General features: G+C 68.1%; 112 protein-coding genes and 2 pseudogenes. 53 read left to right on the top strand and 61 right to left on the bottom strand.

Translation table 11 applies throughout. The features are described from left to right. The 4 genes and pseudogenes from BST28_RS11605 to BST28_RS11590 form a co-directional block, all read right to left on the bottom strand. Positions 1-228: pseudogene (locus tag BST28_RS11605) on the bottom strand (L,D-transpeptidase); the annotation flags it as partial. 161 nt (positions 229-389) lie between these two features. Next, positions 390-1601, bottom strand: coding sequence for an MFS transporter (locus BST28_RS11600; protein WP_065289428.1), 1212 nt, complete (start codon positions 1599-1601; stop codon positions 390-392). A 79-nt stretch (positions 1602-1680) separates the two neighbouring features. Beyond that, the gene (gene ricR / locus BST28_RS11595) at positions 1681-1974 is read right to left on the bottom strand and encodes a copper-sensing transcriptional repressor RicR (protein ID WP_019737970.1); all 294 of its coding nucleotides are present in this window, start codon (positions 1972-1974) and stop codon (positions 1681-1683) included. Further along, complete coding sequence (locus BST28_RS11590; RefSeq protein WP_083081129.1) at positions 1971-2564, bottom strand: DUF305 domain-containing protein; 594 nt, start codon at positions 2562-2564, stop codon at positions 1971-1973. Before BST28_RS11590 ends, ricR begins: the two co-directional genes overlap by 4 nt. Before the next feature lie 77 nt (positions 2565-2641). Here BST28_RS11590 and ilvD point away from each other — a divergent pair, with 77 nt between their 5' ends. Continuing rightward, positions 2642-4363, top strand: a complete 1722-nt coding sequence (ilvD, locus tag BST28_RS11585) for a dihydroxy-acid dehydratase (protein ID WP_065289427.1) — start codon at positions 2642-2644, stop codon at positions 4361-4363. Positions 4364-4418: 55 nt separating this feature from the next. On the opposite strand, the gene BST28_RS11580 is transcribed toward ilvD, so the two are convergent. Beyond that, positions 4419-4862: an SPW repeat protein gene (locus BST28_RS11580; RefSeq protein ID WP_083081116.1), complete on the bottom strand. Its 444-nt coding sequence runs from the start codon at positions 4860-4862 to the stop codon at positions 4419-4421. Positions 4863-4990: 128 nt separating this feature from the next. Then, positions 4991-5650: an O-methyltransferase gene (locus BST28_RS11575; protein ID WP_065289425.1), complete on the bottom strand. Its 660-nt coding sequence runs from the start codon at positions 5648-5650 to the stop codon at positions 4991-4993. A gap of 120 nt (positions 5651-5770) precedes the next feature. Between BST28_RS11575 and mymT the strand changes: the two genes are divergently transcribed. Then, positions 5771-5917, top strand: coding sequence for a copper-binding metallothionein MymT (gene mymT / locus BST28_RS11570; RefSeq protein WP_019737964.1), 147 nt, complete (start codon positions 5771-5773; stop codon positions 5915-5917). Between the two features lie 43 nt (positions 5918-5960). Here the strand turns inward: mymT and BST28_RS11565 are convergent, their stop codons facing one another. The 3 genes from BST28_RS11565 to BST28_RS11555 are packed head-to-tail and all read right to left on the bottom strand — an operon-like array spanning position 5961 to position 8101. After that, the gene (locus BST28_RS11565; RefSeq protein WP_065289424.1) at positions 5961-6467 is read right to left on the bottom strand and encodes a TIGR04338 family metallohydrolase; all 507 of its coding nucleotides are present in this window, start codon (positions 6465-6467) and stop codon (positions 5961-5963) included. Continuing rightward, a complete protein-coding gene (locus BST28_RS11560) occupies positions 6464-7216 on the bottom strand; it encodes a DUF2786 domain-containing protein (RefSeq protein WP_065289431.1) in 753 nt (250 codons plus the stop codon). The genes BST28_RS11565 and BST28_RS11560 overlap by 4 nt, the downstream gene beginning before the upstream one ends. Positions 7217-7261: 45 nt before the next feature. Continuing rightward, a complete protein-coding gene (locus BST28_RS11555) occupies positions 7262-8101 on the bottom strand; it encodes an alpha/beta hydrolase (protein WP_065289423.1) in 840 nt (279 codons plus the stop codon). A gap of 48 nt (positions 8102-8149) precedes the next feature. On the opposite strand from BST28_RS11555, the gene BST28_RS11550 reads away from it, so the two are divergent. Together BST28_RS11550 and BST28_RS11545 are read left to right on the top strand one after the other, a co-directional pair. Then, positions 8150-8893: a glucose 1-dehydrogenase gene (locus BST28_RS11550; protein ID WP_065289422.1), complete on the top strand. Its 744-nt coding sequence runs from the start codon at positions 8150-8152 to the stop codon at positions 8891-8893. 68 nt (positions 8894-8961) lie between these two features. Next, complete coding sequence (locus BST28_RS11545) at positions 8962-10086, top strand: NDMA-dependent alcohol dehydrogenase (protein ID WP_065289421.1); 1125 nt, start codon at positions 8962-8964, stop codon at positions 10084-10086. Positions 10087-10090: 4 nt separating this feature from the next. On the opposite strand, the gene BST28_RS11540 is transcribed toward BST28_RS11545, so the two are convergent. After that, a complete protein-coding gene (locus BST28_RS11540) occupies positions 10091-10564 on the bottom strand; it encodes an LppA family lipoprotein (protein ID WP_083081112.1) in 474 nt (157 codons plus the stop codon). An 83-nt stretch (positions 10565-10647) separates the two neighbouring features. Beyond that, positions 10648-12561, bottom strand: a complete 1914-nt coding sequence (locus BST28_RS11535) for a putative alpha/beta hydrolase (RefSeq protein WP_083081109.1) — start codon at positions 12559-12561, stop codon at positions 10648-10650. Positions 12562-12684: 123 nt separating this feature from the next. On the opposite strand from BST28_RS11535, the gene BST28_RS11530 reads away from it, so the two are divergent. Then, on the top strand, positions 12685-13410 hold the full coding sequence (locus BST28_RS11530; RefSeq protein ID WP_083081106.1) for a pirin family protein: 726 nt from the start codon (positions 12685-12687) through the stop codon (positions 13408-13410). Between the two features lie 23 nt (positions 13411-13433). Here the strand turns inward: BST28_RS11530 and BST28_RS11525 are convergent, their stop codons facing one another. Continuing rightward, positions 13434-14072 carry an Rv1363c family protein gene (locus BST28_RS11525; RefSeq protein WP_019738510.1) on the bottom strand — a complete coding sequence of 213 codons (639 nt, stop codon included), beginning with the start codon at positions 14070-14072 and terminating at the stop codon, positions 13434-13436. A gap of 70 nt (positions 14073-14142) precedes the next feature. Then, entirely contained in the window at positions 14143-14736 is a 594-nt protein-coding gene (locus BST28_RS11520; RefSeq protein WP_083081102.1) for a hypothetical protein, read from the bottom strand. 368 nt (positions 14737-15104) lie between these two features. Between BST28_RS11520 and BST28_RS11515 the strand changes: the two genes are divergently transcribed. The 10 genes and pseudogenes from BST28_RS11515 (at position 15105) to BST28_RS11470 (ending at position 25748) form a co-directional block, all read left to right on the top strand. After that, entirely contained in the window at positions 15105-15974 is an 870-nt protein-coding gene (locus tag BST28_RS11515; RefSeq protein ID WP_083081099.1) for an MlaE family ABC transporter permease, read from the top strand. Position 15975: 1 nt separating this feature from the next. Further along, positions 15976-16833, top strand: a complete 858-nt coding sequence (locus tag BST28_RS11510) for an ABC transporter permease (protein WP_019738207.1) — start codon at positions 15976-15978, stop codon at positions 16831-16833. Then, on the top strand, positions 16833-18419 hold the full coding sequence (locus BST28_RS11505) for an MlaD family protein (RefSeq protein ID WP_083081096.1): 1587 nt from the start codon (positions 16833-16835) through the stop codon (positions 18417-18419). The genes BST28_RS11510 and BST28_RS11505 overlap by 1 nt, the downstream gene beginning before the upstream one ends. After that, on the top strand, positions 18416-19510 hold the full coding sequence (locus BST28_RS11500) for an MlaD family protein (RefSeq protein WP_019735780.1): 1095 nt from the start codon (positions 18416-18418) through the stop codon (positions 19508-19510). The genes BST28_RS11505 and BST28_RS11500 overlap by 4 nt, the downstream gene beginning before the upstream one ends. Before the next feature lie 4 nt (positions 19511-19514). Continuing rightward, positions 19515-20567 (top strand): MCE family protein, encoded by a 1053-nt coding sequence (locus tag BST28_RS11495; protein ID WP_019735781.1) that lies wholly within the window; start codon positions 19515-19517, stop codon positions 20565-20567. Positions 20568-20683: 116 nt separating this feature from the next. Next, positions 20684-21768, top strand: a pseudogene (locus tag BST28_RS11490) (MCE family protein). A 2-nt stretch (positions 21769-21770) separates the two neighbouring features. Continuing rightward, positions 21771-23018, top strand: a complete 1248-nt coding sequence (locus BST28_RS11485) for an MCE family protein (protein WP_019735782.1) — start codon at positions 21771-21773, stop codon at positions 23016-23018. Next, the gene (locus BST28_RS11480) at positions 23015-24265 is read left to right on the top strand and encodes an MlaD family protein (RefSeq protein ID WP_019735783.1); all 1251 of its coding nucleotides are present in this window, start codon (positions 23015-23017) and stop codon (positions 24263-24265) included. The genes BST28_RS11485 and BST28_RS11480 overlap by 4 nt, the downstream gene beginning before the upstream one ends. A 55-nt stretch (positions 24266-24320) precedes the next feature. Further along, positions 24321-24908 (top strand): Rv1363c family protein, encoded by a 588-nt coding sequence (locus BST28_RS11475; protein WP_029248933.1) that lies wholly within the window; start codon positions 24321-24323, stop codon positions 24906-24908. 9 nt (positions 24909-24917) lie between these two features. After that, positions 24918-25748 carry a mannan-binding protein gene (locus BST28_RS11470; protein WP_019735785.1) on the top strand — a complete coding sequence of 277 codons (831 nt, stop codon included), beginning with the start codon at positions 24918-24920 and terminating at the stop codon, positions 25746-25748. Between the two features lie 120 nt (positions 25749-25868). Here BST28_RS11470 and BST28_RS11465 read toward each other — a convergent pair whose 3' ends face one another. From BST28_RS11465 to BST28_RS11390, 16 genes are all read right to left on the bottom strand, one after another. Continuing rightward, a complete protein-coding gene (locus tag BST28_RS11465; RefSeq protein ID WP_043335568.1) occupies positions 25869-26534 on the bottom strand; it encodes a YoaK family protein in 666 nt (221 codons plus the stop codon). A gap of 3 nt (positions 26535-26537) precedes the next feature. Further along, a complete protein-coding gene (locus BST28_RS11460) occupies positions 26538-27233 on the bottom strand; it encodes a hypothetical protein (RefSeq protein WP_029248935.1) in 696 nt (231 codons plus the stop codon). Continuing rightward, positions 27200-27745 (bottom strand): Rv1363c family protein, encoded by a 546-nt coding sequence (locus tag BST28_RS11455; protein WP_019735787.1) that lies wholly within the window; start codon positions 27743-27745, stop codon positions 27200-27202. Before BST28_RS11455 ends, BST28_RS11460 begins: the two co-directional genes overlap by 34 nt. Continuing rightward, positions 27742-28695 (bottom strand): RDD family protein, encoded by a 954-nt coding sequence (locus tag BST28_RS11450; RefSeq protein ID WP_019735788.1) that lies wholly within the window; start codon positions 28693-28695, stop codon positions 27742-27744. Before BST28_RS11450 ends, BST28_RS11455 begins: the two co-directional genes overlap by 4 nt. After that, a complete protein-coding gene (locus BST28_RS11445; RefSeq protein WP_029248936.1) occupies positions 28692-29348 on the bottom strand; it encodes an Rv1363c family protein in 657 nt (218 codons plus the stop codon). Before BST28_RS11445 ends, BST28_RS11450 begins: the two co-directional genes overlap by 4 nt. Further along, positions 29318-30910, bottom strand: a complete 1593-nt coding sequence (locus tag BST28_RS11440; protein WP_083081094.1) for an MCE family protein — start codon at positions 30908-30910, stop codon at positions 29318-29320. The genes BST28_RS11445 and BST28_RS11440 overlap by 31 nt, the downstream gene beginning before the upstream one ends. Further along, the gene (locus tag BST28_RS11435; RefSeq protein WP_019735791.1) at positions 30904-32055 is read right to left on the bottom strand and encodes an MCE family protein; all 1152 of its coding nucleotides are present in this window, start codon (positions 32053-32055) and stop codon (positions 30904-30906) included. The genes BST28_RS11440 and BST28_RS11435 overlap by 7 nt, the downstream gene beginning before the upstream one ends. A gap of 17 nt (positions 32056-32072) precedes the next feature. Then, on the bottom strand, positions 32073-33638 hold the full coding sequence (locus BST28_RS11430) for a virulence factor Mce family protein (RefSeq protein WP_083081091.1): 1566 nt from the start codon (positions 33636-33638) through the stop codon (positions 32073-32075). A 6-nt stretch (positions 33639-33644) separates the two neighbouring features. Beyond that, the gene (locus tag BST28_RS11425) at positions 33645-35243 is read right to left on the bottom strand and encodes an MCE family protein (protein ID WP_083081088.1); all 1599 of its coding nucleotides are present in this window, start codon (positions 35241-35243) and stop codon (positions 33645-33647) included. Beyond that, positions 35240-36268 carry an MCE family protein gene (locus tag BST28_RS11420; protein ID WP_019737000.1) on the bottom strand — a complete coding sequence of 343 codons (1029 nt, stop codon included), beginning with the start codon at positions 36266-36268 and terminating at the stop codon, positions 35240-35242. The genes BST28_RS11425 and BST28_RS11420 overlap by 4 nt, the downstream gene beginning before the upstream one ends. Continuing rightward, positions 36265-37479 carry an MCE family protein gene (locus BST28_RS11415; RefSeq protein WP_083081127.1) on the bottom strand — a complete coding sequence of 405 codons (1215 nt, stop codon included), beginning with the start codon at positions 37477-37479 and terminating at the stop codon, positions 36265-36267. Before BST28_RS11415 ends, BST28_RS11420 begins: the two co-directional genes overlap by 4 nt. 5 nt (positions 37480-37484) lie before the next feature. Further along, positions 37485-38354, bottom strand: a complete 870-nt coding sequence (locus BST28_RS11410; protein WP_029249190.1) for an ABC transporter permease — start codon at positions 38352-38354, stop codon at positions 37485-37487. A 1-nt stretch (position 38355) separates the two neighbouring features. After that, the gene (locus BST28_RS11405) at positions 38356-39093 is read right to left on the bottom strand and encodes an MlaE family ABC transporter permease (protein WP_019736997.1); all 738 of its coding nucleotides are present in this window, start codon (positions 39091-39093) and stop codon (positions 38356-38358) included. Between the two features lie 298 nt (positions 39094-39391). Further along, entirely contained in the window at positions 39392-41062 is a 1671-nt protein-coding gene (gene fadD5 / locus BST28_RS11400; protein ID WP_083081085.1) for a fatty-acid--CoA ligase FadD5, read from the bottom strand. Continuing rightward, positions 41059-41508 (bottom strand): SRPBCC family protein, encoded by a 450-nt coding sequence (locus BST28_RS11395; protein ID WP_083081082.1) that lies wholly within the window; start codon positions 41506-41508, stop codon positions 41059-41061. The genes fadD5 and BST28_RS11395 overlap by 4 nt, the downstream gene beginning before the upstream one ends. Before the next feature lie 93 nt (positions 41509-41601). Then, positions 41602-42069: an acyl-CoA thioesterase gene (locus tag BST28_RS11390; protein ID WP_083081079.1), complete on the bottom strand. Its 468-nt coding sequence runs from the start codon at positions 42067-42069 to the stop codon at positions 41602-41604. Positions 42070-42083: 14 nt separating this feature from the next. Between BST28_RS11390 and BST28_RS11385 the strand changes: the two genes are divergently transcribed. After that, the gene (locus BST28_RS11385; RefSeq protein WP_083081076.1) at positions 42084-43187 is read left to right on the top strand and encodes an alcohol dehydrogenase catalytic domain-containing protein; all 1104 of its coding nucleotides are present in this window, start codon (positions 42084-42086) and stop codon (positions 43185-43187) included. On the opposite strand, the gene BST28_RS11380 is transcribed toward BST28_RS11385, so the two are convergent. The 7 genes from BST28_RS11380 to BST28_RS11350 are packed head-to-tail and all read right to left on the bottom strand — an operon-like array spanning position 43177 to position 49610. Continuing rightward, complete coding sequence (locus tag BST28_RS11380) at positions 43177-44634, bottom strand: flavin-containing monooxygenase (RefSeq protein WP_420093437.1); 1458 nt, start codon at positions 44632-44634, stop codon at positions 43177-43179. The two genes, BST28_RS11385 and BST28_RS11380, sit on opposite strands and share 11 nt — an antisense overlap. Further along, positions 44631-45377, bottom strand: coding sequence for an SDR family NAD(P)-dependent oxidoreductase (locus tag BST28_RS11375; protein WP_083081070.1), 747 nt, complete (start codon positions 45375-45377; stop codon positions 44631-44633). The genes BST28_RS11380 and BST28_RS11375 overlap by 4 nt, the downstream gene beginning before the upstream one ends. A gap of 2 nt (positions 45378-45379) precedes the next feature. Next, positions 45380-46132, bottom strand: a complete 753-nt coding sequence (locus BST28_RS11370) for an HpcH/HpaI aldolase family protein (protein ID WP_019736990.1) — start codon at positions 46130-46132, stop codon at positions 45380-45382. Next, positions 46129-47097 carry a zinc-binding dehydrogenase gene (locus BST28_RS11365; RefSeq protein WP_019736989.1) on the bottom strand — a complete coding sequence of 323 codons (969 nt, stop codon included), beginning with the start codon at positions 47095-47097 and terminating at the stop codon, positions 46129-46131. Before BST28_RS11365 ends, BST28_RS11370 begins: the two co-directional genes overlap by 4 nt. A 4-nt stretch (positions 47098-47101) precedes the next feature. After that, positions 47102-48340 (bottom strand): cytochrome P450, encoded by a 1239-nt coding sequence (locus BST28_RS11360; RefSeq protein ID WP_019736988.1) that lies wholly within the window; start codon positions 48338-48340, stop codon positions 47102-47104. Next, positions 48337-49053: a hypothetical protein gene (locus BST28_RS11355; RefSeq protein WP_019736987.1), complete on the bottom strand. Its 717-nt coding sequence runs from the start codon at positions 49051-49053 to the stop codon at positions 48337-48339. The genes BST28_RS11360 and BST28_RS11355 overlap by 4 nt, the downstream gene beginning before the upstream one ends. Beyond that, positions 49053-49610, bottom strand: coding sequence for a hypothetical protein (locus BST28_RS11350; protein ID WP_019736986.1), 558 nt, complete (start codon positions 49608-49610; stop codon positions 49053-49055). Before BST28_RS11350 ends, BST28_RS11355 begins: the two co-directional genes overlap by 1 nt. A 168-nt stretch (positions 49611-49778) precedes the next feature. On the opposite strand from BST28_RS11350, the gene BST28_RS11345 reads away from it, so the two are divergent. After that, complete coding sequence (locus BST28_RS11345; RefSeq protein WP_019736985.1) at positions 49779-50474, top strand: DUF427 domain-containing protein; 696 nt, start codon at positions 49779-49781, stop codon at positions 50472-50474. Here the strand turns inward: BST28_RS11345 and BST28_RS11340 are convergent. Continuing rightward, on the bottom strand, positions 50469-51380 hold the full coding sequence (locus BST28_RS11340; protein ID WP_019736984.1) for an acyl-CoA thioesterase: 912 nt from the start codon (positions 51378-51380) through the stop codon (positions 50469-50471). The genes BST28_RS11345 and BST28_RS11340 overlap by 6 nt on opposite strands. 128 nt (positions 51381-51508) lie before the next feature. Between BST28_RS11340 and BST28_RS11335 the strand changes: the two genes are divergently transcribed. From BST28_RS11335 to BST28_RS11325, 3 genes are all read left to right on the top strand, one after another. Then, complete coding sequence (locus BST28_RS11335) at positions 51509-52327, top strand: SMP-30/gluconolactonase/LRE family protein (RefSeq protein WP_029249187.1); 819 nt, start codon at positions 51509-51511, stop codon at positions 52325-52327. 14 nt (positions 52328-52341) lie between these two features. Next, on the top strand, positions 52342-53154 hold the full coding sequence (locus tag BST28_RS11330; protein WP_019736982.1) for a thioesterase family protein: 813 nt from the start codon (positions 52342-52344) through the stop codon (positions 53152-53154). A 176-nt stretch (positions 53155-53330) separates the two neighbouring features. Beyond that, positions 53331-53864 carry a TetR/AcrR family transcriptional regulator gene (locus BST28_RS11325; RefSeq protein WP_083081067.1) on the top strand — a complete coding sequence of 178 codons (534 nt, stop codon included), beginning with the start codon at positions 53331-53333 and terminating at the stop codon, positions 53862-53864. On the opposite strand, the gene BST28_RS11320 is transcribed toward BST28_RS11325, so the two are convergent. Continuing rightward, positions 53865-55205 carry an FAD-binding oxidoreductase gene (locus BST28_RS11320; protein ID WP_083081124.1) on the bottom strand — a complete coding sequence of 447 codons (1341 nt, stop codon included), beginning with the start codon at positions 55203-55205 and terminating at the stop codon, positions 53865-53867. A 50-nt stretch (positions 55206-55255) separates the two neighbouring features. Here BST28_RS11320 and BST28_RS11315 point away from each other — a divergent pair, with 50 nt between their 5' ends. Next, positions 55256-56155, top strand: a complete 900-nt coding sequence (locus BST28_RS11315) for an alpha/beta hydrolase (protein WP_083081064.1) — start codon at positions 55256-55258, stop codon at positions 56153-56155. 5 nt (positions 56156-56160) lie between these two features. Here BST28_RS11315 and BST28_RS11310 read toward each other — a convergent pair whose 3' ends face one another. Continuing rightward, positions 56161-56808 carry a TetR/AcrR family transcriptional regulator gene (locus BST28_RS11310; RefSeq protein WP_029249185.1) on the bottom strand — a complete coding sequence of 216 codons (648 nt, stop codon included), beginning with the start codon at positions 56806-56808 and terminating at the stop codon, positions 56161-56163. Positions 56809-56938: 130 nt separating this feature from the next. On the opposite strand from BST28_RS11310, the gene BST28_RS23295 reads away from it, so the two are divergent. The 3 genes from BST28_RS23295 (at position 56939) to BST28_RS11300 (ending at position 59656) form a co-directional block, all read left to right on the top strand. Continuing rightward, positions 56939-57082, top strand: a complete 144-nt coding sequence (locus BST28_RS23295; RefSeq protein WP_019736977.1) for a hypothetical protein — start codon at positions 56939-56941, stop codon at positions 57080-57082. Between the two features lie 122 nt (positions 57083-57204). Then, positions 57205-58020, top strand: a complete 816-nt coding sequence (locus BST28_RS11305) for a tyrosine-protein phosphatase (protein ID WP_019736976.1) — start codon at positions 57205-57207, stop codon at positions 58018-58020. Between the two features lie 118 nt (positions 58021-58138). Then, on the top strand, positions 58139-59656 hold the full coding sequence (locus BST28_RS11300; protein WP_083081062.1) for a PE-PPE domain-containing protein: 1518 nt from the start codon (positions 58139-58141) through the stop codon (positions 59654-59656). A 25-nt stretch (positions 59657-59681) separates the two neighbouring features. Here the strand turns inward: BST28_RS11300 and BST28_RS11295 are convergent, their stop codons facing one another. From BST28_RS11295 to BST28_RS11280, 4 genes are all read right to left on the bottom strand, one after another. Then, a complete protein-coding gene (locus BST28_RS11295; protein WP_065289090.1) occupies positions 59682-60545 on the bottom strand; it encodes an SDR family oxidoreductase in 864 nt (287 codons plus the stop codon). A gap of 28 nt (positions 60546-60573) precedes the next feature. Next, on the bottom strand, positions 60574-61950 hold the full coding sequence (locus BST28_RS11290) for an aldehyde dehydrogenase family protein (RefSeq protein ID WP_019736973.1): 1377 nt from the start codon (positions 61948-61950) through the stop codon (positions 60574-60576). Between the two features lie 80 nt (positions 61951-62030). Further along, positions 62031-62966 carry a class I SAM-dependent methyltransferase gene (locus BST28_RS11285; protein ID WP_019736972.1) on the bottom strand — a complete coding sequence of 312 codons (936 nt, stop codon included), beginning with the start codon at positions 62964-62966 and terminating at the stop codon, positions 62031-62033. A gap of 62 nt (positions 62967-63028) precedes the next feature. Continuing rightward, the gene (locus tag BST28_RS11280) at positions 63029-63691 is read right to left on the bottom strand and encodes a TetR/AcrR family transcriptional regulator (protein WP_083081059.1); all 663 of its coding nucleotides are present in this window, start codon (positions 63689-63691) and stop codon (positions 63029-63031) included. Positions 63692-63805: 114 nt separating this feature from the next. Here BST28_RS11280 and BST28_RS11275 point away from each other — a divergent pair, with 114 nt between their 5' ends. Continuing rightward, entirely contained in the window at positions 63806-64390 is a 585-nt protein-coding gene (locus BST28_RS11275) for a TetR/AcrR family transcriptional regulator (RefSeq protein WP_083081056.1), read from the top strand. Here BST28_RS11275 and BST28_RS11270 read toward each other — a convergent pair. After that, positions 64377-65291 carry a DNA-3-methyladenine glycosylase family protein gene (locus BST28_RS11270; protein ID WP_029249544.1) on the bottom strand — a complete coding sequence of 305 codons (915 nt, stop codon included), beginning with the start codon at positions 65289-65291 and terminating at the stop codon, positions 64377-64379. The two genes, BST28_RS11275 and BST28_RS11270, sit on opposite strands and share 14 nt — an antisense overlap. A gap of 64 nt (positions 65292-65355) precedes the next feature. Between BST28_RS11270 and BST28_RS11265 the strand changes: the two genes are divergently transcribed. Continuing rightward, a complete protein-coding gene (locus BST28_RS11265) occupies positions 65356-65745 on the top strand; it encodes a nuclear transport factor 2 family protein (RefSeq protein WP_019738744.1) in 390 nt (129 codons plus the stop codon). On the opposite strand, the gene BST28_RS11260 is transcribed toward BST28_RS11265, so the two are convergent. The 3 genes from BST28_RS11260 to BST28_RS11250 form a co-directional block, all read right to left on the bottom strand. After that, positions 65742-66122 carry a DUF427 domain-containing protein gene (locus BST28_RS11260; protein WP_019738745.1) on the bottom strand — a complete coding sequence of 127 codons (381 nt, stop codon included), beginning with the start codon at positions 66120-66122 and terminating at the stop codon, positions 65742-65744. The two genes, BST28_RS11265 and BST28_RS11260, sit on opposite strands and share 4 nt — an antisense overlap. Before the next feature lie 82 nt (positions 66123-66204). Continuing rightward, on the bottom strand, positions 66205-67221 hold the full coding sequence (locus BST28_RS11255; RefSeq protein ID WP_019738746.1) for an NAD-dependent epimerase/dehydratase family protein: 1017 nt from the start codon (positions 67219-67221) through the stop codon (positions 66205-66207). Further along, positions 67218-67724 carry a nuclear transport factor 2 family protein gene (locus BST28_RS11250; RefSeq protein ID WP_019738747.1) on the bottom strand — a complete coding sequence of 169 codons (507 nt, stop codon included), beginning with the start codon at positions 67722-67724 and terminating at the stop codon, positions 67218-67220. The genes BST28_RS11255 and BST28_RS11250 overlap by 4 nt, the downstream gene beginning before the upstream one ends. A 50-nt stretch (positions 67725-67774) precedes the next feature. Here BST28_RS11250 and msrA point away from each other — a divergent pair, with 50 nt between their 5' ends. Then, complete coding sequence (gene msrA, locus BST28_RS11245) at positions 67775-68278, top strand: peptide-methionine (S)-S-oxide reductase MsrA (RefSeq protein WP_019738748.1); 504 nt, start codon at positions 67775-67777, stop codon at positions 68276-68278. A 39-nt stretch (positions 68279-68317) separates the two neighbouring features. On the opposite strand, the gene BST28_RS11240 is transcribed toward msrA, so the two are convergent. Further along, positions 68318-69667: a cytochrome P450 gene (locus BST28_RS11240; RefSeq protein ID WP_083081054.1), complete on the bottom strand. Its 1350-nt coding sequence runs from the start codon at positions 69665-69667 to the stop codon at positions 68318-68320. A 110-nt stretch (positions 69668-69777) separates the two neighbouring features. Here BST28_RS11240 and BST28_RS11235 point away from each other — a divergent pair, with 110 nt between their 5' ends. Together BST28_RS11235 and BST28_RS11230 are read left to right on the top strand one after the other, a co-directional pair. Continuing rightward, positions 69778-70386, top strand: a complete 609-nt coding sequence (locus BST28_RS11235; protein WP_019735269.1) for a TetR/AcrR family transcriptional regulator — start codon at positions 69778-69780, stop codon at positions 70384-70386. A gap of 46 nt (positions 70387-70432) precedes the next feature. Continuing rightward, a complete protein-coding gene (locus tag BST28_RS11230) occupies positions 70433-70645 on the top strand; it encodes a TOBE domain-containing protein (RefSeq protein WP_019735270.1) in 213 nt (70 codons plus the stop codon). A gap of 11 nt (positions 70646-70656) precedes the next feature. Here BST28_RS11230 and BST28_RS11225 read toward each other — a convergent pair whose 3' ends face one another. Beyond that, positions 70657-71757, bottom strand: a complete 1101-nt coding sequence (locus tag BST28_RS11225) for a fatty acid desaturase family protein (RefSeq protein ID WP_083081052.1) — start codon at positions 71755-71757, stop codon at positions 70657-70659. Positions 71758-71773: 16 nt separating this feature from the next. Further along, positions 71774-72829 carry a ferredoxin reductase gene (locus BST28_RS11220; protein ID WP_019735272.1) on the bottom strand — a complete coding sequence of 352 codons (1056 nt, stop codon included), beginning with the start codon at positions 72827-72829 and terminating at the stop codon, positions 71774-71776. Positions 72830-72898: 69 nt separating this feature from the next. Between BST28_RS11220 and BST28_RS11215 the strand changes: the two genes are divergently transcribed. The 5 genes from BST28_RS11215 (at position 72899) to BST28_RS11200 (ending at position 78398) form a co-directional block, all read left to right on the top strand. Beyond that, a complete protein-coding gene (locus BST28_RS11215) occupies positions 72899-73615 on the top strand; it encodes a TetR family transcriptional regulator (RefSeq protein ID WP_083081049.1) in 717 nt (238 codons plus the stop codon). 471 nt (positions 73616-74086) lie between these two features. Then, entirely contained in the window at positions 74087-74215 is a 129-nt protein-coding gene (locus BST28_RS25090) for a hypothetical protein (protein ID WP_272937535.1), read from the top strand. A gap of 154 nt (positions 74216-74369) precedes the next feature. Further along, a complete protein-coding gene (locus tag BST28_RS11210; protein WP_083081046.1) occupies positions 74370-75770 on the top strand; it encodes an alkaline phosphatase family protein in 1401 nt (466 codons plus the stop codon). Positions 75771-75776: 6 nt separating this feature from the next. Further along, the gene (locus tag BST28_RS11205) at positions 75777-77234 is read left to right on the top strand and encodes an alkaline phosphatase family protein (protein WP_083081043.1); all 1458 of its coding nucleotides are present in this window, start codon (positions 75777-75779) and stop codon (positions 77232-77234) included. A 45-nt stretch (positions 77235-77279) separates the two neighbouring features. Continuing rightward, positions 77280-78398 carry a nitronate monooxygenase gene (locus tag BST28_RS11200; protein ID WP_083081040.1) on the top strand — a complete coding sequence of 373 codons (1119 nt, stop codon included), beginning with the start codon at positions 77280-77282 and terminating at the stop codon, positions 78396-78398. A gap of 9 nt (positions 78399-78407) precedes the next feature. Here the strand turns inward: BST28_RS11200 and BST28_RS11195 are convergent, their stop codons facing one another. Further along, positions 78408-79013 (bottom strand): GNAT family N-acetyltransferase, encoded by a 606-nt coding sequence (locus BST28_RS11195; protein WP_083081037.1) that lies wholly within the window; start codon positions 79011-79013, stop codon positions 78408-78410. Between the two features lie 54 nt (positions 79014-79067). Between BST28_RS11195 and BST28_RS11190 the strand changes: the two genes are divergently transcribed. Beyond that, a complete protein-coding gene (locus BST28_RS11190; RefSeq protein WP_083081034.1) occupies positions 79068-80024 on the top strand; it encodes a dipeptidase in 957 nt (318 codons plus the stop codon). Here the strand turns inward: BST28_RS11190 and BST28_RS11185 are convergent. Continuing rightward, positions 80021-80938: an alpha/beta fold hydrolase gene (locus BST28_RS11185; RefSeq protein WP_165758076.1), complete on the bottom strand. Its 918-nt coding sequence runs from the start codon at positions 80936-80938 to the stop codon at positions 80021-80023. The genes BST28_RS11190 and BST28_RS11185 overlap by 4 nt on opposite strands. Before the next feature lie 78 nt (positions 80939-81016). On the opposite strand from BST28_RS11185, the gene BST28_RS11180 reads away from it, so the two are divergent. The 3 genes from BST28_RS11180 to BST28_RS24065 all read left to right on the top strand — a co-directional run bounded on the left by BST28_RS11180 (position 81017) and on the right by BST28_RS24065 (position 83696). Next, complete coding sequence (locus BST28_RS11180; protein ID WP_373693206.1) at positions 81017-81349, top strand: VOC family protein; 333 nt, start codon at positions 81017-81019, stop codon at positions 81347-81349. A gap of 132 nt (positions 81350-81481) precedes the next feature. Next, positions 81482-83170, top strand: a complete 1689-nt coding sequence (locus BST28_RS11175) for a serine/threonine-protein kinase PknH/PknJ (RefSeq protein WP_165758077.1) — start codon at positions 81482-81484, stop codon at positions 83168-83170. Positions 83171-83219: 49 nt separating this feature from the next. Beyond that, positions 83220-83696 carry an Rv0361 family membrane protein gene (locus tag BST28_RS24065; protein ID WP_165758075.1) on the top strand — a complete coding sequence of 159 codons (477 nt, stop codon included), beginning with the start codon at positions 83220-83222 and terminating at the stop codon, positions 83694-83696. 179 nt (positions 83697-83875) lie between these two features. Here BST28_RS24065 and BST28_RS11165 read toward each other — a convergent pair whose 3' ends face one another. Together BST28_RS11165 and BST28_RS11160 are read right to left on the bottom strand one after the other, a co-directional pair. After that, complete coding sequence (locus BST28_RS11165; RefSeq protein WP_133054296.1) at positions 83876-84226, bottom strand: hypothetical protein; 351 nt, start codon at positions 84224-84226, stop codon at positions 83876-83878. A gap of 136 nt (positions 84227-84362) precedes the next feature. Then, complete coding sequence (locus BST28_RS11160) at positions 84363-85397, bottom strand: DUF4226 domain-containing protein (protein ID WP_165758074.1); 1035 nt, start codon at positions 85395-85397, stop codon at positions 84363-84365. A gap of 207 nt (positions 85398-85604) precedes the next feature. On the opposite strand from BST28_RS11160, the gene BST28_RS11155 reads away from it, so the two are divergent. Further along, complete coding sequence (locus tag BST28_RS11155; RefSeq protein WP_207570087.1) at positions 85605-86087, top strand: hypothetical protein; 483 nt, start codon at positions 85605-85607, stop codon at positions 86085-86087. Positions 86088-86388: 301 nt separating this feature from the next. Here the strand turns inward: BST28_RS11155 and BST28_RS24740 are convergent, their stop codons facing one another. After that, complete coding sequence (locus tag BST28_RS24740; protein ID WP_133054295.1) at positions 86389-86706, bottom strand: hypothetical protein; 318 nt, start codon at positions 86704-86706, stop codon at positions 86389-86391. A gap of 1170 nt (positions 86707-87876) precedes the next feature. Between BST28_RS24740 and BST28_RS24735 the strand changes: the two genes are divergently transcribed. After that, complete coding sequence (locus tag BST28_RS24735) at positions 87877-88572, top strand: DUF5631 domain-containing protein (protein ID WP_083081026.1); 696 nt, start codon at positions 87877-87879, stop codon at positions 88570-88572. After that, complete coding sequence (locus BST28_RS11140; protein WP_083081023.1) at positions 88569-89534, top strand: hypothetical protein; 966 nt, start codon at positions 88569-88571, stop codon at positions 89532-89534. Before BST28_RS24735 ends, BST28_RS11140 begins: the two co-directional genes overlap by 4 nt. Positions 89535-89616: 82 nt before the next feature. Here the strand turns inward: BST28_RS11140 and BST28_RS24730 are convergent, their stop codons facing one another. The 4 genes from BST28_RS24730 to BST28_RS11120 form a co-directional block, all read right to left on the bottom strand. Further along, positions 89617-90402 (bottom strand): hypothetical protein, encoded by a 786-nt coding sequence (locus BST28_RS24730; RefSeq protein WP_234808257.1) that lies wholly within the window; start codon positions 90400-90402, stop codon positions 89617-89619. Between the two features lie 473 nt (positions 90403-90875). Continuing rightward, positions 90876-91820 carry a DUF4226 domain-containing protein gene (locus BST28_RS11130; protein WP_234808256.1) on the bottom strand — a complete coding sequence of 315 codons (945 nt, stop codon included), beginning with the start codon at positions 91818-91820 and terminating at the stop codon, positions 90876-90878. A gap of 75 nt (positions 91821-91895) precedes the next feature. Beyond that, the gene (locus BST28_RS24725; protein ID WP_234808255.1) at positions 91896-92093 is read right to left on the bottom strand and encodes a hypothetical protein; all 198 of its coding nucleotides are present in this window, start codon (positions 92091-92093) and stop codon (positions 91896-91898) included. Positions 92094-92151: 58 nt separating this feature from the next. After that, the gene (locus BST28_RS11120; RefSeq protein ID WP_083081021.1) at positions 92152-92412 is read right to left on the bottom strand and encodes a hypothetical protein; all 261 of its coding nucleotides are present in this window, start codon (positions 92410-92412) and stop codon (positions 92152-92154) included. 120 nt (positions 92413-92532) lie between these two features. Here BST28_RS11120 and eccB point away from each other — a divergent pair, with 120 nt between their 5' ends. The 12 genes from eccB (at position 92533) to eccA (ending at position 109428) form a co-directional block, all read left to right on the top strand. Next, positions 92533-94032 carry a type VII secretion protein EccB gene (gene eccB, locus BST28_RS11115; protein WP_083081018.1) on the top strand — a complete coding sequence of 500 codons (1500 nt, stop codon included), beginning with the start codon at positions 92533-92535 and terminating at the stop codon, positions 94030-94032. A 4-nt stretch (positions 94033-94036) separates the two neighbouring features. Then, complete coding sequence (gene eccCa, locus BST28_RS11110) at positions 94037-98248, top strand: type VII secretion protein EccCa (RefSeq protein ID WP_083081016.1); 4212 nt, start codon at positions 94037-94039, stop codon at positions 98246-98248. Between the two features lie 101 nt (positions 98249-98349). Beyond that, positions 98350-98652, top strand: coding sequence for a PE domain-containing protein (locus BST28_RS11105; protein ID WP_019737594.1), 303 nt, complete (start codon positions 98350-98352; stop codon positions 98650-98652). A 3-nt stretch (positions 98653-98655) separates the two neighbouring features. Next, complete coding sequence (locus tag BST28_RS11100; RefSeq protein ID WP_083081014.1) at positions 98656-99846, top strand: PPE domain-containing protein; 1191 nt, start codon at positions 98656-98658, stop codon at positions 99844-99846. A 114-nt stretch (positions 99847-99960) separates the two neighbouring features. Then, entirely contained in the window at positions 99961-100278 is a 318-nt protein-coding gene (locus BST28_RS11095) for a WXG100 family type VII secretion target (protein ID WP_019738417.1), read from the top strand. Positions 100279-100317: 39 nt separating this feature from the next. After that, the gene (locus BST28_RS11090; protein WP_019738416.1) at positions 100318-100605 is read left to right on the top strand and encodes a WXG100 family type VII secretion target; all 288 of its coding nucleotides are present in this window, start codon (positions 100318-100320) and stop codon (positions 100603-100605) included. Between the two features lie 140 nt (positions 100606-100745). Continuing rightward, positions 100746-101594 carry an ESX secretion-associated protein EspG gene (locus tag BST28_RS11085; protein ID WP_083081011.1) on the top strand — a complete coding sequence of 283 codons (849 nt, stop codon included), beginning with the start codon at positions 100746-100748 and terminating at the stop codon, positions 101592-101594. A 94-nt stretch (positions 101595-101688) separates the two neighbouring features. Continuing rightward, complete coding sequence (locus BST28_RS11080; protein WP_029249474.1) at positions 101689-102705, top strand: MinD/ParA family ATP-binding protein; 1017 nt, start codon at positions 101689-101691, stop codon at positions 102703-102705. Between the two features lie 5 nt (positions 102706-102710). Continuing rightward, positions 102711-104306, top strand: coding sequence for a type VII secretion integral membrane protein EccD (gene eccD, locus BST28_RS11075; RefSeq protein WP_083081008.1), 1596 nt, complete (start codon positions 102711-102713; stop codon positions 104304-104306). A gap of 71 nt (positions 104307-104377) precedes the next feature. Next, entirely contained in the window at positions 104378-105970 is a 1593-nt protein-coding gene (mycP, locus tag BST28_RS11070) for a type VII secretion-associated serine protease mycosin (RefSeq protein ID WP_234808260.1), read from the top strand. Next, positions 105967-107526 (top strand): type VII secretion protein EccE, encoded by a 1560-nt coding sequence (eccE, locus tag BST28_RS11065; protein ID WP_083081005.1) that lies wholly within the window; start codon positions 105967-105969, stop codon positions 107524-107526. Before mycP ends, eccE begins: the two co-directional genes overlap by 4 nt. A gap of 102 nt (positions 107527-107628) precedes the next feature. After that, positions 107629-109428, top strand: coding sequence for a type VII secretion AAA-ATPase EccA (gene eccA / locus BST28_RS11060; RefSeq protein WP_080575683.1), 1800 nt, complete (start codon positions 107629-107631; stop codon positions 109426-109428). 7 nt (positions 109429-109435) lie between these two features. On the opposite strand, the gene BST28_RS11055 is transcribed toward eccA, so the two are convergent. Then, complete coding sequence (locus BST28_RS11055) at positions 109436-109753, bottom strand: DUF2710 domain-containing protein (protein ID WP_019737175.1); 318 nt, start codon at positions 109751-109753, stop codon at positions 109436-109438. Between the two features lie 49 nt (positions 109754-109802). Beyond that, positions 109803-110718 (bottom strand): DUF5631 domain-containing protein (locus BST28_RS11050; RefSeq protein ID WP_207570085.1); only part of this gene is annotated, 916 nt, incomplete at its 5' end.

Here is a 110718-nt window from a genome sequence, read left to right as displayed (position 1 = left end):
GTCGGCGGGCGGCGGGAAGGGGGGCGGGAAAGGCGCCGGTGGTGGCGGCAGCTCCGGCCCCGGCGGCGGCCCGGCTGGATCGACCGGGCCGGCGTCCACCGGCGCCGGGTCGCCGGGCTGCTGCGGCGGGTCGGCCAGCGCCGCCGGTGCGCAGCCCAGCGTGAGCACCGCGGCCATTCCCGCGGCGCCGAGCCAGGCGCCGATGCCCGCGAGCTTGAATCCCGACATGTGTGTACCTCCGGTCACAATCTTGGTTTCAAGTGTGGCACAGGACGCTTGTCAGCTAACTCGTGCGGCGAGCCGAAAACACGGCAAAACCAACCCTCACACCACGATGAGCTGGAGGTTTAAGCCACGGTGTAGTGGCGAACGTTACCGCCCCCGCCGCGTCAGGGAACAACGAAGAGCCGCTTGCTGGCCGCGATGCCGATCGCGGAGACGCCCACCAGCAGGGCCGATGCGCACAGCATCGCCGGCGTTCCGGCCCGCTCGAACAGCAGACCCCCGGCCAGCGAACCGCCGGTGATGCCGATCTGGAACGCCGTCACGTACAGCCCCGACGCACCGTCGGGGTCGTCGGGGGCGGTGCGCATCGCCGCCGACTGCAGCATCGGCGACACCGCCATCGCCATCGCCCCCCACAACACGATCGCGGCGGCCCCCGCCACCGTCGTGCCGGTGCTGTGGTGCCCGTTGATCGACAGCACCGCCAGGACGACGAAAGCCGCCGACATCGCGGCCATGCAGCCGCCGGTGATCGCCTTGGGCCGGTGATCCAGCGGTCTGGCCAGCGGCGGCATCGCGATCAGGCCGGCCACGCCGAACGCCGCCAGCAGCCAGGCCAGCCGTGCCCCGGGTACACCGACCACGTCGCCGATGATCACCGCGATGAACGTGTAGGAGATGAAGTGGCCGATGACGGCGATCAGCATCAGCGAGCTCACCCCCAGCAGCCGTCCGTTGCGGTGGTGATGCCGCCCGACCAGCGCCAGCTGGCCGGTGCTGAGCACCAGCGCGGGCAGCGCGACCCGGGCCGCCACGGTGATGGTCGCCGCCGCCACGGTGATGACCACGACGGCCAGCCGCCAGCCCCACAGCAGGCTCATCGCCGATGTCAGCGGGATACCGACCACCAGCGCCAGGCTGGTGCCCACGTAGATCGCCGTGGTCGCCCGGCCGGAATGACTGGGTGGCACCAACCGGGTGGCGATCGGCGCCAACACCGACCACATCAGCCCGTGGGTGACGGCGCACAGCGCCCGGCCCGCGGCCAGCACGGTGAAGTTCGGCGCCATCGCCGAGATCACCTGCGAGGTGGTCAGGCAGAACAGGGTCAGCAGCAGCACCCGGCGGCGCGGCCAGTGCGCGGTCCAGCGCACCAGTGGAATCGTCGTCGCCGCCGCCACCACCGCATACCAGGCCAGCAGGGTCCCGACCAGCGCCTCGCTGACGCCCAGGCCCTCGGAGATCGCCGGCAGCGCGCCCACCGGCAGGATCTCGGCCGTGGCGTAGATGAACGCGGCCGCCGCCAGGATGGCCAACTGCGCCGTGATCCGGGGCGTCCACGGACCGGTTCGGGTGTTTCCAGTTTCGACAGTCATGGTGTGGGGGCAGCGTCGAGTGGTAGTTGGCGCATCGCGCTCCCGGTAACTGCTGGATCACATGGTAACGGCGCGAGGGTCAGGAACGAACCAGCCGCGCGATAGCGGCCGAGGCTTCGGTCAGTTTCGCATCGGCCTCCTCACCGCCGGATGCGACGGCCCCGCGGACGCAGTGCACCAGGTGCTCGTCGAGCAGGTTCAGCGCCACCGAGCGCAAAGCGTTGTTCACCGCGCTGATCTGGGTGAGGACGTCGATGCAGTACTTGTCCTCGTCGATCATCTTGGCGATGCCACGTACCTGCCCCTCGATGCGGCGCAGCCGCTTGGCGTAGTTGTCTTTCCGCGGGGAGTACCCGGGAGCATCGGTGGTCATAGCGTCCCCAACTGTTGATTCATCTGATCTATCTCGGTCTGCTGTCGTGCCGCCAGGGACTGCGCGATGCTGATCGCCTCCGGGCTTTGGCCATGCTGGATCTCGTTGTGTGCCATAGCGATCGCGCCACGGTGGTGGGAGATCATCGACTCCAGCCAGAGCTTGTCGAACGCCGGGCCGCGCAGTTCCCGCAGCCGGTCCATGGTGGCCTGATCCACCATGCCCGGGATGTCGGCCTGGTCCGGGTGCCCGTCGTTCCCGCCGGACGAATCGTCGGGCGCCTCCCACTGCAGCAGTTGGGCCTGGCAGCCCTGCAGTTCGGCCCGCTGCTGCGCGCCGACCCGGTCGGCGAGTTCGACCAGGGCCGGATCGTCGCTCTGCCCGCGGACCATGGCGGTGAGCTCCAGCGCCTGCTGGTGGTGGACGACCATGTTCTCCAGGAACGCGATGTCGCCGGGGCTGCCGGTGTTGGCCGCCGCCGGACTGGTCGACGCGGAGGTCTCCGGCGCCGATTCCGGCGACGAGCGGTGGCAGGCACCGGCAGCGATGCTGACGACGAGCGCGACGACGACGGCAAGGGCTGATCTCATGCGCACACTCTAGCGCATACCCCCGCGGGGTATTATATTCGTTTGGTCCGCTCACCCCAGACCGGCATACTTAGCTGGTGAATTCTGGGAACACCGACGCCACACGGGCGTCCGCCGACATCAAACCGCGCAGCCGCGACGTCACCGACGGCCTGGAACGGGCCGCCGCCCGCGGGATGCTGCGGGCGGTAGGCCTGGGCGACGACGACTTCGCCAAATCCCAGATCGGTGTGGCGTCGTCGTGGAACGAGATCACCCCGTGCAACCTGTCGCTGGACCGGCTGGCCAAGGCCGCCAAGGAAGGCGTCTTCGAAGCCGGCGGGTATCCCCTGGAGTTCGGCACCATCTCGGTCTCCGACGGCATCTCGATGGGGCACGAGGGCATGCACTTCTCACTGGTGTCGCGCGAGGTGATCGCCGACAGCGTCGAGACGGTGATGTGCGCCGAACGGCTCGACGGCTCGGTGCTGCTGGCCGGCTGCGACAAGTCGCTGCCCGGGATGCTGATGGCCGCGGCGCGCCTCGACCTGGCCGCGGTGTTCCTCTACGCGGGCTCGACCATGCCCGGCTACGCCCAGCTCTCCGACGGCACCGAGCGCGAGGTGACGATCATCGACGCCTTCGAGGCGGTCGGGGCCTGTTCGCGTGGGCTGATGTCGCGCGAGGACGTCGACGAGATCGAGCGGTCCATCTGTCCCGGCGAGGGCGCCTGCGGCGGCATGTACACCGCCAACACCATGGCCAGTGCCGCCGAGGCGCTCGGCATGTCGCTGCCGGGCAGCGCATCGCCGCCGTCGGCCGACCGGCGTCGCGACGGCTACGCCCGGCGCAGCGGGGCGGCCGTGGTGGATTTGCTGCGCCGCGGCATCACCGCCCGCGACATCCTGACCAAGGAGGCGTTCGAGAACGCGATCGCGGTGGTGATGGCGTTCGGCGGCTCCACCAACGCGGTGCTACACCTGCTGGCGATCGCTCACGAGGCGCAGGTCGATCTGACCCTGGCCGACTTCTCCCGGGTGGGCGCCAAGGTGCCGCATCTGGCCGATGTGAAACCGTTCGGGCAGCACGTGATGTTCGACATCGACAAGATCGGCGGGGTGCCGGTCATGCTGAAGACCCTGCTGGACGCCGGCCTCTTGCACGGCGACTGCCTTACCGTCACCGGCAAGACGATGGCGGAGAACATCGCCGAGCTCAACCCCCCGATCGTCGACGGCAAGGTGCTGCACGCGCTGACCAATCCCATCCACCCGACCGGCGGCATCACCATCCTGCGCGGTTCACTGGCCCCGGAGGGCGCGGTGGTCAAGTCGGCCGGCTTCGACACCGACGTGTTCGAGGGCACCGCACGGGTTTTCGACGGCGAGCGGGCGGCGCTGGATGCGCTGGAAGACGGCACGATCAGCGCGGGAGACGCGGTGGTGATCCGCTACGAGGGCCCCAAGGGCGGGCCCGGGATGCGCGAGATGCTGGCGATCACCGGCGCGATCAAGGGCGCCGGCCTGGGCAAGGACGTGCTGTTGCTGACCGACGGCCGGTTCTCCGGCGGCACCACCGGGCTGTGCGTGGGCCACATCGCCCCCGAGGCGGTGGACGGCGGGCCGGTGGCGTTCCTGCGCGACGGCGACAAGATCCGGCTCGACGTGGCCAACGCGACCCTGGACGTTGTGGCCGATCCGGATGAATTCGCTTCCCGCGCCGAGGGTTTCACACCTCCCCAGCCGCGCTACACCACCGGCGTGCTGGCGAAGTACCGCAAGCTGGTGGGTTCGGCGGCTATCGGCGCGGTCTGCGGGTAAACCTCCTTCTGCGATTTTCCAGCGCGGGTGGGCCTGCGAGCAGGCCCACCCCGGGTCAGGTGTGTCTGGCCGCCTCGCCCCGAGCCCGCATGCCGAAGTACGCGGCATTCAAGCCGAGGATCGTCAGCAACGCACCCGTGATCACGTTGGACCAGATCATCTCCGCACTCGGCGATCCGTCCATCACGATCCACGGCGACACGATGAACCACACCCCGAACGCCGGCAGGGTCCACGCCAACCCGTGCACGCGGTCCAGCGCCGCGGCCATCGCGCACGCCAGGAACGCGACGCAGAGTCCCACGACCAGGTTGTTGACGGCCAGCCTGGTGGTGGCATCGAATCCGACGATCCACGGGGACACCGCCCCGTAGACGGCCGCCAGCACCGTCAATCCGAAGGTTCCCTGAGCGGACATCGACTCGGCGACACGCTCGTAGCGTGCGCGCAGAGCTAACAGATCAGGGTGGTGTTCGATTGATGAATGGACTGTACTCATTTCGTAACCTTTCTGTTATGCAGCAGGTGATTTGGTGCCCGCTGCACCCATCCATCTGATGAAAGGTTACGCTCGACCACCGCTGGCCAGCAACGAAGAAATGGGCGGCGATTCGCGGCCGGCCGGCGCTATCCGACCACGGCCAACGCGAAACCGTCCCAGCCTTTGACGCCGACGGTCTGCAGCGCCGCCGCCTGCAGATTCGGGTGCTCGCCCATCAGCTCCAACGCGTCGCGGCTGCCGCGCGCCGTAACGTCGTCGGGCCGCGGCTGCAGAATCGCTCCGTCGCGAATCACGTTGTCCACCACGATCACCGACCCGGGACGGCACAGCTTCACCGCCCAATTGAGGTAGCCGACGTTGTTCTCCTTGTCGGCGTCGATGAACACCAGGTCGAACGGATCGCCGGTGAGCGTCGGCAGGGTCTCCAGCGCCGGACCGACGATCACCCGCACCCGGTCACCGACTCCGGCGCGGTCCAGGTTGGCCCGGGCGACATCGGCGTGCCTCGGCTCGTACTCCAGCGTGACCACCGTGCCGTCGGGCCCGGCGGCGCGCGCCAGCCAGATCGTGCTGTAGCCGCCCAACGTCCCGATCTCCAGGATGCGGGTGGCGCGCGTGGCGGCGACCAGCAGACTCAAGAACTTGCCCTGCTGGGCCGAGACGGCGATCGCCGGTAAACCGGCCGCGTCACTGGCGGCCAGCGCGGCCTGCAGATCCCGGTCGTCACCGGCGAAGATGCGGTCCAGCAGGGCGTCGACGTCGCGGGGCGTGGGAGTTTCGGTCACGCCCACCGAGGGTAGCCCTCGACCGAAATTTCCGCCCTCTGGCCCTTTACCCCATACCCCTATAGGGTATATAGTCAATCGGACCGGCGCCCCGCCGGATCTCACAGGAAGGAACGACCCATGGCGAACTACGAGGCAGGAACGGTGCTGACCTGTGGTCACGGTGACTGCGGATGCCGAGTCCGTATCGAATCCGCGTGCCACTGCCCGGATGCCGGCGCGGCCTACAAATGCACGTGCGGTGAGGATCTGGTCCCCGTCAGCTGATGACCGACGGCGTCCGGTGACGCACAACCTCGACCGTTGTGCGTCACCGGACGCCCTCCTTGGTGTACACCACCCGCAGCACGTGGCCCAGTTCGGGACCCATCACGATCTCGGCCAGCTCGCACAGCGTGGCAACGAATTCCGGGCCGTGCGGCGGCCGGATGTCGCACAGATGGTGGGCCATCTCGTGCAGTACCACCAGTTCCCGCAGCGCCCAGTCCCCCTCGCGCCGGTCCGGCACAGCGATAACGCCTGCCGCACCTTGGTTTTCGTAATGCGCCGCGGTAGCGCCGCGGCGGGCGCGCACACTCAATCCCGCCGCACCCGGCCACCGGCTGCGCACCGACGGCAGCGCCAGCACGTCGTCGACGTAGCGCTGTACCGCCGCCACCGAGCCGAAGCGGGCCTCCGGGGGCAGGGTCAACCTGGTGCCGAAGAAGTCGATGTCGCCCGATCCGCGCTCGCCGGCGCGATCGAACAAGGTGCGCACGAAGGCCTCCGCGGCGTAGACCTTGGCGCGCTGGGTGTCGCGCTCGGAACGCTCGCTCACCGCTCCAGCGCGGACCGCGCCACCGACAGCTCGGCATCCCCGCCCAGCCGTGCTCGCCGGCCGGCCCGGTCCCCGGCCCGCCGGGCTGCCGAGGAGTACCCCGCCGAGGCCCGGGTGGCGCGCCAGGTTCCGCGGGCCTGCGACGCGCTGCGGTAATAGTCGCGCAGCTCGATCTCCTTGTTACGCAACGCCAGCGCGGTGCCCGGAGAACGGCGGCGGTCCGTCTCGGCCTCCTTGCGGGCCTCGTCCCGAGCCTCGGCCAGCCGCAGGCCGACCCGGGCACCGAACGCGAGGTGAAAATTGAGCCGGGCGGTGATGGTCGGCGTGGGCCGATGCGCCCCGGTAGCCAGGTAGGCGTCCGACGCCCGCACCATCTGGACGACCAGGCTCGCATACAGGGCGTGCGTGGCGTCGATGTCCTCGGCGAAACCGTAGGCATAGACGAACGTGGAGTTCGACGCGACGTCGCACCGCACGTCGTTGGCCGCGGCGATCCCGACGAACAGCTGTACGTAGGTGCGCAGCCCGCGGGCCCCGGGCGACCCGATGGTGATGGTGCGCTGCACGGGCGCGGTGGCCGCGGTCCGGGTGGCGGAATGCGCCCGCGCCACCGCCAGATCGATCGAGGTGGCGGTGGCCAGCCGCTGCGCCGCGGACATGAACGCGTCGGCCTCATGCACATTGTCGGTGCCTTCGGCCTGGCGCAGCAGTGCGGCGATGCGCGCCAACATCTTGTCGTCGGTGCTCATGTCGGCCACGCTAACCGACGCGAGCGACACCGCGCCGACGGCGAGTCACAGGTGCGCGTCGATCCAGCCCACCACGTCGTCGAGCACCTGCGCACGCTCGGGCTCGTTGAACACCTCGTGGTACAGACCCGGGTACACGATCCGCCGCAGGTCTTCGGACCCGACGCTCTCGGCCAGCCGCCTGCTGCCCTCGGCGGGGATCAGACCGTCCTCGGCGCCGTGCACCACCAGCAGCGGTGCGGTGAGTGCCGCCGCCCGCGACGGCATGGTCTCGCCGACCTTGATCAGCGCCCGCGCCACCCCGGCCGGCACCCGGCCGTGATGCACCAGCGGGTCGTTGTCGTAGGCAGCCACCACCGCCGGATCGCGGGACACCAGGCTGCTGTCGAGCTTCTCGACCGGCAGCCCGGGCGCGATGACGCCGAGCACTTTGGCGGCGAACGCCAGCAACGGCGACACCGTGGCGGCCATGTCCACCGCAGGCCCGGACAGCACCATCAACTGGTAGTCGTCGGGGCGGTCCACTCCGTAGCTGAACACGATCGCCCCGCCCATGCTGTGCCCGAGCACCACTCGCGGCAGCCCGGGGTGCTCGCGGGCAGCCATATCCGCGCAGGTGTGGAAGTCGCCGGTGTATTCCGCGATGTCGCGGACCAGCACCCGCTTGCCCCCGGACCGGCCGTGGCCACGGTGATCCAGCGCATAGGTGACCAGCCCCGCTTCGCCGAACCGCGCCGCCACGTGGTCGTAGCGGCGGGCGTGCTCACCGAAGCCGTGCGAGAGCACCACCACGGCGCGGGGCGTCGTGTCCGGCGTCCAGGTGTCGTAGACGATCCGCACTCCGCGGACACCGTCGAACGTTCGCTCGGTGCGGGTGACGGCCATCAGGGCAGCGTAACGGGCAAACACCGGGCCCCGGTAACCTGAGGCGCCATGGGACGAGTCGAGGGCAAGGTCGCCCTGATCAGCGGCGGCGCGCGCGGCATGGGCGCGGCGCACGCCCGGGCACTGGCCGCCGAGGGCGCGAAGATCGTGATCGGCGACATCCTCGAGGAGGAGGGCGCCAAGCTCGCCGACGAGCTGGGGGCCGACACCGCGCGGTTCGCCCACCTCGATGTCACCCGGGCCGAGCACTGGCAAGCGGCCGTCGCGACCGCGGTCGAGGGCTTCGGCAGCCTCGACGTCTTGGTGAACAACGCCGGGATCGCCAAGTACAACACGATCGAGAACTTCGACGCCGCCGCGTGGCAGCAGGTTCTCGACGTCAACCTGACCGGCACCATGCTGGGCATGCACGCCGCGGTCGCCCCGATGAAGGCCGCCGGCGGCGGCTCCATCATCAACATCTCCTCGGTCGAAGGGATGCGGGGCACCGCCGGCCTGTACGGCTACGTCGCGTCGAAATGGGGGGTGCGCGGGCTGGCCAAGGCCGCCGCGGTGGAACTGGCGCCACACAACATCCGGATCAACAGCGTGCTGCCCGGACTGATCCGCACCCGGATGACGATCGCGATCCCCGACGACTCCCTGCAGATTCCGCTGGGCCGGGGCGCCAAGTCCGCGGAGGTCTCCACCGCGGTGGTGTTCCTGGCCTCCGACGAGTCCTCGTATATGACCGGTTCCGATCTGGTGATCGACGGGGGCCTGTCCGTGGGAATTCCACACAAGACCGGTTAGGACCGCTTTTTCCCAGCTGAGAGCGCCCGTCGAGGCGGCTTCTGGAACGTGTTCTATGATGGCCGGTCATGAAGACCAAGGGCGCATTGTTGTGGGAGCTGAACTCGCCGTGGCGGGTCGACGAGATCGAGCTGGGCGACCCGGTCGAAGGCGAGGTCCAGGTCCGGATGCACGCCGCGGGCATGTGCCACTCCGACTACCACCTGACCACCGGGGCCACCCCGATCGGCCTGCCGGCGCTCGGCGGGCACGAGGGCGCCGGCGTCATCACCAAGGTCGGCAAGGGCGTGACCGGCCTGGAAGAGGGCGACCATGTGGTGATGGCCTTCATCCCGGCCTGCGGTTCCTGCCCGCCGTGCATGAAGGGTTTCCGCTCGCTGTGCGACCGCGGAGCCGTGCTGCTGGGCGGCAAGGCCATCGCCGACGGCACCAACCGGATCCACGCCGGATCCCAGCCGGTCTCCCCGATGAACCTGCTCGGCACCTTCTCCCCGTACATGACCGTGCACGCCGATTCGGTGGTCAAGATCGATCCCGACGTGCCGTTCGAGACCGCGGCGATCATGGGCTGCGCGGTGCCCACCGGATTCGGGTCGGCCACCAACGTCGCCGAGGTCAAGCCCGGTGAGACCGTCATCATCATCGGCGTCGGCGGGATCGGCATGAGCGCCCTGCAGGGCGCGGTGCTCTCCGGCGCCCGGCGCGTCATCGCGATCGACCCGGTGCCGTTCAAGCGCGATGCGGCCGTCAAGTTCGGGGCGACCCATGTCTACCCGTCGATGTCCGAGGCACTGATGCCGGTCATGGAGGAGACGTGGGGCCTGATGGCCGACAAGGTGATCATCGCCGTCGGTGACATGTTGGGCGAGTACATCGAAGAGGCCCTGACCTTGACCGCCAAGACCGGTACCTGCGTGGTCACCGGCATGGGTTCGATGGTCGACGCGGACGTCAAGCTGAACCTGTTCCTGTTCACCATGTTGCAGAAGACGTTGAAGGGCAACATCTTCGGCGGCGGCAGCTCGCACATCGAGACACCGCGGCTGGTGGGCCTCTACAAGTCCGGTTTGCTCAAGATCGACGAGATGATCACCACGACCTACAAACTCGAGGACATCAACGACGGCTACGCCGACATGGTCGACGGCAAGAACATCCGCGGCGTCATCACCTACGACGAATCGGACTGGTGACCGGCTACTTCGCCTCGCGCGGCAACCGGCAGCCGGTGTACCCGGAGACCACCAGGTTTCCCCGGTAGCCGATCTTGATGAAAAGCCCCGTGGGGCCGTAGAAACCGACGTCGTGATTGCCCGGCTGGTTCTGCATCACCTGCACCTCGGTGGCGTCCAGCTTGGCAGCCGCCGCCTTGGCGGTCTGTTCGAGCTTCGCCCAGACCTGCTCTGACACCGCGACATCCCGGGCAACCGCGTCCGGCAGGAAGAAACGCTTACCGTCGGTTTGTTCGTATGGCCGCTCACAGTTTCCGCCATCTCCCTCGTCCAGCGTCTCCCAGACGATGGATGGGATGAGTTGTTTTGCGGCGTCGGTTATCTCATCCATCGTGGCGGCTACTTGAGTTTGCGTGTCCTCTAACGACGGCAACGACTTGAGCACCGCCAAGGCCTCGGCGGCAACGCTGGGCGGGGTGGGTTCATATGGTTGCGTCATGTGACATCCTGCGGTGAGTGCGGCGATGGCCAAGACAGCGAACAGGCATCGTCGCGGCTGGGGTGGAGACACTCGGTGAAACATCAATTTCCGTGAACCGCCTTATCGCCGAGGCCCGCCAGGACCGCGGCGATGTTGTAATTCGTGGTCCGCAGGCCTCCGCCGTCGGGGAAGCGCGGGTAGTCACTGTGCCCGTGGGCCTCTTGCAGGGTGATGGTGCCGCCATGCCCGTCGGGCACGCTCGCGGCGCCGGTGGCCAAGCGGGTGAATTCGGGGTTGGTGGCCGGGTTGGGCCCGAAGTCGCCGAGCTCGTTGTTGAGGTAGGTGCCCAGGATCGGAATGCCCTGGCCGACAGCCCTGGCGTCGTAGACCCATTGAATGGGGTCGTCGGGGGCTTCCATGGCGAACACCTGACCAGGATGCAGTTGCAGGTCCCCGGGTGTGGACGCCTCGATGCCGGGAGACCCGTAGAACAGCGCCCGCGACACCCCGTGATCGCCGGGCTCCTGTAGGGCCAGTCCGGTGGTCAGCGACCCGTACGAGTGCCCGATCGCGGTCAGATCGGCGGGGCCGCCCAGGTGCGAGGCCTGGATCCCGTCGTAGAAGCGAGCCAGATCGTGCGCGCCGGCCCTGGCGAGGTCGTCGTGGGTGACTCCCCAGATGCCGGCCAGCGACGCGGTCTTGTCGTCGAAGCCGGGCACCTGCGGGGGGTCGTACCCGATCCAGGCGATCGTCGAGACGGTATCGCTTTCGTGTCCCGGCTCGAACCGCAATTGCCGCAGCGCTTCCCGCCTGACGTTGGTTGCTTCTTCGGTCATTCCCCCGATGGCGCCGTGCACCGTGGTGTTCAGCCCGGGTGCGGTGACCGAGACATGGGTGGCCTTGTCCGGATCACCGACCGCGATGGCCGCCCGGGCCTGCGTGCCGCTCTGAGTGTCCAACAGCATCAGTTTGCGATTCGGACCGGCCAGCAACGCCTTATCGACAGCTTGCAGGTCGGGCAGATACTTGGACGCCTCACGGGCCGCGTCGTACTGGCGTTGCCAGTTCTCGTAGGCGACGCGGTCGTCGAAGATCGCTCCCGGCTCATTGGGATGCGGAATGTTGTTGCCGGCAGCCCAGTCCGGATGCTGGTTGCGCAGCGCATCGGCCTGCGCGGCCGCACCCTGCGCCCGCGAGAGTTCGTCCGCCAGGTGCAGCTTGTTGTAGTGGTCGTAGCCCAGATGATCCGGCGGATCGCAGGGCATGCCCGGATGGTTGCCGATGTTGTGGTCGGCGTTGTAGAGCCAGTCCTTCTGACCGGGCGTCAGGCTGTTCCAGTAGTCGTTGAACTCTTTGGGATCGTCGGGCACGGGTCCCGGCGGCGGTGCCGGCGCGTCGGCGTCGAATTCGCCCAACGCAGCGTCGGGGTCGTAGCCGTCGCGCACCCGCAGGTTCGTCAAGGCCTGTTGCAGGGTCTTGGAGTAGCCGTTGCGGATGACCGTGGCATTGTGCAGCGCGGTCTCGGTGTCGTTCTCGGCCAGCTGGCGGCACGCGGCGATGTCCGCGTCGTGGTCGTAGCCCTGACTCTCCTGCTCCAGGTACACCCCGATACGGGCGTCGAGGACGATCAGGTTGGCGTTGAGCGCGGTGATGTTGGCCAGCGAGGCGGCGCGGGCCTGCGCCAAGGCGGCGGCGATGGTCTCCAGGTCTGCCGCGATCTGGCCGAGTTGTTGATTGGTGGCGTGCAGGCCGTCCTTGACCCGCTGCACCTCGGCGCTGTTGTTGATCGGTTGCTCGCCGTTCTCCCTGTTGTACTGCTCGAAGTGCTGCTGGGCGGTGACGAAGGCTTCCTCGGCCGAGGTGGCCGATCCGGCGGCCGAATGGAATGCCTGAGCCAGGAAGTCGATCTGGGTGGGGCTGCCGGCCTGCAGACTGTCGTCGACCGCCCACGGATCACCGCCCGCGTGGGAGATAAGCGCGCCGATCTGCAAGTACTGCAGCGTCGGACGACTCACGCGACAGACCCGGCGTCGTAGCGCACGCCGGTTTCGACGGACATCGCCTGCTACCTCCGTATGTCTCGGCGGTTGGGGTGAGACTACCGGCAACGACCACGTTGCGCGCTAACCTTGGCGGTCATGACCGGCCTGCTCGATGTGCGACGGGCGGACGACCGCGCGGCCACCCGTACCTCCTGGCTGAATTCGCGGCATTCGTTCTCGTTCAACGACTACTACGATCCGGACAACACCCACCACGGGCTGCTGCTGGTCAACAACGACGACGTCGTGGCGCCCGCCTCGGGGTTCGGCACCCATCCGCACCGCGACGCCGAGATCGTCACCTGGGTGCTCTCCGGCGAGTTGACCCACCGCGATTCGATCGGCAATTCCGGGGTGATCCGCCCGGGGCTGGCCCAGCGGATGTCGGCCGGAACCGGTATCCGGCATTCGGAGACGAACGAATCAACCAGTGAGCCCGTGCATTTCGTCCAGATGTGGATAATGCCCGATACCCCGGGACGCACCCCGGGTTATCAACAGCAGGACATCGGCGACGCACTGGGGGGCGGGGATCTGGTCACCGTCGCCTCCGGCAGTGACCCGCAGGCCGCGATCACCATCGGCAACGCCGATGCCACGCTCTACGCGGCCCGGCCCCGGCCCGGAGGCTGCGTCGCACTTCCCGATGCCGCCTACCTGCACCTGTTCATCGCGCTCGGCCGGGTGGACGTGGAGGGCATCGGAGAGCTGACCGCCGGTGACGCGGTCCGCCTCACCGGCGGCGGCGGTCGACGGCTCACCGCGACCGACCCGTCGGAGGTGCTTGTGTGGGCCATGGCCAAGCGCCTGGGCGGTGGGTGAGACCGCGCGGGCCGGAACGCGCCTCAGGGCATGTCGACCTTGGCGGCCAGCCAGCGGCCGTTCACCTTCTCCATGGTCATCACGATGCGGCTGCGGTCGATCTTCGCCTGCGGAGAGGCCTTGTTACTCACCGACTGATCGACGAACAGCAGCACCTCGACCTTGTTCTTGGTGGCGGACTTGACGGCCGACTCGACGACGGTGCCATGTGCGGCCGCCTTGTTCTCGATCAGCAGTTGACGCAGCTGCTCGCTGGAGGCGGCATACATATTCTTGAATTCGCCGGTGGCCCCGTCGAGGACCTCGGCGAAGTTCTGGTCGATCGCCCCCGGATCCACCCCGGTCAGCACCAGGGTGTATTTCTCGGCGGCGTCGAGTGCCTGTGCGGCGGCCACCTCGCGCTGATGGTGGGCGAACAGCAGCCAGCCCTCGTAGGCCGCGCCGATCAGGCCCAGCGCCAATACCGCAGCGGCGACCCACCGCCACCTCGAGTCTCTCCGCGCCGCAGGGACCTGGTCGGCAACGCTCTTATCGGTCTTATCGGCGGCCTCGGCCGGCGGTGACTCCTCGGTCACCGTGTCGGGCCCGTCAGCGGTCTCGACTACCGGTTCCGTTGACGTTTCGAGGTCGGCCGCTCCGTCTTCACCGTCCGGCACCTGCACTACCCTCCCTGGACCGAGCCGTTCGGCCGCAACGCACCCCGAACCTACCGCACCCGGCGGCGGCCGGCGCTCAGGTGCAAGCCCCGGAGTTACGCAACGCGTCGCCCCACCCGGCGGCGGAATCGATGTGGGGACGGGTGAAGCCCGCCGGCTGCTTCTTCCGCATGCTGTCGGCGATGCGGGAGAGCTGGAACAGCACCCCGGTCAGCTGCTCGCCGCCGTAGATCGCTGAATACGGCCCGTAGTTGTTGGGGGTGTTGCGGATCGTCAGCGGCTTGAGCCTCGGCGCCAAAAAACCCGTCGCCCGGTCGATGTTGGCCACCACCGCATCGGCCTGCGACTGCACGCCGGCGTAGACATCGGCTCGCTGCGCCAGGGCGCGGTTGACGTCGTTGATCTGCCCCATCAACGGGTCGAATTGCGCGTTGAACCACTGGCACGAGTCCGACATGCCGCCGATCATCTCGGGGGTGACCTGGTAGGTGAAGGTGTTGTAGGGCCAGAAGTCCATGTGCGGCGTCCAGTCGGTGGGCGCCGGCGAAAACACCGGGAGGGCCGGCGGCTGGTCGGGGTCGGCGGCGGCGGGTCCCGGCGCCGACACCACCCCGGTCGCCGCCGCGCACGCGGCCAACCCGGCGGCGGCCCACGCCCACCAGCTGCGCATCGTCAGTCTCCCCGTGTTCGGTTTCGTCCATCGTCGAGTATCGTCACCGGACCCGCCCGCCGGTCGCGGAATCCGCGAAATCCGTGCTACCCGTGAGTAACCCGCCATAACCTCAGTCATGTTGGCCGAAGCGCCCCTACCGGAGCACGGTCTCCGACATCATGGCCGGATGAAAGGCCGCGCTGACACCCGATGAGATTTCCTCGGACCGTCGCGGCGCACATACCACCGGTTCCTTCACCCGTTGGTGCCGGAATCGCGGAACCCTACCTGGGAGTAAGAACGGTGGCTACCATGTCCGCCATGGATCATCGGCCCAACCGGGAAACAGCCCCATCCAGTGGCCACAAGTCCGCGATAGGCGGCCGATGACCACCCAGGATCACCGTGATTTCGCCGATGAGGCGCCCCTCGACGGGGTGGCCGCCATCGAGGACTGGACCCTCGGCTACGTCAACCGGCATCCGCTGGCATCGCTGACCACGGTCGGTGAGCAGTGCGTGCTGGCCGTACGCACCGTGCAGTACTTCTTCATCGACCTGTTCACCGGCCGGTTCCAGTGGGGCGAGTTCGTCCGGCAGAGCGCGTTCATGGCCAACACCGCGGTGCTGCCCACGATCCTGGTGGCATTGCCGATCGGGGTGACCCTGTCCATCCAGTTCGCGCTGCTGGCCAACCAGGTCGGGGCGACCTCGCTGGCCGGCGCGGCCGCCGGGCTGGCCGTCATCCGGCAGGCCGCCTCCCTGGTGGCGGCGATGCTGATGGCCGCCGCGGTCGGCTCGGCCATCACCGCCGACCTGGGCTCCCGCACCATGCGGGAGGAGACCGACGCCATGGAGGTGATGGGCGTCTCGGTGATCCGACGCCTGGTGGTCCCGCGCTTCGGCGCGGCCATCATGATCGGCGTGGCCCTGACCGGGATCACCTGCTTCGTCGGGTTCCTGGCCAGCTATCTGTTCAACGTCTACTTCCAGAAGGGCGCCCCCGGCAGTTTCGTGGCGACGTTCTCCTCGTTCGCCACCACCGGCGACATGATCGTGGCGCTGATCAAAGCCGTGGTCTACGGCGCGATCGTCGCGGTGGTGGCCTGCCAGAAGGGCCTGTCCACCCGGGGCGGACCGGCCGGCGTCGCCAACTCGGTGAACGCTTCGGTGGTCGAGGCGATCCTGGTGCTGATGATCGTCAACGTCGCCATCAGCGAGCTCTACAACGTGCTGTATCCACGGACCGGGTTGTGAGATGACGGTCTCCCCGTATGTTCCGGCGATCGCGCGCCCGCTGCTGCGGGCCTACCGGATGGCATCCGGCCCCACCATCCGGCTGGGCCACATGCTGGTCTTCTTCGGCCGCGCCGCCGCCGGCGTCCCGACCGTGCTGCGGCACTACCGCAAGGAGTTCGTGCGGCTGCTCTCCGATATCGCGTGGGGCAACGGCTCCATCGTGGTCGGCGGGGGCACCGCCGGGGTGGCCGTGGTGCTCGGCTTCACCGCCGGCGCGCTGGTGGCGATCGAAGGCTACAACTTCTTGAACCTGCTCGGCCTCGGCCCGGCCACCGGCATCATCTCCTCGCTGGTCAACACCCGGGAGCTGGCGCCGATCATGGCGTCGATGGCGTTCGCCATGCAGGCCGGCTGCCGGTTCACCGCGCAGCTCGGCGCGATGCGGATCGCCGAGGAGATCGACGCGCTGGATTCGATCGCGATCCGGCCGATCCCGTTCCTGGTCACCACCCGGTTGCTGGCCGCGACCCTCGCGGTGATCCCGCTGTACGTGGCGTGCCTGGCCATCACCTACCTGACCTGTCAGCTGGTCACCGGCATCATCAGCGGCGGCTCGATCGGTCCGTACCTGCACTACTTCACGATGATGTTGAGCGGCAAGGACATCGTCTATTCGGTGCTCAAGTGCGTGGTGTTCGTGTGGCTGGCCTCCACCGTGCAGTGCTACTACGGCTTCTACGCCTCCGGCGGACCCGAAGGCGTCGGGGTGGCCGCCGGCCGCGCCATGCGGGCGTCCATCACGATCGTGATCATGGTCAACATGCTGCTGACCATGGCGTTGTGGAGCATCGACTCCGGCGCAAGGTTCGGTGGCTGATGGGCAATTCGCTCGACACCGACGGGCGCGGTCCCTCCGAAGGCCAACTGCTGGTCGCCGGGGTCGCGGTTCTGGTGGTGATCGCGCTGGCCACCGCCGGCCTGCTGGCCAAATCCACCGGCGTGCTCAACAGCTACGTGCGGGTGGTGGCCGACCTGATGAACGTCGGCGACGGGCTGCCCGCCCAATCCGACGTCAAGTACCACGGCCTGCTGGTCGGCAACGTCACCGACGTGATCCCGGCTGCCTACGGCAAGCCCAACTACGTGCACATCAACCTCAAACCCAACCACGCCAAGGACATTCCGACGTCGGTGACCGCCCGGGTGGTGCCCTCGAACGTCTTCGCGGTGTCGTCCATTCAGCTGGTCGACTCCGGCGACGGAGCCGGCGGTCCCGCCATCCGCGACGGCTCGCACATCGCCGAGAACGGCGAACTGTCGACGGTGATCTTCCAGACCACGGTCTCCAAACTGCGCGACATCCTGGCCGCCACCGGCCGGGGCCGCGAGGACCACAGCCTGGGCATCCTGGCCGCCGTCGGTGCGGCCACCGACAACCGGCGGGTCAAGCTGCTGCACGCCGGCGCGAACATGTCCCGGCTGCTGGATCAGCTCAACAGCATCGTCGCCACCGAACCCGGGCCGACCACGGTCTCGGCGCTGCTCGACGCCACCCACGGCCTGCAGGCAAGCGCCCCCGACCTGGTCGACGCACTGCACCAGGCGGTCGAGCCGATGCGCGCGTTCGCCGAAAAACGCGCCGAGCTGGCCTCGCTGGTCGCCGGTGGCCAGCACACCGTGGGCGTGGCGCGCGAGGCGTTCGACAACCATGTCGACCAGCTGATCCAGATCACCCACGACCTCACGCCCGTCATCGGCGTGCTGGCAAACAACGCCGACAAGTACGTCCCGATCTTCACCCGGGTCAACCGGCTCTCCGACAAATTCTTCGACCAGCTCTACGATCACCGGCTGATCACCGGGATGATGCGCGCCAACCTGTCCTTCACCCCGCTGCACACCTACACCCGGGCGGACTGCCCGCAGTACGGCGAACTGAAGGGACCGAGCTGCTTCACCGCGCCGATGATCTCGGTCCGGCCCGACCTGCCCGAGACGCTGTTGCCGCAGAACTACCGGTTCCCGGCCGGCCTGGAACCACCGCCGGGCACCGAGATCGGTCCCGACGGCAACCTGCATGCCGTCGGGCCGCCCCTGGTCAATCCCAATCGCAGCCTGGAGGACACCAACCCGCCGCTGCCGTGGTGGACCGGTCCGTTCCCGCGGGTCCCGGGCACCGCCGACCCGCTCGACCCCGCGCCGCCACCACCGCCGAGCCCTCCCATCCCGGCCCAACCGCACGCCCCGGAGTGGCAGCCGCCGGCACCGGTGGCACCCGCCGCCTACGGCGGCAACGTAGGTCCCGTCGGCAGTCAGGCCGAACGCGAACAGCTCGGGCTGATCACCGGGCTGGGCACCGGCCGCGGGCAGCCGGCGTCGGTGGCCACCCAGCTGTTGCTCGGCCCCGTCGCGCGCGGAACCTCGGTGTCGTGGGCCCCGGCCGAAGGGGGAGCCCACAAGTGAGCTTCCGCAGACCCCTGATCGGCCTGTCCGTCTTCATGGTCGTGGCGATGGTGCTGACCTGGCTGGTCTACGCCACACTGCGCCGCGATGTGGCCGGCGCGACCACGCCGTATGCGGCGGTGTTCACCGACGTCTACGGACTGCGCGAGGGCGACGACGTCCGGATGGCCGGCGTCCGGGTGGGCCGGGTCGAGAAGGTCGAGCTGGACGGGAAAGCGGCCGGCCCCCCGAAAGCAAAGGTCTCGTTCATCGTCCAAAGCGACCAGAAGCTGTACGGCAACACGGTCGCGTCGGTGACGTATCAGAACATCATCGGCCAGCGCTACCTCGGCTTGTCGCTGGGTTCCCACGGCAGCACCGAGCAGCTGCCGCGCGGAAGCGTGATCGGCGTCGAGCACACCGAACCGTCCTTCGACGTCGGCGCGCTGCTCAACGGGTTCAAACCACTGATGTCGCTGCTCGACCCCAAGCAGGCCGACGATCTGACCCGCGGTGTGCTGCAGTCGCTGCAGGGCGACCAGGCGTCGATCACCGACCTGGTGGACCAGTCGTCGACGCTGACCGCGACGCTGGCCGGGCGCGACGAGGTGCTCGGTGACCTGATCACCAGCCTCAACAGGCTGGCCGGCACCGTCGCCGGCCAGAACGATCAGCTCGACCATGCGCTGACCCAGGCCCGGCGAGCGCTGACCGACCTGGACTCGCGTCGCCCGGCGTTGCAGTCCTCGGTCAGCTCCCTGGCCCAGGTGACGCGGCAGCTGTCGCGCATCGCCGACGAGGTCTTCCCGTCCCTGGAGGAGATGATCAACCGGGAGCCCGGCTTCACCAAGCACATGGCCGGGATCGAACCGCAGCTGGCGTTCACCGGCGCCAACCTACCGCTGCTGCTCAAGGGCCTGGGCCGGGCATTCGGGGACGGCGCCTACGGCAACGCCTACCTCTGCGACCTGAACGTCGCGGGATTCTTCCCGGGCTTCAACGACATCACCACGATCATCGTCAACGCCGCGACCCCCGGCAATGCTCGCCCGATAACCCGGGAGAACCTGGCCTGGCACACACCCCAATGCAGGAACACCGTCGATGGGTAACACGATGACGACACGGGCCGGCACGTTCTTCCGCCGCTGGCGCGGACGGCCGCTGGAGTCCTACAACACCACCTGGCTGGGGTTCGGGGCGCTGGCCGTGGTGGGTGTCGTGGTGGCCGCGGCGCTGTTCGTCAAGGTGCTCGGCGTCGGCTATACCCGCTACACCGCCGAGTTCGCCCAGGCCGCCGCGCTGGCCCCCGGCAACCCGGTCGTGGTCGCGGGCATCGAGGTGGGCCGGGTGACGAGCATGCGGCTCGCCGGTGACCACGTCGAAGCCGGCCTGGCGGTGCGCAACGACCTCCCCCTGGGCAAGGACACCCGGGCGAAGATCCAGGTGATGACGATCCTCGGGTCGCGGTATCTGAAACTGGAGCCGAACGGTCCCGGCTCGGTGCCCGGCAAGCGAATCGATCTCGCCCACACCGAGGTGCCCTACTCCCTGGAGTCGCTGCTGGAGGACGCCACCACCACGTTCGACGAGGTCGACTCCGACCAGTTCGGGCAATCCCTGGCCGTGCTCGGCCAGCAGATGAGCGGACTTCCGCCGGTGATTCCGCAGGCCATGGCCAATCTGCACGCGCTGTCGAAGATCACCGCCGACCGGCGCGATCAGCTCGGCACCCTGCTCGCCAACACCCAGCGGGTGGCCAACACCCTGCGCAACCAGCAGACGCACCTGGGAACCCTGATCGATCAGGGCCAGGACTTCATCGGGGAACTGGTGGCGCGGCAGAACACCTTTCACGCCATGCTGGCTGCGCTGACCAACCTGACGGCCAATCTGAACAATGTCGTGGTCAACGACCGGTCGATGCTCGATGACATGTTGGTCAACATCCGCACGTTGTCGGACATGCTCGGCGAGCACGACGACCTGTTGCGCAGCCTGATCCAGTCCGCGCCGCCGCCGCTACGGGGTATCACCAACGCCACCGGCTACGGCCCCGGTATCGAGTTCTTCGCCGGAAACGGGATGGCGATCGACTCGTGGATGTGCGCCATCAGCGGGCGCGCCAAGCAGTTCGGCATGATCGAGTACTTCAAGGATTGCAAATGAGCGCGCCCCCGACCGTCGCCGCCGACGATCCGATCGAGGAGCCGGCAGACACCGCCGCGGCGCGGCGCCGCGCAGCGTCGCCGGTCACCCGCACCGGCCGGCGGCGCGTCACGGTGCTGATCTGCGCGCTGATCGCCGGGGCGCTGATCGTGGTCGCCGCGGCCGCCTACTACGTCAAGTCGTTCGGCGGGCACATCACTGTGACGGCCCAATTCGACAGCGCCGCTGGTCTTTACGAAGGCAATGTGGTGGCGGTACTCGGGATGCCGGTGGGCAAGGTCCGCAAGGTCACCCCCAAGGGCGAGTACGTCGAGGCCGAATTCACCGTCGACCGCGGTGTGAAGATCCCCGCCGACGTGCACGCCGTAACCATCAATACCTCGATTCTCACCGCGCGGCAGATCGAGCTGACCCCGGCGTACGCGGGTGGTCCGGTGCTGGCCGACCGCACCACCATCGGGCTGAACCGCACCCGGACACCGGTGGCGTTCGATCGGGTGCTGGACATGCTCGACAAGGTCTCCAAGTCGCTCGGCGGCGACGGCAAGGGCAATGGGCCGGTGGCCGACGTGATCAATGCCGGCGCCGACATCGCCGACGGCAACGGCGAGAAGATCAAGTCGGCACTGAGCGAGTTGTCCCGGGCACTGCGACTCAGCTCCGATCGTGGCGAGGCGACCGGCGACCAGTTGACCAGCATCGTCACCAACCTCAGCTCGCTGATGGACGCGGCGGCACGCAACGACGCCAAGCTGCGTCAATTCGGTTCCACCACACGCCAGTTGAGTCAGATGCTGGCCAACGAGGATTTCGGGACCGGGCGAAACGGCCGCAAGATCAACGAGATCGTCACCCAGGCGACGTCGTTGCTGCAGGCCAACCGGGACAACCTCAAGAAGAGCATCCTGAACGGCGACACCGCCGTGACCACCCTGGTGGAGAAGCAGCGTGACCTGGCGGAGCTCATCAACCTGCTGCCGCTGACCTTGGAGAACCTCTACAACGCCGTCGACACCAACAACGGGGCGGTCCGCCTGCACGCCCTGGTCGACAAGATCCTCGTCGACAGCCAAGCACCAAGGAGCTGTGCAACATGATGCACCTTCGGCAGTTGGGTTGCGGCACGGGAACGTTGGCCGATTACGGTCCCGACTTCGGTCTGACCTATGTTCTCGACGGCCTTTCGATGATGGGGCAGTAGGTATGGTGGCGCGCAAGAACCGGACAGCAAAGGCGGCCATCGCGCTGCTGTGCAGCGCGGCCATCGCGTCGTCGACGGCCGGCTGCGGCGTCAGCGGCCTGGACAGCCTCCCGCTGCCGGCTCCCGGCATCGGCAGCGGGGGCTATCTGATCACCGCGGTGTTCGCCAACGCGTTGAACCTGCCAGGCCACGCCAAGGTGAAGCTCGCCGGTGCCGACATCGGCCAGATGGAGTCGATGGTGGCGCGCAACTACACCGCGGTCACCACCCTGCGCATCATGGACGGCGTCCGGATCCCAGTGGGCAGCACCGCTGAATTGCGGTCGGCGACACCGCTCGGTGACGTGTTCGTGGCGATCAAGCCGCCGGCTCACCTGGACCCCTCGACACCGCTGCTCAAGGGCGGCGATGCCATCGGGCTGGAGTCCACCGCTTCGGCGGCCACCGTGGAGTCGGTCTTGAGCTCGGCGGCGCTGCTGGTGAACGGCGGCGCGGTGCAGAACTTCACCAACATCGTCAACGGCGCCGGGAAGGCGACCGGTGATCAAGGCCAGGCGTTCGGAAAGCTGATCAACCAGTCCAACGAACTACTGGTCAAGCTCAACGCCCGGTCCGGCGAGATCGAGACGGCGCTGCGCGAGACCAGCCAACTCGCCGACCGCCTCGATGCCCGCAGCGCCGCGCTCACCGACGTGCTCACCGCGGCCGGTCCGGCGACCGACACCCTGGTGGACAACACCAGCCAGCTCGCCGACGTGGTCGAGGAACTGGGCGCGACCAGCCGACAGCTGGCCCGGTTCCCGTCGATCGCCGGCACCGACGACTCCGGGCACAGTTTCATCAAGGACGCCAACGTGCTCGCCGGCGCGTGGAATGACGTGGCCACCGACCCCGACACCAGCCTGTACGCGCTGAACCGGCTGATGGCCCCGTTCATCAAGCTGACGGCCGGGTCCGGTGTCGCGGTGCACGCCAGCATCGACCGCCTGGTATGGGGCTCGATGCCCGACGCCGGGTTCAAGGGCGACCCGGCGTTCCACGGCCCGAAGCGCTACGACTGGGCCAAGATGGCCGGCTCGATCAAGTACGCGCTGTGGCGGCTACAAGAACGCGTGGTGGGACGCGGTCCGGATTCCGACATGGGGCAGGCACCGTGGACGGCGGTCGGTCCGCCGATACCTCCGACCCCGGCCGAAGAAGAATCGGCGGCCACCGAGCCTGGCCCGCCGGGGCAGGGGGCGACGCCATGATCGAGGCACTCAGCCGCCGGCTGGTGGCCCTGGTCCGCGCCGGTTATCGGCGCAAGAATCTGCTGTCGGGGGTCGCCCTGGCGATGACCCTGGTGGTGGCGACCGCCTACCTGCTGGTGGGTGCACTGCGGGTCAACCCGACACGGTCGACCTACCAGATCACCATCGCGCTGCCCGATTCCGGCGGACTGCTCACCGACCAGGACGTGTCGGTGCGCGGGGTACCCGTGGGCCGGATCGAGTCGCTGCGGATCACCAGCACCGGCGTCGACGCGGTCGCCAACATCAAGTCGACGGTGAAGATTCCCGCGGCCAGCAAGGTGCGCGTTTCCGGCCTGTCGGCCGCCGGCGAGCAGTACATCGACTTCGAGCCCCTGTCGAACACCGGCCCGTTTTTGACCGGCGGCAGCGTGGTCGCCCGCGATCAGGCCACCACGCCGATTCCGATCTCGCAGCTGCTGGCCGACGCCGACGGCATGCTGGCCCAGACCGACCCGGACAAGCTCGAGCTGGTCAAGAGGGAACTCAGCCTGTCCGCCGAGGGGCCGCGCAAGCTCACCGACATCGTCGACGGCGGCACCTTCTTGCTGTCCACCCTGGATTCGGTGCTGCCGGAGACGGTGCGCCTGTTGAAGACGAGCCGGGTGGTCTTCACCATGCTCAGCGACGTCAACAACGGTCTGGTCGCGACGACGGACAACCTCGACAGGGTGTTCAAAGGCATCACCCCGATGATCGGCGGCTATCACCGGCTGGTCGACCAGGCACCCGGGATGCTGTCCTCGGTCGACGGGCTCTTCGACGACAACTCCGACACCATGGTCGGGCTGCTGGGCAACCTGGTGACGGCCGCACAGTTGCTCTACGTCCGGGTTCCCGCGCTCAATGCGCTGTTCCCGAACTACCGCGGTTCGACGGTGGCGGCACTCGACTCGGCGATCCACGAGAACGGGATGTGGGCGACCGTCGAGATCTACCCGCGCTACACCTGCGACTACGGGACCCCGCGGCGGTCCCCGTCGGCAGCGGACTACCCCGAGCCCTACCTGTACGGTTACTGTCGCGACACCGATCAGTCGGTAATGGTGCGGGGTGCCCACAACGCGCCGCGGCCACCGGGCGACGACACCGCGGGCCCGCCGCCCGGCGCGGATTTGGCGGCGACCACCGACCCGACGCCCAAGGGCCGCTACACGATTCCCACCCCCTATGGCGGCCCGCCACTGTTGATCGACCCGCCCCGCTGATGTTCAAGGAGACACCGCGGTGACCACCGCCGATGAACCCGATAGCGCCGAAGACGTGAAATCGACCGCGCACGAGCCGGAATCGACCGCTGCCGAACAGGCTCCCGAGGACGACGCGAAAGCCGAGACCCCCGAGGCGGTGCCCGTGCCTGCGCCGGCGGCCCCGCGGTCACGGCGGCTGGTACTCGGGGGTGTCGCCGCCGCCTACCTGGTGGTGTTCGGCGTGGCCGGTGGGCTGGGCTGGCAACTGTGGCAGCAGCACCGGATTTCGGCCGCCGGCGCCGCCGCGCAACGGGCCGCGGTGGATTACGCCCAGGTATTGACCAGCATCGACTCCAACAAGGTCGACGATGATTTCGCGGCGGTGCTCAACGGCGCGACCGGCGATTTCAAGGACACCTACACCAAGGCCAGCGTCCAACTGCGTCAGCTGCTGATCGACAACAAGGCTTCGGCGAAGGGCGTCGTGGTGGACTCGGCCGTCCAGTCGCGGTCCACGGACCAGGTGGTGGTGCTGTTGATGGTCAATCAGACGGTCACCAACACCACCCGCCCCGATCCGCGGGTGGACCGCAGCCGGATGCAGATGACCATGCAGAAGGTCGACGGCCGATGGCTGGCGAGCAAAGTCGAACTGCCTTAGGGGGAAGCTATGTGGGCGACCCGGCTACTGACGGGTGCAGCGGCCGCTGCACTGATGGTGTCGGCCGCACCGGCGGCCGGCGCCTCGGCGCCGTCGTTCTGCAGCGGGCTGGGCGGCGCCTGGGACGGGCATTACTGCAGCGCCGACGTGCACTCCGAGCGGCTGGCCACCCGCTATATCCGGATGGCGGTGCCCGGGGACCTGGTCGATCACCCGGTGGCCGGACCGCCGATCCGCGACTACCTGTCGGCGTTGTTCACCAACTGGCGCAGTAAGGGCGCCTCGATGGTCGCCGACAGCTGGGGCAATGAGAACTTCGAGATCTTCCAGCACGGCGACGCGCTGAGTGTGGTCTTTCACGAGGACTACCACTCCGACGGGCCGTACATCAACAACGCCTACCGCACCTTCACCTTCGACATGGCCCGCGGGCGGCAACTGCAGTTGGCCGACATCACCAAGCCCGGCGTGGATCCACTCGCGACGATCCCGCAGCTGGGCGAGCCCTACATCGTCGAGGCACTGGACCGGGCGTTCTGGGAGCATCGGCCCGGTGACTACCCGTTCGTGCCGGAACGCTTCACCCCGGACAAGGTCTTCTCCGGGGGCTACCGGTCGTGGGCGTTGACTCCCGACGAGTTGATCCTGTACATGCCCGACTACCCGGTGAGTCACGATGCTCCGATCCAGTACAACCAGATGCAGTGGTACATGGACGGCGGCAACGTTCAGGCGCACATCCCGCTGGTGGCACTCAGTTCGATCCTGCGCCCCGAATACGGTGGTTCAGCGAGCCCCGACGACGCAGGAGAGGCGACGCCGGGACCGCCGCAACAATAGTGCGGGGTCTGAGCGGGGTCTGAGCGGCGCTTCCCTCTCGAGATTGCACTGGTGCAGGCGATTTCGCGGATTTTCCTGCATGGTTGCAATCTCGCGCGAAGAACGGCGCGTGGAACGCGGCTAGCCGTAGCGGAACAGCAGCAGGCTCACCGCGACCACGGCAGCGGTCAGTGCGATCACCGGCGCCACGACGACACGGGTCAGCGTCGCTGAGACCATGGCCCCGCCGATCATCGTCACAACGACTCCGTAGCGCAGCCTTTCCCGGGCCCCGGTGCCGCCGGCCAGCCTGCTGTCCAACCCGATCCCGGCGATGGTCGAGGTGAGCACCGTGGTGTAGAGCTCCTGGATGCCGAACTGGCGTGCGGTGGAGTTCTGCACGCCGAAGGCCACCGCCAGCCCGACGATCAGGATCAGCTTGCTGGCGTCGTGGTACCGCAGCACCCCGAACCCCGCCAGCGCGGCCAGTATCAGTAGCAGAGCCACCTCGATGCCCAGGGCGGTGGTGACCCAGGTCCGAGGTCGCTGTCCCAGTGCCCGCACCAGGCGACCGCCGATGATCGCACCGAGCAGAAACCCGCCGACCGCCACCGCCGCCGCGGTCAGATCGATGCCGGTGTGGGCGACGAACACGAAGCCCAGAAAGATCGCATTGCCGGTCATGTTCGCGACGAACACCCGCCCGAGCACCAGCACGCTGATCGCGTCGATCAGGCCGGTGGCGAAGGTCAGCAGTAGTAGAGCCACCACCGTGCGCCGTTGCGACAGCGGCGAGGTGACAGCCATGGCTCAGTTCTGGAACCGCGGCGTGAGATCCAGCGAGGTGATCGTCGGCATCCTGGTGACCACCCAGCGATTCTGGTCGCGTTTCATGTACAGCCGGTAGGTCAGGTATTTGATCTGGGGGATGGTCTTGCTCAGCTCGCTGGTCGCCGAGGTGTTGGTGTAGATCAGCACGGTGGCCTCGTCGCCGTCCAGGGATTCCACTGCGGCGCCGACGATCTCGGTGCTGTCGGTGACCTTGGCCTGCTTGTTGCTCTCGGCGATCGCGGCGATGAACTTGCGGTATTGGGCTTCCAGGTCGCCGCTGAGGTAGACCGCCGCCCGATCCGGGAGCGTGTCCATGTTCTCCGGCGTGTAGTTCCACAGCGTGTGGATCGCTCGGGCCGCGGTCCGGGCGATGTCGAGTTTGGTGGCCACCTCCGCGCGGTCGGCGAGGTACGGCTGGGAGGCGGCGGCGGCGAAACCGGCGGAGCCGATGAACAGCGCGACGGCCAGCGCACCCGCCACTCGCAGGCCGATTCGCCTGCGGGCACGCGGCTTTGCGTCGTCGCCGCCGGTTTCGGCGGCGTCGTCAGTGTCACCGGTGCCGGTTTCGTCCTCGTCGGGTTCGCTGCTCTCGTCGTGGTCCAGGTCGATCGGACCGTCCTCGGTCTCGGAGGACGTCTCGGTCACAGCACCTGGTTCAGATTGCTGATCTTCCACTGGTCCCCTTCCTTCTGTGCCGTCAGCAGCCAGCGCGATGCGGCACTGACATCCTGCTTACCGTCCGGTGACTTGCCGGTGTTCTCGACGGCCACCAACACGTTCGCGCTGCCGTCGTCGTTCCACCGCTCGACCCCGGCCCCGGTCACCGTCCCGGTGGTCCGTTCGCTACGGGCGACAGCGAGCAGGATCCGGTTGGCCTTGTCCTGGCACTCCTTTTCGAAGTCTCCGGTCGCGTGCGCCAGCACCTCGGCCAGATAGTCGTTGGCGTGGAACGGATCCGGCGAGGTGAACATGGCCATGAAGGACTGCACCTCGCCGAGCACCTCGACGTCTCTCATCGCCGCCCGATGGTGTGACGCATGCGAGGTCAGCACCAGCGCGCACACCGTGATCGCCGCGGCCGCCAGCGTCACGGCGGCCCCCAGTGCGGTGGCCAGCGCCCGATTCGGCACGCCTCGCTCGACGAACAGCGGCCGGTCTTCGGGACCGATCCGGCGCCGCGGGCTCATTTCCCCTCCTCGGCGGGCAGCGGTCGGCTGACCACGGTGAGGTCGTCGACGAGCCAGTCCCCCGCCGTCTTCGCGAACGTGACCCGCACGGTGGCGCTGATCAGGCGCTCCTTGCCGGACTCCCCGCGTTGCCCCTGCAGGAACAGCAGCATCGTCGCCCGATGCGACGTCGCATCCAGCACGGCGGCATCGGCAACCCGGTAGTAGTTCGGCGTCGGCTTACCGCCGCGGATCGCATCCTGCTGCGGCACCAGTTGCTCACGGTATTTCGGGGTCGCCAGGGACTGGGCCCGGGCGAAATCGTCCTGCAGCGACTCCGGATCGTAGGACAGCATGTCCGCGACGATCTTCGGGCCCTGCCGGGAAACCTCGGTTCGCGCTACGTCCGACGCGTGCTCGGGCCGGAACACCACGAAGTAGCCGGCCGCGGCGGCGACGACGCTCAGGGCGGCCGCCGCTCCGAACACCGCGGCGGTCCTGACCCGGATGCCCGCCGGGGGCTGTCGCGTGCCGGCCGGGCGTACCTCGGTGCGCGCCAGGATGTCCGCGAAGGTGCGCCCCCGCTTGTCGCGCAGCGGCCAGAGCCAGCCGGCGAACACCGGTGCGGTGTCGAGCAGATGCGCCACGTCGCGCAGCAGCAGCCGCACAGCGCCGACAGCCTCGGTCTTCTCGCCGCCGCGCACCACCTCGATTCCGCGCAACGCGCGCCCCAGGGTCCACCCGGTGATCGCCGGCGCCAGCGTCCGGTTGGCCGCGGTCGCCAGGATCGCCAGGCCGGCCACCGACACCGCGATCCACCACCACACCCCGCCGGGCGGGAAGGCCAGCGCTGCCAGTGCCATCGCCGACACCACGATCACGCCGGGCAGCAGGTCGACTCCCAGCGCGGCCGCGCGGGCCCGCCACCCGGCCGGCCGGGCCGGCGGCACCTCGGTTACTGCGTCGGTCACCTGGCCACCTGGTCGAGTCTGCCGATCCGGTACTGGCCGTCCTCGCGGACCATCTGGGCCCGCAGCCGGTAGCCGACCTCCTTGCCCTGGGTCTCGACGTTGTCGACCTTGACCCGGAAGGCCACCAGCACGTCGACCGAGCCGTCGGGATTGTTCCGCTCGACCGCGGCACCCATCTCGGTGAGCTCGATGTGCACCTTGGCCGCTCGATACGCCTGGACGAAGATCTCCGCGAAATAAGTGGCCTGGGTTCGGAATTCTCCCGCGGCGCAGTCGAGGATCGTCTGCTGCGCCAAGGCGATATCGGCACTGTCGGGCGCCTGGGTAGCCAACACGCAGTGCTTGGCCGCCGCGATCGCCTCCGCGTTGTCACGCGCCATGGCCTGGCTCGCGGCGTGATCCCGCAGCCCCAGGTATCCCGCGGTCGCTAGACCCGCGGCCAGCACGACCAGCACGACACACAGGGCGACCAGGTGGCGACGCCCGAGGCGGGACTGCCCCGACCCGGCGTCTGCCACATCGGTCGATGCCGGCTCCGTCGTCGCGGTGTCTGCTGCGGTGTCCTCGTCCGTCGTGTCTGCGGTCTCGGCGGTTTCTGCGGTCTGCTGCTCCCCGTCCGGACTCACCGGAACGGTGCCAGCATCCCCTTCCATGCGTCGTCTCCTATGTTGGTCGAGTTCTCGACGGAGTATTCGACGCCGTCCGGCCCCACCGCCTGGCCACTCTGTGGATTGTAGATTGCAGCGGGACCCCCACCCGGTGTGTAGATGCAGGGGTTCGGTTGTTGCCCGTTGCACTGCACGCTACCGGTACCCGGCCGGGTCAGCGGGTCGTTCAGCGGCGGCGGCGTCGGGGGCACCATATCCGCCGGTAGCGGGTTGAGGCCGGTGTTGATCGACGGCGCCGGGATCACGTGGCCGGGTTCGACGGGCTGGTCACAGCGCGCCCCCAGTGCCGGGCAGTTGCGGATCTGGTTCGGGTCGCCGTACCAGGGGTTGGTGCCCAGCGGGATGTAGGGCTTGTCGCTGCGGCATTCCTTCGGCGTCGGGGCCCGCTTGCCCGGCACGTCGACACACGGGATGTTGCGGACGCCGCGCACGTTGTTCGACGGCGTGTCCTGCGGAATCCGGCAGGAGACGTCGGGGAGGTCGGCGGGACTGGTGTCGGCGAACGCCCGCCACTCCGATGCCGGCAGGTAGCCGGTCAGACACGGCGGCGGGTAGCCCAGGCTCAGGCCCGGAATCGGGATCGGGAAAACCGGGCCCGGGAAGGCCCCGAGTGCCACGTCTATTGATGCGCGCCCCGGGAACGTCGAGCTGACCGTCTGGACGATGGAACCGGCCTGCGGCAGGAACACCAACACCTGTTCAATGTTGCGGTTGTAGCGCTTGGCCATCTCGGTCAGGATCGCCGCGTTCGCCATCATCTGCGGCAGGCTGTCCTTGGAGTCGCTGAACACCGTGTGCACCTGGTCGATCAGCGGCGGCAGCTCGTTGAGGATGTGCTTGGCCGTCTCGTCCCGGCTCGCGGCCTGGCCGCTGAGCAGGTTGAGGTTGCGCGCCCACTGCATGATCGCGTCGCCCGACTGGACCTGGCTTTCGATGATCGGGGCCGACCTGTCGATGATGTCGTCGATGTCGCCGAGGTTGGCCTTGAGGTCGCCGGCGATCGCCTGGGTCGAGTCGACCAGCCGTTGCAGTGCCGGCCCCAGCCCGCCGACGGCCGTCGCCGTCTCGTCGAGGACCGCGCTGATCTTGCCGGTCGGCAGCGCGGCCAGGCCACGGTTGGCGGCGTCGAGGGCCGGACCGATCGCCGACGGCACCGTGCCCTCGGTGATCGTCTGGCCCTTCTTCAGGTACTGGCCGGGGTTTCCCGTCGAGACCAGATCCAGGTACTGCTCACCGATCGCCGACACCGAATGCACGTTTGCCGTCGCATCGACCGGGATCTTGTACTTGTCGGAGATCTGCATCGTCGCCTGCGCGCCCGTCTCGGTCGGCTCGACGGCGGTGACCCTGCCGATGATGGTGCCGCGGTAGGTGACGTTGGCGGTCTTGTACAGGCCGCCCGCCTCGGGCAGGTTCGCCTTGAGGGTGTACTGGCCGAGGCCGGCCAGGCTCGGCAGCCGCAGGTAGTACACGCCCAGCACCGCCAGCGCGGCGACGGTCAGGACAGTGAAGATCATCAGCTGCCGTTTGATCTGAGGTGTCAGCAATTCCGGTCAGCCCTTTCCACATACGGACCGCCGGGAGCGGTGGCGGGGTTCGGGGTGTACCGGACGTCCGGGATCATCTTCTCCGGATCGTGGCCGAAGGACTGTTCGAGCGCCCGCAGCATCCCCGAGAACCCGGTGCCGGTCAGGATCGCGTTGTCGATCGACGCGTAGGTCAGGTCCACGACCAGCGAGGAGTTGATGAAGTCGCCTCGCACCGCCTTGAAGGCACCGTCGACGTGGTACGGCGCGGTGATCATGACCTGCAACAGGTCGGGAATGTACGGCGACGCCTTCCGGAGCTCACGCGCCGGGCACTGCATCGACGTCAGCACCTTGTGCAGGTCGGACCGGATCGGGGCGATCTGTTCGTTGGTCGCCCGGCCCATCTGGCCGAGTCCGTCGATGGCGTCGATGAAGATCTGCTGCTGGGCGTTGAAGTACTCGAACAGCGGCGGGAAGTCGGTCAGCACCCGATCGATGGCGTCGTTGTGCGCGGCGAAGTAACTCAGCAGGCGGTTGCTGGAGTCGATGGCATGGGTGATGTCGTCCCGCTGCTCGTTGAGCGAGACGATGAACGTGTCCAGCTTGTTCAGGAAGGCCCGGATCTGCTCGGCACGGCCACCCACCACCGCGTTGAATTCGGTGGTGATGGTCTCCAGGTCGGACAAGCCGCCCCGGTGCAGCAGCAAGGAGATTCCGGCGAGCGTCCGCTCGATCGTCGGGAACGACGACGAATTGTTCAGCCCGATCGTGTCGCCGTCCTTGAGCTCCCCTTCCGGGTTCGGCGGCGACGAGAGTTCGATGTGCTGAGACCCCAACAGGCTGGTCTGCCCGATCTTCGCCGTGGCGTTGCGCGGCAGATGGACGTCCTTGTTGAGCTTGAGCTTCAGGGTCGCGACCCAGTTCTTCAACTCGATCTGGTCGACCGCGCCGACGAACACGTCCGCGACCAGAACCCGGCTGTTGCCGCTGAGCGCGAGGGTGTCCGGAACCTGCACGTAGACGGTGTAGGAACCGGCGCCGCTGCCGGGCCCGCCCGGAAGCGGAACGTTGGCGATACCGCGCCAGTCCCGGCACGAGGTCAGCGTCAGCGCCACCATCAGCAGCACCAGGGCCTGCCAACCCCGCCGGCTGACCGTCTTCATCGCTGTTGTCCGTCTCATCAGCCCTCACCTCGCGGGGGAAGCGGTGCCACCGGGCCCGGGATCACGTTGGGTCCCGGCGGGGGCGGCGGGATCGGAGCCACCCCGGGCGGCTGGCCGACGAACGGCAGCGGACCGGGAGCCTCGTCGTAGGCGTTCGGCGGCCCGGGCGGGGTCTGGTACTGGGACTGGATCGGCGCCGGATCCGGACCGCCCATCAACTGCGCCAGGGACTCCGGCGTCAACAGCCGCTCGGTGTCGTGGCCGGGTTGCACACCCTGCATCCCGGGTGCGGTGATCCATCCCGGCTGGGAGTTCTTGTGCGACAGCGGTGTGTCCGGAACCCAGATCCCCGGGACGGTGGTGTCCTTATATCCCGGCGGCGGCTGCAGCCGAGGCTCGGAGTAGGCGATCTGCTTGGGCGTGGTGTAGGCGCTCGTCCAGATGTTGATACCGAACGGCAGGTAGTTGAACTTGATCGCGTCGGCAACCGGGGCGAGATACTCCGCACACAGTTCGGCCGAGTCCTGGTAGCCCAGCCGGCTACCGGCCTGGATCGCGCTGCAGATGAACTGCATCGGGTTGGCGAAGCTCGGCAGCACCGGGAAACCGGTGACCGCGCCCTGGGCGGGGTGGTAGATCTCGCCCGCCCCGGCCAACACGTTCGGCAGCACGTGCAACGCGGTCTCGAAGCCCTCCAGCGGGTCCGGCTGCGTGATGGCCGTGGTCACCTGGGCGAGGTTGTCGATGCTCTTGACCAGCGGCTCCTGGTTCTGGTTCAAGAACGCCCGGATGATCGTCATGGTGGCGTAGAACTGGTCGGCGGCATGCGCGAGGGCCTGATCGGTGCTGGTCAGGTTGCTGGTGAACCTGGCTAGATCCCGGTTCAGCGCGACGAACTGCTGATCGTTGTGGTCCAGCGCCCGGACGAACAGGGCCAGGCTCCGGGTCACGGCGTAGAAATCCCCGCGGCCCTTGTTCAGCGCGGTCAGCGCATCCGAGAGGCTGCTGAACGTCGTGTTGAGCTGCTCGCCCTTGCCGGCCAGGCTGTCGGCGAAGGTCTCGATCGCTTCGCCGATCGGTCCCTTCGGCTGCTCCTTGGTCGGGCCCAGCTTGGTGATGATGTTGGTGACGTCGTTGCGCAGCGTGTCCCACTCGACCGGAACCTCGGTGCGTTCCTCGGGGATCACCGCGTTGTCGGCCAGCACCGGGCCGCCCCGGTAGGGCGGCTCCAGCTGAATGTTGCGCGAGGCCACCAGGGTCGGGTTCAGGATGATCGCCTTGGCGTCAGCCGGCACCTTGTACTTGTTCTTGTAGTGCAGGGTGACCTTCATCTTGTCGCCGGCCGGCTCGATCTTGTCGATCGCACCCACCCGCACGCCCATGATCTGGACCGCGTCACCGGGGTAGAGCGCATCGGTCTCCGGGAAGTAGGCGACCACGGTATTGCTGGTGAGCTTGCGGAACAGTTGCAGGCCGCCGAAGCCGGCCAGCAACGCCACCACCAGCAACGCGGAACCCACGATGACCGTCGCACGCGACATCTGGGGCAGTCGCACGTTGCGGATGTCGAAAGCGGTACTCACGTCCGGCTACCTCCCTTCCAGCGAGCCGCCGCCGCCGCCCGGCTGACTGTTTCCGCCTTCACCGGGTGTGATGAATGGCGCCGGCAATTGGTTGCCCGGACCGGGCGGTGCCGGCGGGCCGGGCTGCCGGGGTGCCGGCGGAGGCGCCGCACCCGGGTTGGCCGGAGCGGGACCGGGCATCGGGCCCATCGGTTCGGAGCGGGCCCCGGGGTTGGCGTCGGGCATCGGTACCGGAGTGCCCGGCACCACCGGCGGTGTCTCGCCTGGCCGACCGGCGATCGGAATCCCCGGCGTCGACGGCAAGCCGTCCGGGTTCGGCGGCGAGACCAGCACGTCGGTCGGGCCCGGGTACGGTCCGCTCGGGCCGAACGGTCCCGCGTTCGGGTCCAGGTTCGCGCAGGGCAGCGGGTTGCCCGGAGTCGGGAACAGTCCGGCCGCCGGCGCGTACGAGCACGGCGAACCCGGCGCGACCGCCGGTCCGGGGTGCTCGGGCGTGCCCTCGATCACCTGCGGCGCGGGCGGCGGTGCACCGTTGGCGAACCGGGTCCCGTTGGGGTCGGGGTAGCGGAACTCCGGCAGGCCGGCGTTGCGCCAGAACTCCTCCGGGGAGATGCCGCGCTTCTTGAACGCCGCGTCGACCCACGGTTGCAGAATCCAGAACGGGATCACGTTGAGCGCCGAGACCTTGAAGTACGGTCCCGAGGCGATCGTGTCGTTGACGATCGTCAGGTAGCGGCCCAAGGTCGTCAGGATGTCGCGCAGCTCGTCTTGGCGCCTGGCCAGCATCGAGGTGATGTTCTGGGCCTCTTCGAATACGTGGTGCAGATCCAGGCCCGGGTTGTCCTTGACCAGGCCCTGCACTTGTTCACCGAAGTAGGCGATGTTGCCCAGCAGCGCCGAGATGGCCTGACTGCGCTGGTTGAACGCCGCCACCAGGGTTTGGGTGTTGCGCAGCACCGCGTCGATCTGGCCGCTGCGGTCGCCCATCACGGCGGCGATCTGGTTGGCCTGGGCCAACAGATGGGTGATCTCGTCGTCGCGCTTGCCGATGGTGTCGGAGAACTTGGCGACGCCGTCGAGCGCGGCGCTCAGGTCGGGGGCGGTCTCCTCGACGGTTTCGGAGAGCACCTTCAGCGACCGCTTGACGGTGTCGATGTCCCAGCCGCCGGCGGCCTTGGTGACGTCGAAGACCGCGTCGTAGAGCTGGTAGGGCGTGGTGCTCTGTCCCAGCGGCAGCACCCCCTGCGGCGCTACCCTCTTCTCCCCCTTGGGATCGATCGCCAAGACCTTGCGGCCCAGGATGGTATCGGTCTTCACCCCGATCTGGCTGTCCGTGCCGATCGGGTGGGCGCCCACGGAGAACCGCACCAGGACGTGATCGCCCTGGATGGACAGGCTCTGCACTTTGCCGACGTCCACGCCCGCGATACGGACCTTGTCTCCCGGGCTGAGCCCGCCGGTGTCGGAGAGCTCGCCGAAGTAGCTGGGCTCGGCGAACAGCATCGGCACCGAGGTGAAGCTCTGCCCCACCAGTGTCACCAGCGCGACCGTGATGATGCCGATCACGCCGATCCGTGCCCGGTTGGGCGGTTCCAGGGTCCTCACTGGGGCGTGCACCTCCCGGTCGGCTGCTGCCAGAGCCGGACGTTGCGCACCGGTCCGCCGGGCTGCAGGCCCGGAAGCTTGATGGTCGCGTCGCAGATGTAGAAGTTGAAGAAGTCACCGTAGACGCCGGTTCGGCCGATGAGCTTCAGCGCCTTCGGGATCCGCTCCAACAGACCCTCGACGTCGGCCATGCGGTCCGGAGGCTCGGGGCCCGCCACCGGGAAGATGCTGTGCAGCTGCGGACGGTTGTCGGCCAGCAGGTCGGCCAGATTGCCGGCGGCGTTACCGAATTCGGCGGTGCCGAAGGCCAGGCCGCTGCGGTGGTCGTTGAGCCCCTTGACCAGCTTGTCGAAGTTGTCCACGGTCTCGTCGAACGTCTTGCGGTGTCGGACCGCGGTGTCCAGCACCGTGTTGAGGTTCTTGACCACCTCGCCGATCGCGGCGTCGCGGTCGGCGATGTGCGCGGTCAGCTGCGCGGTCTGCTGCAGGATGTCGTTGATGGTCCCGCCCTGTCCCTGGAAGACGGTGACGATCGACGAGGCGATCGTGTTGATCTTGTCGGGATCCAGCGCCCGGAACACCGGCTTGAAACCACCGATCAGCGCGTCGAGATCGAGCGCGGGCTGGGTGCGAGAGGCCGGAATGAACCCGCCAGCGGGCAGCCGCTGATCCGCACCCTCACCTTCACCCCGCTTGAGCTCCAGGTAGCGGTTACCGATGAGGTCGTCGTAACGGATCTGCGCGGTGGTCGACTGGTACAGCGGCAGTGAACGGTCGACGTTGAAATCCACCACGACCCGCCGTCCGCCGTCGACCAGGCGGACCTTTTTGACCTTGCCGATCTCCACCCCGGAGGCGCGGACGAACTGGCCCTGGCGCAGGCCGCTGGCATTGGTGAATTCGGCGGAGTAGCTGGCCGTCCGGTCGAACCGGACCTGGCCGAACACCACGACCAAGCCGACCGTGAAGAGCAGCAGCACCGTGCCGACGATGCCGAGTTTGACTGCAGTCCTGGTGATGTTCATGGGTTGATCGTGTTATCCCCGACTTGGCGGCCCCAGACGTAATCGATGGCCCAGGGCGATCCGACCTCGAAATGGTTGTACGGTGCTTGGCTGACGCCGGTGTCGGCGACCAGGTACGGCGCCGGCCAGAAATCGTGGGTGATCTCCTGCCAGCAGCCCGGTGCCCCGCCTGGCCCGCCGCGGGCGTTGTAGCGCGGCAGGTTGTCCGGGTAGATGTAGGGGTTGGCCGGGCTGACCAGCTCACTGACGGTGTCGAGCGCGTAACCGTCTCCACCACCGAGGAATTCGTACACCTTTGGCGCCCCCTCGGCGAGATTGCGGATGGCACAGAACAGTTCCGGGCTGTACTCGTCCAGCAGTGCCGACACCGGAACCAGGTCGGAGAACACGGCCCGCAGGTAGGGCCCGAAGCGGTCGGTGATGTCGGCACCGAGGTTGCCCACGCCGGCCGCGCCCAGCAGTGCGGCGTCCAGTTGCTTCTGCTGCGTGGTGATCGTCTTCACCGTGGTGGGCGAGGTCTCCAGGAAGCCGACCAGATCCGGCGCGCCGTCGGCGTAGACGTCGCCGAGGGTCGCGAAGCCCTTGAGGTCGCGCCGGAACGAGGGCATCCGGGCGTTGACGTCGTCGAGGATCGCATTGCCGTTGACCAGGGATTCGCCGAACTTGTTCCCGAGGCCGGTCAGCGCCTCCGCGGCGGCGTGCAACGTGAGGTTCAGCTTGACCGGGTCCACGCTCTCGGAAAGCTTGGTCACCGTCTCGAACAAGGTGTTGAGTTCCGTCGTCACCGACGTCGCGATGATGTGCTTGGTGGTGATGCGTTGCGGGGTCGGGTTTTCCGGCGCGGTCAGCGCCACGTACTTGTTGCCGAACAACGTCGTCGCCATGATGTTGGCCTCGACGTTGGACGGGATCAGCTTGATGTAGTCCGGGTTCACGTCGAGGGTGAACTTGGCGGCCGGCTTGTTCTCGTACTCCGTCGGGGTGATAGCGGACACCCGCCCGATCTGCACCCCGTTGTAGGTCACGGGTCCACCCGGATCCATCACCAGGCCGGCCCGGGGCGCCACCATGGTCAGCGACGTCGTTTTGGTGAACGCCCCGCGGAACTGGCCGTACACCAGGCCGGTGACGAGCAGCAGGACGGCGACGGTCACCACGCCCGCGATGCGATAGGGCGGGGTCTGCGATTTGTTCTGTCTCCCAGTTGCCATCGCCATCACATCGTCAAGTTGAAGTTGGGGTCGACGCCGTAGAGCGCCAACGCGGCGAACAAGACGACTGTCGGCACAGAGATCAGCGAGAGTCGCATCGACTGGCCCACCGCGGCGCCCACACCGACCGGGCCGCCACTGGCGTTGAACCCGTAATAGCAGTGCGTCACCATCACCACCACCGCGATCAAGATGGTCTCCATGAACGACCAGAACACGTCGTCGGGGCGCAGGAAGGTTCGGAAGTAGTGGTCGTAGGTGCCCGACGACTGTCCGAAGAACAGCGTCGTGACGATCTGCGGTGAGGCGAACGCCATGATCAGCGCTAGCGCGTACAGCGGGATGATCACGGTGAAGCCGGCCACCACGCGGGTCGACACCAGGTAGGAGATGGAGTTGATCCCCATCACCTCGAGCGCGTCGATCTCCTCGCTGATCCGCATCGCGCCGAGTTCGGCGGTGGCTCCCGCGCCGACCGTCGCGGCCAGGGCGATGCCGGCGTTGACCGGGCCGACCACCCGGACGTTGACCAGCGCCGCGGCGAAACCGGTGTAGGTCTCCACGCCGATGTTGCCCAGCGAGGTGAAGCCCTGGATGGCGATCAGTGAGCCGCCGGCCAGCATCACGAAGCCCATGATGGCCACGGTGCCGCCGATCACCGCCATCGCGCCGGTGCCCATGCCCAATTCGGCGATGAGGCGCAGCGACTCCCTGCGGTATCGGCGCAGCGCCCACGGGATCTGCCGCATCGCCGTCAGGAAGAACCAGCCCATCTGGCCGCTCTTGTCGAGCGAACGCCCGGCCGCCCCGACGTAGCGGTGATAGTTCGCGATCAGCCCGGGAAACCGGGCCCGCAGCACTGCCGATGTCGACATGTCAGGTCCCCGTTCCGAACTTCACGCCGATCGTGGTCAGCACCACGTTCACGGCGAACAGCGCGAGCACGCACAACACGACCGTCTCGTTCACGGCCGTACCGAGCCCTTTCGACCCGCCGCGAACAGTAAGACCCCGATAACAACCAACCAAGCCTGCGATAAGTCCGAAGACGCTGGCTTTGACCGTCGAGATGACCACCTCGGGCAGGCCGGTCAGCAACGTCAGCGTGGACAGGTAGGCGCCACCGGACACGTTCTGCAGGTACACCCCGAACAGGAATCCGCCGAACAGGCCGATGACGATCACCAGCGCGTTGAGCAACAGTGCGACCACGGTGGCCGCGATCACCCGCGGCACCACCAGGCGATGGATCGGGTCGATGCCGAGCACCTCCATCGCGTCGATCTCCTCGCGGATGGTGCGCGCGCCCAGGTCCGCGCAGATCGCGGTCGAACCCGCGCCGGCCACCACCAGCACGGTGACCAGCGGACCCAGCTGGGTGACGGCCGCGATGCCGGCGCCGGCACCCGATACGTCGGCAGCGCCGAACTGGGCCAACAGGATATTCAGCGTGAAGACCAGGAGCACGGTCAGCGGGATCGCGACCGCGATGGTCGGCACCAGGGCGACGCTGGTGATGAACCAGCCCTGCTGGAGCGTCTCGCGCCACTGGAACGGCGGCAGGAACAGGGCCCGCGCGGTCAGCGCACACATCCGGAAAAATCCGCCGACCATCACCAGCGGCGGTAGCAGCCGATCACGGGCGAAATCAGCCAGGCGGGGACGCGTAGGAGCTGTCACAACACCCCCCTCCCCAGGGACCCCGCGTCACGACGCAGCCAGGGATCGCGTCGCACAGTGTGTCTCCCGTCCGTCCATGTCTTGTACGAGACCCGCGTCACCCTAGCGGCCCAACGTGCCGTTGGCGACCATCGGACCATACCTGATGGCTCCGTGAGAGTGGCGTCGATTCGGTGCATCGTACGCAGGTTTCCTACCGGAGAGTAATGTGCCGCCACCTCGATGTCATGGTCTAGGCGGTATCGGTGGCGGCTGCGACGGAGGCCGAGCCGGGGGCGCTACCGTAGCGGACCCGCAGCTCGGTCTTGAGCACCTTGCCGGCCGGATTCCGCGGCAGCGCATCGACGATCTCCAAGCCCTTGGGGTGCTTATAACGTGCCAGTCGCTCGCTCAGATAGTCCTCGAGATCGGCCAGTGCCAGATCGGCCCGGGTGACCGCGGCGACCGCGATCGGAACCTCCCCCCACCGCTCGTGCGGGCGGCCGATCACGGCGACCTCGGCGATGTCGGGATGACCGGCCAGGACGTTCTCCACCTCGGCGCAGTACACGTTCTCGCCGCCGGAGATGATCATGTCCTTCTTGCGGTCGACCACCCAGACGTAGCCTTCGTCGTCCATCCGGACCAGGTCCCCGGAGTGGAACCACCCGCCGGCGAAGGCCTCGGCGGTGGCCTGCGGGTTGTTCCAGTAGCCGCTCATCAAAGTGGGCGCCCGATAGACGATCTCACCGACCTCACCGACGGCGACGTCGTTCATGTTCTCGTCGACCACCCGCGCGGCGACGGTCGGGATGACCGTGCCGACCGAGCCGAGTTTGCGGACGGCGTCCTCGCCGAGCAGCATGCAGGTGACCGGCGACATCTCGGTCTGCCCGAACGCCGCCAAAATCTTGGTGCCCGGAAAGGTCTCCGCCATCTGCCGCAGCAGCGCATCGGAGGCCGGCGCCGCGCCCCAGGACATGGTCCGCAATCGGATGTCGCGCGGGTTGGCTTGTTGCTCAGCGCAGACCGCCTGCCACTGCGCCGGCACCAGGAAGATGCCGGTGACCTTCTCGGCGGCCAGCACGTCGAGCAGTTGGCCGGCGTTGAATGCGCCCAGCGCATTGATCACCGTCGGGATACCCAGCCACATCCCCGGCAGCAGGTTGCCGACGCCGGCGATGTGGAAGAACGGCACCCCGATGAACGCGACGTCGCCCGTACCGGTGCCGGCGGTGTAGAGCGCGGTCATGGCCTGGCCGGTGAGGTTGGTGTGGGTGAGCACCGCACCCTTGGGCCGGCCGGTGGTTCCCGAGGTGTACATGATCAGGGCCGGCGAATCGTTGGGGATGTCCACCGGCTGATGCGGTTCGCCGGACTCCGCGATCAGGTCCTCGTAGGCGGTCATGCCCGCGGCCTCACCGCCCTCGCCGGGTCCATGCGGCGGTCCCAGCTTCGCCTCTCCTCCGTCGAGCCTCGCTGAACCGCCGGCCACCACCAGGTTCTCCACCAGCGCGGTCAGCTCGCGCACGCCGAGGGCCACCGGCAGCAGCGCCGTCTCGGTGATCAATACCCGCGCCTCGCAGTCGGTGACCAGATAGGCGAGCTCGGGCGGGGTGAGCCGGAAGTTCACCGGGACGGCGATCGCGCCCAGCATGTTCGCGGCCAGCACCGCCTCGACGAACTCGGTGCGGTTGAGCATCAGGATCATCACCCGGTCGCCGGCGCCGACACCGCGGCGGCTCAGGGCGTCGGCCAGCGCGCCGACCCTTTTCCGCAGCTGCGCCCACGTCGTGGTCCGGCCCAGGAACCGCAGCGCCGTGGCGTCGGGCTGCATCAGCGCGTGCCGGTCCAGTTGGTTGACCCAGTTCTGGCGCCGGGCCCGATAGGGCTGCTCAGCGGGATCGGCGGCCGGGCGGGTCAATTCGACCCTCCCGCCGCCAGTTCCTCAGCGCGCCGCTTGAGATTCTCGGCCAGGTAGTCCAGGACGTTGCTGAAGGCCTTCTTGACCATCGGCTTGGGCATCGCCATCTCGGTCTCGACGTCCATGTCGACGGTGAGCAGCGAAGTGGCGCCGATCTCGACCACCGAGAACAGCTGCTCCTGCTTGCTGAACAGGTCGCCCTGCTGCAGCACGGTCTGGATCTGGGTGGCGCTGGGGTAGTACACCGCCTGGATGAAGGTGCCGTCGAAGCCGGAGTACGAGGCGTCCAGGCGCAGCTGGCTGGGCCGGCCGTCGTCGTAGCGGGCCAGCACCCACAATCCTTTGACCTCGTCGTTCCACTGCGGGTACGCCTCGAAGTCGGCGACGATCCCCATGATGGTGGCGGCGTCGGCGGCGACTTCGACGGTCTTGCTCACGAGCGGCATTGGGCGAGCATATCCATCGTGGCGGTCTGCCCGCCGAGACCGACGTTTTGCAGGCCTGCTCTCGCGCTTTGTCTGCAAAACGCCGGTTTCGCGTCAGACTTGGGCGGTGGCCAGCAGTGCCCGGATGCCGTCGGGGATCGGCACCGGCCGCCGGGTGCTGCGGTCGACGTAGACGTGCACCCAGTGCCCGAGCGCGGCCGGCGGGGCCGGGTCTGCCGCTATATCGGGGGCCCGGAACAGCGCGAGCCGGTAGGTGACGCTGCTGCGCCCCAGCCGGGTGACCGCCAGCCCGACCGCCAGCCGGTCCGGGAAGGCCAGTTCGCCCAGGAAACGGCAGCCCGACTCGGCCACCACCCCCAGCTCCGGCATGCCGACCGGATCGACGTCGGGGGCGTTGGCGGCGATCCACCCGTTGATCGCGGTGTCGAACAGCTGGTAGTACACCGCGTTGTTGAGATGGCCGAACATGTCGTTGTCGGCCCACCGGGTCAGCACCGGCCAGTGCACCGGAAAGTCCTGGCTGGTCAATCCTTCCGGGGCGGGCGGGACCGCGGCGTTCATGGTTGTATTCCAGCATGGTTGCCATCCGCGGCGCGGTGCTGGAGCGGATCGGGGCGCCACGACCGTATGCCCGGTCTCGGCCGATCACGGTGAGCGAGCTGGAGCTGGAACCGCCGGGGCCGGGGGAACTGCTGGTCCGGGTGGAAGCCGCCGGGGTCTGCCATTCCGATCTGTCGGTGGTGGACGGCAACCGGGTGCGGCCGGTGCCGATGCTGCTCGGCCACGAAGCGGCCGGCATCGTCGAGGCGATCGGCGACGGTGTCCACCTCGCGCCCGGGCAGCGGGTGGTGCTGACCTTCCTGCCCCGGTGCGGGCAGTGCCCGGCGTGCGCCACGGAGGGCCTGACCCCCTGCGAGCCGGGCAGCGCGGCCAACGGCGCGGGCACCCTGCTCGACGGCGGCATCCGGCTGCACCGGGCCGGGCAGCCGGTCTTCCACCATCTCGGTGTCTCCGGGTTTGCCACCCATGCGGTGGTCAGCGCGACCAGCGCCGTGCCGGTACCCGAGGACGTGCCGCCGTCGGTGGCGGCGTTGCTGGGATGCGCGGTGCTGACCGGCGGCGGCGCGGTGCTCAACGTGGCTCGCCCGGTGGCCGGACAGACGGTGGCCGTGGTGGGGCTCGGTGGCGTCGGCATGGCGGCGGTGCTGACCGTGCTGGCGCACGACGGTATCGACGTGATCGCGATCGACCAACTGCCCGAGAAGCTCGCGGCGGCCAGCGGTCTGGGCGTGCGACGCACCTACACGCCACAGCAGGCCGTCGACGCCGGCGTGCGCGCACCGATGGTGATCGAGGCGGTCGGGCATCCGGCCGCGCTGCAGACCGCGATCGATCTGACCGCCCCCGGGGGCCGCACCATCACCGTCGGCCTGCCCGCACCCGATGCCCGGATCAGCCTGTCCCCGCTGGGCTTGGTGGCCGAAGGCCGGTCGCTGATCGGCAGCTATCTCGGGTCGTCGGTGCCCGCCCGGGACATCCCGAAGTTCGTCGCGCTGTGGCGGGCCGGCCGGCTGCCGGTCCAGCAGCTGGTGTCGGCGACCATCACCCTCGACGACATCAACGAGGCGATGGACCGGTTGGCCGACGGCACCGCGGTGCGCCAGGTCATCACGTTCTGACCGGGTCGGGTTCAAACACGAAGTCGGTGGCCCGGAAGCGGCGGGTCATCGCCCAGAAGGCGCCGGCGCTGCGCGGCCACTGGGTGACCACCCGGCCGTTGGCCGCCCGGAAATAATTGCTGCACCGCGTCGTCCATACCGTGCCCTGCATCCAGCGGTCGATCTTGGCGACGAACGCGGCGAGCGCGGCGGGCCGCACCGCGACATAGGTCTTGCGCCGGCGCCGCAAATGTTTGAGCACCCGGACGATGTAGCGCGCTTGGGCTTCCAGCACGAAGATGACGCTGTTGGAGCCGACGTTGGTGTTGGGTCCGTAGAGCATGAAGAAGTTGGGGAACCCCGGCATCGCCATGCCCAGGTAGGCGCACGGTCCATCGCGCCACGCCTCCCGCAGACTGGCGCCCTCGCCGACCACCTCGATCTGGCCCAGGTAGTCCGTAGCGGCGTACCCGGTGGCGCAGACCACCACGTCGACATCGCACTCGGTGCCGTCCTCGGTGACCAGGGAGCGCGAGCGCAGGGCCTTGGCCGGGCTGGTCACCACCTCGACGTTGGGCCGATTCAGCGCGGGCAGGTAGTCCGAGGAGAAGACCAGCCGTTTGCAGCCCAACGGGTGATCGGGGGTCAGCGCGTCGCGGAGCCGTTGGTCGGTGACGGCGTGGTCCAACAGCTTTCGTGCGGTAGCGGTGAACTCTGCCGTCTTATCGCTGCCGTTCTCGATCACCGAGATGTTCGCCTCGCTGCGCAGCCACAGCCGCATCCGGTACAGCCGCTTGGCCAGCGGGACGCGGGTGAACACCCAGCGTTCGCGCGGAGTGTAGGAACGATCCGGTTTGGGCAGGATCCAGGTCGGCGACCGCTGCACCGAATAGACCTTCTCGGCGACCCGGGCCAACTCCGGCACCAGTTGCGCCGCGGTGGAACCCGTTCCGAGCACGGCGATTCGGGCGCCGTCGAGTCGCACCGAGTGATCCCAGCGCGCCGAGTGCATGACGGTGCCGGTGAACGGCTGCTCCTCGGCCAGGTCGGGCAGCACCGGCTGGGTGAACAGGCCGACCGCCGACACCACGACGTCGTACCGGTGCTCGTTGCCGTCGGTGGTGGTCAGACACCATTGGCGTCGGGCGTGTTCCCACACCGCGGAGCGGATCTCGGTGCGCAGCATCAGGTGCGGCTGCAGACCGTGATCGGTGGCGCAGCGTTCGAAGTAGGCCAGGATCTCGGGTTGCTTCGACCACTGCCGCGACCAGTGCGGGTTCAGGTCGAAGGAATAGGAGTACAGGTGCGATTTGACGTCGCACGCCAGCCCCGGATAGGTGTTGATCCGCCAGGTGCCGCCGACGCCGTCCTCCCGGTCGAAGATGGTGAAATCGGTGAAGCCCGCGCGCCGCAACAGGATTCCCAGCGCCAGCCCGCCCGGCCCGGCACCGATGATGCCGATGCTCATCGAATCTGGAGGCATTGACCGCCGTCCACGATGAGTTCGGCGCCGGTGATGAACGACGCCGCGTCAGACACCAGGAAGGCGACCGCGTCGGCCACCTCGCGGGGCCGGCCGATCCGTCCGGTCATGGCCACCGCGGCAAGCCGCTGCTGGGTGGTGTCGTCGAGCATCGGGGTGGCGATCGGCCCGGGAAAGACCGCGTTGACCCGGATCCCGGCCGGGCCGAGCTCGGCGGCGACGGTCTGAGTCAGCCCGCGCAACGCCCACTTCGACGACCCGTAGGCGCTGTGCTGCGGAAACGGGCGGATCGCCCCGGTGCTGCAGGTGTTCACGATGGCGGCACCCCCGGCGCCGGCTGCCGCGCGCAGTTGCGCGAGCGCCGCCCGGATCCCCAGGAACGGCCCGAGGCAGTTGACCCGCCAGGCGTTTTCGAAGCCGTCCGGCGTTTCGTCGGCGATCGCCGCCCGGTGCAGGGTGCCGGCATTGTTGATCAGGGTGGTCAACGCCCCGAAGCGTGCCACGGTTGCCGCCACCGCGGCATCCCACTGCGTCGGGGAGGTCACGTCGAGCGGAATGCCGATCACCGCATCATCGGCACCGGTGGGCCCCTCGGCCAGGGCGGCGGCCAGCTCCGCTTCGTCGCCGTCGCAGGCGGCGACGGCGAACCCGTCGGCGCGCAGCCGTTCCACGATCGCCCGCCCCTGGCCGCGGGCGGCGCCGGTGACCAGGGCGACCCGTGCGCGCATCATCAGTGGCTGCCCCTGGCCTCGTTGAGATGCTCGAGCGCCCCGCACCGCAGTGCCTGGGATTCGGCGGCGAGCGTGATCATCTGGTAGCCCAGCCCCGCCAGTGTGCGTCCCGCCGCGCCGGATCCGCCGTGGATCGCGGCGATGACGCCCGCCGCCGACGCCGCCTGCCGGATCCGTGTCATCGCCTCCCGCAGGCCGGGGTGGGTGGTGGCCTGGGCGACGTCCATGCCCATCGAGACCGCCAGATCGGCGGGCCCGACGTAGACGCCGGCCAGTCCGGGCACCGCGCAGATCTGCTCCACCTCGGCGAGGGCGGCGGCGGTTTCGATCATCGCGAACACCTCCGCGCGTGATTCCAAGGCGATCAGGTCACGGCCCAGCGCGGGCCGCAGCGGGCCGAAGCTGCGGACCCCCGCCGGGGGGTAGCGGGCGGCGGACACCGCGGTCGCCGCCTGCTCGGCGCTTTCGATCATCGCGATGATCACCGCGTCGGCGCCGGCATCGAGCACCCGGCCGATCGGCGCCGGATCCGCGTTCGGCAGCCGCACCGCGGTGGCGATCGGCAGGTGTTCGGCATGGCGCAGCATCCCGGCGATCGCGGCATCATCGAGATAGCTGTGTTGGGCGTCGAAGCCCACGTAGTCGTAGCCGGCCCGGGCGAATTCCTCCGGCCCCAGCACCGTGGGCCCGGTGATCCAGCCGCCCCACAGCGGTGCCCGGTCTGCCAGCGCGGCACGCAACGCCGAGATCATGCGACGATCGCGATCTTGACCCGGTCCGGCACCGGGCGGCTCGCCAATTCGAAGGCGGCCTGTACGTCCTGGCAGCCGAAGACGTGGGTGACGTAGCCGCCCAGCAGTTCGGGATGCTCGGCGGCGAACTTGCCGGCTGCCTCCAGCATCCGCCCGCGGTCCCGGGTCACCCCCGATATCAAGGTCAGGTTGTTGCGCAGCATGGTGCGCATGCTGATCGGGTAGCTGTCGTCGTCGGGGACACCGAAGTAGAAGACGGTGCCGCCGGGCGCGACGGCTTCGATCGCGTGGTTAAGGGTGGCGACCTGGTGGCCGACGGCCTCGATCACGATCTCCGGCCGGTCGGCGGTGTCCAGGTGGTGCACCCAGCGATCGCTGGTGGACTGCACCACCGTGTCGACGCCGAACGCGGCGGCCACCTCTCGCCGGTCGACCGGGTCGACGCCGGTGACGCGGCGCGCACCGGCGGCTTTGGCGACCGCGCTGAACAGCAGCCCGATCGAGCCCTGACCGAGCACCGCGACATGGCGGCCGGCCAGGTCGGGAAGCTGTTCGACCGCGTAGAGCACGCACGCCAGCGGTTGCAGGCCCACCGCGTGCGCCGGCGCCAGGGTCGGGTCGTAGCCGGCGAGCCCCTCGCCGTCGGCGATGACCCGCTGCATCAGGCCGTCGAAGCCGGACGCCCAGCCGACGACACGGTCGCCGGGGCGGTGCCGCGGGTGCCGGCTGGCGATCACATCTCCGACGATCTCGTGGATCGGGAATCCGTTCTTCTCCGCCGCGCAGGCACCGCTGTCGCCGGCCAGCCTGCCCTGCGCCCCGCGGAACGCGGGCAGGTCGCTGCCGCACACCCCCGCGGCGACGAAGGACAGCAACACTTGGTCCTCGCCGAGCTGATGCTCGGTGAGGTCGGGGACCTCGATTCGCTCGAATTCGTAGGGCGCGATCAGCCGGTGGGCCCACATGTCCTCAGACCTCCACCGGGATGGTGTTCCAGCCCCACTGGAAACTCGACGGCAGTCGGGTGGCGCGGTCGTCGGCGATGCGGTAGTCGCCGACCCGGCGCAGCCATTCGGCCACCAGGACGGTGATCTCCAGCCGGGCCAGGTGGTAGCCGATGCAGAAATGCTGGCCGCGGCCGAATGCCAGCGATCGTTTGATCGGCCGGTTCCAGTGGAATTCGTCGGGGTCGGGGTACTCGCGCTCGTCGCGGGCGGCCGAGGCCAGCAGCGTGATGATGCGCTGCCCCGGAGCAATAACGGTGTCGTGCAACGTGAACGGTTTGCGGGCGGTCCGGGCGAACCATTGCGCCGGTGCGCAGTAGCGGATCATCTCCTCGCGGGCCTGTTCCACCCTGTTCAGGTCGGCCCGCACCGCGGCGAGTTGCTCGGGACGCCGCGCCAGCTCCCACAGTCCGTGCGCGACGATCTTGGGCACTGTCTCGGTGCCGCCGATGAAGATGCACAGCAGTTGGGTGGCCGCCTCGACGTCGTCGAGGGCACGACCGTCCGGCAGGCGGTAGCGCAGCATCCCGTCGACGATCGGCAGCGGGTCGTGCGACTGGTCGGCACGCCGGCGTTGGACCGCCGGAATGAGGTAGTCCAGGTAGTCGGGTCGGGCCGCGGCGGTGTCGACGCCGTTGCCGGCCTGCGCGAGGCTGCCGGCGTTCACCGCCGCCAGGACCTCGGCGGCGCAGTCCAGCGGGATGCCAAGTAACTCGCAGACCACCTGGGCCACAACGATTCCGCTGTAGTCAGCGGTCAGGTCGAAGCTGCCCTGCGGCAGCAGCTCATCCAGCCGCTGATTGGCCAGCGCGCGGATCCGGTCCGTCCAGTCGGTCACCGACCGGGGCCGAAACGCCGGTGACTGCAGCCGGCGGATGTCGTCGTAGATCGGCTTGTCGAAGACGGCGTGGAAGGGCAGGGGCTTGAGCGGCGGATCCGGAACCGGTCCGCTGTTGTGGCGGGCCAGTACGTTTGCGGCGGGCAGTGTTCCCTCGGAGGCGACGAACGTGCCGTCGCCGACGGCGAGCACCTCCCAGATGTCATCGAAGCGGGACAGCGCGTACAGATCCCATGTGGGCACGTAGTACACCGGGTGGTGATCGCGCAGCACGCGATAGTACGACAGCGGGTCGGCCATCACCGCCGGGGCAAACGGGTCGTAGCAAAAATCCGAGTCGAAGCCTTGGGCTGCAACCGTTTTCATTCGCCACCACCCTGCAGCGGCGAGGGTGGCAGGGCCTGCAGGATGGAGTCCTCCCAGCCGTCGCGCAGTGCCGGCGCCACGCTCATCCAGGTCACGATCTCGGCCGGCGGTTGGTCCTTCCAGGACGGGTAGTGCTCGGCGAAGCAGTCCCAGTCACCGTCGAGCGCCCAGTAGTGGATGACCTCGTTGAAACGGAAGGTGGTAGTGAACGAACCGAGCCAGCGCTTGCCGGTGCGTTCTGACCACGGCACGTACAGCCGCTCCAGCTCCCGGATGTAGTCATCCTGGCGGCCGGGCTTGGTCTGCATGATCTCCTGGATCACCAGGGCGGCATCGAAGTCGATGTCACGCAGCTGGGCCAGGGTCTTGTTGTGGGGCCCGGGGTACATGATGCGGCCCTCACCGGATGCGCCGATGCCGGTGAGGTAGGCCGACCACTCGGCGGCGGAGTGCTCGTGGCTGCCACCGCGAGCCTGCGCGCGCCCGATGCGGGCGTAGTCGGCGAAGGCGTCGATCTCCCAGATGAGCGTGACCTGCGGCCAGTGGCCGTTATAGCGGGTGGTCTCCCACAACCCGAACAGCCGGGCGCCCAGCTCGCTCATCATCGGCTGGTAGATGTCGGTGAACGCCCCGGTGAATTCGGCGCCGAGGCCGCGGCCGAGATCGATGGTCTCGTGCAGATACAACAGCGTGTGGTCGTAGTGCCTACGCATCAATCGACCGGCACCAGATCGGAATGGACAGGCAGACAGCGCTTCCGGTCGCTTCGGAACAGCTCCGGACAGTCGATCTGACTGTCGACCGGGGCCTCGGCGGCCAGCAGGGCTTGGCGCTTGAAGGCCCGCCCCCCGACGGTGAGCACGTGGCGGACCGCGCTGAGCCGGTGACTCACCGTCAGCGGCCAGCTGTCGCCCCACAGCACCACCTCGGTCGCGCTGCGCCGCAGCGCCAGCTGTACCCGCCGGCCGATGCGGGGGTCTCTGGTCACCGCGTCGGCGACGACCGCGAGCCCGTGCCCCGCCACGTCGCCGCCGGCCGCGGACAGCGCGGTCTCCAGGTCGGTGGTCTGCACGCCGAGGATCTGCAACGGCCGCAGGTTCTGCTGCGCCGGCACCATCACGGTGACGTCCCACCCGGTCGCCACCCGGTGATACAGCCATCCGCCGGCCGCCTGCACCAGTGCGGTGACGTCGAGCGCCATGACATCGAGGTGGTAGCGCAGATGCGGATCCTCGGACTGCGGGTCCAGTGCCGCAGCGGTGCTTGTCATCGCATCATCCCAGCTCGTCGTGAGAATCCGGACGGCACCACCGACCGGATGCGCTCCGCTCGACCGCGGAACCCAACTCTGGGAGATATTACAGTTGGCGCCGAAGTTGTAAAGTCACGAATTGATGGCACGGCCGCGCCGCGCGCTAAGGGAAAGGGGTGGGGCGAAGTGAGTCTGGTCGCCGGGCACGGCCCCCTCAGCACCGAGCGGGCCGGCTGGTTCGCTCCGGAGATCACGACGGACCTGGTGTATGTCGAGCCGCACCCGCGCCGGGTACAGGCGGTCCGCGCTGATCGCACCGTGCTGGATACCGAACGCGTCCTGCTGGTGCACCGCCGCGGTCAGCCGCTCGGCTACGCCTTCCCGCTCGATGCGGTCGGCGATCTGCCGCACCACGCCGTGCCGGAGGCGCCCGGGTTCGTCCAAATCCCCTGGGATGCAGTGGACAGCTGGTTCGAAGAGGGCCGGCAACTCGTGCACTATCCGCCCAACCCGTATCACCGGGTCGACTGCCGGCCCACCCGGCGCACGCTGCGCGTCGAGGTCGCCGGCGTACCGCTGGTGGACACCGATGACACGGTGATCGTGTTCGAGACCGCCCTGGAGCCACGGCTGTACGTCGCCCCGGAATTCGTCCGCACCGATCTGCTGCGGGCGTCGGCGACCTCGACCTACTGCAACTACAAGGGCCACGCGAGCTACTGGTCCGCGGTCGTCGGCACGACCGTCGTCGAGAACGTGGCATGGAGCTATCCGGCTCCGCTGCCCGAAAGTCGGCAGATCGCAGGGTTTTTCAGTTTCGACATGACCCTTGTCGACGGCTTCGCGGCACTGCCGGCGCCCGTCGATCCCCGCGCGCTATAGCCGCGCGTGTTCGCTGATCTTGTTGTCGCTGGTGCGCAGCGGGCGAATGAGGCCGTCCTGGGCGAAGGAGGCGAGCAGTTCGCCCTCTTCGGTGTGCACGGTCCCGCGGACATAGGACATGCCCGCTCCGACCTGGGTGCTCTCGTGCCCGTAGAGAATCCAGCCATCCCAGCGCACCGGCTCGTGGAAACTCACCGTGACGGTCATCGGTGCGGTGGAGACGGTCAGATGCGACTGGCTGGTGCCGATGCCGGCGTGCGCGCGCATGGTGGTCGAGATGCCCAAATGCCCGGTGAAATAAGCGATCAACGCCTTGGCGAGGTCCTCGCGAGCGGGAATGGGATCGTAGTGCAGCCAGGCGTAGAGCTCGGGTGGCCCCACCTCATCGGGGCTGTTGACGTCGACGACGTCGACCAGGCGCACCTGGCGCCCCTCCATCGCCATCTCGCAGGGGTTGGCCTGCGCGGGGGAGGCGACGTCCGGGCGCGGCAGGTGGTGGGTGATGACATCGGCCGACGGGACGTCGGCGAGCACCGTCATGGTCGCGCAGCGCTTGCCGTTCTGCAGCACCGAAATGACCGCGGTGGCCGTCGAGCGGCCCTCGCTGACCACGTCGATGGCGTACTCCGCCGGCGCCCCCACCAGCACCGCCCGGGCGAACACGGCGTGCACTGAACGGATGGACTTGTCGGCGAAGCGTCTCGCCGCCCCGACGATGGCCTGCGCCAGCAGCTGGGTGCCCTCCACCACCTGCCGTTCGTCGTCGGCGGCGAGGCCGGTCGCGCCGGTGAACCGGTCCGGACCGTCCCTTCTCACCTCGAACAGATCCAGCAGGCCGCTGACCGACCAGTGCGTGGTCGGGGAGACGCCTTCGGCGGTACCGGTCCTTGCGGAAGTCTCTGCCATTCCGCGAGCGTGACATTTCCCTCATGTTTTGTAAAGTGGGCTGGGTTGCGTCCACGACCGCGAACAGGAGGACGACAGTGTTGAGCATCGCGGAAACATGCTCGGGACCCGGCGCCGCGGCGGCCGGGCTGACTCCGGCACCGTTGGCCGGCGGCTTCTGCTTCGGTGAAGGTCCGCGCTGGTTCGAGGGCCTGCTGTGGTTCTCCGACATGCTCGGCGAGGCGGTCCACACCGTTGACCTGAGGGGCTCGATGACGACGGTGCCGCTGCCCGGGCACACCCCGACCGGGTTGGGCTTCCGGCCGGACGGTTCGCTGGTGATCGCGTCCGCCGAGAACCGCCAGGTTCTCTGCTACGACGGTGACACGGTCACCGTGGTGGCCGACCTCGGCGAGTACGTGCCCGCCGACCTCGGCGACATGGTGGTCGACGCGGCCGGGCGCAGCTACATCGGTTCGCAGGCCTACACCGGCGGCGTGATCGTGCGGGTCGACCCGGACGGAGGCGTGCATACCGTCGCCACGGATCTCGACTTTCCCAACGGCATGGTGATCACCGGCGACGGCGCCACCCTGATCGTCGCCGAATCGATGGGCCGCCGGCTCACGGCGTTCACGATCGGCGCCGACGGCGGACTGACCGACCGCAGGATCTTCGCCGACGCCCTCGACGGGCCGCCCGACGGCATCGCGCTCGACGCGGCCGGAGGAGTCTGGACGTCGATGACGCTGGCCCACCAGTTCGAGCGCGTGACGCAGGGGGGCACCGTCACCCACCGCATCACGGTGGGCGACCGGGCCGCGATCGCCTGCGCACTGGGCGGGCCCACGCGCCGCACCCTGTTCTTGCTGTCGAGCACCGGCGCCTACCCCAAGCGGCTGATCGGGACCCGCGAATCGCGCGTGGACATGGTGACCGTGGAGATACCCGGCGCCGGGCTGCCCTGACCGGGAACCGACACGTGGATACGACCGACTCCTACTACCAACTGCTTGACGCCGCCGACCCGCGGGGCGAGAAGTTCTGCGCCACCGATCTGGTGCGCGGCACCTGGTCGGCCCAGATCCAGCACGCCGCACCGGTTTCGGCGCTGCTGGTGCGTGCACTGGAGCGCCACGAGGCCCGCGACGCCACCCGGCTGAGCCGCGTCGCCATCGACCTGTTGGGCCCGGTTCCCGCCGAGGGTGCGCTGTGGGTCCGCGCGCAGGTCGAGCGGGCCGGCAAGCAGATCGAACTCATCAGCGCCGAGATGCTGGCGCCGGGTCCTGACCAACGTCCCCGGCCTGTCGCCCGCGCGTCCGGCTGGCGGCTGCAGACCGTGGACACCGGTGAGGTCAGGCACGCCACGGCTCCCCCGCTGCGGCCGGTCAGCGAGGCGCGCAGCAACAACATGCACGCGCAGTGGGACCGCAATTACGTGCACAGCCTGGACTGGCGCTGGCTGACCACACCGCTCGCCCCCGGCGCCGGCGAGGCCTGGATCTCCCCGATCGTGACCGTGGTGGCCGACGAGGAGATGTCCCCGCTGCAGCGACTGTTCGCGGTGGCCGACGACGCCAACGGCGTGGGCACCAAACTCGACATCAGCAGGTGGACGTTTCTCAACACGGACCTGGTCGTGCACATCCACCGGATTCCCGACGGCGAGTGGATCGGGATCCGCGCCGAGACCAGCTACGGGCCGGACGGTATCGGAACGACCATCGGCACCCTGTTCGACGAGCACGGAGCGGTGGCCGGCATTCAGCAATCGGTGCTGGTGCGGCGGCGGTAGCGGCCGATCCGGCGGTGCCCGCGCCGACACGCGACGCGGCGCGGACGTGACTTGTGGCGAATCGGTGCCGATAATTGCCCTACCGCCCCATCCCGTGCGGCCCCGCGACGGTGAGGAACGATGGCCAGGCACCCAACCCGCGTGACACTCACACTATTTTTTGTAAAGTCTCCGGTATGACCCGCAGCGCCGAGGACGGCCCCGACAGTTCGACCCGGCAGCGGATCCTTGCGGCCACCGCCGAAGTCCTCGGCCGCAACGGACTGACCAAGCTCAGCCTGTCCGAGGTGGCCACCCAGGCCGGGGTGTCACGCCCCACCCTGTACCGGTGGTTCCCGTCGAAAGAGGAACTGGTTTCGGCGTTCTCCCGTTACGAGCGGCACATCTTCGATAGCGGCCTCAGCAAGGCCACCGAAGGCCTGAAGGGCACCGAAAAACTCGATGCCGCACTGCGTTTCATCGTCGACTACCAGCACTCCTCCACCGGCGTCCGGATGATCGACATCGAACCCAAGCACGTGCTCGGCGACTTCTCCCGGATCATCGTCCCGATGCGTGAGGGGCTGCAGCGGATGCTGACCGGTCCGGATGCCGCGGTGAAGGCGGCGGCGGCCATCCGGATTGCCATCTCGCACTACATCATTCGCAGTGACGACTCGGACCAGTTCCTCGCCCAGCTGCGCCAGGCGGTGGGAATCAAGCACCGCTAGCTAGTCGAAGAGCACGGCGGCGTTGAGGTAACCGGTCGGATCGAACGCGGCTTTGACCGTGCGCATCGCGGCGATATCGGCCGGCCCGCGCGACATCGACAGGTAGGGCCGCTTGCGGCTGCCGACCCCGTGTTCAGAACTGACATTGCCGCCGCACTCCGCGATGAGCTCCATCATCGCCGCGTACAGCCCGGGTTCGGCCTCCGCCGAGCAGCGCAGCACGTTCAGGTGCAGGTTGCCCTCACCGATATGGCCGAACAGCACCGGCAGCGCCTCCGGTGCGTGCCGGCCCACCACGGTGCCCGCCGCCGCGGCGAACCGGGCCACCGCGGCCAACGGCAGCGAGACGTCGAACTTCAACGGTGGGCCGAACGCCCCCAGCACGTCGGCGACCGCCTCGCGGACCCGCCAGAGCCGCTGCCGGGTGGCGGTGTCGACGCCGACCGCCGGCTCGTCGCCGGGTGACACCTGCTCGAGCAGGCCGAAGAGCCGATCGGTCTGGTCGGTGTCGCCGGCCAGCTCCACCAGCAGCAGCCAGTCGCCGCCCACCGGCGCAGCGACCCCGAGCCGCTCTGCGGTGAGCGCGGCGACGCGCGCGTCGATCAGCTCCAGCGTCGCGATGCCGTCCAGATCACGGAAGACTCGGGCGGCATCAACCAGGGCAGCGAGCCCGGTGAAGCCGCAGACCGCGGTGACCCGGTGCGCCGGCACCGGGCGCAATCTGAGGTCCAGGCCGGTGATGACGCCCAGGGTGCCCTCGGCGCCGACGAACAGTGCCGGCAGGTTGTAGCCGGTGTTGTCGGCGCGCACCCGGCTGTGCCGGCGCAGTAGCGAGCCGTCGGGCAGCGCCACCTCGACCCCGAGAACCTGCTCGGCCATGTTGCCGTAATGCACGGTCGCCAGCCCGCCGGCGTTGGTCGAGGCCATCCCGCCGACGGTTGCGGTGTCGCGGGCGGTCAGGTCGACCCCGAACAGCAGGCCGGCTGCGGCGGCGGCATGCTGCACCGCCGCGAGTGTGGCGCCTGCGCCCACGCTGACCCGACGCTCTTTCGCGTCGACCTCGGCGATGGCGTTCAGCCGCTCGGTGGACAGCAACACGTCATCGTGTTCGGGGACGGTGCCGGCCACCAGCGAGGTACGCCCGCCCTGGACGGTGACATGCGCACCGTCGTCCCGGCAGACCCGCAGCACCGCGGCGACCTCGTCGGAGGATCCCGGCCGCACCAGCGCGCCGGCCCGGCCCCGGTAGCGGCCGGTGTAGTCGACGCTGCGTCCGGCCAGCACGTCGGGGTCGTCGGTGACATGGGCGGGTCCCACCACATCGGCCAGGCTCTGCAGCAGGCTCGCTGTCACCGCCCCGGTCTACCACACGCCGCGCTACCTTTCTCCGTATGGCTTCCCGTGAAGACGTCACCTTCCGATCCGGCAACGACTCCGTCAGCGCGTGGCTGTACCGGCCCGACGACACCGGCCCGAACGGGGCACCGCTGCTGGTCATGGCGCACGGACTAGGTGCGGTGCGAACCATGCGGCTGGACGCCTACGCCGAGCGGTTCGCCGCGGCCGGTTACGCCTGCCTGGTCTTCGACTACCGCAACTTCGGTGCCAGCGGTGGGGCGCCGCGCCAGCTGCTCGACGTGGGCCTGCAGCTGGCCGACTGGGCCGCGGCGGTCGACTTCGCGCACACCCTGGCCGGAATCGACCCGGCCCGGATCGGCTTGTGGGGCACCTCGTTCAGCGGCGGGCACGTCATCGCCACCGCGGCGCGGCTACCGGTGGCGGCGGTGGTGGCGCAGTGCCCGTTCACCGACGGGATCGCCTCGGCGCGCACCATCCCGCCGCTGACCCTCCCGCGGGTCAGCCTGCTGGCCCTGCGTGACCTGGCCGCGGCCCGGCTCGGCAATCCGCCGGTGATGGTGGCCACCGCCGGCCGCCCCGGCGAGGTCGCGCTGATGACCACGCCGGACTCCTACCCGGGCTACCTGCGGCTGGTCCCGGAGGGTCAGACCGTGCGCAACGAGATCGCCGCCCGGCTGGGGATGAAGATCATCGCCTACCGGCCGGGCCGGCTGGCGGCCAAGGTGGCGTGCCCGATCCTGTTCTGCGTCTGCGATCGCGACTCGGTCGCCCCGGCGGGCCCGACGCTGCGCTATGCCGCCCGGGCACCCCGCGGCACGGTCAAGCGGTATGACGAGGGGCACTTCGACATCTACGTCGGCGACGCCTTCGAGCGGGTCGTCGCCGACCAGCTGGATTTCCTGGACCGCAACCTCAAAACGGCCGGGGCCTGAACCGCCTACACCCCCAACGGGGATTCGACCCGGATCTTCTCTTCGCGGATCAGGCCGCGCAGCAGTGCGGTACTGAACTCCGCGGCGATCTCCTTGGCGCTGCGCCGGCCGCTGGGCCGCAGCCAGCGGTAGGCCCCCAGCGTCATCCCGATGTAGCCGAGCGCCAGCACATGTGAGTCGCACTGGTAGAACTCGCCGCTGTCGATACCCCGGTCGATCAGGCCGTGCACGTGCTCGTAGACCTGGGTCTCCTTCTCCCGGACCTCGGCGACCTGTTCGTCGGTGAACCACTCGGTGATGTAGGGCTGCTCCTGGAAGTAGACCGCCGCGCCCTCCGGGTTGGCGGCGATCTGGTCGAGCAGGCGCACCGTGTACTGGTACAGCGCCTCGCGGGCGGTCCAGGACGGGTCGTCATGTACGGCGGCCAGCGTGCGTTCCGCGGCCTGCTGGTAGATGTCGTAGAGGATCAGCGACTTGCTCGCGTAATAGTGGTAGACGGTCGCCTTGTTCAGGCCGACCACGTCGGCGACGTCGTCCATGCGGGTGCCGTGGTAGCCGCGGGCGGCGAAGAGCTTGGTGGCGACCGCGAGCAGCTCCTCGCGGCGGGAGGGACCCTGGGCAGAGTTCCCCGACCCGCCCTTGTCGTTTGGCATGTGCACTCGCTATTCGACCGCCGGAGTCATCCGGTCTCAATCAACTGGTTGGAAGGATTCTATGCAGACCGCTGTCGGACCGTTGACGAGGCGACTAAACTGGTGCAATCCAACTTGAGGGGTTGATGATATGGGTCCTGGTTACGGTTACGATCCGAATCCGGATTACGAGCTGACCGATGAAGCCGAGTTCTTCTTCAAGTACCTCACCTGGGGCTTGCGCGGTGTCGACGGCGGCGGCGGCTACCCCCCGCAGAACTACCCGCCGATCTAGTCCGCAGCCCGACGCACGGCCCCCGATCCGCCCCGGATCGGGGGCTCTTTGCTGGGGGCCACCTCCCGTTGGCGGGGCACTGCCCCGCCGGGGCCGCCGGCCCGGTGTCTTATCGTGGCCAGGTGACCTCCCAGCCGGAACTGCCCGGGGCGTGGAATTTTCGCGACGTTTCCCAGACCACCGGCGTGCTGCGCCCGGGCCGGCTGTTCCGGTCCAGCGAGCTGAGCCGCCTCGACGATCGCGGCCGCGAAGAGCTGCTGCGGATCGGAGTCTCCGACGTCGCGGACCTGCGATCGCCACGGGAGGTGACGCGTCGCGGGCCCGGCCTGGTGCCCGACGGCGTCGATGTGCACCTGCTGCCCTTCCCCGACCTGGCCGGCGACCAGTCGCCCGACAGCTACTCGCCGCACGAGGACGCCTTCCGCAAGATGATGGCCGAGAAGCCCGACGCCGACTCGGCGGCCGACGTCGCGGCCCAGTACATGCTCAAGGAGTACCGGCGTTTTCCCACCCTCGGCGGATCCCGGCGGGCGGTGCAGCGGGTGGTGTCACTGTTGGCGGCGGGCCGGCCGGTGCTGGCGCACTGTTTCGCCGGTAAGGACCGCACCGGCTTCGTCGTCGCGGTGGTGCTGCAGGCGGCCGGGGTGGAGCGGGATGCGGTGCTGGCCGACTACCTACGCAGCAACACCGCGGTACCGATCCTGCGGGACCGGATCATGGACATGATCCGGCGGCGCCCGGAGAGCGAGATCACCCCGGAGGTGCTGACCTTCACCGAGGCCCGGCTCTCCGACGAGGTGCTCGGTGTGCGCGCCGACTACCTGGAGGCCGCCCACGAGTCGATCGAGCGGAACTTCGGCTCGCTGGACGGCTTCCTGCACGCCTGCGGTGTCCTTGACGCCGATCGGGAGGGCCTGCGCACCGCACTGCTCGGCTGACAGCCTCCGCGATGCCTCGGTCACGCTCGGAGGTAGGGCGCGCCAACCGGAAATTTCCCTTGCCATCGACTGACGGGAAAGTTAACGTCGATCCCGAGGCTCGTCTAGGGGGTTTCTCATGAAATTTGCACATCGCCCCTATGCAGTGATCGGCTGCGCCATGATCGGCGCGGGCATGGTCGCGGTCAGCCCGATAGCACCACCGGACGTTCAGGCTCGGGCCGTGCGCCTGATGGCCGGTGATCCCGCCGATCCGTCGATCGGGCTGGTGATCGGCGGCAGCGGCATCCCGATCCCCGGGTCCGGCTATGTGCAGGCCGCCGACCAGCTCTATATCGACAATCCGCTGCACCCCGTCTACCCCGGCACCACCTACCCCGGTGTGCTCGCGAACGGCGTCTTCACGCCGGAGGGGCTTTATCCGCTCGACGGCATCAACGTGTTGCGCTTCAACTACCCCAACGATGCCAGCGGTTTTCCCTCCCAGACCACCTCGGTGGGTCAGGGCCTCACGATCCTGGATGACTGGATCAAGGCCAACAATGCGGCCGGCGCCACCACCACCGTGTTCGGGTACTCGCAGAGCGCGACGATCGCAAGCCTGGAGATGGAGAAGCTGCAAGCGGAAGGCCTCGGCGGTTCGCCGGTGCAGTTCCTGCTGATCGGCGACCCCAGCGCACCCAACGGCGGCATTCTCGAGCGCTTCAGCGGCTACGAGACGACATCGGGAGAAACGCACGACCTGCCGCTGAACCTGCCGAGCCTGGGCTTCAGCTTCGACGGCTCGACCCCGGCCGATGCGTTCCGCACCTCCATCTACTCGATGGAGTACGACGGCTTCACCGACTTCCCCCGCTACCCGTTGAACTTCCTGGCCGACCTGAACGCCTTCCTCGGCATCCGGCAGATCCATGGCACCTACCTGAACGGGGGCGTGGACGGCAGCGGCCCGACACCCGAGCAGATCGCCAACGCGACACTCCTGCCGGGTTCGGCGGACCTCGGAACATCCGACAGCCTCACCAATTACTACATGATCGATCAGACCGCACCACTGGTGGCGCTGCTACCGAAACCGTTGCAGGACCTGCTCGGCCCGGCCCTGACGTACCTGATCAACCTCGGCTACGGCGACGGCGACTTCGGATACTCGACCGCACCGGCCAACGTAGCCACCCCGTTCGGGCTGTTCCCCGACGTCGACCCGACGACGGTGTTCAACGATCTCGTCGACCGGCTCGAGCAGGGCTGGCAGGCGTTCCAGGGTGACCTGGCCGATCCGGCGGCGCTGATGGCGGCGTTCTCCCCCGCGGTCTCCGACGCCGTCACCCACACCGCGATGACGACCCTGCCGTCGTTGTCCGACATCATCGACGCCTTCACCAGCGCTACCTCGGCGATCAACGGCGCGCTGTCGGGGACCTCGGACATCGTCAACGCCCTGCTCACCAGCGTGCCGTCCTACGACCTCAGCCTGTTCACCGCCAACCTGCAGAGCGGTGATCTGCTCGACGCATTCGGTCTGCCATTCGCGGCCAACACCGCGATCTACACGCTGGCGGCCGGTTTCGAGGTTCAGCTGATCACGAACACGATCTCGGAGATCAACGCCGCGTTCGCCGGCCTGGGCTTCTGAGCGGCCCGAGGCCGGCGACCGGCCACTACTGCAGCGAGAAGCTGGCCGCCTTGGCCGCCGACAGGTCGGCGATGGTCGACCACTGGGCGGCGACGTCATCGACCGACGGCGGGCTCTCGAAGCTGGCGCCGGCGTTCTCGAACAGCGCCGCCCGCTGCACCTTGCCGCCGCCGGCGATGAACACCGAGCCGGTCTCGGCGACCTCTTCGGTGCACAGGTAGGCGACCACCGGCGCGACGTACTCGGGCTTGAGCTTCTCCAGCACCTCCGGCGGCAAGATGTCCTCGGTCATCCGCGTGGCGGCGATCGGGGCGATCGCGTTGGCCTTGATGTTGTACTTGGCGCCCTCGATGGCCAGGGTGTTGATCATGCCGACCAGGCCGAGCTTGGCGGCCCCGTAGTTGGCCTGCCCGAAGTTGCCGAACAATCCACTGGTGGAGGTGGCGACCACGACCCGGCCGTAGCTCTGCTCGCGGAAGTGCGGCCAGGCGGCCCGGACCACGTTGTACCCGCCGTAGAGGTGCACCTGCAGCACGGCGTTCCAGTTCTCGAAGGTCATCTTGTGGAAGGTGCCGTCGCGCAGGATGCCGGCGTTGCTGACCACGCCGTCGACCTTGCCGAACTCGTCGATCGCGGTCTTGATGATGTTGGCCGCACCGTCGGCGTCGGCGACACTGTCGTAGTTGGCGACGGCCCGGCCGCCGGCCTCTTTGATCTCGGCGACCACCTGGTCGGCCATGTTGTGGCCGGCTCCGGTGCCGTCCCGGGCACCACCGAGATCGTTGACCACCACACTGGCCCCCTCGCGGGCCAAGGTCAGGGCGTATTCACGGCCCAAGCCTCCACCGGCCCCGGTGACGACGACAACACGATCCTGCACTCCGGGCATAAGCTTCCTTCCTCGATTCGATCGCACGCTAGAACAGGCGACGCGCCAACTTCCAGGCCTTATCTGTATACGGGGGATAGATCAGGCGCGCCAGGTCGGGTCGGGTCGGCTTGGTCAGCACGGCCTTGCGGTGGCTGAACTCCTCGAAGCCCCACCGACCGTGGTAGGCCCCCATCCCGGACGGTCCGACTCCGCCGAAGGGCAGCTTGGCGGTGGACACCTGGAACACCAGGTGGTTGACCAGCATGCCACCGGAGGGCACCTGGTTGATCACCTTCTCGCGCACCGCACGGGTCTTGGTGAACAGGTAGGCCGCCAGCGGCTTGGGGCGGGCGTTGACGAAACGGATCGCGTCGTCGACGGAGCCGACGGAGATCACCGGCAGAATCGGCCCGAAGATCTCGTTGGTCATCAACGCCTCGGACGGGTCGGGGTCGACGACCACGGTCGGTTCGATCCGCAGTGTCGCGGGGTCCGAGCCGCCGCCGAGCGCCACCGTTCCGCTGGTACTGGCCAAATAGCTTGTGAGACGGTCGAATTGACGGTCGTTGACGATGCGCATGCCGTGCGGCTCTTGCGCCCGGAAGTCGGTGATGGCCCGGCCGATCGCGGCGACCAGCTCATCGCGGATCGTGATGTCGGCCAACACGTAGTCCGGCGCGACGCAGGTCTGGCCCGCGTTGAGCAGTTTGGTCCAGGCGATCCGCTTGGCCGCGACATCGATGTCGGCGTCGGCGGCCACGATGCACGGACTCTTGCCGCCCAGTTCCAGCGTCACCGGGGTCAGGTGTTCGGCCGCACTGGCCATGATCTTGCGTCCGATCTCGGTTCCGCCGGTGAACATCACCCGGTCGAAACCCTGCGCGATCAGCTCCTGGCTGACCGCTCCGTCGCCCTCGACCACCACGATCGCCTCGGTATCCAGGTAGCGCGGCACCATCTCCGCCATCAGCTGAGACGAGGCGGGGGCGATCTCGGATGGCTTGAGCACCGCCGTGTTTCCGGCGGCGATGGCGCCCACCAGCGGGCCCAGGGTCAGATAGAACGGGAAATTCCAGGCGCCGATGATCAGTACCGTGCCGTACGGCTCGTACTCCACCCAACCGCGGCCGGGAAGCTGGGCCAGCTCGAGGAGCCGGTACTTGCGCCGCATCCACTTCTTGACGTGTTTGGCCGCATAGCGGGCCTCCGCTGCGGTGCCCGCGCTGTCGGCCAGCCAGGCCTCGAACGGCTTGCGGTCGAGGTCGGCGGCCAGCGCCGCGGCGATCTGCGCCTCGTTCTCGGTCATCATCTGCTCGAGGCGGTGCAACTGGGTGCGTCGCCATTGCACGTCGCGCGTGCGCCCGGTGGCGAAGGTGTCGCGGAGTCTGGTGACGATATCGGCGACGCCGGTAGTAGTGGTCATGGTCCCATTCCTACCGTTGAGGCGCCGGTCATGCCCCGAGATCCGCGCAAGAAAGGGGCCGCCCGGTCGGATCCGCCGGGTCAGCAGCGCACCGCGGTGACGAACTCCGCGAACGCGTCCGCGTCATCGCTCATCGGCACGTCCGTCCACCGGCCCAACCGGCGCATCTCCTCAAGGGAGTGCTGGGCGGTGGCAGTCCAGCCGTGCCCGTTGAGCCATTCGGTGACCGCGGCCCGGTTCTCGTCGTGGTAGATCAGATCCTGCACGTCCACGGTCTGCTCCAGGCCGATCTGCTCGGCGACCTTCTTGAACCGGTCCGCCATCTCCTGGCGCCGCTCATCGGCGTGGTTGGCCGCGGTCTCCGCCGCGATCCGGCTTCCGGGGGCACTGAGCGCGGTGATCTGGTCGAACAGCCGGTCCTGACCCTCGGCGGGCAGATACATCAGCAGCCCCTCTGCCAGCCATGCCGTCGGGACCGCCGGGTCGAACCCGGCGGCGGCCAACGCGGCGGGCCAGTCCTGTCGCAGGTCTATGGGCACCGCGCGCCGCCGCACCGACGGCGTCACGTCGTGAGCGGCCAGCGTGGCCTCCTTGTAGGCCAAGACCTTCGGCTGGTCGATCTCATAGACCGTGGTGTCGCCCGGCCAGTCCAGCCGGTAGGCCCTTGAGTCCAGGCCCGAGGCCAGGATGACCATTTGGCGGATGCCGGCGTCAATGGCTGCGGCGAAGTAGGCGTCGAAGAAGTGCGTCCGGACCGCCTGGTAGTTGCGCATGTGGTGATAGACCGCGGCGATCTCGGGGTCCACGGCGTCCAGCTTGTCGCTCAGTGAGTCGTCGAGCAGCGTCTCCCACACTCCGGTGCCGGCCTCGGCAACCAGAAGCCTGGCGTACGGATCGGAGATCAACGGCTCGGGGCTGTCGCTTTCGACCGCGCGGGCAGCAGCCACCATCACCGCCGTCGAGCCGACGCTGGTGGCGATGTCCCAGGTGTCGTCATGGGTACGCAGTGAACTCATCGGTTACCTCGCTTGCTCGGTGTCGCCGTCGCAAGCCATGCTACCGAAAAAAGTTAGGCAACCTATTCACCGTTTTCGGCGGCCCGTGGCGCCGGCGACCGAAGTTGCCAGAGCCGGTTCGCCAGCAGCGCCTGCATGTTGGCGATCACCGCGGCCGACTCGTCGCGGTCGCCCAGGGCGGCGATATAGAACCCGATCCCCCACACCAGGGCCAACAGCGTCTCGGTCAGGTCCTCGATCGTCGCCGTGGTGACGAGTTCTCCCCGCTTGATGGCTTCGGTGAGCGACTCGGTGAGAAACTGCCGGGTGGGCCCCTGCAGGTCGCCTACCAACAGCCGCAGTTCCGGGTCCCGCTGGGCGTCCAGCACCGCGGTGACGGCGAAGGCCGCGGCGGTGCGATTCTCTTCGCCGAGTTGGGCAAACGCGTAGATGACCGAGGACAGTCGTGCGATCAGACCGTTCTCCATGCGCGCCAGCTCGACGGCGTTGTCGAGGATCGACTCGTTGCGGTTCAGCACCGCCTGGTACAGCAATTGCTTGTTCGCGAAGTAGTGGTTGATCGCCGGGCGGGTCAGATGCGCGCGAGCGGCAACGGCCTGAAACGTCGCCGCGTGATAGCCGAGCTCACCGAAGACACCGCTGGCAGCGACGACGATGCGTTCCCGGGTCACGTTCGACCGGGCGCCGCGCGGCCGCCCGAGCCGTGGAAACGCGATTTCCTCCATTGGGAAATTCTAACACCAGAGCGATTACCCGTCGGTAAATTCCTCATTACGATCATTCACTTCTGTATCCCGTGGTGAGTACCCAGCGGGGACCCAGCGAACTAAAGTCGACTTATGGGCGCGGTCCTTTCCCGACAGGCGTATTTCGAGACAGGTCTCGATGTGCTGTCCGAACTGGGCTACGGCGGCCTGAAGCTGGCCGAAGTGTGCAATCGGCTCGGGGTGACGACGGGCTCGTTCTACCACTACTTCGCCAGTTGGCCGGTCTACACCCGCGACCTGATTCAGCACTGGCTGGAGGCGCGCACCGTCCAGCACGTGGAATTCGTCCGGGCCATGCCGGACCCGCGGGAACGCCTCGACAGCCTGATCCAGATCGGCCTGGCACTGCCGCACGGTGCGGAGGCCGCGATCCGGGCCTGGAGTTCGGCGGATCCGGCGGTGCACGCCGTGCAGGCCGAGGTCGACCGGCAACGTTTCGACATCCTCTACGAGTCGGCGGTACAGGTGCTGGGCGACAACCGTCAAGCGCACCTGTTCGCCAGTTGGGGGATGTATCTGCTGATCGGATACGAGCAGGCGCTGCTACCGCGCGACAGCGCCGCGATCGAGTGGATATCCGGCCAGTTACTGGAGGCTCTCGACTCGGGCCGATTCGCGGACGCGAGCACCGCCGTTCCGCCGTTCACAGCGAGCTGATGCGCTGCACCGCCAGCCGCGGCCCGCGCCGCGGTTCGACCGCCAGCCCACTTTCGATGAGCAATCGCACCACCCGGTGCCGATGAGGCCGCATCGGCTCCAGCAACTCGAGCATGGCGTCGTCGTCGATCGGATGGCCCAGCAGCGTCCAGCCGATCATCTTCGCGACGTGGTAGTCGCCGACCGAGACCGCGTCGGGGTCGCCGAAGGCGCGCTGCGCCGTCTCCGCAGCGGTCCACACGCCGACGCCGGGCAGCGACATCAGCGCCGCCCGCGCCTCGTCCGCCGACCGGTTCACCAGCCGTTCCAGCGACGCCGCCCGCTGCGCGCAGCCGACGACGGTGCGGGCGCGGCCGCCGTCGACGTTGGCGCGGTGGAATGTCCACGACGGGATGCTGCACCACACCTCGGCCGACGGCGGCACCCGCATCCGCACCGGTGCCGGGCCTGGCGCCGGCGCACCGAACTCGGTGACCAGCAGCCGCCAGGCCCGGAACGCATCGGCGCCCGGCACCCGCTGTTCGAGGACGGCCGGGATGAGCGCTTCGAGCACTCGATGGGTGCGGCCCAGCCGAAGGTGCGGCAGGCGCCGGTGCGCGGCGGCCACCGTCGGCTCGGTCGGCGCGAAGCCGGATGCGTCGTCATCGGCGCCCAGCAGTCCCGGCGCGCCGTCGAGGAACTCGGCGGCGCCGGCACCCCACGCCTCGCAGTCCACCGCGTCGGGCGCCGCGCGGGCGATCCGCGCCGTCACCGGCCCGCTGGGCATCAGGCTGGTCCGCCAGATGGCGCCGTCGATGATCTGCAGGCAGGGATCGCCGGGACCGCGGCGCAACGGGGCCAACGTCACCGCTGGGCTGGCCGGGCCGGGAAATGTGACGGTACAGCGAAGGGAACTGTCGATGAGGCGATCATAGGGACCGTCGGCCCACGTTGACCGCTTCGCTTCGCCACGCCACCATGAGGGGGTGGCCACCCCCTTCGACGACCCGCAGGCGGAATTGGCGTGGATGTTCCTGCAGGGCATCTGTGGCGACGACGACTTGAACGACATTTTCACGCTGGTCAGTGACGACTTCACCTACTGGAGCATCCTGACCCGCGAGGCGATCGACGCGGACGCATTGCGCCAGCAGGTGCAGGAGCGCCGTCGCGGGCTGCGGGTCGCCCTGGATCTGACCCGCTGCATCAACGAGGGCGAGACGGTGGTGATCGAGGCGCACGGCGAATGCGTCACCGCAGACGGCGCCCACTACGACAGCCCCCTGGTGTTCATCGTCGACACCCGCGACGGCCGGATCGTGTCGGTGCGCGAGTACACCGAGACACGGTTCGCCGCCGAGGTGCTGGGGATTTAGTCTCCGGAGACGCTGATGTCGGCCTTGTCCGGGTAGAAGGCGACGTGCCCGGCGATCGCGGCGACCGCGGGAAACGGCTGCTCGTAGGTCCAGATCGCGTCGGCGACCGTGTCGCCGCCCGCCGTGGTCACGCTGAAGTAACTGGCGTGCCCCTTGAACGGGCAATAGCTGGTGGTGTCGGTGCGGGTGAGCGCGGCCTCGCTGACATCACCGCGGGGAATGTAGTACACCGCCGGGTAGGCCGCCTCCCGCAGCGTCAGCGCGGCGCGGGTGTCGGCGATGGTCTGGCCCTGCACGCGCACCTCGACCCGGCCGGCCGTCGGCTCGATCGTGATCGGGTGTTCGGCGGTGGGTTCCAGAACGGGTAGATCACTCATGGCAACTCCTCACACGTAGCAGGTGCAACACCGTTTCGCGGTGAAGATTCCCGGCCCCCCTGGTCTGATCCGCGTCGCCGGGTCAGGCCGGTCGTTTGGCGTCGCGCAGCGTCATCCAGAATCGGGCGGCCTCGCGGATCGATTCCTCCACCGGCCGGGGCTTCCAGCCCAGCTCGCGTACCGCCTTGCTGTGGTCGACTTCGAACTCCGCGCGCATCATCCGAACGGATTTCAGCGACAGCTCGGCGTCCTTGCCGCTCAGTCGGGCCTTCAGCGCGCCCAGCGCCCCCAGGCCGTAGAGCGCCGGCACCGAGATCGACCGCGGCGGCGGCGGCACCCCGGCCTCGTCGGCCGCGATCCGGATGATCTCGGCGTTGGTGATCATGCGCTCGGAGATCAGGTACCGCTCCCCGTTTCGGCCGTGTGTGGCGGCCAGGATCAGTGCCTGCGCCGCGTCGTCGACCCCGACGGCCTCCAGCCGGATGCCGTCCATCACGAACGGCAGTTTGCCGTAGACGGCGCCGGCGATGAATGCCCCGTGCGGGGTGCGGCCCCAGTCGCCGTCGCCGTAGGTGCTCGACACACACATCGCGACGGCCGGCAGGCGGGCGTCGGCCGCATAACGGCGCACCAGGTCTTCGGCCTGCACCCGGGACTGGACGTAGGGGGTGAGGCGGCGACGGTCGATCTGGTCGGCCTCGGTGGCGACATGGCCGCGGCGACGGCCGACGGTCACGTAGCTGCTGGTGAACACGAACCGGCGCAGGCCGGCCGCGACCGGCTCTTCGGTCGCCACGTCGAGGACGTTGTGCAGGCCTTCGACGTTGGTGCGGAACAGCGGGGCCGGATCGCGCAGCCAGGCCCGGGTGTCGACGACGCAGTAATAGATGTCCTCGCAGCCGGTCATCGCCGCACGCAGCGTGGCGGTGTCGAACACGTCGCCGTGGAACCGGGTGACGTCCAGGTCATCGATCCCGATCGTGTTGGCGCCGCTGCGCACCATGACCCGCACATTCTCACCCGCATCGACCAGCCGGCGCGTGACGTGCGAGCCGAGGAATCCGTTGGCGCCGATGACGAGCTTGGGGCGGGCGTTCACTCGGTCCCCCCGAACTGCTGCATCCAGGCCGACGCCTCCTCATCGAGGGTGCCGAGATCCTGCGCCTTGCGGCACCACTTCATGGACGCGGCGACGAAGCGCAACGGGTTGTAGATGTCCTCCTGCCGGCTCCACAGGCCGTCGCCGGCGTAGGTGATGATCGAGATGTTGGTGGCGCTGATGATGGTGCCGTCGCCGGGGTCGCGCATCGGGTTGTCCAGTTCGCAGATGATCCGGCCGCCGGCCTCGTCGATGACCGTCCACAGCGCCGGGAACTCGGTCATGTGGCTGCCCGGGAACGTCGACATCGTCTGGCGGATCCAGCGGCGCACCTCCTCGCGGCCGTGCATGGTGCCCATGGCGTGTTCGACGTATTCCACGTCGGGGGTGTAGTGGCCGACCCAGGCGTCCCAGTCCTTGGTCTCGGCGGCTCGGGCGACGGTCTGCTCGAAGGTCTCGAATGCTGCCGCGAGCTCCGCGCGGCTGAACTGCGGATTCGTCATGCGAAGAACTAGAACACGTTCTAGCCGCGTTGTCGAGGATAATGGCGGGCATGACCGATAACCAGCGCGCGATCCTGGCCGGCGGCTGCTTTTGGGGCATGCAGGATCTGATCCGCAAACAACCCGGGGTGGTGTCCACCCGCGTCGGCTACACCGGCGGCGACGTACCGAACGCCACCTACCGCAATCACGGCACCCACGCCGAGGCCATCGAGATCACCTACGACCCGGCCGTGACCGACTACCGCAGTCTGCTGGAGTTCTTCTTCGCCATCCACGACCCGACGACCCCCAACCGGCAGGGCAATGACATCGGGCCGAGCTACCGTTCGGCGATCTTCTACCTCGACGACGAGCAGCGCCAGATCGCGGTGGACACCATCGCCGACGTGGAGGCTTCCGGGCGCTGGCCGGGCAAGGTGGTGACCGAGGTCAGCCCGGCCGGTGACTTCTGGGAGGCCGAGCCCGAGCACCAGGACTACCTCGAGCGGTTCCCCGGCGGCTACACCTGCCACTACGTCCGGCCGGACTGGCAGCTGCAGCGTCAGCCCTAGCGACTCTCCACGGCGCGCTGCCCCTAGGAGGCGGCCCGGTCAGGCTCGCCGGTGTACGGTGATCCGCCCGCCCTTCTTCGGGGTGAAGGCCACCCCGCGGGCGTGATACTTCTCCCCCGGCTCGCCAGTGGGCTCGATGGTGAAGTGCCGCAACACTGTTCGCAGCACCAGGTCCATCTCCAGGTTGGCGAACGTCGATCCGGGGCAGCGTCGGCTGCCCCCGCCATAGGGCAGCCACTCGAAGGCCGACGGGCTGCCGGTAAGAAACCGCTGCGGGTCGAAGCGTTGCGGGTCGGCAAAGGCGGAGGGGTTCTGGTGAATCTGGTTGATCCCGACGATCAGCCCGTACCCGCGCGGAATGACCCATTCGCCGATCTGCACGCTGGGGGCATAGACGTGCCGGCCGGCGAAGTCGATCACCGTGCGCACCCGCTGAACTTCTCGAATGGCGGCGCGGCGCAACGTGTTCTTGTCGGTGTCGGCCTCGGCGGTGAGCTCGTCGAGCCACTCCGGAAAGCGGCTCAGCCGCTCGAAGACCCAGGCCATGGTCGAGGCCGTGGTCTCGTGACCCGCCGCCAGCAGGGTCAGCAACTCGTCCGCGATCTCTCTGCGGGTCATCGCCGTACCGTCGTCGTAGGTGCTGGTCAGCAGCAGGGTCAGCACGTCGGTGCGGTTCTCGAAGTTCGGGTCGGCGCACACGTCGTCGATCAGCTTGTCCAGGATGGTCTCGTACTGGTCGCGCCAGGCGGCCAACCGGCCCCACGGGGTGAATCGTCCGTAGTTGCGGACCGGAATCGGCAGCGCCACCAGTCGCGAGCCCAGCGTCACCCATTTCGGCAGGCCGATCCGCAACTGGTCGAGTTCCGCGCCTTCGGCGCCGAAGATCGCGCGCAGGATCACGTTCAGGGTGATCCGGTTCATCGGCAGCAGCGTCTCGAACGGCGTGCCGGTGGGCCAGTCCTTGATCTCGCGGAGGGTCTCCTCGACGATGATCTGCTCGTAGGCCCGCACACTCTTGCCGTGGAACGGCGGGCTCAACAGGTTGCGCCGGCGCCGATGCTCGGCACCGTCGAGGGCGAACACCGAACCCGGCCCGAGGATGCGAGACAGGTTGGGCTGGATGTTGCCGACGTCTTCGGGGTTGGCGAGGAACACCTGCCGGGCCAGGTCCGGTTCGGTGACGAAGACGGTCGGCCCGAACACCGGGCTGTTGATGGTGAACGCGGCGCCGTAGCGCCGGGTCAGGTGCTCCACCGCCTGGCGCCGCGCCAGGGTCAGCAGCAGGCCCGACAGCGCCTTGGGGACTCGCGGCCCCGGCGGAAGGTTGATCGCCGGCGGCACCTGGGTGTCGACGATCTCAGAGGTCTGGCTGCCTACCGTCTGGGTCATGCGATGCCTCCCCGGCGCGACGTGGTACCGATGCGTACCAAATACTTGTCGGCCACGGTACCCTTAAGTACCGGCGACTGGCAAGGGTTCGCGGGTGGAGAGGTACGGCGATGACGACTCTGGCGGTCAACGGTCCGGCGGCAGACGCGGCCGACCTGTTCCGGCGCCGGCTGCTCGACGGCCTGGCCGACTCCATCGCCGAGCGCGGCTACCGGGCCAGCACCGTCGCCGACATCGTGCGCGCCGCGCGAACCTCCAAACGCACCTTCTACGACTGCTTCGCCAGCAAGGAAGAGTGCTTCTTGGAGCTGTTGCGCGCCGATAACGAGGAGCTCGCCCAGCGGATCCGCGCCGCGGTCGACCCGCAGGCCGACTGGCAGGACCAGATCCGCCAGGCGGTGCAGGCCTACGTCGACCAGATCCGGGCCCGGCCGGCGATCACGTTGAGCTGGATCCGGGAACTGCCGTCGCTGGGTGAGGCGGCGCGCCCGGCCCAGCGACGCGGACTGGATCTGATGTCGAACCTGCTGGTCGAGCTCAGCGGCAGTCCGGGATTCCGGCGGGCCGACCTGCCGCGGCTGAGCCCGGCACTGGCGGTGATCCTGCTGGGTGGTCTGCGGGAGCTGACCGCGCTGGCCGTCGAGGACGGCACCGATGTCGGCGCTATCGTCGATCCCGCCGTCGATGCGTCCATTGCGCTGCTGGGGCCGCGGCGCTGAACTACCGTTGGCCCGTCGGACGCATCGGAGAATCCGGAGGACCGCCATGCGACTCTCAACGCGCAACCAACTCACCGGGACGATCGCCGACGTTGACGTCGGTGCGGTGATGGCCGTGGTCAAGATCCGGCTCGACGGGGGCGACCAGGTCATCACCTCGTCGGTCACCCGCGATGCCGCCCTGGACCTCGACCTCAAGGTCGGTCAGCCGGCCACGGTGTTCATCAAATCGACCGAGGTCACCATCGGCGTCGAGTAGTCCCGGAAGCACTAATTCCAGGGCAGCGCCAGCTTGCAGATCTTGCGCACCACGGTGCCGAACTGCTTGAGCAGCGGGCCGGTGTTGTAGGCAACCCCGTAGCGTTCGCAGATCTCTCGCACCCGCGGGGCGATCTCGGCGTAGCGGTGCGCCGGCAAGTCGGGGAACAGGTGGTGCTCCACCTGGAACGACAGGTTGCCGGTCAGGATGTGGAACCACTTGCCGCCGGTCAGGTTCGCCGAACCGAGAATCTGGCGGTAGTACCACATTCCGCGTGACTCGTTCTCGGCCTCCTCGACGGTGAACTCCTGTGTGCCGTCGGGGAAGTGCCCGCAGAAGATGATGGTGTAGGCCCACACGTTGCGCATCAGGTTGGCGGTCATGTTGCCCGCGAACACCAAAGGCGCGAACGGACCCGCCAGCAGCGGGAACGCCACGTAGTCCTTGAGAGTCTGGCGACGCACCTTCTGCCAGGTCTCACGCAGCATTTCGCGCTTGTCGGCGAAACCGATCTCACCGGCACGGATGCGCTCGGTCTCCAACTCGTGCACCGCCACCCCGTACTGGAACAGCACCATCAGCAGGAAGGCATACAGCGGATTGCCCAGAAAGTAGGGCTCCCAGGGCTGCTTCTCGCTCATCCGCAGGATGCCGTAGCCGACGTCGCGGTCCATCCCGACGATGTTGGTGTAGGTGTGGTGCATGTAGTTGTGCGAGTGGCGCCACTGATCGGCCGGGCAGGCGGTGTCCCACTCGAAGTGCTTGCCGTACAACGCCGGTTCGCCCATCCAGTCGTACTGGCCGTGCATGACGTTGTGGCCGATCTCCATGTTGTCGAGGATCTTCGACAGCCCCAGCATCACGGTGCCGGCCAGCCAGGCCGGCGGAATGATGCTGAAGAACAGCAGGGCGCGCCCGCCGACCTCCAGGGAGCGCTGCGCCTTGATGATCCGGTGGATGTAGTCGGCGTCGCGTTCGCCGAGGTCGTCGAGGACGCTTTGGCGCAGGGCGTCGAGCTCGGCGCCGAACTCGTCGAGGTTCGGCGGGAGATCCGAGCGCTTGAGGACCCGGGGCTGCTCGGTCTGCGGGCGCTCGAGGACTGACTGTGTCATGGTTGTCTCCTTGGGTCTAGAGGTCGATGTCGACGTCGCCGACGGGCACCGACACGCAGATCTGGATGTCTTCACTCTCGGAGCTGGAGATCGCTCCGGTGATCAGGTTTCGCACCGTGCCACCGGTTTTGCGGCAGGTGCAGCTGTGGCAGATGCCCATCCGGCATCCGCTGGCCGGCTGCAGGCCGGCTGCTTCAGCCTGCTCCAGCAGTGGCCGGCCGTCGTCGACCACCGAGATGGTGCTGCCCAGGAAGGTCACCTGCCCCCCGGAAGCTTCGGCCGGGGGCGCGAACTCCGGCGGCACGAAACTCTCCGAGACGGCGTCGGGCCGCTGCTCGCGCACGGCCGCCACCAGCGCCGGCGGGCCGCACACGTAGACCGCGTCCGGTTCCGGGCCGACTGCGGCCAGGTGCTTGGCGTCGAAATAGCCCTGCAGGTCACCGGCTTCCGGTGCGCGGGTGTAGCCGTGCAGCACCTTCACCCGCGGCATCGCGGCGAGTTCCTCGCGATAGCAGGCCTCCTCGGAGGTACGGGCGTAGTGGATGAACGTCACCCGGCCGGCATAGCGTTCGGCGATCAGCGTGCGCAGCATCGACATCACCGGGGTGATTCCGCTGCCGCCGGAGATCAGCAGGATGCGCCTGGGCCGGATCGCGGGCAGCACGAAGTCGCCGCCCACCTTGTCCAGCCCGACGACCATGCCGGGGCGGGCGTTGCGGTACAGGTGCTCGGAGACCAGACCGGACTCGTGGCGGCCGATGGTGAGCTCGATGAGCCGCTGCCCCTCGGCGCTGGCCGGCGAGTAGCACCGGGTGCGCCGGCGCCCGTCGATGTCGACGGACATGTTGATGTGTTGGCCGGCCCGAAAGCCCTCGAATGCGTCATTGGGTTCCAGCAGCAGGGTCACGCTGCGCGGGGTGGCGCGGCGGACCGCGACGACCCGGGCCCGGGCGTCGTTGCGGGTCCAGGTCGGCGACACCAGTTCGGTGTAGCGGTCAACCCCGTGGGGGCCGGTGAGCAGGTCGAGCAGACCGGAGCCCAGTACCCGCCGCGTCAAAGTTTGAGTGAACATATGTACACAGTGAACACTTGTTCACGAGCTGTCAAGGGCTATACGCCCGCTGTGCTAGGCTTCACACCGGTGAACAGTCGTACGCCGAATTCACGGTCGGGGCGAACGAGGCCGCCGCGCCCACCCCGCCCCGAGCGTTCCGCGCGTCCGCCCCGCCCCGAGCGGCCGGAGCGGCCCTCGCGCGAGGAACGCAAGGAGGCCACCCGCCGCGCCATCATCGGCGCGGCACTGACGCTGCTGGACGAACGCAGTTTCAGCGCGCTGAGCCTGCGGGAGGTGACGCGCGCGGCCAACATCGTCCCGGCCGCCTTCTATCGGCACTTCGAGTCGATGGACGCGCTGGGCCTGGTGCTCATCGACGAGTCGTTTCGGGCGTTGCGGGAGACGCTGCGCGACGCCCGCAGCGGCGGGGTCGATCCCAACCGGATCATCGAGTCATCCGTCGAGGTACTGATCAGCAGCGTGGCCGCCCGCCCGGAGTACTGGCGCTTTATCAACCGGGAACGCTTCAGCGGTATGACGGTGCTGCGCTATGCGATTCGCACCGAGATCCGGTTGATCACCTCCGAGCTGGCCACCGACCTGGCGCGCTTCCCGGGCTTGAGCGGGTGGAGCACCGAGGATCTGAACATCCTGGCGGGCCTGTTCGTCAACGCGATGACCGTCAACGCCGAGGCCATCGAGGAGGCCCCCGACGCGGAGGCGCTCGCCGAGATCAAGCACGTTGCCGTCAAACAACTCCGGATGATCGCCCTGGCTGCCGAGGGCTGGCGCAGCAAGCCCTGAGCGGTGCGGATCTGGGCGCTTTGGTGGTAGCGCCCAACGGCATGTATGCCACGGCAACTGCCGCTTCTGGGCACCAGCTCGGACGACAAGGACCATCCGGCGGGCGAGTCGCCCGGCTCTACGGCGGCTACCGACTACCCGGCTCGCGGGTGCGCCGCACGCGTGGCGTGGCTTGATGGTGTCGCAGTGGAACACCGCGGCGGGCTGGCCGTAGCGGGTGATGCAGTTCCTCTTCATCTGCGGCGCGGGAGCACTATGGGGTCTGCCGAGCCTCTGGGCAATGCTCCGCCACGGCGGCATAAGCTACCTCCGGTTGAGCGGCAAAGGGTTTGAGATCCGGCAAGGGTTGACATCGCGTTGCGGTACTTGGAACGAAGTGGGCGGCGTCGCGGCGGGCGCGCCCGGCCGGCCCTGGCCGATGCGAGGCACCCTTTTCCTGTTGGGGTCCGAGGAAAGTCCTCCCCTTCCCTTGTGGTGGATTCCTTCACGCCGGGCGGGCACGCGCTGCGGGAATGGGTGCGGTTCTACTGGTCGCACCCCGAGCACCGGGCGGAACTGACCGACTTCCGTGCTTTGGAGCGTCTCCGCAACCTGACGTGAGCCGAATGGGCCGCCCGCGACCGCAGCCGCCAACGTAAATCTCAGTGTCTTCCAGGCCAAATGATCGGGATACGAGAGAAAGCTGAGTTTTTCCTGGGTAATTGCTACTGTCCCAGCCAACTGGTCCCACAACTTCGGCGACGGGGAATCGATCGTGACAACAATCAAGCAGGTCCTGTGCGGTGCGGCTGTGGCAGGCCTGGTTGCCGGAACCGGGGCGGCGGTCGGGACGCAGGCGGGACTGTCCGCCCGCACTGCCGAATGGATGCTTGCCGCCGAGCACGTGCTGCTGATCGGCGTCGACGGCGTGAACCTCTCCAAGATCCTCGAATACGCCTACAACGACGCCAGTGGCTTCAAGACGGCGATGGACCAGGGCATCACCGGGGCCGCGACCGAGGTCAACCACACCACGATCTCCGGGCCGTCGTGGTCGACGATCCTCACCGGGGTGTGGGACGACAAGCACGGAGTGATCAACAACCTGTTCCGGCCCGAGCCGTACGACAAATGGCCGACGGTGTTCAACCTGATCGAATACAACAAGCCCGAGATCGACACCACGATCATCAGCAACTGGCACTACCTCAACGAATTGGCCTCTGCGGGCGGGTATTCGGCCGACAACAACGTCTTCGTCCCGACGGAGGGCAGCCCGGCCGATTCCGACGCGATGGTCACCGCGCTCACCATCGCCCAAATCATGGCGACCCAGAACAACCCGGACGATATCTCGAGTTTCCTGTTCTCCTACCAGTCCCAAGCCGATACCGCCGGCCACTCGTTCGGTGGCGGGTCTGATGAGTACATGCAGGCAGTCATCAATCTCGGCGCCAACATCAAGGAGATTCTGGCCGCGATCGAAGAAGTCAAGGCGATCACCGGGGACGACTGGTCGATCATCCTCACCACCGACCACGGCCACACCCAGTCGCTGGGCTTCGGCCACGGCTTCCAGTCGCCGAATGAGACGACGCAGTTCGTCATCTTCGATCAAGCCGGCGCTGACACCACCGACGGCAGCCAGAACCTGAACTACTCCATCGCCGATATCACGCCGACGATTCTGGCGCTGTTCGGAGTTCCGATGCGCTCGGACTTCGACGGTGTCTCGATGACCGACCCGGCCATCGTGAACAGCATCGTCGCACCTGTCGACCTCAAGCAGGCACTGACCGACGCGATCGCGATGTTCGGCTACCCCAACATCGGCAACGACATCGAACTGGCCATCCGCACGGTGATCGCCAGCATCCCCTACGGGATCAACCTCGGCCTGACCGAGATCACCAAATTTTTGCAGAGCGTCATCGACCAGGACATCTTCCTGCTCAGCGGGCTGGCCGAAATCACCCAGCAGGTCGTCCAATTCACCGGGCGAGTGGTCGTGGACTCCACCAATGCCATGGCCGTGGCGATCTCGCACCTGCTCGGAGCGGGTGTCATCGAGCCCACCGACGCGCCGCTGCCACTGCCCGGAGGCGCCGACTTCACCCTGCCCGACTTCCCCGACACCGCTCTGCCCCTGCTCGACATCGATGCCCCGTTGGGCTGACACGCCATGACGACCACCAAGCAGTTTCTCTGTGGCGCAACCGTTGCCGGCCTGGTCGCCGGAACGGGGGCGGCGGTCGGGCCGCAGGCGGGGCTGTCCACGCTGAGCGCCGAGTGGATGCTTGCCGCCGAACACGTGCTGCTGCTCGGCACCGACGGCACCAACCTGGACAAGATCCTCGAGTACGCCTCCGGCGATGACAGCGGATTCACGATGCTCATGGACCGGGGTATCACCGCTGCCACCAGCATCATCGGCCACCAGACGATGTCCACCCCGTCGTGGTCGACGATCCTGACCGGGGTGTGGGACGACAAGCACGGAGTGGTCAGCAACATCTACCGTCCCGAGCCGTACACGACCTGGCCGTCGGTGTTCAACCTGATCGAGTACCACAAGCCCGAGATCGACACCACGGTCATCTCGGGCCGGGGCTTGTTCACCGAGATGGCCTCCACGGGCGGCTATCCGGCCGACCACATCGTCGGCATCTCCGGTGGCTCCACGTCGGCGGAGATGGACGCGCTGGTCACCGACGAGACCGTCGCCAGAATTCTGGCGACCGCGAACAATCCGGACCTCTCGACCTTTATGTTCGCCTACCAGTCGCAGGTCGATCACGCCGGACACTCGTTCGGCGGCGGGTCGCAGGAGTACGCCCAGGCCGTCATCAATGTCGGGGCCAACTTCAAGCAGATCCTGGAGGCGGTCGCCCAAGCCGAGGCGGCCACCGGGGACCGCTGGACGATCATCGCCGTCACCGACCACGGCCACCAGCAGAACCCGGACCTGCCCGGTTTCAGCCTCGGCCACGGCTTCCAGTCGCCCAACGAGACGTCGAGTTTCATCATGTTCTCCCTGGCCGGCAATGAGGCGCAGGCCGGCGCCCAGAACCTGGCCTACCGCACCGTCGACATCACCCCGACGATCCTGCAGGTCTTCGGGATCCCGATGCGGTCGGACTTCGACGGCGTCCCGATGCAGACCGACCCGGAACTGCTCAACAGCGTCGTCTTCCCGGTCGATCTCAAGCAATCCCTCACCGAGGCGATCGACAGCTTCGGCTACCCCAACATCGGCACCGAGATCATGCTGGGCCTTCGCGCGCTGGCCGGCGGCGCCGGATACATGCTCCAGAGTTATGTCCTCAACCCGATCGACAACTATCTGCAGTCGATCATCAACCAGGACATCTTCCTGATCAGCGGGCTGGCCGAGGGCGCCCAGTGGGCGCTGCGGACCGTCGGCGGGGTCGCCGTCGACGTGGTCGCGGAGTTGGGCCGAGCGGTCGGATACCTGACCGGGGCAGGTGTCATCGCGCCGAACGACGCACCGCTGCCGCTACCGGGTGGCGCCGAGTTCACCGGTTCGCTGGAGGCCTTGCTGGCCGACCACGCCGTTGTCGCTCCCGACTTGGCCGACTCCGACCTGCCCCAACTCGACGTCGACACACTTGTGGGCTGATACTTCTCCGCAGTACCGGAGTCCAGGAGAAGGAGCGGCGAAGACGTGAAGACCCCTATCTGCGAGCAGTACGGCATCGAATTCCCGCTCTTCGCCTTCAGCCACTGCCGCGATGTGGTTGCCGCGGTGACCAACGCGGGCGGCTTCGGCGTGCTCGGCGGTACCGCTTACACCCCTGAGCAACTGGACCGGGAGTTGAGCTGGATCGACGAGCAGGTCAAGGGCAAGCCATACGGCATCGACATCATCGTGCCGGCCAAATTCGAGGGCAAGGGCGAGAATCTGTCCGGCAGCCAACTCTCCGACCGGATCCCGGATGACTACAAGACCTTTATCGCAGAACTGTTGGCGCAGCACGACATCGAGCTCGATGCCACCCCCCGGCTGGGACCGGCCATGCTCGCCGGCAGCACCGGGGAACAGCTCCTCGAGGTTGCCGTCACCCATCCGATCCGCCTGATGGCCAATGCGCTCGGTGTGCCACCGGACTACATGATCAAGTCGGGGAAAGACAACGGGATCCCCGTCGCGGCCTTGGTCGGCGCCAAGGAACACGCCCTCAAGCAGGTGGCCCACGGCGTCGACCTCATCGTCGCCCAGGGCACCGAGGCCGGCGGCCACTGCGGCGAAGTCTCCACGCTGGTCCTGGTTCCCGAAGTCATCGAGGCCATCGACGACGCGGTGCCGGTGCTGGCCGCGGGCGGGATCGTGACGGGTCGGCAGATGGCAGCCTGCGTGGCCCTGGGTGCGGCCGGAGCATGGACCGGTTCGGTGTGGCTGACCACCGACGAAGCCGAAACCGCCCCGCACACCAAGCAGAAGATGCTGGCGGCGTCCTCACGGGACACCATCCGCTCCACGGGACGCACCGGCAAGCCCGCCCGACAGCTGGTGTCCGACTGGACCGACGCGTGGCGCCCCAACGAAAAGGGGCACCCGACTTTGCCGCTGCCGCTGCAGTCCATGCTGGCCGAGCCCGCCCTGCGCCGCGTCGATATGCTGGCCGCGTCCGGGCACCCGGGAGCGCAAGCACTGTCCACCTATTTCGTCGGCCAAGGCGTGGGCCTGATGAACAAGGTGCGGCCGGCGCGCGAGGTGGTGTTCGAGTTCGCGCAGGACTACCTCGCGGCCGCCGAACGGCTCGGTAACTCCGTCAGCGACTAGCCATCGCCGCTATCGGGGATCCCGCCACATCTTCCACAGCGTCGGCCCACCATTCGGCAACGTGATCTCCCCGGTCACCCGGAAGCCGAAACGCTCGTAATACGGCACGTTTTCGGGCTTGCTGGACTCCAGATACGCCGGGCAGTACTCGGCGTCGCAGCGATCCAGCCGCGGCTGCATGACGGCCCGCCCGAAGCCGCGCCCGCGCACCGAGGGATCACTGCCGATCACCGCCAGATACCAGTGCGGCTCCTCGGGGTGGTTGGCTTCCAACAGATCCGCGACCGCCCGCCCTTGCGAAACACGCAGACCGAACGAGCGGATCAGGGCCGGCGCCATCAGCAGCTGCGTCCATATCGACTGCCTCCAGCGGCCCGGCGGGTCCCACAACGCGGCCGCTCCGACGTCGGAGCCGTCGCTGGCTATCTCCACGCCCCCACCGGCCAGGTGGTGATACCGGGTGGACGTGGCGAAGTAGGTGGTCATCTGCGCGGTGCGCGCGGCGTCGTCGGGCAGCATCCACATCGACACCGGATCGTCGTAGAACGCGCGGCCCAGCGTCGCGGCCAGCGGCGTGATGTCGGGTTTGCGCGCGGTCCGCACATCGATAGCCATCCCGCCAGATTAATGCGTCGCGTCCGGGCGTCGTAGCGAGCAAGATCAGCGACTATGAGCACCCTGTTGTGGGACCAGCACACCTGCCTGCCACTACGCGACGGCACCGAGGTGGCGCCGCTGGCCCGCTACCAGCACCGGGGCGGAGCCGTCCTGTCGGTGAATGCGGGCTACTCACCGCAGCGGTTCGCCGACACCATGGGGCTGTTGCGGTACTTTCGGAGCGCGATCGACGCCCATCCGGACCTGACGTTGGCGGCCGGCCTGGCCGATGTCGAGGCGATCACCGGCGCCGGCGGCATCGCGGTGGTGTTCGACCTGGAGGACTCCAACCCCCTCGATGACGATCTCGACAACCTGGCCGTGCTGGTCGAGCACGGGGTGCGCACCCTGTTGCCCACCTACAACCACGCCAACCGGGCCGGTCACGGCTGCCTGGACGCCCGCGACGGCGGGCTGACCGCGTGGGGGCGCGCGATTGTGGCCGAGATGAACGCCGTGGGCATGGTTCCCGACGGCTCGCACTGCAGCGCTCGCACCGGGCTGGGCCTGTGTGAGGTGTCGACCACGCCGGTCATCTACAGCCACTCCTGCATGGCCGCGATCTGGGAGCACCCCCGCAACATCACCGACGATCAGGCTCGGGCATGCGCGGGAACCGGCGGCGTCGTCGGCATCACCGGGGTGGGAATCTTCCTGGGGCCCAACACTCCCACGCTGGAGGCGATGACACGGCACCTGGAGTACGCGGTCGAGCTGGTGGGCATCGAGCACGTCGGGGTCAGCACCGATTACTCCTTCGATCCCACCGAGCTCACCGACGAGCTGGCCGCCAACCCGCAGTTGTTCGACGACAGCTACACCCGCTGGGGGCCGATCCAGTGGATGCCGCCGGAGACCTGGTTGCGGTTAGGCGAGCACCTGTCGGCGCGCGGCTGGACCGATGCCGATATCAGCGCGGTACTCGGCGGGAATTTCCACCGGGTGGCTCGCCTGACCTGGCACGATTAGCTCTTGCGGATGAATTCACTTATTGCACTGAGGAACTCGGCCGGTTTCTCCACGATCGGGCTGTGTCCTGATCCGGCGATGAGGACGGGCGGCAGTCCGGCGGCCCCGTAGCGGTCAACGTTGGCCTGGGTCGGGGTCAGCACGTCATGTTCGCCCCAGAGCACCAGCACCGGCTTGCCCAGGCCTGCCAGCCGGTCGGCGACCGCGCGTTGCTCGTTGATGGCGGACGCGGTCTTGGCGTCGCACAAGGCGTTGTGCGTCATCCGTTTCAACGACCGGTACGCCAGCTCGGGAACGGGGAAATCCGCGGCGAATCCGGTTTGCAGCGAGGGCTTGTCGACGGCGTCGATACCCCGCAAGCTGTCCACCGCGGCGCCCAGCACCGGCCAGCACACCGCGTTACCCAACGCGGGCAAGGCGACCATCCCCGGCGCGGCAGGGGTATCGGAGACCACCACGCGCTCCACCAGCTGCGGTGCGCTCTCGGCCAGAGCGGTGGCCACCAGCCCTCCCATCGAGTGCCCGATGATCGCAGCGTGGCGCACACCCAGCGCATCCAGCGCGTGGCGCACCGTTGAGGCCTGCCCCTCGGCGCTGTAGGCCGCCCGATCCCGCGGTGCTTCCGAGCCGCCGTGGCCGACCAGGTCGATCGCGATCACCCGGGTGCCATGCGCCAGCGCCGGCGCCACCATTTCCCACCATTGGATCGACGCGGTGTATCCGTGCAGCAGCACCACGGCGCGGTCTCCGCCGGAGCCGTATTCGCGGATGTTCACATCGGGCCCGGCCAACTCGAGCACCCGCCCACCGGCGAACGGCTCGGCGGACCGTGAGATGCGGGCCGTCACCACCGCGTTGACCAGCAATACGATGAGGACGGCCACGAGGACCACAGCGGCAAGGCGTTTACCCACCCGCTGACGGTATCTCGGGCTTAGCCTGGATCGAGAGTGAACCCACAGGAGGTAGCCGTGAGTGACCACGACATTCGGATGATCGTCTTGTCCACCGACGACCTGGATGAATCGATCAAGTTCTACAGCGAAACCCTGGGCATGCCGCTGAAGTTTCGCGACGGCGCGCACTTCGCCGCGCTCGACGGCGGATCGGTAACCCTGGCGCTGGCGACCGCGGTCGACCACCCCATCCACGGCCAGGTCGTGGTCGGCATCAAGACCGATGACGTCGACGGCGCCGCGAAGGCCATCGAGGCCAGCGGCGGCGGGATCGTCAAGGGCCCCTACGACGATGCGCATGAGCGCCGGGCCGTGGTCTATGACAACAAGGGCAACGGGCTGGTGTTCTATAAGCCGCTGGGGCGGTAGCGGGTCAGAGACGCGCAAGCGCACCGGCGTGCTCTGCTCCGCCGGGTTCTCCCGTGGCGACGACATCGACTCGGTAGCCTCTTCCGCTATGCGGCGGTATACAGGGGACGCCTATGGCCGGCGGGGGTGTCGATGTTCACCGCCGGGCAGATAGTCGCCGGCTACCGCATCCTGCGGGTTCTCGGTACCGGCGGCATGGGGACGGTGTATCTCGCGACAAATCCGGCACTTCCCCGTCGCGAGGCACTGAAGGTTCTTTCCGCGGAGCTGTCGCGCAACCCTGACTTCCGTGCCCGCTTCGTCCGCGAGGCCGAGGTAGCCGCGAGCCTCGACCACCCCCACATCGTCTCGGTCTACAACCGCGGGCAGACCGCGGACGGCCAGTTGTGGATCGCCATGCAGTTCGTCGACGGCACCGACGCCGAGGCCGCGCAACGAAGCGGAACTATGACCGCGCAGCGCGCCGTGCACATCGTCACCGACGTCGCCAAAGCCCTCGACTACGCCCACGCTCGCGGCGTCATCCATCGCGACGTCAAGCCCGCCAACTTCTTGTTATCGGGCACGCCGGGCGCAGACGAACGCGCCCTGCTGGGTGATTTCGGTATCGCCCGAGCCCTCGACGACGTCGGGTTGACCGCCACCGGATCGGTGTTGGCGACCATCGCCTACGCGGCACCGGAAGCTCTGTCCGGCGCTCAACTCGACGGTCGCGCCGACATCTACTCGCTGGGCTGCACCCTGTTCTCCCTGCTGACCGGCCGCACACCGTTCTCGTCGGGCAACGGGATGGCGGCAGTGATGATGGCCCACCTGCATCATCCGCCGCCAAGGGTCAGCGATTTCCTGTCCCACCTGCCGCCGGCACTCGACGTCGTCATCGCCACGGCCATGGCCAAGGATCCGGCAGCCCGTTTCCCCTCGGCGAGTGCCCTGGCCCAGGCGGCGCAGGCGGCGCTGTCCGATCAGTTGCCCGCCGGTTCGCACTACGCTACCCCGCAGGCCGCATTGCGGCCGGCCTCAGAACCCCTGCAGGAGAGGCGATCTCGCCCGCGACGGCGTGCATGGATGCTGGCCGGCGCCGCGGCGGTCCTGTTGGTGTCCGGTTCGATAGCCGCTGTCACGATGGCGGACCGCGAGCATCCCGCCGAGCCGGCCACCGCGGTCGCATCGGAGGCATCGGCGCACTCCACGATTCCCCTAGCCGGCCCCGAACCAGATTCCCCGCTAGGGCCCGCATCCAACGATGTGCAACCGGCGGCGCTGCGAGCGATCCTGTTACCCGCCGACCAACTCCGAAGCAACAGCACCGCACGCGAGCTGGTTCTCGAAGAGGACTTCACCGCCTTGCTCGATGACACCGCCGCCACTCCCCCGGACTGCGTCGGCACCTGGGCTCCCGCGCAGGAACGCGCCTACGGCGGTCGCGGACAGACCGGCGTTGCCGTGCAGGTCCTTCGCGCGATGAACCGCAGAGCCACCGACGAGGGAGTGGTCCAGGCCGTCGTGTCCTACCCGACGCACATGGCCGCGGTGCAATCGCTGCAAGAACAGCAGCGCCAATGGCAGCGCTGTGCCGGCCAGTTGATCACGGTCGCCGTCGCCGGTAGCGGCCCGCAGGCGTGGGAGTTCGGCCCCTCGGAGGTGTTCGCCGGGACCGTTACGTCGGCAGCCAGGCTGCGCGACGGCACCGCGGTCTGCCAGCACGGCATCAATGTGCGCGGAAATGTACTCATCGACATCCGGCAGTGCCTTCCGCGCGGCGGCAACGACGTAGCTGCCCTCGTTAACGCCACCGGCGACCGGGTGCCCCACCAATAAGCCCCGCCCGTCTTAGCATGAACTGCTACCACCACCAGGAGGTCCACTGATGATGACCACGCGCTGGCATGCAGGTATCAGTTGGCTGCTGGTCACCAGCGTGCTGATCGTGTCCTGCAGCTCGTCGCTAACCGCGGGAACTCCTGTTGCCGAGCACTCTTCGGCCCCGGCGCCGGCCGCGGCCGCCCCACCGCCGCCTCCTGAACCGCCTCCTCCCCCCTCGGATGAAGACCAGATCCGCCAGACCGTGCAGGCGTTCCAAGATGCCTACAACACGCAGAATTGGGACTCCTACAAGGAGCAGATGTGCCCGGCGATGCGCGACCAATTCACTGACGGGCCGGTCATGGACCTCTTGAAGAAGACCCGCATCGACAACGGGCTGACCCGTGCCACGGTGAGCGCGGTGGAGATCGACGGTGACATCGCCACAGTGACACTCGACTCGCAGAACGAGGCGCTGGGAAACCTTGCTCCCACACTGCGATTGCAGCGCGCTGACGGCTGGAAGATCTGCGTGCGGTAACACACCCGAGGCTCACACCGGCTCCTGTGGCGGCCTGCGGCGATCTTGTTGTTCATTGGGGCGACCCCACCCGGTGAGCACAATCAGACAGCTTGCGCCGTGCCCTCTGGGGCGGGATCCGCATGCAACCCCTTATCGTCTACAACGGAGATTCTGAAAGCCGTTGGCGCGGTACGGACTTAGTGCCGGGGCGGAAACGCCTCGGGACAGGCCGCCCGCAGCTTATCGGCGGTCAGATAGATCTGGTCACCGGCTTTTTGAATGCGCTCGGCTTCCCCGGATGAATCTTGTGGCGAGGACTCTTGGGCATCGCCTTGGATGATCTGGGCCAGCAGGGCGAAGCCGTCCGCCCAGCTATTCAAGTCGTCTTTGATCGCTGGATCGGAAACTGATTGCGCTGCGGCGCGCGCCTTCTCGCTCAGCGCCGCGGTACCGTCGGCTTCGGTGAGTGGGTTGTTGTTGCCTTGAGCCAGCGCATCCATGGAGTTTTCCGAATCTGCCCGCCACAGCTGAGCCAGCTGGGCCACCACAGCGCAGTCGTCGGCGGATGCGGCGGAGGGCGACCGGTGGTGTCGCACCGCCCAGGCCATGCCCCAGGTCACGCAGGCAACCGCGACAAGTGCCGTGGTTGCCAGCGTCCAAGCTCGGTACCGACTCGTTGTCATGTCAGCGGCCCGAAACCACCCGCGGCGTGCTCGCGGGCATCTGGAAGGCACCGCCGATCGGGGTGGGCAACGACAGCGACAGCCGCGGGTTGTTCACCTGCAGCTTGTATATATCTTTTATGCCGATCGGATTCCACTTGTTCATGCCCCACGGTTTCAAGCCATAGCCCTCGGCGTCATTGTGCGGCACCAAAGCCCGTACGTGCTCCGCCTCGAAGTCGTAATCGATCCACTTCGCTTGATACCACGTGCCGTCACGCTGCACCCACCGCACATGGCCTGGCGCACCGTTAAATCCCTCGCCGACCACTCGAAAGCGGTAAGCCTCCTGCAGGCTCCACGCCGGCTGCACGCCCCAGCCGTTGGGCTGCGGTGTCACCACCTCTTCCAAACCCGAACTGGCTCCGGTCACCGGCGTCACACCGCGATGCCATGGCGTCGGCGCCGCAATCGGCCCCATGGGCGGCCCACCACCGGGTCCACTTTGATACGGCGATTGACCGTCGATATCCCAATAGCCGCCTCCCGGCGCCGAGTCAGCGGGCGGTGGCGGGTCCCACGGGTATTGCCACGGCTGGTCGCGATCGTCACCAACCGCCCGTGCAATGTCGTCAGGATCCGCTTTGTCATCGCCAGGGCGGTCGGAGTCATCGGCCGGCGCTGTTGGCGGCGCTAATGGCGGATCACCGCCGATGGCGTAAGAGCCACTGAGCTTTTGCAACGCTTCGGCCCGAGCCTGACTGTCGGCGAAGCCGTCGGCGACAATTTTCTGGATTTCACGAGTTTTGCGGACCAAGAACTGCTGAAACTGACGAGCGCCCAGCGGGGTTTCGAGCCCCCGCCAAGTGACAGCGGCCTGCTTGATCTCAGCTTCTATAGCGTCGAGGCGCTGCCGCGAGTGGCGCTTGTTCTGGACGGCACCGCGCAGCACCGACTCAAACTCGCTGTCCGCCGCCGTCGATACCGCCAGTCGCTGGACAAGTTGCGCTTCGCCGTCCCGCGCTGCATCGGCAAAAGCCCCGAGCACCTCCGCCACTCCGCAAAGGTAACCGCCGTTTCTCCTACGAGCAATCCAGATCTAGTGAGCTAGCGAGGTGGCGCGGACATGCTTCCGCTCCAAGTTGAGCAGCGAGCCTAACGCGGCCTAACCCTCGCTTATCCACTCGCCGCACGCCACACCCGTTTAGCGGCCAGCGGCGACGATGTAAGCGAGAATGTGGTGTTGAGGTCTACCATCCGCAATGTGACGATGACACCACCGCCCTGGCCAGCAGCACCTCCCGCCACTCAGCCGCACCGTCGCTCACCGGTACTGCTCGCGGTGCTCGCAGTATTGCTGGCTGTTGCCGCGTTGATTGTGGCGATAGTGGCCCTCATTCGGCTGCCGGCAACACCGAATTACACCGCAGCTCAACGGGCTGAAGCAAAGGCAGAGCTTTGCGACAGATTCAAGCCCGCCATGGACGCAGTACACATCGAGACCAATGGTTCCGATGCGGCCCTGGGACGTATCGCTCTGACCAACGGCGCAGTCGTCCTCCAAGGAGCCTCGGCGAATCCGGCATTGGACTCCAAATATCGTGACGCGGCCCAGGCTGTGATTCAGGCGTACGAAAACTTGGTCATCGAATCTTCTAGTGGCAGGTCCGGCGACGCAAAGTTCGATGGGGCAGTGAATGCCGTGAATGCCAAAGAGCAAGTGCTGAAGGATATGTGCGGTGACTGATCTACCGCCAGGCGAGTGGTCTCTGCTGTTGGTGGGCGCATGGTGGCCCGCGCTACCGAGCGAACCAACCGCAGGCAAGGCGTATTGGTCGGACCAAGCTGACGTCAAGGGCCGTGAGGCCGCGCACGTGCAAAACCACCGCAGACAATTTGGATCTCGAAACCACGGCCGTACCGCCGAAGACATGCTGGAGCGTTTTCGGGTCGGAAAGGAGCGCCTGCTCGACGCCCAAGAGCACTGTCGCGCCAAGAGTAGCGCCAGTGGCGCTGTGGCCGATGCGGTGACTGAGCTTCGCAGTCGGTTAAGGGGCATCGCCTCGCAGGGCAACCAAGCGATCAGAGACATCCTTGCGAAAAGCGAGCCGGAGACGGCGAAACTCACTGCCGTGATCAATGCGATCAATAACGCTAACGACGAAGCCGCCACCGCCGGGATGGCCGCCAACAATGCGATCATCGCTGCAACGCAACAGATGTTCACCAAAATGGGTATCGATGCTGGAGCGCGCGAGTGGCTCGAGAAGAATGGGGCTAATTTCGAAGCACCGCCGCGCCCGCCACCGCTGACCGCCGATGAGATGGTCGCCACCGCGGCTGGTGTCGAAATCACGGATGGGCAAGCCGACAACGACCGACTTCCGTTCCCGTTTGGAAACGACAAGGCAGGCAGCCAGACAGGTGCAGGCTCGGGGAGCGCAGGAATAGACGGCCAGTCCGGCGCAGGGGGCGGTGGCGGGCGGCTGAGCGCCGACCCCGTCCCGCCTAGCGTGGGCGGCGACAGCGCGGCAGGACCAGCAGCGGGACAACGCGATGTGGTTGGTCCGGCGGGTACAGCGAACGGATCCGGCGGTAGTGTCGGACCGACGGGAGTGGTCGGCTCGACAAGTAGACAGAGCAGCACACCCGGACAAGCCGGTACTGTCGCCGCCCCCGCAGCAGCCGGCGACAACACCGGCACAATCGTCCCAACAACCCCCAACGCCGCCGCAGCGGCCGGCGGCAACACCGGCACAATAGGCTCAACAACGCCCAACGCCCCCCCAGAGGCGGGCCGTAACACCGGCACAACCGTCCCAGCGGCCCCAAGCGCTGCCGGGCCGACCGGAGGTGGAGGAGGCTCACTTTCCGGGCTAGGCGGCGCGCCGATGAGTGGTGGAATTTCACCCGTCGCGTCCTCCATCCCCGGCCTCGCCGGCGGCAGCGGCACACCAGCTACGCCAGCTGGCCTTGCAGGTGGCGGCCCAACCCAGGCATTCGCCTCGGGAATGCCCGGTGGTCCCGCAGGACCGGGCGGGCCGACGTCCCCACTGCACGGCGGGCTGGATGGCTCCGGACTCTCCCCGTCGTCGGCTCCACAGGTTCCGCCCTCCCCGTCGTCGACGCCGATGGCGGGCGGCGTGCTCGGCAACCTCAGCCATCTGGCCGGCTCCAGCCCGGAGGCCGCTTCCAGAGCTCAAACCGCGGGCGCGACAACACCGACGCCCACTCCAGCGTCGGCACCCATCAGTGCCGGTCCGACCCCGATGTCATCGGCACCCGTCAGCGCAGGTCCGGCCGCACCATCGGGCCCGCTACCCGGCTACGGGGCGGATCTGCGCCCCGCGGCAGGCGCAGCCACGGGCGTCCCCCCAGCGCCTGCCGGTGCGCCTGCGGCACCGACAACACAGCCGCCAGGTAGCACTACCCCCGCTTCGGGTGGGACCACAGTGGCATCCTCGGGCGACCGTCCCGCACCGGGAAGGCCGTCTCCAGCGGCCGGCGGGCAATCGGGCGCGGCAATGGCGGGGGGTATGGCAGCCGGAGGTACCGCCGGGGCGGGAGCTGGCACCGCCGCCAAGCGCTTGGCCGAGCACCAGGACCTGCAGCGCAAAGTTGACGCCGTCGCCCGTCAGGCTCCGAATCTGGCGTGGGCAGCCGGATTACGTGATGACGAGACCACGATCGTGGTGGCCACCGACCTGGCTGGCGGCTGGATTCCACCTACGGTCAAGCTCCCGCCCGGAGTCACTCTGCTTGATCCAGCGCACCGCCGCCGTGGCACGAGCGCAGTCGATCTGCTCGGTGCGGTGATTGCCGCAGCAACCCACGAGCCGAACACCTACATCACCGAGGCTGGCCCGCACGATCCGGTTCCCGGGTCTGGGGAACGCGCCCGCTACGGCCAGCATCTCGACGAACTGGGTCCAACCTTGATCGACGTCACCGGGGCCAGCACGCGGCTGCCGCGCATCGTGCAGACCGTCGCACAAGCGATGGCCCGCAGATCCGGCGTCGCCGACAACGAGGTCGAGCTCTTCCGGCGGGTGGTCGCCGACACCGCTGCGCGGGTACTGTCGGCCTATCCCGAGCACGCTCCCAGGGATGTCGCCGACTGGATGCTCTTGGCCAGCATCGACGCCCTGATCGCGGGAAGCGAGGAACTGGCCCGCTACCACCTGGCGTGGCACCAGGCGGTGGCGGTACCGCATGGAGGGTTTACGCCATGACAGATCCGATCGAAGTCAACCCACTGGACTACCTGGCGATAGCGGCCGGCCTCCCGCCGCTGCCGATCCCGCCGGGACCTGTCCATCCGGGCGGAACGTCGCCGGTCGACGCCACGATGGCGGCCTTTGGTGCCGCAACCAACCTGAACTTGGCCGAGACAAACACCCACCTGGCCGAAGACCATGCCGATCGCACGGGTCATGCTGCCGACGCGGCCCGCAAATTCACCGCCAACGAGGCCGACGCGGTATCGAAGTTCCAGGATGTCGCCGGCCAGGGCGACGCCACGATGGCACAGCAAGGTTCCCAGGAAGCCATGGGCGGAGCGATGCAGGGCATGACCGGGGCGATGCAGGGCATCACCGGCGCACTCAGCGGCGCGCTCGGTGCGGCGAGCAGGCTGCCGCAGGGGCTGATGCAGGCCGGCCAAGGTGCGCTGTCGCCGTTGATGGGGGCGGCGCAATCCCTGGCCAAAGGGGGTCTCGGCGGCGCCGGCGCCACGCTTGCCTCCGACATCAGTCCCGACCCCGGCTTGGGCGGCAGTGGCCTCGGCACCGGCGGAGGTGGCGGCGGCGGGCTGGGGATGGGCACCACCCCCGCCAGCAACCTCGGCCCGCCCCCGGTTCCCGGAAGCTCGACACCGACGACGCCCACCAGCTCGCTGGCGAGCACCGGCGCGGCCGGCCCCAGCGGCGGTACGCCCGCAACCGGCGGTGCGGGCGGCGGCGGCATGATGCCGATGATGCCGGGCGCGGCCGGTGCCGGCGGCAAGGGCGGCAAGGACGACAAGGCCGGCGAGAAGCGGATCGCCGCCCCCGGCGTTCCCAACGGCCAACCCGTCAAGGGCCGCACCACGGCCCCGCCGAACGTACCGGTGACCAAGTCGGTGGCGAAGGACGCCGGCCCGACCGGCCTGACACCGCTGAAACGCATCGTCGACAAGGACGATTCGTCGAAGTAGCAGCCCCGTGGCGGTACCGCTGATTCGACCGGCCGTGGTGCGGAAGCACGCTGAATCGCCACGCCCAGAGGACAAACTCGCTTTATCGGTCTAGGACAAGCGCCGCGTTCTGCCGCGCGAGGAACGGACCGATCAAGTCGACGATGAGCCAGTGCCGCGTCTCGTCTATGCCGGTGATGATTCCGAGGTTCTGGGTGGATCCATCTACCTGTGCCGTCACGGCAGCGCCGACTAACTGCTCACCGATCGGCGTCGCGATATCGTCCGCGGCGACGACCACCCGCTCACTGCCGGTGGGCAAGCCTCGCAACTCCGGTGTCGCGGCGGGATCGAGTACATGCCCCGCGGCAACCCGCCCGTCCAAACCGGCCCAGGCGACAAGAGCCCGGCTGTTCTCTACTGCGTCAGCCGTCTGAACAACCTGAGCTGTCGGTGGCTCCTCGTTGATTGTGGCGTCGACGGGCAGACCCCAGTCATCTCGCCCGGAACTGAACACCGCGAAAGGAAATATCGGTATCGTCCACGGCTCACCGGCCGCCCGCGGGCTCGCCTCGCCGGGAGTCAGGTACGTGATCTCGCCGACCTTCGTGCGAGTAGGAGCCATCCCGGCGTCCTCGACTTTCATGACCGCGTCCGGGGCCTTCCCGTCACCGCGGGCGCATCGTGCCGCGGTCACGAATCCGTCGAGTCTGGTGCCCGGGTCGCTCGCGTCCGGAAGGCTCAGGTAGAAGCCGGCGGTACACACCGTCGTCCTGGTTCCTTCGCCAACGAGTACCTGCATCCCGGGATGCAACCGCGACACCGGTCTGGGGAACACCACCACCTTGTTGATACCTGGCGGCAGCACATCGACTGACTGCGTTGCCATTCCGGGCGATTCCGTCTTAGCTGACGCCCCTTCCGGGCCACTTCCTCCGCAACCCGCCACTCCGCAGGCGAAGGCTGCAGCGAGAACCCCTGCCACCATCCGAAATAGTCGTCGAGCCGGACAGCGATTCGAGGGCAACGTCGCGACCCCCGTCATCGGTCCGGCTCCCGGCGGGACAGGTGCGCTCGGACCAGCAGGTAGACGCCTCCGAGTAAGCAGGACAACATACGCAGCGCGGCTAAAAGCGCACTCCGATTCGCTACCGATAAGTCGATGATGAAAAACGGCAAGGCTAGTAGCCCGAAAATAACGAGTGCGATTCCAAACGCTTTCACGCGCCCAGGATTCTCATCGAGGCTGGGCAATATACCTGCCACTACTAATAACGGCAGTGCTACTTGGAACAGCTCGCGAAACATTCGTCACCTAGCATCCGTAGATATCGGGCAGCAAACCGCTAACAATTGTCGGCATTAGACTGCTCCGCCCAAACATCGAAGGAGGTCGCCGACGTTCAGCACGCCGTCTGCCAGCGCCCCAGCAGCGGCGGCGATCGCTATCGGCGGAGCTTCTGCGAGAGGTACCGCCCCAGCGATACCCAACCCATCGAGCCCAAGCGCGAAAAGGCTTCTAGCTGCATCATCCACGGTACATTGGCCCGCCTGCGCCGTTTGTAAGATGCGAATCATTTGCTCTTGTTGACCTCTGGCGTATCCAGCCCCCAAAGTGTCGGACAACCCCTGCATCCACTCCGCCGGCGTCCTGTTTGGAACATGGGTATTAATCCATTGAGTGCCGGCGTCTGCAACTTCTCGCGGTACCCAAAACGGGCCGAACTTTACTGGCGGCACCTGAGCACCCTCACCAATCGATGTGCCGCCGAGGTCGGGCGGCAACTCCGGAAGCAGATGCTCGGCCATTGGATTTTTCGGAGGCTGCGACGGGTCCGGGGTGTCCGGCTTTATTGGCGGAGTCCGAGGCACGGGGGATCCGAAGCCGACCATTTCGGCCCGCTCACCTTCGTGATCGCGGCCGGTCGAGTCCTTTTCCGAAACCGACCCCTGGCCACCCGCTACCGGATAGCGCCCGGTGAGTGCCTGCACCTGCCCCGCACGCTGCGCACTGTCGGCTGCGGCGTCGTCCACGATGTTGTGAATCTCGCGGATTTTACAGACCAGGTACGCCTGGAACTGTCGTGCGCCTACCGAGGTATTCAAGCCCGGCCAAGAGGCGGCGGCTTGCCGGATCTCGGCTTCCAGCGCATCGAGGCGCTGCCGCGCCCGCAGGTTGTACTGCTGAGCGCCGCGCAGGATCGATTCGAAGGACCGGTCGAGATCCACCGACGTCGCTAACCGCTGCACCAGCTCCGCTTCCCGCGCCCGCACGGCATCGGCGAATGCCCCCATCACGTCCGGCATAGCGCAGAAACTACTCGTATCGCCGTCATCGCGTCACCGCCAGCGGCTGGCTTCTATACCGATGGAACCGCGAAATCACCCTCCCGCCGGTGGCAACGTCAGCTGTAGAAACCCCCCGCCCCACGGTTGCAGGATCACGTCGGCGGGCCAACTCACGCGGTGGCCCTGACCACGCAGGTAGTCGGCGGCAATACCGACGGCCTTGACGGGCTGCCCGTGATCCTCGAAAACTAGCAGGCTGGCTTTGGATTGAAAGAAGTTCGACTTGATCACCGGTGCAGATGCACCTCATCCCAGCGCCACGCGGTGAAGTTACTCAGCCTGCCCCGACTTACCTTGATGCAGAAGATTTGCCAAGCTGTCGTTGAGTCGTTGCGCCGACGGTTTTCTCGATGAACTCCCGCTCGGTGTGTTCGTGAAACTGATCGTTGTAGTCGATGTCCATCGATCGCCTCATCAGCCCGCAGCTGGTCACCACTAAGCACAGCAACAGCAGACCGAGCGCAGTGCGTACCAACGTCACCAACCGCCGCACCACTTGCCCTTCGCGCGCCCGCGCCGCCTCGGCGAACGCCCCCACCACCTCCGGCATGGCGCAAAAACTACGCGCATCGGCCTCACCGCGTCACCGGCTGTGACTGGTTCCCGCAGGCTAACGCCAGTATTGTCGTCGCGTGCGGTTGTGGTGCGTGCGTCAAAGGGGTAGCAGAGCATGCCGCTGAGCCTGTCGAACCGGGACCAGAACTCCGGTCACCTGTTCTACAACCGCCGGTTGCGCGCGGCCACCACCAAATTCTCGGTGCGCATGAAGCACGACGACCGCAAGCAGACCGCGGCGATCGTGCTGTCGGTGGTGTTGATCTTCATCGGCATGGGCTGGATGCTGCTGCTGAACGTGCTGCGCCCGGCCGGGATCGTGCGGACGTCGGCGATCGTCGGTGACCGCGACTCCGGCGCGATCTACGCCCGCATCGACGGCCGGCTGTATCCGGCACTCAACATGACCTCGGCCCGGCTCGCGGTCGGCAACGCCGAGCTTCCCACCTGGGTCAAGCCCGCGGAGATCGCCAAATATCCGACCGGCCCGATGATCGGTATTCCCGGCGCGCCGGCATCGTTGATCGCCAGCACGGGCGCCCCGTCGGCGTGGGCCGTCTGCGACACCGCGGGATCACCGCGGCGGGCCGAGCCGCCGGTGGTGACGGCCATCGCGGGACCGCTGAGCCGCGTCGGCCGCGCGGCGCCGCTGGCCCCCGATGCCGCGGTGCTGACCCGGTTCCAGGGCGTCACCTATGTGATCTGGGGCGGCAAGCGTTCCCAGGTCGACCCGGCCGACCGGGCGATCACCCTGAGCCTGGGTATCGACCCGGGGACGACGGTGCCGGTGGAGATGTCGCGGGCGTTGTTCGACGCCCTGCCCAGCACCGAACCGCTGCGGGTTCCGGTGATTCCGCAGGCGGGCACACCGTCGCAGTGGGTGCCCGGGTCCCAGGTCGGTGCGGTGCTGGAGACCCGCACGGCCGGCGGCGGCTCACAGTTCTATGTGCTGCTGCCCGACGGCGTGCAGAAGATCACCAGCTTCGTGGCCGACCTGATCCGCAGCGCCAACTCATTCGGATCCGTGGCGCCCCTGGTGATCAGCCCCGACAAGCTGGTCAACATCCCCGAAGTGGGCACCCTGCCGGTCGACTACTACCCGAACAGCCGGCTGAAGTTCGTCGACACCGCCGCCGACCCGACGACGTGCGTCGGATGGGAGAAGGCCCCGTCCGACCGTCAGGCCCGGGTCACGGTGTTCAACGGCCGCGGCCTGCCGGTGTCGCCGGGAATGGACAATCGGATCGTCCGGCTGGTGCGCGACGACCGCTCCCCCGGATCGGTGGTGGCCAACCAGGTGCTGGTGCTGCCCGGCGCGACCAACTTCGTGACGTCGACCAGCGCACTGCTCGAGTCCGATTCGCGCGAGTCGCTGTTCTGGGTGTCCCCCAACGGGGTTCGGTACGGGATCGCCGCCGAGGACGAGACACTGCGCGGCCTCGGACTGGACCCGGCCTCCGCGCAGCAGGCCCCGTGGCCGCTGCTGCGCACCTTCGCGGCCGGCCCGGAACTGTCTCGGCATGCCGCGCTGCTGGCCCGCGACACCCTGGCGTCCACCGGCGCGGTGATGCCGGTGGCGCCCAACAACCAGCAGGCCATCCCGGGAGGGCACTGAGGCGATGTCCAAACGAGCATTCGTTCCGGCCCGACTTCAGGTTCCCGAACCCAAGCCGGTGCGGGTCGCCCCGCGAGCCCCCGACGCCCTGCCGGAACGCGAACCCCGCAACCTGTGGGTGATGATCGGCCTTCCCGCGCTGGTGGTCGCGCTGATCGGCACGATCGTGATGCTCTATGTCTCCGGTGTGCGCAGCCTGGGGTCGGGCATGTTTCCGATGGTGGGCATGGCCGGCCTGGCCATGCTGATGTTCTCCGGACGGTTCGGGCGGGCGCGCAAGATCAGCTGGGGCGAGCAGGAGAAGAACCGCCGCAGTTACCTGCGGTCGCTCGACGCCGAACGCGACGAGATCCAGAAGGCGGTCTGCGCCCAGCGCAGCGCCCAGGAAATGGTGCACTCCAACCCGCAGGGACTCGGCGCGGTCATCGGCGGGCCGCAGATGTGGGAGCGCCGGCGCTCCGACCCGGATTTCCTCGACGTCCGCGTGGGCGTCGGTGTGCAACACGCGCCCGACTCGGTGCTGTCGGTGCAGTGGCCGGAGATCCCGGTCGACGAGGAGCTCGAGCCGGTCACCGGCCAGGCGCTGCGCGACTTCATCCTCGAACAGCGCAAGATCCGCGACATCGCCAAGGTGGTCAACCTGCGCTCCCGCCCGGGTTTCAGCTTCGTCGGCGAGGACCTCGACCGGGTCCGCTCGCTGCTGCGGTCGATGCTCAGCGCCTTGGCGGTGTTCCACAATCCGCTCGACGTCAAGTTGATGGTGGTGACCCGGCACCCCGAGCTGTGGTCCTGGATGGTGTGGCTGCCGCACAATCAGCACGACGAGCTGTTCGACGCCTGCGGATGGCGCCGGCTGGTGTTCACCACCCCCACCGAACTGGAGTCGACGCTCGGCGCCGACCTGCACATGAAGGGCAAGCGCGGCGCGTGGCGGCCCCCATCGACGCCGAGTCCGACGACCATGGGCTCGGCACTGGAAACCGGCGGCGCCGGGCACGATCTCGGCCCGCACTGGGTGATCGTCGACGACAACACCGGCAGCCCCGAGGCGTGGGAGAGCGTGGTCGGGCGGGTCGGCAAAGAGGGCATCACCGTGTTGCGGGTGGCCTCGCGGCTCGGTACCGGTGTCGGGTTCGCCCGCGATGAGATCTTCGAGGTCATCGATCATCCGGCCCGGCACAGCCGCACCGACGAGCCGTCGGCGGCCCACCGCCGCAACGGCCGCGGCGCCGATCCGTTTGCGCCGCCGATGTTGCGCGTGGGCGGCAAGTTCTTCGCGCACGCCGATCAGCTGTCGGTGCCGCGCGCCTACCGCTACGCCCGCGCGATGGCGCGCTGGTCGCCGACGGCCAGCGTGGACGTCACCGACTCGGGCAGTGGCGCGCTGGAACTGCTGCGCGCGCTGGGAATCGACGACGCGCGCGAGCTGAACGTGGACCGGCTCTGGGCCGAACGGCGCAGCCGCGGCGACGAGCGGTGGGCCGAGATCCCGGTGGGGGCCAAACCCAATGGCGAGTTGCAGAACGTGGTGCTGCGCGCCAAGGACTTCGGCGGCTTCGGCTTCCACTCGGTGGTCATCGGCACCAGCGGGTCGGGCAAGTCGGAGTTCTTCCTGTCGCTGGTGTACGGCATCGCGCTGACGCACTCGCCGGAGACCTTCAACGTCATCTTCGTGGACATGAAGTTCGAGTCCGCCGCCCAGGACATCCTCGGCATCCCGCACGTGTCGGCGGCGCTGTCGAACCTGGGCAAGGACGATCGGCACCTCGCCGAGCGGATGCGCCGGGCGATCGACGGCGAGATCGCCCGGCGCTACCGGCTCTTCAACTCCGTCGGCGCGCGTGACGCCAACGACTATGAGGAGATCCGGCTCGCCGGACGCGACCTGGAACCGGTCCCGATCCTGCTGGTGGTGATCGACGAGTACCTGGAGTTGTTCCAGAACCACGGCAAGTGGATCGACCTGATCATCCACATCGGCCAGGAAGGCCGCGGCGCCAACGTCTTCTTCATGCTCGGCGGTCAGCGCCTGGACCTGTCGTCGTTGCAGAAAGTCAAGTCCAACATTGCCTTCCGGGTCGCGCTGCGCGCCGAGTCCGGGGACGACAGCCGTGAGGTGATCGGCTCGGACGCCGCCTACCACCTGCCGTCGAAGGAGAACGGTTTCGGGCTGCTCAAAGTCGGCCCGCGGGATCTGGAGCCCTTCCGCTGCTTCTACCTGTCAGCGCCGTTCATCGTGCCCAAGCGCAAGACGTCGACGGCCAAGACGCTCGACATGACGCTGACGAAGCCGCGCCTCTACACCTGGCAGTACCAGCCGCTGGACGAGGCGGACGCCCAAGCGCTGCAAGATATGTCGGCCACCGACGCCGAACCCGACGAGTTCCTGTTGCACGCCGACGGATTCAAGAAGAAGAAGATCGTCGACGTGCTGCGCGAGTCGCTGATCGCCGCGGACCGCAAGGCGCCCCACCTGCCGTGGCTGCCTCCGCTGGAGGTCTCCGAGTCCGTCGACTCGCTGGTCACGCTGTATCGGGGCAAGCCCTGGGACGTCGACTACGGGCGCAACCCGGGTCTGGTGTGGCCGCTGGCCATCAAGGACATCCCCGAGGACGCCCAACAGCTGGTGCACTGCGTCGACGTGCTGCGCAGCAACGTCATGGTGGTCGGCGCAAAGAGCCGCGGCAAGACGACGACGCTGATGACGCTGATGTGTTCGGCGGCGCTGATGTACACCCCGGCCCGGCTGACGTTCTTCTGCGTCGGCGGCGCCACCCTCGGCTACGCCGAGACCCTGCCGCATGTGGCCGACATCGTCTCGCCGGCCGACCGCGAAGGCGTGGAACGCAGCGTAGCGACGATGGCCGCGCTGGTCAGCGCCCGCCAGGACACCTTCCGGCGGGACAAGATCGACATCAACGAGTTCCGGGAGCGGCGCTTCGGATCCGGCGGGGAGGCCCTGGGCGGCACCGACCCGGGTGATCCGTACGGGGACGTGTTCCTGGTCATCGACGACTTCTCCGACCTCTACGCCGCCGACACCGTGCTCGGGGACCGGATCATCGCGCTCAGCGGTGTCGGCCCGGAGTACGGCGTGCACCTGATGACCAGCGCGTCGGGCTGGATTCACGGCCAGCGCCAGACGTTGCTGCAGAACTCCGACGTGCGCATCCAGCTGCGGCTGCAGAACCCCGGCGAGAACGAGATGGGCACCGCCTCCCTCGACGCCCGCGACGCGGCCAAGCGCACCGTGAACCGGCCCGGCTTCGGGCTCACCGAATCCCTGCACGAGATGCTCATCGGGCTGCCGGAGCTCAGCGCCGAGGACGGCACCCGGATCGGCACCCGCGACCTGGGCACCCGGGTCGCCGAGGTCGCCGGCGTCACCAAGCACGCCACCCTCAAACGGCTCCCACCGGCGGTGGCGCTCTCGGAGGTGCTGGCCTACGACGTCGCCCAGCGCCCGCCCGCCCAGACCGCCCCGTCGATCGCGTTCATGATCGGTGAGCAGCACGACCTGCTGCCGGTGCCGCTCGAGCTGGCCGAACATCCCGGCATGATGATCCTGGGCCGGGCCCTGTGCGGCAAGAGCGCCACCCTGGCCGCGATCGGCGAGGCCGTGATGGCACGCTTCACCCCCCAACAGGCGCAGATCACGATCATCGACCCCAAGACCGGACCGCTTCGCGACCTGCAGGGCCCGGGCTACGTCAACGCCTACGCCTACGACCAGGACGAGATCGACGAGGTGCTGACCACGCTGGCCCAGCAGGTGCTACTCCCCCGGCTACCCGCCAAGGGCCTCAGCCAGGAGGAACTGCGGGCGCTCAAGCCCTGGGAGGGCCCCCGTCACTTCATCCTGATCGACGACGTTCAGGACCTGCGCCCGGCGCAGATCCACCCCGCCAAGCCGCCGGTGGGCGCCGCGCTGTGGAAATTGATGGAGCGCGGGCGCCAGATCGGCCTGCACGTATTCACCACCCGAAACTCGTCGAACTTCGGCCAACTGGAGATGGATCCGTGGGTGAAGACCCAGCGCAGCGCCAAGGTGCCGACGCTGTTCATGGACAACGACCCGCAGAACAAGGTCAGCCGAACGGTGCGCGCCCAGGCCCTGCCCGCCGGCCGCGGCCTGCTGGTCACCGACGACTCCGGAGTAGAAGGTGTACTGGTCGGCGTGCCGTCGTCGATGATCCACAATTTCGAGCAGCAATAACCGGTATTTACTTAGTGAAGTGACGCCGACCCGAAATCGGTTTACCATCTACTCCGACCTGCCAACGTCGGCATAGCAGCGATGAGGCATCGGGAGGAAACATGTTCTCTGTAGAACCGGAGGCGGTGCTGGCGTCCTCGGGCGTCGAAGCGGGAATCACCGCGGAAACCGCGGCGGCCGCCTCCTCGGCCACCCCGGCACTGCTCGGTGTGCTGCCCATGGGCAATGACCCCGACTCGATCGCCTTCCAGGCCGCGCTGCTGGCGTCCGGCACCGAATACCTGGGCATCGTCGCCGAGCACTCCGCGCAGCGCGGGCTGTTCTCCGGTGCGCAGGCGACCGCGGCCGGGGTCTACAGCGCCACCGAGGCGTTACGGGCAGCCACCGCCGCACTCGGCGGCTAGCCGATGGCCGACCCGGGATGGGCCGCCCGCCCACCGGAGGTCAATGACACGTTGATCAAGTCCGGCATGGGCGTAGCGACCATGCTGGCCAACGGCGCGGCATGGACGGCGCTGGGCGCGGCCCACCACGCGTCGGGGATCGCCTCCGCGGTCAACACCGCGCTGACCTCGGTCGGCTGGATCGGCGCCGGGTCGGCCGGCTCGGCGCTCAACGCCACCCTGCTCAACGTGGCCCTGCACGGGCTGGCGGGCTGGGTGGATATGAAAGCGCCGATCGTCGCGGCGGCGGTCGAGGCCTACCAGTTGGCCTACGGAAGCATGCGCACCGCTCAGGAGTGCGAGGAGAACCGGATCGAGACCGAGTTCGACAACAGCATCAACTGGGCGGTGCTCGGAGCGCTGACGCCGCGGATCGCCTCCCTGGAGTTCGAGTACTTCGGGCTGTTCTGGCCCAACAACGCGGCGGTGGGGGCCTCGTACGGCGCGACGCTGACCGCGCTTACGTCCAGCCTGACCGTTCCCGCCCCGGTGGCCGGGATGGGGGCCTCACCCGCTGCCCCGGCCGCGGCCGCCAGCGCCGTCGGCGAAGCGGCCTCCCAAACCGCGGCCGGCGGTGCCATGCGCGCGGCCTACACCGGAACCCAGGCGGCGAGCAACACCGCCGGGCAGGGCGCCTCCGCCGCCCAGGGCATGGGCAGTCAGATGAGTTCGATGCTGGGCCCGGTCCAGCAGATCGGCTCGTCGCTCATGCAGGCGCCGCAGATGCTGACCCAGGTGCCGCAGACCATGATGGGCCCGATGCAGTCGATGATGGGCATGTTCATGAACCCGAGCATGCTCGGCGGCGCGCTCAATTCCGCTGGCGCCGGCGGGGTTCCCGCCACCGCGATGCTGGCCAACGCGACGGCGACACCCGGCGCCGGCGTGGGGGGCGGCGGCTTCGGCGGTGCAGGCGCACCGGTGTCGGCGTTCACCCGGCCGGTCAGCGCGTTCGAGTCCGCCGGCGGACGACCGGTGGGGTTGCGGGCCAGTGGCGCGCTGGGTTCCGTCGAGTCCCAACGGGTCACCACAGCCAGTGCCGGCGGGATGGGCGGAATGCCGATCGGGCACGCCGCAGGGGCCGCTGGAAAAGGTCAGGGCGGGCGTTCCTCCGACCGGGCCAACACGGTGCGAGTGGTCGATGACCGGGTGTGAGCTGGGCATTCGTCGTCCACAGGGTGAATCGACACATTCCAGAGAAGCCCATACACTACCGCAAGGCACATCCCGCCGAACCCGGGGGGTCGCTCAACAACCAAGGAGGAAACGATGGCAGCCATTGTCGTCACGCCGGAACTGATGCGGAACACCGCGTCGAAGTTGGCGCAGCACATCGAACACGCTCAGGCGATCGCCAATCAGTACCTCGCCGACCACGAGAACATCCTGGGCGCCGGCACCTGGGACGGCGCGGGCTCCAAGGCATCGTATGCCACCGCCGCCCAGATCCACGAAGACATGCAGAAGGTCCTCATCGGCGGCACCCGCCTGACCGAGGGCCTCAACCAGGCCGCTGCCCTGATGGAATCCCACGAGTCCCACTCCGAGCACGCCTTCCACTCGCTGTTCGGCGGACAGTCCGCCTAAGCCTCCTTGACCCCCGTACTCGAAAGGACAACGATCCCCATGGCTGACGGCATCACCTATAACCCCGGTCCGGTATCCGACCAAGCCCACAGCGTGATCAGCAGCGCCGGCACCCTCGACCAGATCCACTCCGACGCCCACCAGCTCACCCAGATGCTGACCGAATACTTCGCCGGCCACGGCGCCACCGGTTTCTTCGAGGCGCAGGCGCAGATGCTCTCCGGTCTGCAGGGCCTGATCGAGACCATCGGCCAGCACGGTTCGACCATCGGCTCCGTGCTGGAAGGGGCCATGCAGACAGACCAGACGATCAACAGCCTTTTCTGACCACCGCCGCGGGCGCCGGGATCGCGGTGCCCATCGCGGGGTGACCACGTAACGATGACGAAGTGGGGTGTCGGCGCGACAGGCGCAGATACCCCATTTCGCGTTCGAGGCTGACTACGCACGGGTGAGGCGGCAGTGACATGTTGACGACGACCCTTGACGGGCTGTGGGTTCTGCAGGCTGTGACCGGGATCGAGACGCTCTGCCCCGAGCTGGGCCTGCGGCCGCTGCTGCCGCGGGTGGACACCGCCGAGCGGGCACGGCAGCATCCGATCGCCGAGGAACTGACCGAGATCGGTGCACTCGACGGCCAGGGCGAGGCGGACCCGATGATCCGCGAATGGCTGACGGTGATCATGCGCCGCGACGTCGCCCTGCTGCTGCAACTGAATTTCCCCGGACGGCCCTACGGCGACCCGCAACACATGACGCGGGTCTCGATCAACCGGTTCGCCTCCTGGTGGGTGGTCCTGGAGCGCCACGACCAGGAGGTGCGGTTGTATCCGGCCGGCACCGCGGGCGATCAGGCGGCGGCCGGGGATCTGGTCGTCGGTCAGATCGAGCGGCTCTGCGGCGTCACCGACGCCGCCCCGCTGCGTCCGGTCACCCTCGACACCCAGGAGTTACTCGACCGGGTGCGCGACCACGACGGCCTGCGCAAGTACCTGGCGGATCAACGGCTCGATATCGACCAGCAGCAGACGCTGCTGATGGCCGCTGACCCGGAGGTGTCCGGGCAGGCCAACATCGTCGCGCTGCAGCCCGGGGCCGGGCCCGAGGAGCTGGCCCGAATGGCCATCGGCGACACCGCCGTGCTGATCTCTGACACCCCGGCCGGGCGGGTCTGTGTGGAGAACATCGACAACGGGGGCCGGCGCTATCAGATCGTGTCCCCGGGGTCCCGGGCTGATGTCGCCAATGCGATCCTGCGGCTTATCCAGCGGCTGCCGGCCGGTGCGGACTGGCATTCACACCGGCGGGTTGTGTAACCGTGAATTTGCCTGAACACCATTCTCAAATATTACTGTCGGTCGTAAGAATCATTGCAAACGAGGTATCCGTAATCGTGTTAACATCACGCACGTGACGAGCCCATGGAATAGCCCCAATATGCCTGACGAAGGCGCATCCGGGCGCCGGGATCCCGGAACCGGCCACCGCTACCGGGATTCCGTATCGGACTCCATGCGCATTTCCGACCTGGCGACGCCACGCAAGATTCCGCCCGGCTCGGGCTGGCGCAAACTGGTGTATGTGGCCTCAGCAAAGGTGATCAATCCGGGGGAATCCCCGCGCGAACGGCATTACCGAGACCTGCGCAATAGAATTCGGCGCCACATCCGCCGCCAGTACGTGATCACCCTGGTGTCGGGAAAAGGCGGGACCGGCGTGACGACCATGGCCGCCTCCATCGGCAGTGTCTTCCGCGAATGCCGTCCCGAGAATGTGATCGCCATTGACGCCGTCCCGGGCTTCGGGACCCTGTCGGATCGCATCGACGAGCACCCGCCCGGTGACTACTCGGCCGTTCTGAGCGACACCGATGTGCAGGGATATTCCGATATCCGCGAACACCTTGGGCAAAATGCGGTCGGCTTGGACGTGCTGGCCGGCAACCGCACCTCCGATCAGCTTCGCCCGCTCGTCCCGGCCATGTTCAGCGGGGTGCTGTCGCGGCTGCGCCGAACTCACAACGTCATCATCGTCGACACCGCGGCCGACCTGGAACACCCGGTGATGAAGCCGGTGCTGGAGAACACCGACACGCTGGTCTTCGTCGCCGGGATCACCGCCGACCGTTCCCGGCCGGTGCTGCGTGCGGTCGACTATCTGGCCGCTCAGGGCTACCACGAGCTGGTGTCGCGAGCGACGGTGATCCTGAACCACTCCTCCCCCATCGAGGACAGCGCCGCCGTCGCCTATTTGACCGAGCGGTTCAGCAAAACCGGTGCCACGGTGGAAGTCATGCCTTATGACGCCCATCTGGCTAAGGGCGGCATAATCGATGTCCACCATGAGGTCAAGAAAAAGACACGGCTGCGGCTATTCGAAATAACTGCCGGTTTGGCCGACAAATTCGTGCCGGACACTGAAAGGTAGTCGCGGTGACCACCCCGACACCGGCTAAAGTCGCGTTCCCGGCCCGCTGCGCAGTCAGCCTCGCCTACGATAAACACCTCGTGTCACAGGTCTTCCCGGCCGGAATTCCGGTCGAGGAATTCTTCGAGGGAATGGTCGAGCTCCTCGACGAGGATTTGAAGCATCACGGCTTCGACGGCGTCGCACTCCCGCCGGGAGGCTACGAACTGCATAAAGTCAACGGGGTCCGCTTGGATATCACTCGCAGCCTCGATGACCTCGGCGTGCAAGATGGCGACACGCTGGTTCTGGTGCCGGTGGTCGGCGGTGACTCGTTCGAGCCGCAATACGAGTCGCTGTCGAGTGCGCTGGCCGCGACGGCCCGCCGGCTCGGCACGCAACCGGAGATTCAGTGCTCCGAATGCGGACACAAGGTCGACGAGCAGACCGTCACCCGGTTGCTCAATGTGAAGGTCGACCGGATGTTCGCGCCGGTCACGGCGGTGACGGCGGCACACACCGCGATCGGGCTGCTGGCGATGGCGGTCGTCGTGCTCTTCGCGCTGGCGGTGCGGGCCCGCACCTTCAGCGACAGCTGGCCCCCGGCCGTGGTGCTGGCCGGCCTCGGCGGCCTGCTGACGCTGGGCGCCGCGGTGGTCCGCCGGAGCTGGCCCGCGCGGGCCGACCTGTTCAGCGGATTCGGCTGGCTGGCGGTGATCGCGCTGTCCGGCGCGGCGCTGTGCGCGGCCCCCGGGCGGCTGGGCGCGCCCCACCTGTTGATCGGCGTGACGGTCCTGGCGATGGGCGCGATCGCGCTCAGCGTCCTGCTGCGTTCGCAGACCGCGGTGGCCACCGCGGTCGTCACCGCAAGCGGGATCGGCGGGGCGGTGGCGGCAGCGCGGATGTGGCATCCGGTGTCGCCGCAGGTCATCGGTATCTGCGTGCTGCTCGGCCTGCTGATGCTGGTGCGCCTGGCGCCCACGATCGCGCTGTGGGTGGCGCGGGTCCGGCCGCCGTATTTCGGCTCGATCACCGGGCGGGATCTGTTCGCCCGCCGCGCCAACATGCCGATCGACACCGTCTCGCCGGTCGCCCCCGAGGACGAGGACGACGAAGACGACCTGGTCGACATCACGGCGCGGGGAGCGGCGATCGCGGCGTCGGCGCGACTGATCAATGCGGTGCAGGTCGGTATGTGTGTGGCGATCGCGGCGACATTGCCGATCGCGGTGTGGATGGTGCTGGCACCGGGTTCGACCCACCAGCGCGCCGCGGTGGCCCTGTGCGGGCTGGCCGCCGGACTGTTCATCACCCAGGGCCGCGGATTCGCCGGCCGGGTCCAGGCGATCGCCCTGGTAGGCGGCGCGTGTGCCGCGGTGCTCGTCGGGATCACCAAGTACGCCCTGGCGGCTCCCGGTTACACCGCCGGCGGTTTCCTGTGGCCGGCGGCGGCGGTGGCGGTGTTCGCCGCACTCGGCCTGGCCGCGGGTCTGCTGGTGCCCGAGACGAAGTTCGTCCCGTGGATTCGGCTGGCGGTCGAATGGCTGGAGGTGTTGGCGTTCATCGTGGTGGGGGTGCTCGGAGCCTGGCTGGGAGGACTGTTCGTGTGGGTGCGCAACTGAGCCGGCTGCGCACCCGGCTTGTCGCGCTGACCGCCGTGGTGCTGCTGGCCGGCCTCGCCGACGTCCCCCCGATGGCCCGCGCGATCGAACCGCCGTCGGTGGATCCCGCCATGGCGCCGCCCGACGGCCCGCCCGGCCCGGATCAGCCGATGCGCCGCTCGAATTCCTGCAGCGTGCCGATCACGGTCAGCAACCCCGACGTCGCGCAGCTTGCACCCGGGTTCGACATGCTGGGCATCGCCGCCGCGTGGCAGTACTCCACCGGCAACGGTGTGCCGGTGGCGGTCATCGACACCGGGGTCACACCGAATCCACGGCTGCCGGCGATCGCCGGCGGCGACTACATCATGGGCGGCGCCGAAGGCCTGGGCGGACTGCAGGACTGCGACGCCCACGGCACGATCGCCGCGTCGATCATCGCCGCGGCCCCGCAGGGTGTGCTGCCGATGCCCCGCCCGATGCCCGAGGTTCCCGCCTTCCCACCGCCGGCCGGCCCGCCGCCCAGCATCGGCGAGCCGCCGCCGCCCGCGGACCTTCCCGGGCCGCCGGCGCCTCCCCCGGCACCGGCGCCGGTGACCATCACCCAGACCGTGCCACCGCCGCCTCCACCTCCGCCGCCCCCGGACGAGGGCGCCATGGCGCCGGCCTCCGGCCCGCCGGATCCGCAGACCGAGGACGAACCCGCGGTCCCGCCGCCCCCGCCGGGCGCTCCGGACGGTGTCGTCGGCGTCGCCCCGCACGCGAGGATCATCGCGATCCGCCAGTCCTCGCGGGCCTTCGAGCCGGTCAACCCGCAACGGTTCGGCTACGACGATGAGCGGGTCAAGGCCGGCACGCTGGCCACGCTGGCCCGAGCCGTCGTCCACGCGGCCGACATGGGCGCCAAGGTGATCAACATCTCGGTGACCTCGTGCGTTTCGGTGGCGGCCGCGCTCGACCAGCGGGCCCTGGGGGCGGCGCTGTGGTACGCCTCAACCGTCAAGGACGCGGTGATCGTCACGGCCGCCGGCAACGTCGGCGAGGCCGGCTGCGCCAACAACCCGATGTTCGACCCGCTCAACCCCGGCGATCCCCGGGACTGGAACCAGGTCAAGGTGATCTCGAGCCCGTCGTGGTTCTCCGACTACGTGCTGTCCGTCGGCGGCGTGGACGCCACGGGGGCGCCGATCGACAAGAGCATGTCCGGGCCGTGGGTGGGAGTGGCCGCGCCGGCCACCCATGTCATGGGGCTGTCCCCGCAGGGTGGCGGACCGGTCAACGCCTATCCCCCGGTCCGGGTGGGCGAGAAGAACATGCCGTTCTGGGGGACCAGCTTCTCCGCGGCTTACGTCAGCGGGGTCGCCGCCCTGGTGCGGGCCAAATATCCTCAGCTCACCGCGCACCAGGTCATCAACCGGATCGTGCAGACCGCACACAACCCGCCCGCCGGGGTGGACAACCGGGTGGGTTACGGGCTGATCGACCCGGTGGCGGCGCTGACGTTCAACGTGCCGCCGGGCGAACCGGTGGCACCGGGATCGCAGAGCCGTGTCATCACCCCGGCGGCACCCCCGCCACCGCCGGATCATCGCGCCCGCACCGTTGCCCTCGGATTCCTCGGCGCGATCGCCGCCGCGGTGCTGGCCGCCGCCGTCACCGCCCGGATCCGAAGGGCCCTCAAGTGAGTCAGGACCGGGTCCGGCTGACCGGGTTCAGCGCCTCGAGCAATCGGCGGTTGCTGTGCGCCACGGCGGTCGCGCTGTGTGGGATGGCGGGGTGGGCGTTCGGCGGCCTGATCGGTGTCGCGGTCGCCGTGCCGCTCGCGGTGCTGCTGGTGCTGGTGCCGTGGTGGGGCCAACCGGCCTGGTCCTGGGCGCTGCTGCGGCTTCGGCGACGGACGGCGACGGGCTGGGCCGAGCCGATCACGGTGGCCAACAACCGCGCCGGGGGCGGGGTCCGCATCCAGGACGGCGTGGCGGTAGTAGCCGTTCACCTGCTGGGCCGGGCGCACACCGCCACCGTCGCCACCGGGTCGGTGAACGTGGAGACCGACAATGTCATCGACGTCGCCGCCCTGCTGCCGATGCTGCGGCACGCGCTCGGGTTGGTGCTGGAGTCGATGAGCGTGATCAGCATCGGCGCACGCCGCGCCACCACCGGCGACTATCCGCGGGTCTATGACACCGAGATCGGCACACCGCCCTACGCCGGCCAACGCGATACCTGGCTGCTGCTGCGGTTGCGGGTCATCGACAACACCGCCGCGCTGCGGTGGCGCACCACCCTGGGTGCCACCGCGGTCGCCGTCGCCCAGCGGATCGCCGGCCTGTTGCGTTGCGAGGGACTGCGCGCACGGGTCGCCACCGCCAGCGATCTGGTGGAACTGGATCGCCGGCTCGGTGGTGCGTTGCTGCTGGCCGACGCCGAGCGCTGGAAATCGCTGCGCGCCGAGGGCGGCTGGGTGACCACCTATGCCTACCCGCCCCACGAGATCAACGCGCAACTGCTGGCCCAGGTCTGGACCTTGCCCGTCGACGAGGTGGTCCAGAACGTCACGGTCTTCCCGGATGCCACGTGCACGGCCACCGTCACCCTGCAGACCCCGCAGCCGGCACCCACGCCCCCGGCGGTCGTGCTGCGGCGGCTCAACGGTGAGCAGGCCGCCGCCGTGGAGGCCAACATGTGCGCGCCCCGCCCGCACCTGCGCGGACTTCGGCCGGGACCACTGCCGGACAGCCTGCCCGTCGAGATCGGCCCGTCGGGTGTCCTGATCGGAAAGCTGGCCAACGGCGATCGGCTGATGGTTCCGCTGACCGACTCCGGCGAGCTGAGCCGGGTGTTCATCGCCGCCGAGGACCTGATCGCGAAGCGGATCATCATCCGCGCCGTCGGGGCCGGGGAGCGCGTTTGTGTGCACACCCGCGACAAGGCGCGCTGGGCCAGCGTCCGGATGCCCGAGGTGTCGGTGGTGGGCGAGTCGAGGCCGACGCCGCGCAGCACGGTCAGTGTGGTCGACGGGCCGATCGCCCCGTCACCGCGCCCGGCGACCGTCATCACCGTGGCACCGCCCGGGACGCCTCCGCCGCCACCGGATGCGGTCGAGGTGTGCATCGAGCAGATCGACCGGACCGCCGTACGGGTTGCCGCGGGGGGACGATCATGGCTGGCTACGGTGGAGTTGTTCCGGGCGGAAAACCGGTACTGCAGCCCGGAGGCGCTGGCGCCGATGTCGTCACGATGACACTCCGCCGGACCGCAGGCAGCCCCGACAACCCGTACATGCGACAGAGGACGACAGACATTGAGTGACTTGCTGGCGGCCCGCCGGCACTTCGACCGGGCCATGGTGAGCATGGACGGACGGTACGGCTCCCCCGAAGCCCAGGCCGAGTTCGTGGCGGCAACCGAAGCCGATCCCTCCATGGCCGACGCGTGGCTGGGCCGCATCGCCTGCGGTGACACCTCGTTGGACACGCTCAAGCGGCTCTACGCCAACAGCGACTGGCTGCACAAGGAGACCACCCGGCTGGGCCGGCACCTGGCCGCCCAGATTCCGCTGGGGCCCTACCTGTCGATCACGGTCACCGACGCCTCGCACGTGGGGCTGGCGTTGGCCTCAGCGCTGACGGTGGCCGGGGAATACGAACGCGCCGACGCGCTGCTGGCCGACCAGAGTCTGCTGGACAGCTGGATCAACCACCAGTGGCACCAGCTGGCTCGCGCCTACCTGATGTTCGTCACGCAGCGCTGGCCGGATCTGCTGACGGTCGCCGCCGAGGAACTACCCGAGCGGGCGATCGTCATGCCCGCGGTCACCGCGTCGGTCTGCGCGCTGGCCGCCTACGCGGCCGCGCATCTGGGCCAGGGCCGGGTGGCGTTGGACTGGCTGGATCGTGTCGACATCGCCGGGCAGGCGCGCTCCTCGGAGCGGTTTTCCGCGGGGGTGTTGACGGCGTCGATCAACCCGAGCGAAATCCCGCTGCTGGCCGCGGATTTGGCCTACGTCCGCGGGATGGTGCACCGTCAGCTCGGCGAGGAGGACAGGGCCCAGGTCTGGTTGTCCAAGGCCGCGATCAACGGGGTGCTGACCGAGCCGGCCAAGGCCGCACTCGCCGAGCCCAATCTGCGCCTGGTGGTCACCGAGGAACAGATCATCGACAGCCGCACCGACCGCTGGGATGCCGATTCGGCGAAAAGCCGGGCCGAACTCGACGAGGACAACGCGCTGGACCGCCGCGCCGAGCTGCTGGCGCAGGGCCGCGCCGAGTTGGAGAAGCAGGTCGGGCTGGCCGAGGTCAAACGCGCGGTGAAGGCCCTGGAGGACCAGCTCGAAATCCGGGCCATGCGTTTGGAACACGGTCTGCCGGTGGAAGGACAGACCAACCACATGCTGCTGGTCGGCCCGCCCGGCACCGGTAAGACCACCACCGCCGAGGCGCTGGGCAAGATCTACGCGGGAATGGGCATCGTCCGCAATCCGGAGATCACCGAGGTGCGGCGTTCGGACTTCTGTGGCGAACACATCGGTTCCTCGGGTCCGAAGACCAATGAGCTGATCGAAAAGGCCCTGGGCGGAATCCTTTTCATGGACGAGTTCTATTCGCTGGTGGAACGCCACCAGGACGGGACGCCGGACATGATCGGCATGGAGGCCGTCAACCAGCTGCTGATCGCGCTGGAGAAACACCGCTTCGACTTCTGCTTCCTCGCCGCCGGATACGAGGACCAGGTCGACGAATTCCTCACCGTCAACCCCGGATTGGCGAGCCGGTTCAACCGCAAGATCCGGTTCGAGTCCTACTCGCCCGAAGAGATAGTCGAAATCGGTGAACGGTACGGTTCCAGTCGCGCTACCGAGCTGAACCCGGAAGCGCGGCAGCGGTTCCTGGATATGGCGACCACTATTCGCGCCTACGTCAGCCCGCGCGGCGAGCATGGCATCAACGTCATGCACAACGGCCGGTTCGCCCGGAACGTGATCGAGGAAGCCGAACTGGCCCGCGACACCCGGGTGGCGGCGCAGAAGCGCGCCGGTCACCCGGTGACGATCGACGACCTCAAGACCATCACGGCCGCCGACATCGACGCCGCCGTTCGCGCCGTGTGCGACACGAAACGCGAGATGGCCGCCATCACCTGGTAGGCCGCCGTCAGATCGGCGTGCTGCCGTATCGGGCGACGAAATCGGACTCGGCCTCTTCGCGCAGTGCGGTGAAGACGACGTTGAGCCGGTCCGCCAGTTCGCTGTAGGTGTAGTCGCTGACCACACACGGATGCAGCGTCAGCTCCAACAGTCGACCGTCGGCGTTGGCCACGGCACGGACATCTCCGAGATCGACACTGTAGGTGGTGTTCTCGGCCTCGGCGACCAGGGCTTCCCATTTCTCGGCAGCCTCACGAAGATCCCGCAACACGGACTCAACGAGGTCCTTGTCGCTGAGCTCCGCGCGGCTGTCCGGCCCCGACATTGGCTAAGTATGTCGACCAGGTGTGAGTAGCGTCAATTCATCATCGCCGTTACGTTTGCGGATCCCACTGGCCGGCCGCGGGTGCGCTGAGCGTCCGGAACCAGCTGTAGTGGTAGTTGGCCGACACGGTGTCACCGGTCGCCATACCCTCGGTGGCGGCCAGCAGCATGCAGTTGAGCACCACGGCGGTGTCGGTGTCGGGATACTGTCCCAACAGCTGGTAACGCATGGTGTCCAGATGCACCCGCAGCAGGTCGATTTCGGCGTCGACCACGCCGGTTCCGGCGGAGCCGGCCTTCGCCAGGGTGTTGGCCATGCGCGGCAGCCCGTCGCGCCAGTGGGTGGCCTCGCTGAGCTGCCAGCCGAGGTCTTCGATGGGCGTGAGCTCGCGGGGCTGCACCGAAGCGTCCGTCTCGGCGAAGTCACTCGCCCAGCCGAGGCGATCGCCCGGATGGTAGGAGGCCGACTCCGTCGGGCTGCCCAGCATTTCGGTCGCCGTCCCGGTCCGCCGGCCCGGTTCGAGTAGCTGCACCCCGGCCGGCAGCTCGATGCCCGACGGTATCCACCCGCTGGCGATGTCGGTGACCAGCAGGGTTCTGCCGTCGGCGAAGGTGCCGATGGCCCAGCGCAGTGCGGGTTCCTGACGGGCCACGAAGGCCAGCAGGCGCTGCAGGCGCTGCTCGCTGGACTCGGTGACCGCCGGCTGCACCGGCGGCTGTGCGGCGGGCTCCGGGGGCCGCGCGGGCGCGGCGGGAATGACCGCGGTCAGGTCTTTCAGCGCCTCGGCCAGCGGTAGGACGGCGGGCTCGGGGGCGACGAACGGTTCCGCGGCGGCGACGGCCTGTTCCTCCGGTGAGGCGACGGGCGGCGCGGCCGGGCCCCCGGGGCCCCGGCGGCGACGCAGGGTCTCCGACAGTGCGGCGGTGCCCGGGATCCGATCGCCCAGCGCCGCGGTCACCACCGTG

Origin of the sequence: Mycolicibacter kumamotonensis (assembly GCF_002086285.1) — a bacterium.
Taxonomy (GTDB): Bacteria; Actinomycetota; Actinomycetes; order Mycobacteriales; family Mycobacteriaceae; genus Mycobacterium; species Mycobacterium kumamotonense.
Note: the sequence above shows the minus strand (reverse complement) of the source record. Positions and strands in the feature narration are given on the sequence as shown.

Bases quoted from the DNA above. Each gene is read 5' to 3' on its own strand.
- BST28_RS11600 (WP_065289428.1), bottom strand. From the start codon at position 1,601: ATGACTGTCGAAACTGGAAACACCCGAACCGGTCCGTGGACGCCCCGG.
- ricR (WP_019737970.1), bottom strand. From the start codon at position 1,974: ATGACCACCGATGCTCCCGGGTACTCCCCGCGGAAAGACAACTACGCC.
- BST28_RS11590 (WP_083081129.1), bottom strand. From the start codon at position 2,564: ATGAGATCAGCCCTTGCCGTCGTCGTCGCGCTCGTCGTCAGCATCGCT.
- BST28_RS11580 (WP_083081116.1), bottom strand. From the start codon at position 4,862: ATGAGTACAGTCCATTCATCAATCGAACACCACCCTGATCTGTTAGCT.
- mymT (WP_019737964.1), top strand. From the start codon at position 5,771: ATGGCGAACTACGAGGCAGGAACGGTGCTGACCTGTGGTCACGGTGAC.
- BST28_RS11560 (WP_065289431.1), bottom strand. From the start codon at position 7,216: ATGAGCACCGACGACAAGATGTTGGCGCGCATCGCCGCACTGCTGCGC.
- BST28_RS11555 (WP_065289423.1), bottom strand. From the start codon at position 8,101: ATGGCCGTCACCCGCACCGAGCGAACGTTCGACGGTGTCCGCGGAGTG.
- BST28_RS11550 (WP_065289422.1), top strand. From the start codon at position 8,150: ATGGGACGAGTCGAGGGCAAGGTCGCCCTGATCAGCGGCGGCGCGCGC.
- BST28_RS11545 (WP_065289421.1), top strand. From the start codon at position 8,962: ATGAAGACCAAGGGCGCATTGTTGTGGGAGCTGAACTCGCCGTGGCGG.
- BST28_RS11540 (WP_083081112.1), bottom strand. From the start codon at position 10,564: ATGACGCAACCATATGAACCCACCCCGCCCAGCGTTGCCGCCGAGGCC.
- BST28_RS11530 (WP_083081106.1), top strand. From the start codon at position 12,685: ATGACCGGCCTGCTCGATGTGCGACGGGCGGACGACCGCGCGGCCACC.
- BST28_RS11520 (WP_083081102.1), bottom strand. From the start codon at position 14,736: ATGCGCAGCTGGTGGGCGTGGGCCGCCGCCGGGTTGGCCGCGTGCGCG.
- BST28_RS11515 (WP_083081099.1), top strand. From the start codon at position 15,105: ATGACCACCCAGGATCACCGTGATTTCGCCGATGAGGCGCCCCTCGAC.
- BST28_RS11510 (WP_019738207.1), top strand. From the start codon at position 15,976: ATGACGGTCTCCCCGTATGTTCCGGCGATCGCGCGCCCGCTGCTGCGG.
- BST28_RS11505 (WP_083081096.1), top strand. From the start codon at position 16,833: ATGGGCAATTCGCTCGACACCGACGGGCGCGGTCCCTCCGAAGGCCAA.
- BST28_RS11495 (WP_019735781.1), top strand. From the start codon at position 19,515: ATGACGACACGGGCCGGCACGTTCTTCCGCCGCTGGCGCGGACGGCCG.
- BST28_RS11485 (WP_019735782.1), top strand. From the start codon at position 21,771: ATGGTGGCGCGCAAGAACCGGACAGCAAAGGCGGCCATCGCGCTGCTG.
- BST28_RS11480 (WP_019735783.1), top strand. From the start codon at position 23,015: ATGATCGAGGCACTCAGCCGCCGGCTGGTGGCCCTGGTCCGCGCCGGT.
- BST28_RS11470 (WP_019735785.1), top strand. From the start codon at position 24,918: ATGTGGGCGACCCGGCTACTGACGGGTGCAGCGGCCGCTGCACTGATG.
- BST28_RS11465 (WP_043335568.1), bottom strand. From the start codon at position 26,534: ATGGCTGTCACCTCGCCGCTGTCGCAACGGCGCACGGTGGTGGCTCTA.
- BST28_RS11455 (WP_019735787.1), bottom strand. From the start codon at position 27,745: ATGAGCCCGCGGCGCCGGATCGGTCCCGAAGACCGGCCGCTGTTCGTC.
- BST28_RS11445 (WP_029248936.1), bottom strand. From the start codon at position 29,348: ATGGAAGGGGATGCTGGCACCGTTCCGGTGAGTCCGGACGGGGAGCAG.
- BST28_RS11435 (WP_019735791.1), bottom strand. From the start codon at position 32,055: ATGAAGACGGTCAGCCGGCGGGGTTGGCAGGCCCTGGTGCTGCTGATG.
- BST28_RS11420 (WP_019737000.1), bottom strand. From the start codon at position 36,268: ATGAACATCACCAGGACTGCAGTCAAACTCGGCATCGTCGGCACGGTG.
- BST28_RS11415 (WP_083081127.1), bottom strand. From the start codon at position 37,479: ATGGCAACTGGGAGACAGAACAAATCGCAGACCCCGCCCTATCGCATC.
- BST28_RS11410 (WP_029249190.1), bottom strand. From the start codon at position 38,354: ATGTCGACATCGGCAGTGCTGCGGGCCCGGTTTCCCGGGCTGATCGCG.
- BST28_RS11405 (WP_019736997.1), bottom strand. From the start codon at position 39,093: ATGGTCGGCGGATTTTTCCGGATGTGTGCGCTGACCGCGCGGGCCCTG.
- BST28_RS11395 (WP_083081082.1), bottom strand. From the start codon at position 41,508: ATGCCGCTCGTGAGCAAGACCGTCGAAGTCGCCGCCGACGCCGCCACC.
- BST28_RS11390 (WP_083081079.1), bottom strand. From the start codon at position 42,069: ATGAACGCCGCGGTCCCGCCCGCCCCGGAAGGATTGACCAGCCAGGAC.
- BST28_RS11385 (WP_083081076.1), top strand. From the start codon at position 42,084: ATGGTTGCCATCCGCGGCGCGGTGCTGGAGCGGATCGGGGCGCCACGA.
- BST28_RS11380 (WP_420093437.1), bottom strand. From the start codon at position 44,634: ATGAGCATCGGCATCATCGGTGCCGGGCCGGGCGGGCTGGCGCTGGGA.
- BST28_RS11375 (WP_083081070.1), bottom strand. From the start codon at position 45,377: ATGCGCGCACGGGTCGCCCTGGTCACCGGCGCCGCCCGCGGCCAGGGG.
- BST28_RS11370 (WP_019736990.1), bottom strand. From the start codon at position 46,132: ATGATCTCGGCGTTGCGTGCCGCGCTGGCAGACCGGGCACCGCTGTGG.
- BST28_RS11365 (WP_019736989.1), bottom strand. From the start codon at position 47,097: ATGTGGGCCCACCGGCTGATCGCGCCCTACGAATTCGAGCGAATCGAG.
- BST28_RS11360 (WP_019736988.1), bottom strand. From the start codon at position 48,340: ATGAAAACGGTTGCAGCCCAAGGCTTCGACTCGGATTTTTGCTACGAC.
- BST28_RS11355 (WP_019736987.1), bottom strand. From the start codon at position 49,053: ATGCGTAGGCACTACGACCACACGCTGTTGTATCTGCACGAGACCATC.
- BST28_RS11350 (WP_019736986.1), bottom strand. From the start codon at position 49,610: ATGACAAGCACCGCTGCGGCACTGGACCCGCAGTCCGAGGATCCGCAT.
- BST28_RS11340 (WP_019736984.1), bottom strand. From the start codon at position 51,380: ATGGCAGAGACTTCCGCAAGGACCGGTACCGCCGAAGGCGTCTCCCCG.
- BST28_RS11325 (WP_083081067.1), top strand. From the start codon at position 53,331: ATGACCCGCAGCGCCGAGGACGGCCCCGACAGTTCGACCCGGCAGCGG.
- BST28_RS11315 (WP_083081064.1), top strand. From the start codon at position 55,256: ATGGCTTCCCGTGAAGACGTCACCTTCCGATCCGGCAACGACTCCGTC.
- BST28_RS11310 (WP_029249185.1), bottom strand. From the start codon at position 56,808: ATGCCAAACGACAAGGGCGGGTCGGGGAACTCTGCCCAGGGTCCCTCC.
- BST28_RS23295 (WP_019736977.1), top strand. From the start codon at position 56,939: ATGGGTCCTGGTTACGGTTACGATCCGAATCCGGATTACGAGCTGACC.
- BST28_RS11300 (WP_083081062.1), top strand. From the start codon at position 58,139: ATGAAATTTGCACATCGCCCCTATGCAGTGATCGGCTGCGCCATGATC.
- BST28_RS11295 (WP_065289090.1), bottom strand. From the start codon at position 60,545: ATGCCCGGAGTGCAGGATCGTGTTGTCGTCGTCACCGGGGCCGGTGGA.
- BST28_RS11290 (WP_019736973.1), bottom strand. From the start codon at position 61,950: ATGACCACTACTACCGGCGTCGCCGATATCGTCACCAGACTCCGCGAC.
- BST28_RS11285 (WP_019736972.1), bottom strand. From the start codon at position 62,966: ATGAGTTCACTGCGTACCCATGACGACACCTGGGACATCGCCACCAGC.
- BST28_RS11280 (WP_083081059.1), bottom strand. From the start codon at position 63,691: ATGGAGGAAATCGCGTTTCCACGGCTCGGGCGGCCGCGCGGCGCCCGG.
- BST28_RS11275 (WP_083081056.1), top strand. From the start codon at position 63,806: ATGGGCGCGGTCCTTTCCCGACAGGCGTATTTCGAGACAGGTCTCGAT.
- BST28_RS11260 (WP_019738745.1), bottom strand. From the start codon at position 66,122: ATGAGTGATCTACCCGTTCTGGAACCCACCGCCGAACACCCGATCACG.
- BST28_RS11250 (WP_019738747.1), bottom strand. From the start codon at position 67,724: ATGACGAATCCGCAGTTCAGCCGCGCGGAGCTCGCGGCAGCATTCGAG.
- msrA (WP_019738748.1), top strand. From the start codon at position 67,775: ATGACCGATAACCAGCGCGCGATCCTGGCCGGCGGCTGCTTTTGGGGC.
- BST28_RS11240 (WP_083081054.1), bottom strand. From the start codon at position 69,667: ATGACCCAGACGGTAGGCAGCCAGACCTCTGAGATCGTCGACACCCAG.
- BST28_RS11235 (WP_019735269.1), top strand. From the start codon at position 69,778: ATGACGACTCTGGCGGTCAACGGTCCGGCGGCAGACGCGGCCGACCTG.
- BST28_RS11230 (WP_019735270.1), top strand. From the start codon at position 70,433: ATGCGACTCTCAACGCGCAACCAACTCACCGGGACGATCGCCGACGTT.
- BST28_RS11225 (WP_083081052.1), bottom strand. From the start codon at position 71,757: ATGACACAGTCAGTCCTCGAGCGCCCGCAGACCGAGCAGCCCCGGGTC.
- BST28_RS11220 (WP_019735272.1), bottom strand. From the start codon at position 72,829: ATGTTCACTCAAACTTTGACGCGGCGGGTACTGGGCTCCGGTCTGCTC.
- BST28_RS11205 (WP_083081043.1), top strand. From the start codon at position 75,777: ATGACGACCACCAAGCAGTTTCTCTGTGGCGCAACCGTTGCCGGCCTG.
- BST28_RS11195 (WP_083081037.1), bottom strand. From the start codon at position 79,013: ATGGCTATCGATGTGCGGACCGCGCGCAAACCCGACATCACGCCGCTG.
- BST28_RS11190 (WP_083081034.1), top strand. From the start codon at position 79,068: ATGAGCACCCTGTTGTGGGACCAGCACACCTGCCTGCCACTACGCGAC.
- BST28_RS11180 (WP_373693206.1), top strand. From the start codon at position 81,017: ATGATCGTCTTGTCCACCGACGACCTGGATGAATCGATCAAGTTCTAC.
- BST28_RS11175 (WP_165758077.1), top strand. From the start codon at position 81,482: ATGTTCACCGCCGGGCAGATAGTCGCCGGCTACCGCATCCTGCGGGTT.
- BST28_RS24065 (WP_165758075.1), top strand. From the start codon at position 83,220: ATGATGACCACGCGCTGGCATGCAGGTATCAGTTGGCTGCTGGTCACC.
- BST28_RS24735 (WP_083081026.1), top strand. From the start codon at position 87,877: ATGGCAGCCGGAGGTACCGCCGGGGCGGGAGCTGGCACCGCCGCCAAG.
- BST28_RS11140 (WP_083081023.1), top strand. From the start codon at position 88,569: ATGACAGATCCGATCGAAGTCAACCCACTGGACTACCTGGCGATAGCG.
- BST28_RS24730 (WP_234808257.1), bottom strand. From the start codon at position 90,402: ATGGCAACGCAGTCAGTCGATGTGCTGCCGCCAGGTATCAACAAGGTG.
- BST28_RS11130 (WP_234808256.1), bottom strand. From the start codon at position 91,820: ATGCCGGACGTGATGGGGGCATTCGCCGATGCCGTGCGGGCGCGGGAA.
- BST28_RS11120 (WP_083081021.1), bottom strand. From the start codon at position 92,412: ATGCCGGAGGTGGTGGGGGCGTTCGCCGAGGCGGCGCGGGCGCGCGAA.
- eccB (WP_083081018.1), top strand. From the start codon at position 92,533: ATGCCGCTGAGCCTGTCGAACCGGGACCAGAACTCCGGTCACCTGTTC.
- eccCa (WP_083081016.1), top strand. From the start codon at position 94,037: ATGTCCAAACGAGCATTCGTTCCGGCCCGACTTCAGGTTCCCGAACCC.
- BST28_RS11105 (WP_019737594.1), top strand. From the start codon at position 98,350: ATGTTCTCTGTAGAACCGGAGGCGGTGCTGGCGTCCTCGGGCGTCGAA.
- BST28_RS11100 (WP_083081014.1), top strand. From the start codon at position 98,656: ATGGCCGACCCGGGATGGGCCGCCCGCCCACCGGAGGTCAATGACACG.
- BST28_RS11095 (WP_019738417.1), top strand. From the start codon at position 99,961: ATGGCAGCCATTGTCGTCACGCCGGAACTGATGCGGAACACCGCGTCG.
- BST28_RS11090 (WP_019738416.1), top strand. From the start codon at position 100,318: ATGGCTGACGGCATCACCTATAACCCCGGTCCGGTATCCGACCAAGCC.
- BST28_RS11085 (WP_083081011.1), top strand. From the start codon at position 100,746: ATGTTGACGACGACCCTTGACGGGCTGTGGGTTCTGCAGGCTGTGACC.
- mycP (WP_234808260.1), top strand. From the start codon at position 104,378: ATGGCCCGCGCGATCGAACCGCCGTCGGTGGATCCCGCCATGGCGCCG.
- eccA (WP_080575683.1), top strand. From the start codon at position 107,629: ATGGTGAGCATGGACGGACGGTACGGCTCCCCCGAAGCCCAGGCCGAG.
- BST28_RS11055 (WP_019737175.1), bottom strand. From the start codon at position 109,753: ATGTCGGGGCCGGACAGCCGCGCGGAGCTCAGCGACAAGGACCTCGTT.